The organism is Oxalobacter formigenes (genome assembly GCF_002127965.1).
In the GTDB taxonomy this organism is placed as follows: domain Bacteria; phylum Pseudomonadota; class Gammaproteobacteria; order Burkholderiales; family Burkholderiaceae_D; genus Oxalobacter; species Oxalobacter formigenes.
Genome location: NZ_CP018787.1, coordinates 1,556,082 through 1,670,007 on the forward strand (window position 1 = coordinate 1,556,082; position 113,926 = coordinate 1,670,007).

General features: G+C 50.3%; 117 protein-coding genes and 1 pseudogene (2 of these 118 only partly in view). 28 read left to right on the forward strand and 90 right to left on the reverse strand.

What is annotated here, in order from left to right:
• The 3 genes from BRW83_RS07460 to BRW83_RS07470 form a co-directional block, all read right to left on the reverse strand.
• A protein-coding gene (locus BRW83_RS07460) for a bactofilin family protein (RefSeq protein WP_005880399.1) crosses the window boundary here: on the reverse strand, window positions 1-551 show its 5' portion. The gene continues 91 nt to the left of window position 1, outside the view; only the first 551 of its 642 coding nucleotides appear in the window; its start codon is at window positions 549-551; its stop codon lies beyond the left edge, outside the window.
• A 2-nt stretch (window positions 552-553) separates the two neighbouring features.
• Complete coding sequence (locus BRW83_RS07465; protein ID WP_005880397.1) at window positions 554-1,447, reverse strand: polysaccharide deacetylase family protein; 894 nt, start codon at window positions 1,445-1,447, stop codon at window positions 554-556.
• 78 nt (window positions 1,448-1,525) lie between these two features.
• On the reverse strand, window positions 1,526-1,726 hold the full coding sequence (locus tag BRW83_RS07470; RefSeq protein WP_005880395.1) for a DNA-binding protein: 201 nt from the start codon (window positions 1,724-1,726) through the stop codon (window positions 1,526-1,528).
• Window positions 1,727-1,818: 92 nt separating this feature from the next.
• Between BRW83_RS07470 and BRW83_RS07475 the strand changes: the two genes are divergently transcribed.
• The 4 genes and pseudogenes from BRW83_RS07475 to BRW83_RS07490 all read left to right on the forward strand — a co-directional run.
• Window positions 1,819-2,235 (forward strand): helix-turn-helix domain-containing protein, encoded by a 417-nt coding sequence (locus BRW83_RS07475; protein WP_005880393.1) that lies wholly within the window; start codon window positions 1,819-1,821, stop codon window positions 2,233-2,235.
• Between the two features lie 154 nt (window positions 2,236-2,389).
• The gene (ribB, locus tag BRW83_RS07480) at window positions 2,390-3,040 is read left to right on the forward strand and encodes a 3,4-dihydroxy-2-butanone-4-phosphate synthase (RefSeq protein ID WP_050757711.1); all 651 of its coding nucleotides are present in this window, start codon (window positions 2,390-2,392) and stop codon (window positions 3,038-3,040) included.
• Between the two features lie 109 nt (window positions 3,041-3,149).
• A complete protein-coding gene (locus BRW83_RS07485) occupies window positions 3,150-3,392 on the forward strand; it encodes a hypothetical protein (protein WP_145814955.1) in 243 nt (80 codons plus the stop codon).
• Between the two features lie 15 nt (window positions 3,393-3,407).
• Window positions 3,408-3,599: pseudogene (locus BRW83_RS07490) on the forward strand (YbaK/EbsC family protein); the annotation flags it as partial.
• Between the two features lie 70 nt (window positions 3,600-3,669).
• Here BRW83_RS07490 and BRW83_RS07495 read toward each other — a convergent pair.
• The 3 genes from BRW83_RS07495 to dusA form a co-directional block, all read right to left on the reverse strand.
• The gene (locus BRW83_RS07495) at window positions 3,670-4,284 is read right to left on the reverse strand and encodes a hypothetical protein (RefSeq protein WP_005880386.1); all 615 of its coding nucleotides are present in this window, start codon (window positions 4,282-4,284) and stop codon (window positions 3,670-3,672) included.
• Window positions 4,285-4,534: 250 nt separating this feature from the next.
• The gene (gene ftsH / locus BRW83_RS07500; RefSeq protein ID WP_005880384.1) at window positions 4,535-6,487 is read right to left on the reverse strand and encodes an ATP-dependent zinc metalloprotease FtsH; all 1,953 of its coding nucleotides are present in this window, start codon (window positions 6,485-6,487) and stop codon (window positions 4,535-4,537) included.
• A gap of 260 nt (window positions 6,488-6,747) precedes the next feature.
• Entirely contained in the window at window positions 6,748-7,740 is a 993-nt protein-coding gene (gene dusA / locus BRW83_RS07505; protein WP_005880382.1) for a tRNA dihydrouridine(20/20a) synthase DusA, read from the reverse strand.
• Window positions 7,741-7,941: 201 nt separating this feature from the next.
• Between dusA and BRW83_RS07510 the strand changes: the two genes are divergently transcribed.
• Both BRW83_RS07510 and BRW83_RS07515 read left to right on the forward strand, forming a co-directional pair.
• A complete protein-coding gene (locus tag BRW83_RS07510; RefSeq protein ID WP_005880380.1) occupies window positions 7,942-8,226 on the forward strand; it encodes a hypothetical protein in 285 nt (94 codons plus the stop codon).
• A gap of 33 nt (window positions 8,227-8,259) precedes the next feature.
• Entirely contained in the window at window positions 8,260-8,580 is a 321-nt protein-coding gene (locus tag BRW83_RS07515; protein WP_005880378.1) for a hypothetical protein, read from the forward strand.
• Between the two features lie 886 nt (window positions 8,581-9,466).
• On the opposite strand, the gene BRW83_RS07525 is transcribed toward BRW83_RS07515, so the two are convergent.
• Both BRW83_RS07525 and BRW83_RS11990 read right to left on the reverse strand, forming a co-directional pair.
• On the reverse strand, window positions 9,467-11,428 hold the full coding sequence (locus BRW83_RS07525) for a response regulator (protein WP_232455506.1): 1,962 nt from the start codon (window positions 11,426-11,428) through the stop codon (window positions 9,467-9,469).
• Window positions 11,352-11,792 carry a hypothetical protein gene (locus BRW83_RS11990; protein ID WP_232455507.1) on the reverse strand — a complete coding sequence of 147 codons (441 nt, stop codon included), beginning with the start codon at window positions 11,790-11,792 and terminating at the stop codon, window positions 11,352-11,354. The genes BRW83_RS07525 and BRW83_RS11990 overlap by 77 nt, the downstream gene beginning before the upstream one ends.
• 480 nt (window positions 11,793-12,272) lie before the next feature.
• Between BRW83_RS11990 and BRW83_RS07535 the strand changes: the two genes are divergently transcribed.
• Window positions 12,273-13,652: a sensor domain-containing diguanylate cyclase gene (locus BRW83_RS07535; RefSeq protein ID WP_145814952.1), complete on the forward strand. Its 1,380-nt coding sequence runs from the start codon at window positions 12,273-12,275 to the stop codon at window positions 13,650-13,652.
• A gap of 363 nt (window positions 13,653-14,015) precedes the next feature.
• On the opposite strand, the gene BRW83_RS07540 is transcribed toward BRW83_RS07535, so the two are convergent.
• Window positions 14,016-15,353 (reverse strand): sensor domain-containing diguanylate cyclase, encoded by a 1,338-nt coding sequence (locus BRW83_RS07540; RefSeq protein ID WP_231284473.1) that lies wholly within the window; start codon window positions 15,351-15,353, stop codon window positions 14,016-14,018.
• A gap of 7 nt (window positions 15,354-15,360) precedes the next feature.
• Here BRW83_RS07540 and BRW83_RS11880 point away from each other — a divergent pair, with 7 nt between their 5' ends.
• The 3 genes from BRW83_RS11880 to BRW83_RS07550 all read left to right on the forward strand — a co-directional run bounded on the left by BRW83_RS11880 (window position 15,361) and on the right by BRW83_RS07550 (window position 16,620).
• The gene (locus BRW83_RS11880) at window positions 15,361-15,606 is read left to right on the forward strand and encodes a hypothetical protein (RefSeq protein WP_036602804.1); all 246 of its coding nucleotides are present in this window, start codon (window positions 15,361-15,363) and stop codon (window positions 15,604-15,606) included.
• 6 nt (window positions 15,607-15,612) lie between these two features.
• Window positions 15,613-15,993, forward strand: a complete 381-nt coding sequence (locus BRW83_RS07545) for a 7(1) septoil knot domain-containing protein (RefSeq protein ID WP_005880368.1) — start codon at window positions 15,613-15,615, stop codon at window positions 15,991-15,993.
• A 150-nt stretch (window positions 15,994-16,143) separates the two neighbouring features.
• On the forward strand, window positions 16,144-16,620 hold the full coding sequence (locus BRW83_RS07550; protein ID WP_005880366.1) for a DUF2569 family protein: 477 nt from the start codon (window positions 16,144-16,146) through the stop codon (window positions 16,618-16,620).
• Between the two features lie 9 nt (window positions 16,621-16,629).
• On the opposite strand, the gene BRW83_RS07555 is transcribed toward BRW83_RS07550, so the two are convergent.
• The 26 genes from BRW83_RS07555 to BRW83_RS07685 all read right to left on the reverse strand — a co-directional run bounded on the left by BRW83_RS07555 (window position 16,630) and on the right by BRW83_RS07685 (window position 38,368).
• Window positions 16,630-17,163 carry a DUF2569 family protein gene (locus tag BRW83_RS07555; protein WP_036602800.1) on the reverse strand — a complete coding sequence of 178 codons (534 nt, stop codon included), beginning with the start codon at window positions 17,161-17,163 and terminating at the stop codon, window positions 16,630-16,632.
• 1,055 nt (window positions 17,164-18,218) lie between these two features.
• Window positions 18,219-19,331, reverse strand: a complete 1,113-nt coding sequence (locus tag BRW83_RS07565) for a phage tail protein (protein WP_005880362.1) — start codon at window positions 19,329-19,331, stop codon at window positions 18,219-18,221.
• Between the two features lie 102 nt (window positions 19,332-19,433).
• A complete protein-coding gene (locus tag BRW83_RS07570; protein WP_005880360.1) occupies window positions 19,434-19,919 on the reverse strand; it encodes a lysis system i-spanin subunit Rz in 486 nt (161 codons plus the stop codon).
• Complete coding sequence (locus BRW83_RS07575) at window positions 19,916-20,383, reverse strand: lysozyme (protein WP_036602795.1); 468 nt, start codon at window positions 20,381-20,383, stop codon at window positions 19,916-19,918. The genes BRW83_RS07570 and BRW83_RS07575 overlap by 4 nt, the downstream gene beginning before the upstream one ends.
• A gap of 2 nt (window positions 20,384-20,385) precedes the next feature.
• Window positions 20,386-20,724, reverse strand: a complete 339-nt coding sequence (locus tag BRW83_RS07580; RefSeq protein ID WP_005880356.1) for a hypothetical protein — start codon at window positions 20,722-20,724, stop codon at window positions 20,386-20,388.
• Between the two features lie 192 nt (window positions 20,725-20,916).
• Entirely contained in the window at window positions 20,917-21,414 is a 498-nt protein-coding gene (locus BRW83_RS07585) for a hypothetical protein (protein WP_145814951.1), read from the reverse strand.
• A 290-nt stretch (window positions 21,415-21,704) separates the two neighbouring features.
• Entirely contained in the window at window positions 21,705-22,043 is a 339-nt protein-coding gene (locus BRW83_RS07590; RefSeq protein ID WP_005880352.1) for a hypothetical protein, read from the reverse strand.
• Between the two features lie 12 nt (window positions 22,044-22,055).
• The gene (locus BRW83_RS07595; RefSeq protein WP_145814950.1) at window positions 22,056-23,315 is read right to left on the reverse strand and encodes a phage tail protein; all 1,260 of its coding nucleotides are present in this window, start codon (window positions 23,313-23,315) and stop codon (window positions 22,056-22,058) included.
• A 72-nt stretch (window positions 23,316-23,387) separates the two neighbouring features.
• Window positions 23,388-23,639, reverse strand: a complete 252-nt coding sequence (locus tag BRW83_RS07600; protein WP_005880348.1) for a hypothetical protein — start codon at window positions 23,637-23,639, stop codon at window positions 23,388-23,390.
• A gap of 11 nt (window positions 23,640-23,650) precedes the next feature.
• On the reverse strand, window positions 23,651-25,279 hold the full coding sequence (locus tag BRW83_RS07605; protein ID WP_005880346.1) for a phage tail protein: 1,629 nt from the start codon (window positions 25,277-25,279) through the stop codon (window positions 23,651-23,653).
• Window positions 25,280-25,395: 116 nt separating this feature from the next.
• Window positions 25,396-27,045 (reverse strand): phage tail protein, encoded by a 1,650-nt coding sequence (locus tag BRW83_RS07610; protein WP_005880344.1) that lies wholly within the window; start codon window positions 27,043-27,045, stop codon window positions 25,396-25,398.
• 63 nt (window positions 27,046-27,108) lie between these two features.
• A complete protein-coding gene (locus BRW83_RS07615; protein WP_036602792.1) occupies window positions 27,109-28,185 on the reverse strand; it encodes a hypothetical protein in 1,077 nt (358 codons plus the stop codon).
• Window positions 28,186-28,256: 71 nt separating this feature from the next.
• Complete coding sequence (locus tag BRW83_RS07620; RefSeq protein ID WP_005880340.1) at window positions 28,257-31,403, reverse strand: TipJ family phage tail tip protein; 3,147 nt, start codon at window positions 31,401-31,403, stop codon at window positions 28,257-28,259.
• Entirely contained in the window at window positions 31,400-32,020 is a 621-nt protein-coding gene (locus tag BRW83_RS07625) for a tail assembly protein (RefSeq protein ID WP_005880338.1), read from the reverse strand. The genes BRW83_RS07620 and BRW83_RS07625 overlap by 4 nt, the downstream gene beginning before the upstream one ends.
• Window positions 32,021-32,099: 79 nt before the next feature.
• Entirely contained in the window at window positions 32,100-32,690 is a 591-nt protein-coding gene (locus BRW83_RS07630; protein WP_005880336.1) for a tail assembly protein, read from the reverse strand.
• 25 nt (window positions 32,691-32,715) lie between these two features.
• On the reverse strand, window positions 32,716-32,847 hold the full coding sequence (locus BRW83_RS12070; protein WP_257789308.1) for a hypothetical protein: 132 nt from the start codon (window positions 32,845-32,847) through the stop codon (window positions 32,716-32,718).
• A gap of 5 nt (window positions 32,848-32,852) precedes the next feature.
• Window positions 32,853-33,578 carry a C40 family peptidase gene (locus BRW83_RS07640; protein ID WP_005880334.1) on the reverse strand — a complete coding sequence of 242 codons (726 nt, stop codon included), beginning with the start codon at window positions 33,576-33,578 and terminating at the stop codon, window positions 32,853-32,855.
• 1 nt (window position 33,579) lies between these two features.
• Window positions 33,580-34,275: a phage minor tail protein L gene (locus BRW83_RS07645; RefSeq protein WP_005880332.1), complete on the reverse strand. Its 696-nt coding sequence runs from the start codon at window positions 34,273-34,275 to the stop codon at window positions 33,580-33,582.
• 2 nt (window positions 34,276-34,277) lie between these two features.
• A complete protein-coding gene (locus BRW83_RS07650; RefSeq protein ID WP_005880330.1) occupies window positions 34,278-34,613 on the reverse strand; it encodes a phage tail protein in 336 nt (111 codons plus the stop codon).
• Complete coding sequence (locus BRW83_RS07655) at window positions 34,610-35,746, reverse strand: phage tail tape measure C-terminal domain-containing protein (RefSeq protein ID WP_005880328.1); 1,137 nt, start codon at window positions 35,744-35,746, stop codon at window positions 34,610-34,612. The genes BRW83_RS07650 and BRW83_RS07655 overlap by 4 nt, the downstream gene beginning before the upstream one ends.
• Before the next feature lie 92 nt (window positions 35,747-35,838).
• Window positions 35,839-36,177 carry a phage tail assembly protein T gene (locus tag BRW83_RS07660; protein ID WP_155811808.1) on the reverse strand — a complete coding sequence of 113 codons (339 nt, stop codon included), beginning with the start codon at window positions 36,175-36,177 and terminating at the stop codon, window positions 35,839-35,841.
• Between the two features lie 17 nt (window positions 36,178-36,194).
• Window positions 36,195-36,548, reverse strand: a complete 354-nt coding sequence (locus BRW83_RS07665) for a hypothetical protein (protein WP_005880323.1) — start codon at window positions 36,546-36,548, stop codon at window positions 36,195-36,197.
• A complete protein-coding gene (locus BRW83_RS07670; RefSeq protein ID WP_005880321.1) occupies window positions 36,539-36,955 on the reverse strand; it encodes a phage tail tube protein in 417 nt (138 codons plus the stop codon). The genes BRW83_RS07665 and BRW83_RS07670 overlap by 10 nt, the downstream gene beginning before the upstream one ends.
• A gap of 87 nt (window positions 36,956-37,042) precedes the next feature.
• Window positions 37,043-37,396 (reverse strand): tail completion protein gp17, encoded by a 354-nt coding sequence (gene gp17, locus BRW83_RS07675; RefSeq protein WP_005880319.1) that lies wholly within the window; start codon window positions 37,394-37,396, stop codon window positions 37,043-37,045.
• The gene (locus BRW83_RS07680) at window positions 37,393-37,575 is read right to left on the reverse strand and encodes a hypothetical protein (protein ID WP_005880317.1); all 183 of its coding nucleotides are present in this window, start codon (window positions 37,573-37,575) and stop codon (window positions 37,393-37,395) included. The genes gp17 and BRW83_RS07680 overlap by 4 nt, the downstream gene beginning before the upstream one ends.
• A 442-nt stretch (window positions 37,576-38,017) precedes the next feature.
• Window positions 38,018-38,368 (reverse strand): hypothetical protein, encoded by a 351-nt coding sequence (locus BRW83_RS07685; protein WP_005880315.1) that lies wholly within the window; start codon window positions 38,366-38,368, stop codon window positions 38,018-38,020.
• Between the two features lie 307 nt (window positions 38,369-38,675).
• On the opposite strand from BRW83_RS07685, the gene BRW83_RS07695 reads away from it, so the two are divergent.
• The gene (locus tag BRW83_RS07695; protein ID WP_005880313.1) at window positions 38,676-39,179 is read left to right on the forward strand and encodes a hypothetical protein; all 504 of its coding nucleotides are present in this window, start codon (window positions 38,676-38,678) and stop codon (window positions 39,177-39,179) included.
• Window positions 39,180-39,189: 10 nt separating this feature from the next.
• Here the strand turns inward: BRW83_RS07695 and BRW83_RS07700 are convergent, their stop codons facing one another.
• From BRW83_RS07700 to BRW83_RS07715, 4 genes are all read right to left on the reverse strand, one after another.
• The gene (locus BRW83_RS07700; RefSeq protein ID WP_036602783.1) at window positions 39,190-39,861 is read right to left on the reverse strand and encodes a class I SAM-dependent methyltransferase; all 672 of its coding nucleotides are present in this window, start codon (window positions 39,859-39,861) and stop codon (window positions 39,190-39,192) included.
• A 64-nt stretch (window positions 39,862-39,925) separates the two neighbouring features.
• On the reverse strand, window positions 39,926-40,558 hold the full coding sequence (locus BRW83_RS07705) for a CatA-like O-acetyltransferase (RefSeq protein ID WP_005880309.1): 633 nt from the start codon (window positions 40,556-40,558) through the stop codon (window positions 39,926-39,928).
• A 390-nt stretch (window positions 40,559-40,948) separates the two neighbouring features.
• Entirely contained in the window at window positions 40,949-41,815 is an 867-nt protein-coding gene (locus tag BRW83_RS07710; protein ID WP_005880308.1) for a LysR family transcriptional regulator, read from the reverse strand.
• A 285-nt stretch (window positions 41,816-42,100) separates the two neighbouring features.
• On the reverse strand, window positions 42,101-42,598 hold the full coding sequence (locus BRW83_RS07715; protein WP_005880307.1) for a cupin domain-containing protein: 498 nt from the start codon (window positions 42,596-42,598) through the stop codon (window positions 42,101-42,103).
• A gap of 260 nt (window positions 42,599-42,858) precedes the next feature.
• On the opposite strand from BRW83_RS07715, the gene BRW83_RS07720 reads away from it, so the two are divergent.
• Window positions 42,859-44,421, forward strand: coding sequence for a TerC family protein (locus BRW83_RS07720; RefSeq protein ID WP_005880306.1), 1,563 nt, complete (start codon window positions 42,859-42,861; stop codon window positions 44,419-44,421).
• A gap of 167 nt (window positions 44,422-44,588) precedes the next feature.
• Window positions 44,589-45,983, forward strand: coding sequence for an alanine/glycine:cation symporter family protein (locus BRW83_RS07725; RefSeq protein ID WP_005880305.1), 1,395 nt, complete (start codon window positions 44,589-44,591; stop codon window positions 45,981-45,983).
• A 166-nt stretch (window positions 45,984-46,149) separates the two neighbouring features.
• On the opposite strand, the gene BRW83_RS07730 is transcribed toward BRW83_RS07725, so the two are convergent.
• A complete protein-coding gene (locus BRW83_RS07730; protein ID WP_005880304.1) occupies window positions 46,150-46,566 on the reverse strand; it encodes a hypothetical protein in 417 nt (138 codons plus the stop codon).
• Between the two features lie 340 nt (window positions 46,567-46,906).
• Entirely contained in the window at window positions 46,907-47,368 is a 462-nt protein-coding gene (locus tag BRW83_RS07735) for a GNAT family N-acetyltransferase (protein WP_036602781.1), read from the reverse strand.
• Window positions 47,369-47,538: 170 nt separating this feature from the next.
• Between BRW83_RS07735 and bla (BRW83_RS07740) the strand changes: the two genes are divergently transcribed.
• Window positions 47,539-48,501, forward strand: a complete 963-nt coding sequence (gene bla, locus BRW83_RS07740; RefSeq protein ID WP_050757708.1) for a class A beta-lactamase — start codon at window positions 47,539-47,541, stop codon at window positions 48,499-48,501.
• A 76-nt stretch (window positions 48,502-48,577) separates the two neighbouring features.
• Here bla (BRW83_RS07740) and BRW83_RS12075 read toward each other — a convergent pair whose 3' ends face one another.
• Entirely contained in the window at window positions 48,578-48,703 is a 126-nt protein-coding gene (locus tag BRW83_RS12075) for a hypothetical protein (RefSeq protein ID WP_257789309.1), read from the reverse strand.
• 81 nt (window positions 48,704-48,784) lie between these two features.
• Here BRW83_RS12075 and bla (BRW83_RS07745) point away from each other — a divergent pair, with 81 nt between their 5' ends.
• Both bla (BRW83_RS07745) and BRW83_RS07750 read left to right on the forward strand, forming a co-directional pair.
• A complete protein-coding gene (gene bla, locus BRW83_RS07745) occupies window positions 48,785-49,693 on the forward strand; it encodes a class A beta-lactamase (RefSeq protein WP_005880300.1) in 909 nt (302 codons plus the stop codon).
• 134 nt (window positions 49,694-49,827) lie between these two features.
• A complete protein-coding gene (locus BRW83_RS07750; protein WP_050757707.1) occupies window positions 49,828-50,535 on the forward strand; it encodes a phage tail protein in 708 nt (235 codons plus the stop codon).
• Window positions 50,536-50,541: 6 nt separating this feature from the next.
• Here BRW83_RS07750 and BRW83_RS07755 read toward each other — a convergent pair whose 3' ends face one another.
• On the reverse strand, window positions 50,542-51,450 hold the full coding sequence (locus tag BRW83_RS07755) for a DMT family transporter (RefSeq protein ID WP_005880296.1): 909 nt from the start codon (window positions 51,448-51,450) through the stop codon (window positions 50,542-50,544).
• Window positions 51,451-51,748: 298 nt separating this feature from the next.
• Here BRW83_RS07755 and BRW83_RS07765 point away from each other — a divergent pair, with 298 nt between their 5' ends.
• Together BRW83_RS07765 and BRW83_RS07770 are read left to right on the forward strand one after the other, a co-directional pair.
• A complete protein-coding gene (locus BRW83_RS07765) occupies window positions 51,749-52,219 on the forward strand; it encodes an Lrp/AsnC family transcriptional regulator (RefSeq protein WP_005880295.1) in 471 nt (156 codons plus the stop codon).
• Window positions 52,220-52,313: 94 nt separating this feature from the next.
• Window positions 52,314-52,712 (forward strand): GNAT family N-acetyltransferase, encoded by a 399-nt coding sequence (locus BRW83_RS07770; RefSeq protein WP_005880294.1) that lies wholly within the window; start codon window positions 52,314-52,316, stop codon window positions 52,710-52,712.
• 51 nt (window positions 52,713-52,763) lie between these two features.
• Here the strand turns inward: BRW83_RS07770 and BRW83_RS07775 are convergent, their stop codons facing one another.
• From BRW83_RS07775 to BRW83_RS07845, 15 genes are all read right to left on the reverse strand, one after another.
• A complete protein-coding gene (locus BRW83_RS07775; RefSeq protein WP_050757706.1) occupies window positions 52,764-53,846 on the reverse strand; it encodes an SEL1-like repeat protein in 1,083 nt (360 codons plus the stop codon).
• 101 nt (window positions 53,847-53,947) lie between these two features.
• Window positions 53,948-54,127 carry a hypothetical protein gene (locus BRW83_RS11885; RefSeq protein WP_036602777.1) on the reverse strand — a complete coding sequence of 60 codons (180 nt, stop codon included), beginning with the start codon at window positions 54,125-54,127 and terminating at the stop codon, window positions 53,948-53,950.
• 4 nt (window positions 54,128-54,131) lie between these two features.
• On the reverse strand, window positions 54,132-54,635 hold the full coding sequence (locus tag BRW83_RS07785; RefSeq protein WP_005880292.1) for a hypothetical protein: 504 nt from the start codon (window positions 54,633-54,635) through the stop codon (window positions 54,132-54,134).
• A 146-nt stretch (window positions 54,636-54,781) separates the two neighbouring features.
• Entirely contained in the window at window positions 54,782-55,735 is a 954-nt protein-coding gene (locus tag BRW83_RS07790; protein WP_086131805.1) for a tetratricopeptide repeat protein, read from the reverse strand.
• On the reverse strand, window positions 55,722-56,291 hold the full coding sequence (locus BRW83_RS07795; protein WP_005880290.1) for a hypothetical protein: 570 nt from the start codon (window positions 56,289-56,291) through the stop codon (window positions 55,722-55,724). Before BRW83_RS07795 ends, BRW83_RS07790 begins: the two co-directional genes overlap by 14 nt.
• Window positions 56,292-56,418: 127 nt before the next feature.
• Complete coding sequence (locus BRW83_RS07800) at window positions 56,419-57,318, reverse strand: tetratricopeptide repeat protein (RefSeq protein WP_005880289.1); 900 nt, start codon at window positions 57,316-57,318, stop codon at window positions 56,419-56,421.
• 39 nt (window positions 57,319-57,357) lie between these two features.
• Complete coding sequence (locus BRW83_RS11995) at window positions 57,358-58,992, reverse strand: hypothetical protein (RefSeq protein WP_005880287.1); 1,635 nt, start codon at window positions 58,990-58,992, stop codon at window positions 57,358-57,360.
• Entirely contained in the window at window positions 58,937-60,385 is a 1,449-nt protein-coding gene (locus tag BRW83_RS07810) for a terminase family protein (protein ID WP_148424748.1), read from the reverse strand. The genes BRW83_RS11995 and BRW83_RS07810 overlap by 56 nt, the downstream gene beginning before the upstream one ends.
• A 145-nt stretch (window positions 60,386-60,530) precedes the next feature.
• Window positions 60,531-60,959: a hypothetical protein gene (locus BRW83_RS07815; protein ID WP_148424747.1), complete on the reverse strand. Its 429-nt coding sequence runs from the start codon at window positions 60,957-60,959 to the stop codon at window positions 60,531-60,533.
• 127 nt (window positions 60,960-61,086) lie between these two features.
• Entirely contained in the window at window positions 61,087-61,644 is a 558-nt protein-coding gene (locus BRW83_RS07820) for a terminase small subunit (protein ID WP_148424746.1), read from the reverse strand.
• Entirely contained in the window at window positions 61,641-62,102 is a 462-nt protein-coding gene (locus tag BRW83_RS07825) for a hypothetical protein (RefSeq protein ID WP_005880279.1), read from the reverse strand. Before BRW83_RS07825 ends, BRW83_RS07820 begins: the two co-directional genes overlap by 4 nt.
• Before the next feature lie 133 nt (window positions 62,103-62,235).
• Window positions 62,236-62,406, reverse strand: a complete 171-nt coding sequence (locus tag BRW83_RS11730; protein WP_155811807.1) for a hypothetical protein — start codon at window positions 62,404-62,406, stop codon at window positions 62,236-62,238.
• A 372-nt stretch (window positions 62,407-62,778) separates the two neighbouring features.
• On the reverse strand, window positions 62,779-63,894 hold the full coding sequence (locus tag BRW83_RS07830) for a hypothetical protein (RefSeq protein ID WP_036602771.1): 1,116 nt from the start codon (window positions 63,892-63,894) through the stop codon (window positions 62,779-62,781).
• 53 nt (window positions 63,895-63,947) lie between these two features.
• Window positions 63,948-66,344, reverse strand: a complete 2,397-nt coding sequence (locus tag BRW83_RS07835) for a hypothetical protein (RefSeq protein ID WP_005880276.1) — start codon at window positions 66,342-66,344, stop codon at window positions 63,948-63,950.
• Window positions 66,345-66,749: 405 nt separating this feature from the next.
• The gene (locus tag BRW83_RS07845) at window positions 66,750-67,523 is read right to left on the reverse strand and encodes a hypothetical protein (protein ID WP_148424745.1); all 774 of its coding nucleotides are present in this window, start codon (window positions 67,521-67,523) and stop codon (window positions 66,750-66,752) included.
• Window positions 67,524-67,849: 326 nt separating this feature from the next.
• Here BRW83_RS07845 and BRW83_RS07855 point away from each other — a divergent pair, with 326 nt between their 5' ends.
• Window positions 67,850-68,254, forward strand: a complete 405-nt coding sequence (locus BRW83_RS07855; protein ID WP_005880272.1) for a hypothetical protein — start codon at window positions 67,850-67,852, stop codon at window positions 68,252-68,254.
• A 260-nt stretch (window positions 68,255-68,514) separates the two neighbouring features.
• On the opposite strand, the gene BRW83_RS07860 is transcribed toward BRW83_RS07855, so the two are convergent.
• From BRW83_RS07860 to BRW83_RS07950, 19 genes are all read right to left on the reverse strand, one after another.
• Window positions 68,515-68,910, reverse strand: a complete 396-nt coding sequence (locus BRW83_RS07860; RefSeq protein WP_005880271.1) for a hypothetical protein — start codon at window positions 68,908-68,910, stop codon at window positions 68,515-68,517.
• Between the two features lie 158 nt (window positions 68,911-69,068).
• Window positions 69,069-69,674, reverse strand: coding sequence for a hypothetical protein (locus BRW83_RS07865; RefSeq protein WP_145814946.1), 606 nt, complete (start codon window positions 69,672-69,674; stop codon window positions 69,069-69,071).
• Between the two features lie 19 nt (window positions 69,675-69,693).
• Window positions 69,694-70,617, reverse strand: coding sequence for a hypothetical protein (locus BRW83_RS07870; RefSeq protein WP_005880269.1), 924 nt, complete (start codon window positions 70,615-70,617; stop codon window positions 69,694-69,696).
• Between the two features lie 14 nt (window positions 70,618-70,631).
• Window positions 70,632-71,054, reverse strand: a complete 423-nt coding sequence (locus BRW83_RS07875) for a hypothetical protein (RefSeq protein WP_005880268.1) — start codon at window positions 71,052-71,054, stop codon at window positions 70,632-70,634.
• Entirely contained in the window at window positions 71,051-72,487 is a 1,437-nt protein-coding gene (locus BRW83_RS07880) for a hypothetical protein (protein ID WP_005880267.1), read from the reverse strand. The genes BRW83_RS07875 and BRW83_RS07880 overlap by 4 nt, the downstream gene beginning before the upstream one ends.
• A gap of 3 nt (window positions 72,488-72,490) precedes the next feature.
• Complete coding sequence (locus BRW83_RS07885; RefSeq protein WP_005880266.1) at window positions 72,491-73,192, reverse strand: phage adaptor protein; 702 nt, start codon at window positions 73,190-73,192, stop codon at window positions 72,491-72,493.
• Window positions 73,189-73,386 (reverse strand): hypothetical protein, encoded by a 198-nt coding sequence (locus BRW83_RS07890; RefSeq protein ID WP_005880265.1) that lies wholly within the window; start codon window positions 73,384-73,386, stop codon window positions 73,189-73,191. Before BRW83_RS07890 ends, BRW83_RS07885 begins: the two co-directional genes overlap by 4 nt.
• Window positions 73,379-73,630 carry a hypothetical protein gene (locus BRW83_RS07895; RefSeq protein WP_036602764.1) on the reverse strand — a complete coding sequence of 84 codons (252 nt, stop codon included), beginning with the start codon at window positions 73,628-73,630 and terminating at the stop codon, window positions 73,379-73,381. Before BRW83_RS07895 ends, BRW83_RS07890 begins: the two co-directional genes overlap by 8 nt.
• Window positions 73,614-74,144: a DUF4376 domain-containing protein gene (locus BRW83_RS07900; RefSeq protein ID WP_005880264.1), complete on the reverse strand. Its 531-nt coding sequence runs from the start codon at window positions 74,142-74,144 to the stop codon at window positions 73,614-73,616. Before BRW83_RS07900 ends, BRW83_RS07895 begins: the two co-directional genes overlap by 17 nt.
• A gap of 3 nt (window positions 74,145-74,147) precedes the next feature.
• Complete coding sequence (locus tag BRW83_RS07905) at window positions 74,148-75,569, reverse strand: phage tail protein (RefSeq protein ID WP_145815033.1); 1,422 nt, start codon at window positions 75,567-75,569, stop codon at window positions 74,148-74,150.
• Window positions 75,569-76,120, reverse strand: coding sequence for a DUF4376 domain-containing protein (locus tag BRW83_RS07910; RefSeq protein WP_005880262.1), 552 nt, complete (start codon window positions 76,118-76,120; stop codon window positions 75,569-75,571). The genes BRW83_RS07905 and BRW83_RS07910 overlap by 1 nt, the downstream gene beginning before the upstream one ends.
• Window positions 76,117-77,559, reverse strand: coding sequence for a phage tail protein (locus BRW83_RS07915; protein WP_005880260.1), 1,443 nt, complete (start codon window positions 77,557-77,559; stop codon window positions 76,117-76,119). The genes BRW83_RS07910 and BRW83_RS07915 overlap by 4 nt, the downstream gene beginning before the upstream one ends.
• A gap of 33 nt (window positions 77,560-77,592) precedes the next feature.
• Window positions 77,593-77,922 (reverse strand): hypothetical protein, encoded by a 330-nt coding sequence (locus tag BRW83_RS07920; RefSeq protein WP_231284472.1) that lies wholly within the window; start codon window positions 77,920-77,922, stop codon window positions 77,593-77,595.
• Between the two features lie 70 nt (window positions 77,923-77,992).
• On the reverse strand, window positions 77,993-79,042 hold the full coding sequence (locus BRW83_RS07925) for a phage major capsid protein (protein WP_005880256.1): 1,050 nt from the start codon (window positions 79,040-79,042) through the stop codon (window positions 77,993-77,995).
• Window positions 79,043-79,697: 655 nt separating this feature from the next.
• A complete protein-coding gene (locus tag BRW83_RS07930) occupies window positions 79,698-80,858 on the reverse strand; it encodes a tail fiber protein (RefSeq protein WP_050757704.1) in 1,161 nt (386 codons plus the stop codon).
• 177 nt (window positions 80,859-81,035) lie between these two features.
• Window positions 81,036-81,551 (reverse strand): hypothetical protein, encoded by a 516-nt coding sequence (locus tag BRW83_RS07935; RefSeq protein ID WP_005880252.1) that lies wholly within the window; start codon window positions 81,549-81,551, stop codon window positions 81,036-81,038.
• A gap of 84 nt (window positions 81,552-81,635) precedes the next feature.
• On the reverse strand, window positions 81,636-82,151 hold the full coding sequence (locus BRW83_RS07940) for a GNAT family N-acetyltransferase (protein WP_005880250.1): 516 nt from the start codon (window positions 82,149-82,151) through the stop codon (window positions 81,636-81,638).
• A 46-nt stretch (window positions 82,152-82,197) separates the two neighbouring features.
• Window positions 82,198-83,115 (reverse strand): tetratricopeptide repeat protein, encoded by a 918-nt coding sequence (locus BRW83_RS07945; protein WP_081442188.1) that lies wholly within the window; start codon window positions 83,113-83,115, stop codon window positions 82,198-82,200.
• Between the two features lie 156 nt (window positions 83,116-83,271).
• Complete coding sequence (locus BRW83_RS07950) at window positions 83,272-84,885, reverse strand: tetratricopeptide repeat protein (protein WP_005880248.1); 1,614 nt, start codon at window positions 84,883-84,885, stop codon at window positions 83,272-83,274.
• Between the two features lie 623 nt (window positions 84,886-85,508).
• On the opposite strand from BRW83_RS07950, the gene BRW83_RS07955 reads away from it, so the two are divergent.
• A complete protein-coding gene (locus BRW83_RS07955) occupies window positions 85,509-86,927 on the forward strand; it encodes a hypothetical protein (RefSeq protein ID WP_005880246.1) in 1,419 nt (472 codons plus the stop codon).
• Between the two features lie 95 nt (window positions 86,928-87,022).
• Here the strand turns inward: BRW83_RS07955 and BRW83_RS07960 are convergent, their stop codons facing one another.
• On the reverse strand, window positions 87,023-87,352 hold the full coding sequence (locus tag BRW83_RS07960) for a hypothetical protein (RefSeq protein ID WP_036602761.1): 330 nt from the start codon (window positions 87,350-87,352) through the stop codon (window positions 87,023-87,025).
• A 514-nt stretch (window positions 87,353-87,866) separates the two neighbouring features.
• Here BRW83_RS07960 and BRW83_RS07970 point away from each other — a divergent pair.
• Both BRW83_RS07970 and BRW83_RS07975 read left to right on the forward strand, forming a co-directional pair.
• Complete coding sequence (locus tag BRW83_RS07970) at window positions 87,867-88,988, forward strand: RCC1 domain-containing protein (protein ID WP_005880241.1); 1,122 nt, start codon at window positions 87,867-87,869, stop codon at window positions 88,986-88,988.
• A gap of 141 nt (window positions 88,989-89,129) precedes the next feature.
• Window positions 89,130-90,575, forward strand: coding sequence for a GntR family transcriptional regulator (locus BRW83_RS07975; protein WP_005880239.1), 1,446 nt, complete (start codon window positions 89,130-89,132; stop codon window positions 90,573-90,575).
• A gap of 24 nt (window positions 90,576-90,599) precedes the next feature.
• Here the strand turns inward: BRW83_RS07975 and BRW83_RS12000 are convergent, their stop codons facing one another.
• Entirely contained in the window at window positions 90,600-91,772 is a 1,173-nt protein-coding gene (locus tag BRW83_RS12000; RefSeq protein WP_231284471.1) for a response regulator, read from the reverse strand.
• Entirely contained in the window at window positions 91,769-93,424 is a 1,656-nt protein-coding gene (locus tag BRW83_RS12005) for a PAS domain-containing sensor histidine kinase (RefSeq protein ID WP_005880238.1), read from the reverse strand. The genes BRW83_RS12000 and BRW83_RS12005 overlap by 4 nt, the downstream gene beginning before the upstream one ends.
• A 522-nt stretch (window positions 93,425-93,946) precedes the next feature.
• Between BRW83_RS12005 and BRW83_RS07990 the strand changes: the two genes are divergently transcribed.
• The 3 genes from BRW83_RS07990 to BRW83_RS08000 all read left to right on the forward strand — a co-directional run bounded on the left by BRW83_RS07990 (window position 93,947) and on the right by BRW83_RS08000 (window position 97,374).
• A complete protein-coding gene (locus tag BRW83_RS07990; RefSeq protein ID WP_005880236.1) occupies window positions 93,947-94,981 on the forward strand; it encodes an STAS-like domain-containing protein in 1,035 nt (344 codons plus the stop codon).
• 248 nt (window positions 94,982-95,229) lie between these two features.
• On the forward strand, window positions 95,230-96,018 hold the full coding sequence (locus BRW83_RS07995; protein WP_050757703.1) for a phage tail protein: 789 nt from the start codon (window positions 95,230-95,232) through the stop codon (window positions 96,016-96,018).
• Between the two features lie 183 nt (window positions 96,019-96,201).
• Window positions 96,202-97,374 (forward strand): RCC1 domain-containing protein, encoded by a 1,173-nt coding sequence (locus BRW83_RS08000; protein WP_005880233.1) that lies wholly within the window; start codon window positions 96,202-96,204, stop codon window positions 97,372-97,374.
• Window positions 97,375-97,496: 122 nt separating this feature from the next.
• On the opposite strand, the gene BRW83_RS12130 is transcribed toward BRW83_RS08000, so the two are convergent.
• Window positions 97,497-98,003 (reverse strand): FKBP-type peptidyl-prolyl cis-trans isomerase, encoded by a 507-nt coding sequence (locus tag BRW83_RS12130; RefSeq protein WP_005880231.1) that lies wholly within the window; start codon window positions 98,001-98,003, stop codon window positions 97,497-97,499.
• Between the two features lie 184 nt (window positions 98,004-98,187).
• Window positions 98,188-99,657 carry a tetratricopeptide repeat protein gene (locus BRW83_RS08010; protein WP_005880229.1) on the reverse strand — a complete coding sequence of 490 codons (1,470 nt, stop codon included), beginning with the start codon at window positions 99,655-99,657 and terminating at the stop codon, window positions 98,188-98,190.
• Between the two features lie 593 nt (window positions 99,658-100,250).
• Here BRW83_RS08010 and BRW83_RS08015 point away from each other — a divergent pair.
• Together BRW83_RS08015 and BRW83_RS08020 are read left to right on the forward strand one after the other, a co-directional pair.
• On the forward strand, window positions 100,251-101,504 hold the full coding sequence (locus BRW83_RS08015) for an RCC1 domain-containing protein (protein ID WP_005880226.1): 1,254 nt from the start codon (window positions 100,251-100,253) through the stop codon (window positions 101,502-101,504).
• Between the two features lie 12 nt (window positions 101,505-101,516).
• Window positions 101,517-102,719 (forward strand): RCC1 domain-containing protein, encoded by a 1,203-nt coding sequence (locus BRW83_RS08020; RefSeq protein ID WP_005880224.1) that lies wholly within the window; start codon window positions 101,517-101,519, stop codon window positions 102,717-102,719.
• 223 nt (window positions 102,720-102,942) lie between these two features.
• Here the strand turns inward: BRW83_RS08020 and BRW83_RS08025 are convergent, their stop codons facing one another.
• The 5 genes from BRW83_RS08025 to BRW83_RS08045 form a co-directional block, all read right to left on the reverse strand.
• Window positions 102,943-104,415, reverse strand: a complete 1,473-nt coding sequence (locus tag BRW83_RS08025) for a carbon starvation CstA family protein (protein ID WP_050757702.1) — start codon at window positions 104,413-104,415, stop codon at window positions 102,943-102,945.
• 239 nt (window positions 104,416-104,654) lie between these two features.
• A complete protein-coding gene (locus tag BRW83_RS08030) occupies window positions 104,655-105,869 on the reverse strand; it encodes a tetratricopeptide repeat protein (protein WP_005880219.1) in 1,215 nt (404 codons plus the stop codon).
• Window positions 105,870-106,063: 194 nt separating this feature from the next.
• A complete protein-coding gene (locus tag BRW83_RS08035; protein ID WP_005880218.1) occupies window positions 106,064-106,750 on the reverse strand; it encodes a tetratricopeptide repeat protein in 687 nt (228 codons plus the stop codon).
• A gap of 7 nt (window positions 106,751-106,757) precedes the next feature.
• On the reverse strand, window positions 106,758-108,677 hold the full coding sequence (locus tag BRW83_RS08040) for a tetratricopeptide repeat protein (RefSeq protein WP_005880217.1): 1,920 nt from the start codon (window positions 108,675-108,677) through the stop codon (window positions 106,758-106,760).
• 211 nt (window positions 108,678-108,888) lie between these two features.
• Complete coding sequence (locus BRW83_RS08045) at window positions 108,889-109,356, reverse strand: tetratricopeptide repeat protein (protein WP_231284470.1); 468 nt, start codon at window positions 109,354-109,356, stop codon at window positions 108,889-108,891.
• Window positions 109,357-109,370: 14 nt separating this feature from the next.
• Here BRW83_RS08045 and BRW83_RS11740 point away from each other — a divergent pair, with 14 nt between their 5' ends.
• Window positions 109,371-109,724, forward strand: a complete 354-nt coding sequence (locus BRW83_RS11740) for a hypothetical protein (RefSeq protein WP_148424744.1) — start codon at window positions 109,371-109,373, stop codon at window positions 109,722-109,724.
• 240 nt (window positions 109,725-109,964) lie between these two features.
• On the opposite strand, the gene BRW83_RS08055 is transcribed toward BRW83_RS11740, so the two are convergent.
• From BRW83_RS08055 to BRW83_RS08065, 3 genes are all read right to left on the reverse strand, one after another.
• Complete coding sequence (locus BRW83_RS08055) at window positions 109,965-110,552, reverse strand: tetratricopeptide repeat protein (protein ID WP_005880211.1); 588 nt, start codon at window positions 110,550-110,552, stop codon at window positions 109,965-109,967.
• 516 nt (window positions 110,553-111,068) lie between these two features.
• Window positions 111,069-112,175 carry an RCC1 domain-containing protein gene (locus tag BRW83_RS08060; protein WP_005880209.1) on the reverse strand — a complete coding sequence of 369 codons (1,107 nt, stop codon included), beginning with the start codon at window positions 112,173-112,175 and terminating at the stop codon, window positions 111,069-111,071.
• Window positions 112,176-112,181: 6 nt separating this feature from the next.
• Window positions 112,182-113,926, reverse strand: partial view of a pesticin C-terminus-like muramidase gene (locus BRW83_RS08065; protein ID WP_005880207.1) — the 3' portion only. The gene runs 370 nt beyond the window's last position; only the last 1,745 of its 2,115 coding nucleotides appear in the window; its start codon lies off the right edge, out of view — the gene reads right to left on this strand; the stop codon is at window positions 112,182-112,184.

The following is a 113,926-nucleotide window of genomic DNA, read 5'->3' on the forward strand; positions in this document are numbered from 1 at the left end:
CCGAACCGGGCGATTTTGGAAATATCCATGTCGCATTCGGTTTTTCCGTTGGAAAGGATTTTTTCGGCCACCATTTTCCCGTCAGTCACCACCGAATTGTCATCGAGTTCGATTGTTTCTTCGGCAATGATGCTTCCCTTGACACGTGCCGCATTCAATATCACGTTTTTGCCGCTCATGTTCCCGGTGACTTTTCCGAATACGACAATCGTCCCCCCGGCCTGTACGTCTCCTGTGATTTCCCCGTAAATTTCGACGTCACCCTCGATTTTGCAATTGCCGGTTATGTCGACCTGCTCGCCAATGACTGTTGTTCGTGGCGGAACAAGCCTGGCAGGGGGAACGATTTCCGGTTCATTGTATTCCCTGAAATTGAATGCCGGTTTTTCGTCGGTGTTCCTGACAGTTGTTTCCGGCGAGGAATAAACCGCCGTTCCATTTCCTGCCGGCTTGACGGAGGTATTTTTTTTGTCGTTCAGGCTGAAATTGCTGATGAATTCTTCCCATGCGATTCGGGCATTCGATTTTTTGTCCTGTATTTTAGTATTCATGTTTAACTCCGGTAACCGAAAGTGATTGGATAGGTACTGTTTTGCAAACTGCCAAAGGAATATCCCTTGCTGCGGTAATGTTCGATGATTTTCGGCAGGGCTTTTACCGTCTCGGCCTTGGTGGCACTGTCATGCATCAAGATGACAACCCGGCTGTCGCCGGACGAACGGGTGACGACGTTGGCAAACAGGGCCTCTGCCCTCTGGGGTGAGAGGGATATGTCGCCGACGGATACGTTCCAGTCGAAATAGACGTAGCCGCGACGGGTCATTTCCGCAATGAGCTCCTGATAAAGAGACGCGTTATAGATGTTGATCGATCCTCCGGGAAAACGGAAAATCGCGGTCTGCTGACCGGTGATGTCGCTTATTCTCTGGTGAACGGCGGCAAAATCGTCGAGCCATGCCTCGACGGATGCATATATCTTCCGGTAACGGTGCGTGTCGGAATGCATCCCGAGACTGTGCCCCTCTCTCAACATTCGCCTGATCATTTCCTGCCCTGCGGCAGTTTTCAGGTTTTGTCCGACGACAAAGAAGGTTCCCTTCACCTGATAGCGCTTCAATACGTCGAGTACCTGTCCGGTGACAGGTGACGGCCCATCGTCAAACGTCAGATAGACGGTATTTTCCGAAATAGTTTCCTTTTCGGAAGGCAAAACATATAACTCCGGGTATTTTTTCCGGTAAGAAACCGGATTTTTTGACATGCGCGACAATTCGGACCCGCTTTCGGTCATCCTGTCGGAGACCGGGTCCGGCAACGGTTTTGTTGCGGCAGCCGTGACCTGCCAAAAGTAAAAAGCCGCGGCAAGGGGTAGAATGATAATGGATACAAGACAGCTTGTATAAAAATGTTTATAGAAACGAACACTTCTCCAGTATTTTTCAGCCATGACACTCCCGTTTTCGATTCAGGAATGGCAGGGAGGAGGCGGTCATATTCAATGGCCGTTTTTCGGGTAATACGTTGATCATTGAGTTTGCAAAGGTTCGTTCGATTCCGGTTTCATGCCCAGTTCGACCGCGACTTTGTGTGAAAGGCCAAAATTGCCTTTGATCGTTCCACAAATGACGCGTGAGACAAGGTAATACGGATAGCCTCTGGCATCGGCCCACTCTTTAAGAGTGATCCCCTGTTCTCTCAATTTACGTTTGGCTTCTTCACCTGTCATGGCTATATTTGAGTAATATTGAACTATAAATCTACTGATGAGCTTATTTTGAGTAATTCTTTACACATTGTCAATTATCTGGGCAAATATTTATGCATTCAATTGGTGAAAGACTGAAAGAAGAAAGAAAACGTCTGGGTTTGTCGCAAATGGAGTTATGCGAATTGACTGGTATCACTCGCAAGACTTTGTTCAGCTACGAAACAGGTGAACGATCGCCCAATGTCCTTTTCCTGTCGGCTTTGTTCGACCATGATTTCGATGTCGATTACATTCTGAAAGGGGAACTGGACAGGTTGAGGCCTTCTCTGCTGAAGAAGATCCAGGACGCGGCAGAATCGGCTTTCCAGATGGTCAATTCAACGGATATTGCGGTAACGCCCGCCCAGTTCGCACAGATGCTGACTTCCCTGCTCGCTACGGCTGAAACGGATAAAAATGAGCAGGAAAATGCGGTACAGACTGATCATTTTGAAAAAGCCCTTCAAAAAAAACCGGGTGAAATGTAGTGCATTTACATTTCATTATGGTCAGCAGGGAGGCATCGCCTTTTTTCCGGCGGATCAGTCTGAAAAATAGTATTACAGGAAGCTAATATGGTATCAGCCCGTATCCTGTTGAAAGCGTATATTCCTGACGTGTTCACGTACAGGGAGACGATTTGTGCAAACCGGTTTCATTAATGCCCCATCGGGTTTTTCCAGCCGTATCAGTCGGGCTATCCATGCACTCGGAAACGGACGCGGTGTTTTGTTGATGGATGACGAAAACCGCGAAAACGAAGGCGATTTGATTTTTGCAGCCGAAAAGATGACGGTGCCGCAAATGGCGCTGATGATCCGGGAATGCAGCGGGATCGTGTGCCTGTGTATGCCGGGCAAAATGGCGGCAAGGCTCGATTTGCCGCTCATGGTCGAAAACAATACGAGCCGGTTCGGGACGGCTTTCACGGTTTCGATTGAAGCGGCAACTGGTGTGACGACGGGTGTTTCAGCTGCCGACCGGATTCGCACAATCAGGACGGCAATTTCACCCGCTGCAAAACCGGATGATCTGAATCATCCCGGTCACATTTTTCCGCTCATTGCCAGGGAAAACGGCGTTTTCGAGAGAGGCGGCCATACGGAAGGCAGTGTCGATCTGATGAAGCTGGCAAAACTTTCTCCTTTTGCCGTTTTATGCGAGCTGACGAATCCTGATGGATCGATGGCACGTATGCCTGAGATTCGTGTTTTTTCGGAAAAGCACGGTTTTCCGATTGTGACGATTGCCGATATCAAGGCATACCGAAATACACTTGTTATGGCAGCGTGATGTATTATCATTCCGTGCATGCCGTCATGAAAAAACCGTCATGTTCCGACAAGCTGGCTTTGGAGTTGATCTGGCGTGACAAGGCTCGGGTAGATTTCCGGAGGGTAAGATGTTGACTATGGATGAACTGATGGCGATGCTCTCCGGGGTCGGGGCAGATTTTCAGTTTATCGAACAGGATTCTCCGATATTGTTTACTTCCGACGCAAAAAAAATATTTCAATATTACAAGGCAACCCCGACATTTATTCTGGAAAATGAAAATGGCCTTATGGCGTGTATTGTTTCCTCGAGGCACGGACGGCTGGATCGGGAGAATATGAAAAAGCGGTTCGGCTATTTGAGTTTGTAAACGGCCTCCCGGGAAAAAATCGTGAAGCAAACGGGCTATAAAACCGGAGCGCTTCCCCTGATCGGGCATGGGCTTCCCTGCATTTTCGACGAAAAATTGCTTGAGTTCGACTCTATATTCGGTGGAACCGGCAATGAATGGGTAACACTCAAGATTTCATCAAAGGATGTCCGGCGTCTGAATCATATCGTTGCCAGCCTCTTCTGAATTCCCGACTGACAGACAGTAAAAAGCCCGATCCTGGAATATCGGGCTTTTTTTGTTTTCTTTTTATTTCTTATCCCAGATGGGTTCTTCTCTTTTTGCGGGGTCTTTTTTGCGCTGTCCAGAATTTTTCTTTTTTTACGTCCAGTGGCAATTCGAATGAATCGCTTGCCTGTTCCAGAAAGAGGACATTTTTATACTCGATGACCGAAAGTCCCTCGGGGCTGGCGACTTTCAGGGGAACGGGATGGCCCGGTACACGCCATTCATCATATTCGACATGCCTGCCGAATGATTCAAGGGCAACCCGGTATTTGCTGACGATTTTGCCGTTTATGATGTCATCACCGATAAAACGGCGTTTGACCTGTGCGTCATTATAGTTATCGCCGATGATGCCGGTCGTGGCAGCGATATCGAATTTCATGGCAAGTTCGTTGTAGATCTTGTTTTTCCCGATGAGCCAGTAGGTATTGGTATCCTCGCGCATGATGATGGTCTGGCTGTTGCCCTTGCTGTCGCCGATATCCATACGGACCTTGTTGGGATAATAGCGGAACCGGCCGGAGTAGCGTTCACCGTTGAAGGTGAAATCGATTTCGGATTCGAAGCTCATGGCCCATGAAAAGACGGAAAACATCGAAAGCGAGATCACAGCAGCTATCCTGACCAGGATCTTTTTCAACATGCCATCGTCCCTTCCCTTTTCCGGTTAAGTCAATTTTCATGAACTTTTTCATTTTAACATTGCACGGAAGAAATGGAAGGATATTCTGGTCCGTATTTCATTGGAAAAACGGATTGGCAAATTGTTCTTTAAAAAGCGCTTTTTGCCTCAGGAAAAAGAAAAAGGGAATGTATCAGCTTCCCTTTTTCTTTATTGGCTAATGGCTTGAACAGACCTCGAGCCGTATTTTCCCGGCAGGAAGATGACTTGGTTATTCTGCCTGCTCCTGATTGTCACCGGATTGCCGTGTTCCGGCTCGACCCTTGTCATTAGTGTCGCTCTCTGGAGTTTTCGGTTCCTGTTCGGCATCCGGATCATAAGCGAGCAGCCGGAACTGTTTGCCTTCGAAAATGGCGATGACTTCGTCTTCGGTGAGCGTTTCCTGATCCAGCAGCGCTTTGGCTCCGGTTTGAAGGGCATCGTATTTTTCTTTGAGGACAGCAGTCGCCTTTTCAAACGCTTCACGGATGATCTCGCGCACTTCGTCGTCGATGTCGCGTGCCGTTTCATCCGAATAGTTCCGGTTTTCCTGCTGGATTTCTCCGGCTTGTGCCAGAAAGACGTTTCGGGTCGTTTCATAGGCAATCTGGCCGAGCTTGCGGCTCATGCCGTATCGCGTCACCATGCTGCGGGCGATTTCGGTGGCTCTTACCAGATCGTCGGACGCACCGGTGGTCACTTCCCTGAAATGAAGGGCTTCGGCTGCCCTGCCCCCAAGGAGGACGGCCATTTTGTTTTCCAGCTCCGGCTGCGTCATCAGGTAACGGTCTTCCGTCGGCCGGTTGATGGTGTAGCCAAGAGAACCGATGCCGCGCGGGATGATCGACACTTTATGGACGGTTTCCGACCCCGGCAAGGCCAGTGAGACAAGAGCGTGTCCCATTTCATGGTAAGCGACGATTTCGCGTTCTTTCGGGTTGATGAGCCGGTTTTTCTTTTCCAGACCGGCAATCATGCGCTCGATGGCGCCGGTAAAGTCTTCGAGCATGACGGCATCGTGCTTGCGGCGCGTGGCCAGAATGGCGGCTTCGTTGACCAGATTGGCCAGGTCGGCTCCGGAAAAACCGGGTGTCAGGGCCGCGATCTGGTCGACGTTGATATCCTCGCCCAATTTGATCTTTTTGAGATGAACGCGCAGGATCTGGATACGGCCTGACTTGTCCGGACGGTCAACGAGTATCTGCCGGTCGAAGCGCCCTGCCCGCAGTAAGGCCGGGTCGAGGATTTCAGGCCGGTTGGTCGCCCCCAGCAGGACGAGGCCGGATGTCGAATCGAATCCGTCGAGTTCGGCCAGCAACTGGTTCAAGGTCTGTTCCTTTTCGTCATGGCCGCCGATGCCGTAGGCACCACGAGCCTTGCCGAGCGCGTCGATTTCATCGATGAAGATGATGGCTGGCGCCTGTTTTCGGGCCTGCTCGAACAGGTCGCGCACACGGGCTGCTCCGACTCCGACGAACATTTCGACGAATTCGGAACCGTTGATGGAAAAGAACGGCACGCCCGCTTCACCGGCGACGGCACGTGCAAGCAAAGTCTTACCGGTACCCGGGGGCCCGACGAGCAGGATGCCGTGCGGGATGCGTCCGCCGAGACGGCCATAGGTTTTCGGGTTTTTCAAAAAGCCGACGACTTCCTGAAGTTCTTCCTTGGCTTCATCGACTCCGGCTACGTCGTCGAAGGTGACCTTGATATCTTTTTCAACGTAGATTTTGGCACGGCTCTTGCCGATGGACATGAACCCGCCACTGCCGCCGCCCATGCCTGCCTGATTGGCCATACGGCGCATCAAGAACATCCATATCCCGAAGAAGATGGCGGTCGGGATGATCCAGCCGAGGATATCTTTCAAAAAGGTGCTTTCGATGATGCCTGTGAACTGGACGTCGTGTTTGGCGAGTTGTTCGGCCAGTGTGTTATCCACACGGGTGGTCGAGAAGTCCTTTTTTCCGTTTAAAGGTTCTTTCAGGACGCCTTTGATCTGGTCGCCGACGATATCGACTTTTTTGACGTTTCCGGCATCGAGCTGCTGAAGGAAAGTACTGTAAGGCAGTGGCTCGACGGTATTGTAGTCTGCCCAGAATCCCCGGGCTAAAAGGACACCGATAATGGCAAAAGCGATGTACCAGATGAACCATTGGCTTCGTTGGGTGCTGTTGTCGTTCATGTTTCTCCCACCAATCTATATGAATCGCATTGAACGGTTTGCCAGTGAATATGGCAGCGATGGTTCAAGGATAAGGTCGAACGGTTTTGCCTGCTTGATCCGCGACAATGAATGCGGGAGAAGAACGGGTCCAGTCAAGTCGGGCCACCGGGCCTGTCAATCTTTTGGCAGACTTGTCAGTCTTAATGTTATCAAAGTCTGGCGGACTGTGCAGGGATGCTGCACGTTATCCCGGAAGAAAACGGTTTCTGCCAGAACAATCAGAAACGGACTGCTGCAAGGGCTTCAAGCAAGACGGCCGGATTGCCGCTGGCGAGTTTCGTGGGATCGGACAGTATTTGCCTGAAACGCCGTGCGCCGGGCAAACCGGTCATGAGTCCCAGCATGTGGCGGGTTATGCCGTGCATTTTCAGGCCCTTGCTGCCGTAAAGTGACAGCTGTTTTTCAATGTAGGGCATCATGGCTTTGACCACATCTGCCGGTGTCGTCGCTGTGGTCGGATCATCATAAAAACGGGCGTCGAATTCCGCCATGCGGTACGGGTAATGGTAAGCCGCCCGGCCGATCATGACACCATCGACGTGTTTGATGTGTTCCCCGACTTCGTCTGCCGTTTCGATGCCGCCGTTTAAGAGAATTTCCAGTTCGGGAAAGTCTTTTTTCAGCTGGTAGACGACTTCGTAGCGCAATGGCGGAATTTCCCGGTTTTCCCTGGGGGACAGGCCTTTCAGGATGGCGTTTCGGGCATGGACGATGAAAGTTTTGCACCCGGCTTCGGCTACTTCACCGATGAAGTCACGGACAAAGTCGTAGGATTCATTTTTGTCGATGCCGATCCGGTGCTTGACGGTCACGTCGATGGAAACAGCGTCCTGCATGGCCTTGACACAGTTGGCAACGAGCGTCGATTCCGACATGAGGCAGGCGCCGAAAGCGCCCTTCTGTACCCGCTCGGACGGACAGCCGCAATTGAGGTTGATTTCATCGTAGCCCCATTTTTCGCCGAGTCTGGCGCATTGGGCCAGATCGCCCGGTTCGCTGCCCCCCAGTTGGAGGGCAATCGGATGTTCTTCTTCGGAAAAGTCAAGATGCCGGGCGACGTCACCGAAAAGCAAGGCTCCGGTCGTGACCATTTCCGTGTATAGCCAGGTATGGCGACTGATCAGCCGGTGGAAATAACGGCAGTGCCGGTCTGTCCAGTCTAACATCGGGGCAACGGAGATGGTTCTTTTTTTATAATCCATTAATTGCATAAATAGTTTTCACGATTGCTGTGCCAATATAGGTTTTACGCGTGATTTTCACTTTTTATAATAAGTAGCCTCTGTACGCTAAATTCATTTTGAGATTGGAATTTTTTATTTTTACTGATTTATCTTTATTTTACAGTGTTATATGAGTTGACCTGACTCTAATGTCATGCCAAAATTGTATATACAATTTATTAAAATAATATGAAAAATCTTGTCATATCCCAAAAAATAGAAGAAAAACTTGCAAACAAGCATCATGTACGAACTGGCGAAGTTCGTCAGTGTTTTGAAAACAGGGAAGCAGGTTTTCTTGAGGATGATAGAGAAGATAACAGAACTGACCCTCCAACGAAATGGTTTTTATCTTATACAAATCTGGGAAGACAATTGAAAATAGTTTTTGTCTTCAAAAATGGAAAGGTTTTTTTGAAGACAGCTTATCCTCCGAATGATGAAGAGATTCGTATATACAATGAATTGGCTTGAAGGGGATATTTTAGAAAATGGAGGAAAGTACCCATGAGTACGAAAAAACAGATTAAAAGGTCCTGCGAAACCTGGGAAGACGGTCATTTGGGCAGGGATTTGAATCATGCCGTACGAGTTGGCAAGGAAGAAGAACATAAAATTGAAGACGCACTTGGTTTAAAAATGATCTCAATTCGACTTCCTGAAGATCTCATCCAGGCATATAAGGATATAGCTGAATTCCGTGGTATCTCAGGTTACCAGCCATTGATGAGAGATGCACTCAAACGCTTTGCTGAATCTGAAATGAAAATAATCATGAATGAACTGGCAGAAGAAAAAAGAAAAAAAACATCAGTCAAAGCTGCATAGAAAAGTCCAAATCACTCATCCCTGAAGCCGGAGAATTCCGGCTTTTTTTCGTTACGGAAGGAATCCGGGAAAATCCCCAAAATGACATATCTACTTATGCGAACTATAGCCATATCGGTCTGTCCAGTCTGACATCGGGGCAACGGAGATGGTTCTTTTTGGAAGTGTCATGTTTTTATGGCGAGTGTTAGACCGGCTTTATGACAGGCCTGAACGGGCATTTTGCAAAGTGCGAAGCTTAACAGATTTCCTGCAGGGTTTCATGTTTTTGACTTATACCCGAATCCTGTGGATAAGGTAGTGGAAAAATCGGTGGCAGACCTTTAATCATGCGCTATGGATGAGGTTTGACTCTTTTTTGGGCAAAACCGGTCGTTTCCCTCCGGAAACAACTTGATTTATCGCATATAGACGAGCTGTTTTACGTGTAAATTCAAGGGTCTTGTGCCTGCCCGGATTCATTCTGGATAACTTCTCGTCCGAATAAGCCTTTACTTGTACTTTTCCAGAAAAAACCGTCTGTTTTTCCAGCAGCAAATCAGTGTAATGGGACGGTACAATAGTCACATTATTTTAAAATGGGCTGCCGGTATGCTTTGTTTTTTCTATCATGTGTTCCATTTCTTTTTCAAACGCAACCCCTGCAAGGAACCGGAAATATCACCGGAAGAATTGAAGAAAATGCAGGAAGATGAAACCGACTGGAATTGCTGGTGTTGATAAACTTTCAATATTGGTAAAGACAGGTCAGTGAAAGCGCTTCGGTCAACGATGCGTTTTTTTTGTATCCGTTACCGGAAATGATGCCGGCCAAACGAGGCCATATGACTGTTTGCCTTCCGGATTTTCCGGCCGATATCGGTTGCACGGCATGAAATGTATTCAATCAGGATTGCGTTCGGATTTCCTGTGCGTTTTTCATGTCATCTGCTGGACGTTTTTCCCGCAATGTTTCATCCAGTATCCGATAAAGCAGACTGGAATCGATCGGCTTGGCGATGTGTCCGTTCATGCCGGACGCTCTGGCTGCGGCTACATCTTCGCTGAATGCATCGGCTGTCATGGCGAAAATCGGAATGGTTTTCGCATCGGGATGAGTGGCTGAGCGAATGGTGCGTGCCGCCTCGTATCCGTTCATCCGGGGCATTTGTATGTCCATCAAAACAAGATCGTAGTACCCTTCTCCGGATGCCATAAACATGTCTGCCGCTTCCTGTCCGTCATGAGCCCATTCGATAGCCGCTCCGGTCACGTTCAGCAGTTCAGTGGCAATTTCACCGTTCAGGTCATTGTCTTCAACCAGCAGGAAACGTTTTCCGGTAAAGTCACCGATAGACCCGGTTTGTCCATTTTCCGTCTGTTCGTTTGCCGGTTCATTATCGACGACGGAGACCAGGGTATTGTAAAGTGTCGAGGCAAACAGAGGTTTCGATATGAATGCATTGGCACCTGCCTCCAGTGCGGCTTTCCTGATGGCGCCGGGATCGTAGGCAGATATGATGATAATGAGCGTTTCCGGACCGACCCTCTCCCTTATTCGTCTTGTTATTTCCACCCCGTCAATGTCCGGCATTTGCCAGTCTACAAGGCAAACATCGTAATCATCACAGGCTTCGTGTGCGGTCAGAACCATTTTTACCGCTTCGAGTCCCGAATTGACCCATCGGGCGTTTATTCCCATCTTTTTCAGCAGAAGGCTGGCATATACACAACTATCGTGTTCATCGTCCACGACCAGAACCTTGAGCGTCTCCAGTTTCCTGTTTTTTGCCACTACCGCTTCTTTTTCGATTTCCACAGGCAACTCTACCGTAATTGTCGTGCCTTTTCCGGGACTGCTTTTTACGTGTATGGTACCGCCCAGCAAATTGACCAGATTTTTGGTGATGGCCATACCCAGACCGGTTCCTCCGTATTTTTTGGAAATGGTGCTGGGTGCCTGTTCGAAAGGTATAAAAAGACGGCTCAAAAATTCTTCGCTCATCCCTATTCCGGTATCGCTGATGGAAAAGCGCAATCGAACCTCATTGTTTTTAAGAATGAACTGTTTTACCTGAAGACGGACCGTCCCTCCTTTGAGTGTGAATTTGAGGGCATTGGACAGCAGATTCAACAGAATCTGGTTGATCCTCATCGAATCGCCGATAAAGGTATCGGCCGTAATATCGGCCAAAGCCGTTTCGAAAGCGAGCCCGTGTTCTTTGGCCTGCAACCAGACAATGGAAATCACGGATTCAAGAAACGGCTGCAATTTGAACGGTTCACGATTGATGGCGAGTTTGCCTTCCTCGATTTTGGACATGTCGAGCACATCATTGATGAGTGAGAGCAGATGCCTTGAAGAAAAAGCGATTTTGGCAAGGCAATCCTCGACTCGGGTACGATCGTCCAGATAATTTCCTGCAATTGTGGTCATGCCGATGATTCCATTCATCGGCGTCCGTATTTCATGGGACATACGGGAGAGAAACTCTTTTTTCGCATTATTGGCATTTTGGGCCAGAACCAGCGCATCTCTCAAATCCGCTTCCCTTTTCGACAAAGCGGTCAGTCTTTTGCGTTCCATGAGATTGAAATAAATCGTCAGGGTAATGATGGCGGCGCCAAGAAGAATGGAAACGACAATGGAAAATACTGCTGTCATCGCCGTCTTTTTTTCCAGATTCCGGACATTGGTGTCAGCCGTCTGGATGATTTTTACGAGTGCGTCATTGACCGCTTCGTAGCGGGGATAAACCTCCCTGTCGAGATAGTTCTCTATCCGGGTATTGTCAGGCGCATTCAGGCGGGTACGGATTCCGCGCAATGAAGGGGGGGGGGGGGGGGGGGGGGGGGGTAACAAGTTCAATGGCGCGATCCTGTGCCACAATGAGTTCATCCATTGCGGATTGCAGCGCATCGATATCTTTTTTCGGGCCAAGATAACGCTGGTAAAGAATATTGATGGCGTCATTCTGGAGGGCATATCTTTCCGCAAAAAGCTTTCTTGTTTTCGAAGCGTTTACGAAGTTTGTCGTCAGAAACGTTTTGACGAAACGTCTCATGTCCAGCAGGCGGGAACGGATGATTGCGGCAGTATTGGAGGTGGTATAGGGATGCTCGTAAATCTGGAGCGCGGATTCCCTCATCCGGTTCGCGGTCATGATATTCGCAAACGCAAACAGGATCGCAAACAGACAGACAATAATGACGCTGGCAGACATTGTTTTCATGAATCCGGACATTCCATTCGTCACAGGTTTTCCTTTCTTGTTTTTATTATAAAGAAAACTCATCCGTTTTTTTATATAAAAAATTTCCAGCGAGCATTTTTACAGTTTGAATCCCCTGCCCTGAACAGTCAATCAGCTATCAGTAAATAATCTTTTACCGGAAGTTTTATCCCTTGTTTTTGCTTTTATGAAAATTTCTACCCGGCAAGAAATATATAAAGGTCAACTCATTGAAAATCGTATTTTTTCCTTCATCAAACGCATTCTGTTTCAAATTCATTTCTGTTTATCCATCACTTTTACCTGTATTTCATGTGTTTTATTTATAAAACACTCAAATTTAAACACAAAAAGTTTCCCAAAAGATATAAATTAAACGATTTTAAAAGATTTTAAGGATATTTTATAAACATTTAAACGGTATGTTTTTTTATTTGCTGTACAATGAACCGCTTTGATTTAATCAATAAGCCATCTTCGATGTCAGGAAATAAACCATTCAAAAAAAATTACGAAAACGATGCGGATTTCATCCATAACATCCTTAATGAAATGGACGAGATCGTTTATGTGTGCGACCCGCTTTCGTACGAGCTGGTGTATCTGAACGATTTCGGAAAGAAAACGTTCGATGTCTCGTCTTATGCCGGAAAAAAATGTTTTGAAGTCCTGCACAAGCAGTCAGAGCCATGCCCTTTCTGCAAGAACGAGCATCTGACGATTAATGATTTTATTGTCTGGGAATTACCGGTTGAAAACGATCATCACTACCTGATCCGCGACAAACTGATCAGCTGGGACAACCGCCTTCTCAAAATGGGGATTGCCAACGATATCATTCACCAGGAACTGACCAGCCAGAATGTCCGCAAGAAATTGCAAAATGAACAGATTCTGCTGAAATGCGTCAATGTCCTTGCCAGAAAGGAAAAATTTTCGGACGCGGCCGATATCATTCTGGGCCATCTCGGTGAACATTACGAAGCGGACCGGGCTTATATTTATGAATACCACCTGGATGAAGATGGCAAGCTCAGAGCCAGCAATACGCATGAATGGTGCTCACGCGGGGCGGTACCGCTGAAGGAAGCTTTCCAGAATATACTGGTCGACCATTTCAGTTTATGGAAAAGCCAGTTTGAATTTAACAGCAATATTATTATCGAGTCGGTCGAGACGATAAAAGACGAACATCCAAACGATTACGCCATTCTCAAGCAGCTGAACATCGAATCCATCACGATTGTGCCTTTGCGTTTGGACGACAAAACCAGCGGTTTTATCGGCGTCGACAATCCCAAAGCCAACCTTAATGATTACTCTCTCTTGCATTCTCTGGCGTTCGTCGTGATGAATGAACAGAAAAAACGGGCGATGGAACGTCGGCTGCGGAAATTGAGTTTCACCGACAAATTGACGGGGCTCGGGAACCGGAACAATTATATGCAAACGCTCGAACAGCTTGAAAAAATCCCTCCTCCCAATCTCGGGGTCGTTTTCATCGACTTGAACGGCCTGAAAATGGTCAATGACCAGCTGGGGCATGATGCGGGCGACAAGTACATCAAAAATCTGGCTGATGTTTTCCGCAAGCATTTCCGGGAAGAGGACATTTACCGGATCGGCGGTGATGAGTTCGTTTTCCTGACCCAGCGCATTCAGGAACCGATTTTCAGAGAGAAAATCGAGACACTGAAGAAAGAGGCTCACAAACTCTATCCCGACTCCATTTCTGTCGGTTCTGTCTGGCGGGAAAATAACATCCGCCCGGCCCAGATGATCAGGAAAGCGGATTTCCTGATGTATGAAAACAAGAAGGAATACTATCTTCGAAGAGATGCAAAACAGGACGTTTCCTGAGCTGCAAGCCGTTATGGCGAGGCATTGCCTTTGCGTCAGGCTCAACAGGTCACCAGCAATGATGGCTTGGCCAATATTGTGTGAAGCTGTTTTTCAGAAGAGTTTGCCAGATATTAAACTGTTTGAAGATCGGCTCGCAATATATTGAATATCAGGATTTTTTCAAGCAAAAGGGTCGCGACACGAAAATGGTGGCCGGATTATTTGAATGGGAAAATGAAACAGTCCTGAAGGGCTTGAATTGATAGTCCGGCTTATTGATAAAGTGCGGGAGAAGCATTTTCTGGCGAGCTGACTCACTCAAGGCAGAATCAAACGCAGGCAAAATTTTCTTTCGGAGATCCGGCCGGATTTTCAGGAGATTTAAGGGGACGCTATTCTGTCCCGACGCAAATAATATTCCTTTTTGTTTTCATACATGAGGATGTCGGCTTGCTGAACCATGCTGGAAGGTTTGATATTTTTTTCCCGCCAGACAGAACCGACAGAGATGGCATCCGGAAAAAGCCAGTCGGCTTCCGCTTTCATGGCATCGACTCTTTTTTTGAAAACGGGCTCCCCTATTCTCCGGGCGAGAAAAACGAACTCGTCGCCACCGATCCGGTAAATGTCTTCTTCCCGGAAGTGTTTTCGGAAAACATCAGCCAGATTTTTGATGTACTCGTCGCCCGCATCATGCCCCAGCTGGTCATTGACCATTTTCAGGCCGTTCAAGTCAATGAAAACGACCCCGAGATTGGGAGGAGGGATTTTTTCAAGCTGTTCCAGCGTCTGGATATAATTGTTCCGGTTCCCGAGTCCTGTCAGTTTGTCGACGTAGGAGAGTTCCAGAAGCTTCCTTTCCATCTGGTTTTTCTTTTGCTCGTTTGTCACGACAAGGGCAAGCGAGCGCAAAAGGGAATAATCGTTACGGTTGGACCGTGGATTGTCGACACCGATGAACCCGCTGACCTTGCCATCCACATGGAGCGGGACGACCATCAGGGAATGGATTCCCTGCATATGAAGCAGTTCATAATCTTCAGGATGCGCTTCCCTGATGGATTCAAGCGATTCAATGATGATATTGCTGTTGTTCTCGAGCTGGCTCATCCACAGGCTGAATGCCTCCAGAGGGACATTTTGCAGCTTGTCGATTTGGGGAACCACGTTATCGGCACACCATTCGTGAGTATTGCTCGAGGTGACGGCATTTTCGCCGACGTTGTATTCGAAAATATACGCCCTGTCCGCTTCATATTGTTCCCCGAGAAGACCCAGGATGATATCGACCGCTTCGGCGAATTTTTCCTCATTGCCCAGTACCTGCAGACATTTCAGGAGGATTTGTTCATTCTGGAGCTTGCGCTGGATACTCTGGCTGACGATTTCTTTTTCTACGATGTTATTGGCGACGCCGAACAGTAATGTCTTCCCCTCCCATTGAATCAGCTTGTCGCGGATCAGGTAGTGGTGGTTCCCGTTAACCGGCTGTTCCCAGACGAAGAATTCGTCCAGCGTCAAATATTTCTTCTTGCAGAACGAACAGGGCCTTGAATGGCCGAACAGGGCTTCATGACATTTTTTTCCGGAACAGGATTCGATTTTGAAGGTTTTTTTGCCGAAATCGTTCAGGTAAAGAAGCTCATATGAATCCGGATCGCAGACAAAAACGATCTCGTCCAGCTCATCGACAAGATGTCTGGTGAGACTGTCCGACAAGTCGTTTGTGTCAATACATGATTTAGAGGAAGACATCGGCCCGAATGTTTTCTTTAAGGCAATTTTTTCATTTTACAGCAAAAGGACAATCCTTTCAGGAAGCGGACTGAAGACATTCACACGCCCGGTGAATGAAAATGCTGTCGATACAGTGAAAGACAGAAATGGCTGTTTTACGGCTGGAGCTGGCCAAACGGTTCATGAACCTGTTCCGGTAGCGATCATCCAAGCGATTTTTGTTTTTCGGCAGTGACTGTTTATGGGCGGTGGTTATAATAATGCACTATCATTTATTGACCTGTCTGCCATGAAAATACGCCACTTTTTTATCATACCTGCCTGTGCCTTGTGTCTGGCTTTTTCCGCCTCCCCTTCTTTTGCCGGCAAAATCGGCAAGGATTGCACTTATAAAGGGAAAAATCTGTATGGCAAGGTTCAGGTCGTCGATGCCTTTCCCGACTTCAGGGTGTCGGTCGTTTCGGCTTTTGGCGACCTGAACGTGCAGCGTGTCGATGCGTTTGCCAATTCCTGCGGCCGCTGGCAGTTTGTGGACGCTTTCCCCGATTTCAAGGTCCAGTTCGTCGATGCATTCTCTGATTTCGATATCCAGTATGTGGATGCATTTCCGGGTGTACGCTGATTGCCGTTTTGTCGTTGTCGGCATGATGCGCCCCCTCCTGCCAGGCTCATGTCTTGTATCGCGTCAAATGAATGCTTCATTTTACTGTCATGAATTGCAGCTCATGTTAAGGTCTGGATCGTTGCCAGTGATTTTTCAAAGGAAAACATCGTGAACGCAAAACTGTCTGCAAATCCGAACCTGAAGGGAATTGGCGGCTGGCTGCTGCTTCTCATTTTTTTTCTGGGCCTGTATATTCCGGTAACGGGAGCATGGAGCCTTTACAGGGAATTCATTCTGGTTCCGCAGAAGATGCCGATTCTGGAATCCAACCCCCTGTGGGTGCAATACCGGCTGATGGTCTGGATTGTTTTCGGTGTTTTGTGTGCGCTCTGTTTCGCGGCTGGCTATGCCTTGTGGCGAGTCAAAAGACCGATGACGGTTCAGCTGGCTATCGGTGTGTTATGGCTGTCAGGGCCGTTCGTTCCCGTCATTTATGCCGCAATCGCTTCGGCCATTTTCAATATGGACTTTTCGCAGGCGTTAAAACCTTTCTGGATCGGCATTTTTTCGACGTCTGTCCAGAGTGCGATCTGGACCGGCTATCTCGTCAAATCCGTCAGGGTCAAAAATACGTATTATCCCTAAAAAGATGAGCTATTCCCTGACAGGATCGTTTTTGACATACGTGTTTCTCACCCGTTCAGATTTCAACAGATACCACATCCATAAAAGCGTAATAATTGATAATTTGACAACGGCCCAAAAACATTCAACGAATAAATAACTTCTGGAAAGGTTCTCAAAATTCATGCCGAGATAGAATGTGGCAAGCACTATTTGCAGAGGTCCTGTCACCCAGAGTATCAATATGGCAAGACGCACCGATGACCATTTGTAGCGACAATTCAAAAAATAGCCGGCAATCCATGAAAGCATGATGCAGAAGATTGTCATGCCCCAGAAAAACCATTTCATGTTTCCCCATTCCGGATAGTTTTCAAGACCTGGATAAGTCAGTTCTTGCATATCGAAAAACTGATATTGCGTAACGACAGTGTAAAGCGGGTCAAAAAATACCAGACTTATCCAGAAAAAAAGCAGCCACCCTCCTACACCATATAGTTCCGGTTTTTGATTGCCGGTATTGTCTGGTGTGGTTTTTTTCTGAATATCGGGGATATCAGTCATATAATAAAAATAATCTCTGAATTTTATATTATACAATACACTTTTTTACAAAAAAGTATAAAAAGTGAATTGATATAAAAAATGCTTTACGCCGGTTTTCAATATTCCCTAAAAGTGAAAACCGGTAAGTGAGTGTTTCAGAGTAAATTTCCTTATTTTTCACCGATTCCATTTGCCAGGGCATTCTTTTCGAAAAGAGTAAAAGATAAATTATTCAGTACGAAAATCATCAAAAAGTGTTTTGAACTGTTTTTTCCTGTTGTGTTTTTTAAACAATTTTTTTATCAGCTTTCTTACTTTTTTGTCTTTTACCAGAGTTTGACAAATGGTCTGAAAGCCTGATTTCCTGAAAAACAACGGAAATACCAATTGTTTCAAATCCAAAAACCGTAATTAAATCAGTTTCTTTTTCTTGTTTTGGAGATTTTCTTTACACTATTTTGTAAAGTTTGGAATGTCACTTAACTTATGGAAAAGCCTAGGAAAAATCAGATTTTCCGTTCCGGTTACAGTCAGGAAAATTCTTGCAAGAAATGATTCGATAAACTACATTAATAGCGGAGTCCGGTTCTCGTAAAGCCGGGCTCTGGCGTCTAAACACGCCGCGAACCCGGTGAGCACATTCCGTCATATGTGCTACCGTTCGTATCCAACGGCGGGATTTTTTCCGCTTGTTGGGCACGACGGTCCATTTTCGATTGCCTTTTGGGAGTCATTCAAATAGCAAATGGTTTTAACACATATACTTATTTGCAATTTCTTTGACTCGTAATATACTCAGCCCCTAACGGTGCTAAACACACCGAACCACCATTTGCGAGTTGATCGCAAGTGCTTTTTTGTTCGTCTTTTTTTCTGACGAGCGGGTGTTGGCTAATACAAGACTTCTCCGGAAGGAATATGCCAGCAGGTGGTTCTCTGTGTTTAGCACCCGCTCGACCCTCTTATCGTATGGAAAGGATGTTTCAGGATTATTTCAGGAGACCTTCTTTCCGATCTGGCCCATGACGATTTTAAAATGACAATTGCATTCCCTTTTTCCGGAGCCTTTTTTCTCAATACCCACAGGCATACCAGTCGAATCCGAGCAGATATCCGCTGACCGATCCAGCGACATACAAGGTAGTTGGGGTTCTTGCCCCACTCATCCACCAGCTTGTTGTCGGACTGGCTTCCAGTCCGAACGCCATGACTCTCGGGATTGACTGGTAGGGTTTCAGAAATGTGATAGTGACATTTCCGGAGGTGCCGGTGTTATTGACTCCACCCTGTTCAAGCCAGCCATCCGACCATTTCCGGTACCAGTTTGTCCCGTCATTGAAGGTTTCGGTGACATATTTGACGACAATGCCGTCAATCGTTTTATCGATTTTTCCAGCGGTTTCCTGTGCCAGCCCGCTAATATCAATCAGACCGGGATTATTGGCAGCGTCGAAAGCCTTGATACAGGGAAGCAAGGTCAAGGCAGGTGGCTGGACAGTATTGGATGCACCGTAGATGGCATTGCTTCTGCTCAAGTCCGTTTCTATGGAACAATTTACGAACCATCCCGTTCCTGCAGCCGGATCCGCTATGATATTGCTGGAATGACCTGAATGAAACATGCCACTCATGCCAAGTTCACTGCTTCCCTCTTTCCTTGCAGCAAATCCTGTAAAACCGCCAGTGGCATTTGGCAAACCGGCTTCGACTTTCTGACCTGGCGTTAAACTGCCTTGGGCAAACCGGTTCATCAAGTCAGGCAAATTGAATGTCGTTTCTCCGTCGCCTTCTCCAAAAGTCGTTCCGATTGCAGCAAACAGATCGGGCCAGGTTTCTCTTCGCACTTGCGACCCATCCGCTTTCAGATATCCGGCGGGAGGTGTTGCCCTGGCAAAGTATTCGATTGTCCCGACAGGCGTACCCCGTTTGGCAATATCACTTTGCAGCAATGCCAGCTCACTTTTATCCACTTTGTCAGACAAGGCGGTTTCCATCTCCATCCGGTTTGCCAGTGTTGACAGGTCAATGCCCAGCGTTTGCCTCGCGGTTTCCTTGTCGCTACTGTCATCGCCGAAAAGTTCCGACAGAAAATCGCGCAGCCTGCCCAGTGCAGACTTCATTTCCCCCGTCGTGGTGCGGGGTGTTTTCGATCCGGATAAAAGATCCTTTTCAGGTAATTTCGTCATATGTCTTCTCCATAAAAAAAGCCTCTTGTCAAAAGAGGCTCCCGGTATTTTGTTTTGGCTTTCCGTTGGCAAAGGCAAAGGGAACAGGCCACAGTATTTCACTCAGCTATGGCTGCACAGCTTTGCCAGTGCCTGATACTGGTCTATGCACTGGTTCATGTTCCGGATTGCGGTGTCTCCGTCTCGTCCGACAGAGAGAATACGTTCAACAACCGTTGGGTCAAGTTCGGCTCTTGTTTTTCCATCATCAGTGCCGGAATGTCCACTACCGGATACGTTTTCACTACACGCACGGGCCGGGATTGACACCCGTACATCAGCGCGCTTGATACGAGCAAGCAAAAGATCATTTTCTCGTTTGGCATCATCGTTCTCCTTCTTTGCCCGGATTTGCATCTGGTTTACTGTTTCATGCAGATTCCGGTTTTCTTCCATCGCTTTTTCAAGACGCAGCGTTTCTTCGCGCGCCTGTATTTCATTTATCCGGCTTTCCCTGGTTTCCCATTGCAGGCTGGATACCCAGTAACCGGCAAGGCATCCCGCGATCAATGCAAGGGTTCCACTCATCAGGCAACTTTTGAAACTCATACTTCCCCCATGCACATCCGGTATTCCTTTTCACGTCGCTTTGTGAGGCCCGGCAGGACTTTACCGCCGGCCTTGTTCCAGCGCCTGATTTCCGTGCATGCGCCTTTGTAATTCTCTGCATTCAGTTTTCTGACCAGTGTTGAATGGCAGAAATTTTTCGCCCCGATGTTGTACGCCAGGGAAACGTACGCATCAAATTCATGCTGATATAACGGAACGGAAATGCATTGACGAATGTCATCGGCATGCCGGTTCGCACTTGACAACAGTTGAACGAGGGCTCGATCGGGCGTTGTCCTGCTTTTCATGGTCACGCCTTTCGTTTCTCCGTAACCGACGGTCGGTACACCCACCGCGTCTTTATAGGCCTCACCCCGATATCCTTCGTTCAGAGCGATGGAGACCAGAAGGCTTGCGGAAATACCGAGTGCGCCGACGCCAAGGCGCCATTTTTTTCCATCCATATTCAGACTCCCTTGTGTGGCCAGTTGACGATGGCGTAATACAGTGCGTAAATGGCTGAAGAAAGGCTTCCGATCCAGATCAGCAGTTTTCCGAACCATTTGGCCGTTTTGACGGTGCCGTCCCCGGCACGGAAGATATCGACCAGTGTCGCTGTGTTTTCCTCAATGCGTGCGAGGCGCTCGTCCTGCGTTTTGTTGGCTTCTTTCAGGGCATGAACCTCGTCTTTCAATATAGATAGATGAACGTCGTGTGCGTTCATGCGCGATATGCCACTTTGCAGTTTCTCTGACAAAACCGCTCTTAATGCCTCCGGATCATCCGGCAATTCGTATCCGGCCATATAACCTCCTGACTTCTTTGGGATCAAACTCTTTCCCGGCCAGGGTGTAGCGAATGAAAAGATGTTCCCGAATATTTTTATTGATTGTTATAAGATTAAAAAAGCCCGTAAGACGGGCTTTTCAATCGAAAAAATGGAATGAATCACTTTGTCAGGCGATTCATTCCAAAAGGAGCAAGTCTGAAATAATTTTCAGGACGGCATGACAATATTGACTGCCAGTGCGTTGACTTCTTCAAGGCTTGTACACGCATCAAGCTGGTCTTCAAGTGCCTGACGCTGGCCGATCACGGCACCTGACAAGGCTGAAAAAACCTGATGTTTGGCCATGACGCGTGCGGCCAGATCCGCCAGTTCGATGCCACGTGCACTGGCTAAAGACGCCAGAAGTGAAACCGGGCTTGCCGGGTCGGCCATATAGGATTGGGCTTCTCTCACCTGCTGGTCAAATGTCATGACTTCCGTGTCGGGATAGGTTTTGACGGCCGTTTTCAAAATACTGTCGCATGCGCCATTGATTTCAGCCAGTTTGGCGGATTTCGCTTCTTCCAGCGTCTGTTCAGGCAATGCAACGACTTCATACCATTCACCCTTGTCTTCTATCATGGCCTTGTTGGCATTGCACCAGAGTGCCGCTTCTGTATATTTTTCGTAGTTTTCGACTGGTTTGACGATTCGGGTTCCGATCATGTTTTTCTCCAAAGGGATATTTGATGTGTTGAATAAAAAATTGACCAGTCCGTCAGGACCGGTCTGTTTCAAAACGGAGAGCCGAACCCATTTTCATGCGTGAAATGCCCATAAAAAAAGACCTCCATAAAGGAGGTCTTTTCATTCGCAGAAAATGGGCGCAACTCGCCCGTCATGAATATGTTAACAAGATATTGTTCTTCGGTCAGCTATGATACACGTAATGAAACAGAAGGCAGGGAAGCTAGATGGTTGCAATCATTCCCTGCCTTCAGTCCATTAAAAACGGTTCATTTGGCTTGTTTGAAAAGACGCGAGAAGAAACCGCCTTTTTTTGTTGTTGCCATTTCCGGCCTTTGAGAAAGCCCGTTTGACGGAACCGTTTCGCCAATCTGGTCGATTTTACATTCAGAACCGTCGTCAAGCCAATAGACTTTTCCACGAAAATCGGGTTTGACTGTCCATTTTCCGTTTTCCCAGACCGGGCACTCGTTTTTGCCGGTTGCGGGAGGCATGACATCGGTTGCCATGGCCGGAATCAGGTAGACATCGTCTTCCAGCGGCGAACGACAGGCTTCGGAGGCACCACAGTATGCGCCATTTTCATCGAAATGATACACAATTTTCATTTTAAATTTCCTTTAATATTTGATGCACGCCAGAAGGGCTACGTTGTGGGGACGGTTTTCGTTGGCGGTGGGGACGACGCGGGAAGCGTCAAATCCAAAATTATCAGTACCATTTGAGGATCCCGTCTTGCCGCCGCCATCTGTTCCAATGTAATAAAATGGCCCGGATAAAAATCTTCTTTCCTGATCATTACCACCAAACGTGCCAATAATATTTCGTATGGCATCTCCCTGCACCGTACCAAATCCCCGCTCCGGATCAAGATTGCGGGCGGCATCCCAGCCTCTCAAAAATTCGCCCCTCAAGTCAGGCAACTGGAAAGTGGAACCGCCGTCTCCCTCCCCGAAGGTCGTCCCGATAGCGGAAAAAAGGCGGGCATATACCGTACGGGAAACCAGCGCGCCATTCGCGACCAGATAGCCGTCCGGTGGGGTTTGCGTGGCAAAATAGTGAACCGAACCGGCCGGAACGGAATCGATGGCGATGCCTTTTGCCGGATTTTGCAAGACCCATTTTTTCAGATAGCTGTCGTAAAGCAGGTCAAGCCAGTGGCCGTCACCGGCGATGTCCCCTGCTGCAAGAGGCTGGTTGTATCCTTTTACGATGGGAAGTGCGGCTGTTTCATCGGCTTTGAAGGTAGGTGTGGCAATCGTATTGGGACCACATGCTCGTATGTGGACCACCTGTCCGTTTTGCAGGGTTTCGAGTGCCGGTGAAAAGTATCCGGTCATGGCGTCGCCCGAACCGCCTCCGATACAGGCCAGATAGGTTCCCTGCTGAACGGCCACAATATCGGCTTTTTCAGCCGCGTCAAAGCCGATGCCGGTTGCCGGATTCTGGAGTACCCATTTATTCAGCGGCTCGTCATACTTCAGTTCGATCCAGTGCCCTGCTCCGGCAATGTCGCCAACAGCCAACGGTTTGTTGTTTCCCTTGACGATGACAAGGGCGCCCGTTTCGTCTGCCCTGAAGGTCGGAGCCGAAGCCAGATTGGCTGTCGCAGCCCTGACGACAACGGTCATGCCATGAACAGGCTTTTGGATGGCTTGTGTAAATGTGGCTGTCAGGTTGTCAGCCGTGCCGTCCGCTTCGGTACAATATTTTTCCATCGCACCCAGCCTTGCCCGGGCTTCCCATTTGTCTGAACTGTCTGCCCCAAGCAGGTCGGATAAATATTCATGCACGTGACCGAGTGCGACACGGAATTCGCCCGTGGTTGTTTCAGGATCTTTTGTGCCGTTCAGTAATTCTTTTGAAGGTAATAATGCCATCGTGTTTTCCACTCCCATAAAAAAAGCCTCTTCATTGGAAGAGGCTTTCATCACAAAATAAAAATTGGTCCGTCAACTGTTCAGAAAAAAGCGCGAAAGACGATTTTTCCAGCCCGAACCGGTTTCCTGTTGGAAAGTTTGCTGTGTCTGCATAAAGCCGTCATAAAGGGCATCTTCGAGAATGTCGAATTCTTCCCCTTTAGGGACGACTTTTTTGACACATCGTTTGAGAAAAACTTCTTCGCTTTCATCACAGCGGCGCGCAGAGGAAGCAGGAGTGAAATAACGGTCTTTGCCGTCCACTTTGAAACGTATGGTTTTCATAATAATCTTTTTTAACTCAAAATAATGACGTTGATATCGGCCGCATCTTCCGCCGCGGGAGGATATCCCGATCCGGTCACGATGCGTATCCGGTCTTTAGTCGGCGGATAATACGCGCCTGTCAGGCTTTCCCTGTTGACGGAAGTTAAAAGTGCCGACGATGACGCCGTGACTGTCATGGCATCGGCTTCCATGGAATTGTCGAAAATCACGTCATATACGCCTTTTTCGACATGGACGACACCCTGAATGTTTCTGGAATTTTTAATCTTGACAATACCGGCTGATGCGTCGAAGTTAACCCATGCTTTTGACAGGTAGGGTTCGATGTCGGCCCGGTTGGCTTTGACAGATACTTCGCTTGCCAACCCATGTGCATTGATTTCAGTGACATTCAAGACCGTATCGAAGGCTTTTATGCAAGGCAATAAAATAATGGCAGGCGGCTGGACAGTATTGGAGTTACCGTAAATACTGGAAGAACGAGAAGCGTCAAGATTGATAAAAGCTGAATAACCGCCATGTGCATCGCCACCTGTACCTATTGCACTACCTGTACCATAAAAAGCCTCCGTCATCGCTCCGTAGCCATTACAGTAACCTTGTGCGACAGTGCCTTTTATGTTGGGCAAGCCCGCCTCGATCTTCTGCCCTGGCAATAAGCCCCCCTGAGCAAATCGGTTGATTAAATCCGGCAAATTGAAGGTGGATGTCCCGTCATCTTGTCCGAATGCCGTTCCGATGACAGCAAACAGATCCGGATAAGTTTCTCGGGATACAGCTGATCCGTCTGCCTTGAGATACCCCTGCGGAGGCGCAGAGGCCGCAAAATGGATGATGGTACCGACAGGAACGCCTGTAGGCATGATGCCTTTTGCCGGATTCTGAAGAATCCATTTCCGGTTTACTTCGTCGAACTGGCAGTCAATCCAGTATCCTTCCCCGGAAATGTCCCCGGCACTCAACGGTTGATTGATATTCTTGACAATGGGACAGGCTTCAAAATTTTCGATCTGCAAATAAGGTTCAGTTGATGTATTGGCAGCTGTCGTACGGATACTGACTTTCAGGCCGTTTTTCAGTTCGATTATCGGGGGATTGAAGAGCGCTTTGATGGCGTCAGCCGTTCCCCCCGCTTGTGCACAGGCAATACCATTCGTAACGATCCCGTTTGCCGGGTTCATCAAAATCCATTTATTGATGTTTTCGTCATATCTGAGGTCGAGCCAATGTCCTGCTCCCTTGATGTCCCCTTTTTCAAGAGGCTGGCCGGTGCCTTTGACGATGGGCAGTGCGCTGGTCTCATCGGCTTTGAAGGTCGGCGCTTGCGTTTCATTCTGAAATTGTGCGCATACCGTTAAAGACGTGGCACGGGTTAATTGTTTGACCGCCGGTTCGAAAACAGCCGTCAAGGCATCCGCTGTCCCTGCCGCTATGGCGCTGGTATGGCGCAAACGCTGGATATCGCTGGCAGATACAGCACCTAATGCCGCACGTGCTTTTTCCTTTTCTGCGCTGTTTTCACCGAGCAGGTCGAAAAGATAGTCACGCATGTGCCCGATGGCAACACGAAATTCACCGGTAGTAGTTTCGGGAGTTTTTGTGCCGTCAAGCAATTCTTTTGAAGGTAATAATGCCATTGATCACTTTCCTTTCTCCATAAAAAAACCTCCACGAAAGGAGGTTCTTTAAAAAATTAATGTCAAATCGGGATTCTGTATTCAATCAACTGTTTAAATTGATCTTTCCAGACCATTCATTGATTGACAACGACGTTGATATCGGCAGGATCTACCGGCTGGATCGGAAAGCCCGAGGCAGTGACCACTCTCACCCGGTTGGCAGAGGGCGGGAAATAATCGCCTGTGAAACTGTCCAGATTGACGGCAGAGACCAATGCCGATGACGAGACCGTCACCGTGCAACAATCCGCCTGTACCGATCCGTCGAAAATGATGTCGAATGCGCCCTTTTCCACTCGGATGACTTTGTCGACATGATGGGCATTTCGGATAGTGATTTCACCGGATGAGGCGTCGAAATTGACCCATGCTTTCGAGGCATGGGGTTCAACAGTTGCGCGTGCAGCTCTTGTCGGCGCTCCAATTGCATTCATGGCCGAAATACCGGCCTGCACAGCAGGATAAGCGTCAAAAGCCTTGATGCAGGGCAACAGGGTCAAGGCTGGTGGCTGGACGGTATTGGATGCACCATAGATAGGATTGCTTACGCGAGAGTCGAAAGAATACAAATTCGGTCCGCAACCGCTACTGTTATATTGACCACCGCCAAGGCCACCTCCTACTGCACCGATTTGAGTGCGACTAAAGGCACCTGATGCCGCTGAACCCTGATTGGATGCCGTCACGGTCAAGCTGCCTGTTATATTCGGCAAACCGGCTTCAATCTTCAGTCCCGGCGTTGCATTTCCCTGCGCGAACCTGTCGATCAAGTCTGGCAGGTTGAACGTGGTCGATCCATCGCCTTCTCCGAACGTGGTTCCGATAGCGCCAAAAAGATCCGGATAAGTCGCCCTCGATACAGCCGAGCCGTCAGCTTTCAGATAACCGGCCGGTGGCGTTTGCATGGCAAAATAGCCGATCGCGCCTACTGGAACGCCTGATGGACAGACGACACCTGAAGCAGGATTCTGCAAAATCCATATGAGCGCCTCTTCATCAAACTGAAGGTCAAGCCAGTGTCCTTCTCCGGCAATATCACCGGCAATCAATGGCTGGTTGATGCCTTTGACGATGGGATATCCTGCAAAGTCTTCAAGCTGAAAATAAGGTTCGGCACTGGTATTGGCAGCTGTTGCCCGGACGCTGACTTTCAGGCCGTTTTTCAGTTCGATAATAGCCGGATTGAAACAGCCAACGATGGCATTTGCCGTTCCGCCTGCCTGCGTGGACGGGACACCTGACACAAAAATCCCTGTTGCCGGATTCAGCAATACCCATTTGTTCAGGGTTTCGTCGTATCTCAGGTCGATCCAGTGGCCGTTTCCGTTAATATCGCCACAATCCAGCGGCATGCCGGTTCCCTTGACGATGACCAGCTCACTCGTTTCATCCGCCTTAAATGTCGGCGTTGCCGTTTCATTGCGGCCAATGGCGCGGATGGTCACGGTCGTTGCGTCGGTCAATTGCTCCACGGGTGGATCGAACACGGCAAAGAAGGCATCCCCGGTTCCCGTTGCATGCCCGCAGATGTAGCGCATTTGCCGTACATCGTCCGGCGATACCGCACCCAATGCAGCACGCGCCGCTTCCTTGTCCGCACTGTTCTCACCCAACAATCCGCCAAGGTAGTCGCGCATCTGTCCCATTGCCGTCCGGAATTCCCCGGTGGTTGTTTCAGGGTCCTTTGTCCCGTCCAGCAATTCTTTTGATGGTAATTTCGTCATTCTTTTTTCCTTGTAAAAAAACGCTTCAAACGAAGCGTTTTACTCGACACTAAAGACCCTGATTTATGCGCCTTGCCCACAGGCATACCAGGACATGGCGCTTCCGGAATAGTAGCCGGAACCGCCCTGCCCCTCGCAATTGGCATTGAAAGACGTGTTCGCACGGCTGACCACGTTGATGACAGGTGAACCGGCGCCCAATTTGCTGGTTTCGACGGTATAGGTACTATTGGCAAACGGTACGTAAAAAACCGTCGTGATCCCGGCTGCACCGTTACCCGCTGATGAATACCCTCCCTGTTCTACCCAGCCGCTCCTGTATTTTTTCCACCATCCGGTTCCATCCGTCCATGACTGGACGATATGGTCGTTTATATCGGTTATGTTGGCGGTCACATTGGCACAGGCAAGCGTTCCGGACGCCGGATCGAAAACAAGTGAGTTTTCATAGATCGATCCGGCAACACGCCACTTTCCGGCGGTATTGTCGATATGGATATTCTGGTAATAACCGGCTCCTTTCAGAACCATTTCTCCGCCTTCACCGGTCAGGCCGGTCATATCTTCAGGCTCGACCGTCAAACCCGATGTGACCGACAGGGCACCGTTCATGCTTCCCCCGGCTAAAGGCAGGTAATCGAGCAGTTCGAGTTTGTCCGCCTTGTCGTCGATTTCCTCTTTCAGGGACACGCCCTTGGCGGGATTCTGAAGAACCCATTTATTCCAGATCCGGTCGTATTTCAGTTCCAGCCAGTGGCCTTTTCCGGCGATATCCCCGACATCAAGCGCTCGTTTGTCGCCTTTTACGATCGGCAATGCCGACGTTTCATCGGCTTTAAGGGTAGGTACGCCTGCCGTATTGGCGGCTGATGCCCTGAGCAGGACTGTCATGCCATGCACCAGTTCCCTTATGGTCGGCGTGAACTTTCCAATCAGGACATCTCCCGTGCCCTGTGCTTGCCCGATAAATTTTTCCGCCGCTCCCAGCGTTTCGCGTACGAGCCATTTGTCTGAACTGTCGTCACCAAAGAGTCCGAATAAAAAATCCCGGATGTTTCCCATCGCCAGACGGAATTCTCCCGTTGTCGTTTCGTGGTCTTTGGTACCGTTCAGTAATTCTTTTGAAGGCAATTTGGCCATATTGTTTTCTTCATGATTTTTTAATAAAAATGCCTCCCGAAGGAGGCATCCATATTTATTTTTATTAATAATCAATACCCTTGCGGCGTGGCATCGACAATACCCTTGACCCAGTTGCCGTCGACGTCCAGACAGGCGATCAATGGCCCGCGTTTCGGGTCCTTGTCGACCACCTTGACACTGATGGCCTCGCCGCCGTCGTCCTGAAGCGTGACTTGTACGTTTTCGATGACGTGGTATTTTTCACGGATCGGCAAACGGGTTCCCGTTTCCGCAATGGCGATGTCGTTCATCTGTTCCATGATGTCTGGTACGTCGATGATGACCTTGCAGGTATCGACAGTCGGCTGGGCATACCCTGCCCCGATATCGAGCCTGAACTGGTAAGGCATATATTGCGTCGTAACCTGTCCCGGCCATGGCATATATTCACCCGGGGACGGATAAAAGAGCGAATCGTCGTCGCCGTACATTTTTTCGACATCGTCGCCATACATCTTCGTGCCACCGTAACCGCGATAGGAAATCTTCATCAAGTCGCCCGTCATGGCGACGTCGAAGGTCATCGTACTGCCGACGACGGCCTCGTTCGGCGTGACGATAGTCGTTTCGTAAGACATGCCGGTGTAGTCTTCCTTGAAGAAATCGGAATGTTCGTCTTCGTTGAAGAAGTCCGCGGCTTCGTCCTCTTTGAAGAATTCGATGACATTGTTGACCTGAATCCTGCCATTGACCACTTCCGCCCCAACGATGACACCCGGATAGCCCTGTTCCTGAAAATCGATGGTCTCGATCACATTGCCCGCCAGCATGTCGCCGAACTGGGTTTCGATCACAGCCGGTTTGGCCGATTCATTGCCACTGGTATCGACGGCCTTGATCATGAGCGTGATCGGGCCTTGCGGGAATTTTTCCGGTGTGAACGGACACTGGGTCAGCACACCGCTATGCAAGGGGCTGGCGTCACTCCAGCTGCGGTTGTGGCCGTAATGGAAACGGATCATGTAACCGTCCACGTCCAGATCCTGCACCGGGCCCCATGACAGTGTATTGCCTTCGATAAGGAACCAGGGGACATTGGCGGGAACCAGTTTCAGGCCCATGATTTCCTTGGTGTACAAGGTCGGCTCGGACTGGAGGCCGGTCGAAGAAATGGCCGTGACGGAAAATTCGTAAACCGCTTCATCCAGACCGTAAATGTCGATGGATGGATCACGGGTATTCAGTGTCGTCCATGTACCGTTTTCCTTGCGGTAGGCAAATTCGAAACGATGGGCGTCGCTCGTCCAGGAAACGGTAGCCCGGATACCGAAGGAGCGGATGCCGACGACGTAAAGCGATTCGTTGACATCGATGTTAACTGGTGGTTTCGGTCTCAGTTCCTTGACGCTTTCCGGTTTCGGCGTGATGCGTACGGCATTGTCGATGTAATCGAATTTACCGGGTTCATACTGGACAGCGGAGATGTCATACGTCAGGCCGTCTTTTTCTGCAATCGAGATAATCCGGTACATCGGCGCGGCCAGATCGATGCTGTCGACTGACCAGACGGCATTTTCGACAGGAAGGGTCGACCAGTCGGCATTGACGGTGATACTGTCTTCCACGACTCTGACAACGGTACGTGTTTCCGTTTCACCGGTAGGCAAAATAACCGTCAGTTTGTCGCCGACCGTAACGGTCGGTGCCTTGTCGAGAACAACGACACGGCCTGAAGCCGATTTGATGCGGCCGGCATTGCGGCGTCCCATGCGGTGAGGGTCGGCGACACGGACAATCTGTCCCGGCAAGGCAATGGCGCCGTCAAGACCGACGGAAAAACTGATCGTTCCGGTTTCCAGTCGTGAGGTGACAAGTGCCCAGTGTCCCCGGCGCTGCGCCTCGCCCTGTGACGTACAGCCGAATGCCGTGATTTCAAGCTGCTGGACACCATAGCGTTTGATCCCTTCGTCATCGGAGACATATTCGACTTTGGCCCGATAAAAATCGGCCGGATCGTTCCAGCTGACGAGTGCGACGGTATAGCGCGTTTTGCGACTGGTACCGATACGGGTGAATTTTCCGTCGATCACGTTGGCTGCCGTGTAGGTATAGACCGGTTCGACAGGCATGTCTGCCGATGCCGTAATGTTGCTGCCTGCCCAGTAAGTTATACCCCTGAAAATAGAGGCGATGTCCTGCAGGACGGCGTAGGCTTCTTTACGGGACTGGATGTAGACGTTGCAGGTAAAACGGGGTTCATAGCCGCCCTTGCCGTCCGGCACCATCTGGTCGGCGTATCGGGCAATCCGGTAAAGCGACCATTTGTCGATCTGTATATCCGAGACGAGATGGCCAAGGCCGTACCGGTCATTCAAGACCAGATCGTAAAAAACCCATGCCGGATTGTTGCTCCATGCCGGTTTGAACGTCCCGTCCCAGTCACCGTCATAAGTCCGCTTTTCCGGGTCGTAATTGGAAGGGACCTTGACGATTTTCAGGTACATGTCGTAAGCGCGCACCGGGATGCTCTGGAACTGTGACGCATCGACCTGAACGCCGACGATGGCACTCATCGGATAGCGCAGTTTGGCGTCGATCACCTCCGTATAGGAAATGACAGACGTTCTGTCCGAGGTGGTCTGGCTGTTAGCGTTGGCCGTCAGGCGCCGTACCCGGACAGACCAGCCACTGCTTGCTTTCGGCAACTCGATACGGTGAGTCCGTTCATATTTGCTGGTCGTTTTGCCGTCAAAGGCCGTTTTCAGCACTTCGACAAAACTGCCCTGATCCGTCGAGATGTCGATGGCATACTCCACACGGTAGCCGTTGATGTCGCCATTGGAGGTATTGGCTTTTGAAAGACCGTCTGCAGAAAGGCGAACCCGGACAGCGGACAATTGCAGATTGTTGATGGCGTGAATCCAGGGTTGTTTTGAAGTCAGTTCGACGCCGACTCCGATTTCATTTTCAACCGCAGGAAAACCGGAAATATGTTCCTGATCCTGCGTTCCGGCCCGAAAGTCGACCGAGACGCCCTTGAAATTCAGGGAACCATCCGGGTTGGCCAGTGGCGTCTCGTCCAGATAAATGGACTGAAGGCCGTTGGCCAACCCTTTGATTTCGCCTTCAGCGACGAGATCCAGAACCCGTGCATACGCGGTACTGTGCAGGTTGTCTGTCTGTTCGACAGGCGTATGAGAACTGCCCCCGCCTTTTTTGTAACCGATAATATTCATTTTTGATCCATTGCGTAAATGCCGGCAGAGATGACTGCCGAACCGACTATCATTCGTCCGTACCCTACCGGAACCGGATTTCCCTGTGCCGTGGTATTGACAGCCCCGTTGAATGCGTAAGACGCGCCGTTTTCAACGTTGTCTCTCGTCGAGAGGCCTTTCATTTGTGGCGAAAGCAGTTGCAAGACACCTCCCATCATCATCGACATCCCCATCATGGCGGTCACGCCGATCCAGCTTTTCGCCTTGAGCGCTTCCGACAGGCTGCCGAGGGAGGTAAAGGAACCTTGCGCCCACATGGCGAAAACCATCAGTGCGGCACCGAGAATGATCTGGAATATGCCGCCCTTGGAGGCGCCCTGCAAAACCGGAGCGATCCGGATGTCATCCTTGCCGGCCGGATCGGCCAGTTCTTCCTGACTAATGTTCTTTTTTCCCAGAAAAACGGCGTAATCGACGCCTCTGTCCCGGCTCGTCATCAGCTCGCGCTCGAAACCGGGTCTGGTCATGCACAGGGCCCGGACGGCTTCGGCGGCACTGGCGACGGCCAGACGGTGAATCCGGCCGAACCGCGTGCCCAGTTTTCCGTATAAACGTATTGTTTTTAATGGTGTCATTTTTCACCCGTAAAAAAACCCGCGTTTCGCGGGTATGTTGTGCGATTGCAGGCGATGCCTGCATGCAGGAATGAATTGTTCAAAGCCGGTCGGCACTGTAAATCCCTGCCGAGATGACGGCAGAACCGATAATCATGCGCCCATATCCCAACGGGACCGGATTGCCTTGTGCCGTGGTATTGACGGGGCCGTTAAAAGTGTAGGAAGCGCCGTTTTTCGGTCTGTCTCTGGCTGAAAGTCCTTTTGGCGTCAGCATTTCGGTAATGCCTGCCATCGCCAGTGACATACCAAGACCTTTTGCCGCCACGGCAAGAACTTCACCCCATACGCCCCATGTCGCCGGGATGTAAAATGAAACCACGACTAGTACCACGCCGAGGATGATTTTGAAAATGGAGCCGAAACCCGCCCCCTGCAATACCGGAGCGATCCGGATTTCACGTTCTTCAGCCTCTTCGGTCAGTTGCTCTTCTTTCAGATTCTTCTTGCCCAGAAAAACGGCATAGCCAATCCCCCTGTCCCGGCTGGTCATCAATTCCCGCTCAAAACCGGGCCGCAATGCACACAATGCACGGACGGCTTCTGCCGCACTGTTAACGGCGAGCCGGTGAAGACGGCCGAATTTCGTGCCGAGCTTGCCGTACAACCTTATTGTTTTTAATGAAGTCATCGTTCACCCATAAAAAAAGCCCGCTTCAGGCGGGCTGTTGATCCTGATGCCACAAAAACAGAACAGCCCCCGTTTTCCCCATGCGCGTTGAAAACCGGTTTGTACGAATGGCGCCATATCCTGCCTTTACGGCAAAATCCCCTGCGATTACCGACATGGATTTCACTGTTCATCGCCATAACGCACCACTGCCCGGGTGACATCTTTCCAGTAACCACCGTACACATCCCTGCTGGACAATCTTCCGTAAAGATGGTGCAACATCATGCCTTCACCCAGATAAATGGCGGCATGATTGGCTTCATACGCCCTGACCTGCATGAGAATGACATCGCCCTCTTCCAGTTCACCATGAACTGGATAAAAACCGGCATCGGCATAATGTTTCATATACAGGTCCTCACCGCGTTCCCACCAGCCTTCCGTCCGGTCGAAATTTTTCAGGACAATACCCCGTTCGCGGGCATACCAGTCGCGGATGAGCTGATAGCAGTCGTTGACTCCGTGCGAAAACTCCCGTCCTACAAGAGGCGCCTCGTAGCCACATGGCTCAAAACTGACAATATCGTCAGCAATCGGCTTGCCCTCTTCATCCGACACATGGACGATATGCCATGTCAGGCCACTGGCCTCGCATGCCGTTTTGTCGGCTTCGCTTGGGATAGCCGGGACGTTCGGATGGGAATGAACGACAGCAAGAATTTCTCCTTTTTCTTCTGCATTGGCATAGTCCTGGCAAGAGAGAATGAACTGTTCGTCATTGCCTGCCATATTGCGACAGGGAAGGTATTTTTCCCTGCCGCGTATGATACAAAGCAGACCGCACGCTTCTTTCGGAAATTCTTTCTCTGCATGTTTGCGAATGGCATCGATCGTTTGTGGCGTCATGTCAGGTCCTGATGAGGTCCGCCGCCGGAAAACTGCCGAACGGCAAGGGATTATGCTCGCCGAAACGGCATTTGCAGGACGTCAGCCTGCCTCCGCACTGATCCAGCTTCGGATCGGTGACCGGCTTGTCGTTTTTGTCGAAACAGGCCTCTCCGGTATAGCCGCAATAAGCTCCGCGATACCCGCCACTGGAAAGCCACCAGCAAACATTGGCGACAATTTGCCTGCGAGGCAGTTTGACGCCGTTAAAATCCAGTGCACTGGACAATTCAAACTGGATGACATCATTGCTTTCGGCCTTTTTCTGTTCGATGTACCACAGCTCGCTCGGAAAGGCCTCATTCGGATCGGCGGTCGGATTACCATCCGGGAAGTTTTTTGCATCCAGATATTTACCCAACGTCGTATGGCGGAACAGTTTCGCACCGACCAGATCGTCGAAATAAACGCACAAGGCGGAAATGGAACCATCCACATTACCCAGAGTAAGAACAGGTGCGGGCTGCTGTGCTTCCCCCGTTCTGGCAAACCCTTCCGCCTGAATCGGCCAGGCTGAATACTCCTTGCCCTGCCACCAGATTTCTCCTGTCTGGTACCCGTGAAACCGGAAATAATCCCCGCCGATTCCACTGGCATCCAGTTCGAACAATTGCACTTTTTCACCGGGTTCCAAACCCTGAATATCTGCTGTAATCATAATCAGAATGCCTGTTCAAAAACGGTCGATAACGTATAAATGTCGCCACCGAGCGGGGTTAGGGTGATATCGAAAGAACGGAACATGCCTTTTTCGCCCATAGGAGGTGTCCAGTAAAACGCCTGATAACCGGCATGACGGTCGAGAAAATCCTTGATCGGCTTGATCTCGTCTTTCGTTCCGGTAAACGACACAGGCCAGGATTCGATCTGGTTATTGATCCCGTCAGCGGCAACCTGCTGGTAACCGTCGCCGAACTGGGCCGATTGGACACGGTATTTTTTGGATCCGTTACTGCCTACCAGCGGCGTCCATGTGAAAGTTTCTTTTACGCTCATGCCACACCCATTCTCATATTCCAGATCAGGCCGCCCTGACGCATTTCGCGCGCAATGACTGCCTTGGTCTGATCGTTAATCATATCGGCCAGCTGACGCTGCGAGCTGCCGCCGCCATCGCTTTTCTGGTTCGATGTGCCATCACTGGCAACTGAAATGCTGGTATTGATGTTGATGCCGCCACCGGATGCACCCCCATTATTGGCAAGGCCACGAATGACGTCGGCATATTGGGCAGGCAACACCATTTCTTTTTCGTGAAGCCGGGTAACCGGATTGACACCTGATGGAACATCGAAACCGCCAGCTGCCCTGAAGCCCGGCCCACTGCCATTTGGATTAAACCCCAAACCGGATCCACCTGTTCCGCCAACATTCAAATTCAATTTCTGGTCAACAAGCCTTTCACCTGCCGGAATAGAACCCGAATCCCCCAAACCGCCAATGAATGAAGAAACCGTCCCCAAAAGAAACTGCGCCAGCCCGGCAATGGCCGCCTTTGCCTGAATTTTCATAATGTCAGAAATGATGGATTTGGCCAGATCGCTGAAATTCAGCTTGCCCGTCGTCACGAATTTGACCAATGCATCAGATGAACTTTTCAGCGCAACGGACATGGAATCGTAAATCCGCTTGTTGGCATCCTCGGCGGTACCACCAAAATCCTTAATCGCCTGTTCCATGATCTCAACGGTGGATTTGTCTTTCAGACTGTCTGCATTTTCCTTCTTATTTGCCTTGGCCTTGTCATCCTTTCCAGCTGCGCCTGCCCCGGTGCCAGCCCCTTGTGCCTGACCGGCAGCGCCGCTGTCTTTCTTCTTTTCCTCAAGCCCCAGCACCTTCAACAGAGCGCTGCCGATTCCGTCAGCCAGTTTTTTGGACAGGCTGGAAATGACATTATCCAGTAGCCCGCTTTTTGCAGAATCGCCCTTTTTGGCATCGGCGCCCGCATCGGATTTGCCCGCTGCCGCACCCTGTTTGTCTTTCGCCAGTGACTGTTTTACCAGTTGCTGCATTGCCTTCGAATCGGCAACCAGTTTCTGGAGAGACGCTTCCATCTTGATCACGCACTGGCGCACGTCGATCATGCCGGTCTCCATCTTTTGCATGTACTGGTCAGATGATATTGACATATGTTTTTCCTCCCAAACCCGCCAAAAGCGTGTTTGATCAACTGTTATTCATGAATAATGAAATGCCCCTTTCTTGTGAAAAGGGGCATTCATCACTCGGGTTGGCAACCGAATACGGCTGCCTTGATCAGCCGTGTTTGCGCATCCGGTTCGTCAAGCAGGATAGGCCCCGGTTCAACGGGTTTTTGCCGGTTCGTTTCCATCCACGGAATGAAATCCGCGGGTAAGTAAGGTTCCGGTCTTGCCTCGGTATTCCTGTTGATATTCGCCAGAGTCGCCACGGCTATGCCATGCCTCATATCGGCTACTGTCTCGCCCCACGGCTCGAGCCCGTAGTAAGCCATCCAGTAACAGAATTCATGGCTGTCGATTTCCTGTTTGGCACGTTTGACCGACATGCCCAGGGAAAGCGCGAGCCGGAACCACATCATGAGCTCCGGTCGCGCCTTCAGTTTTTTGCGGCTTCCTCCTGTGCTCCATCAGACATGCCATTTACACGAAGTGCAATTTGGGCAAGTCTGTCCAGAACCGTCGCGGATTTGGCACGCAAGACTTCGACGTCGTCAATGGTAAAAAGGCGTTTGCCTTCTTCATCGACCAACGTCAGTGCCAGCAAGGGAGCTTCGAATTTTCCAACCAAAGAAGTTTCTGCCCCCTCGATGGCGGCGCGGAAATCGTCGCGTTCTGCGCCAGTCATGGCGCGGATGCAGACGTGCCCGCCCCATTCCTCGACCTGGACCACTTCGGAATAAGTGTCCTTTGCGCCGAGAATTGCCTCTCTGTCAAGAAGCGTTACGCCCATGTGATGTCTCCCGTTACGCGGGTTTCGACGGAACCTTTCAGTACGGCGTCAATGCCACCGGTAATCGGGGTGGATTTGACCAGTACGGAGAAAGTCGCTGCATCGCCGTTTGGCAGGGTCAGTTTCAGCTGCGTGACCTTGCCTGCCTTGCGTGCCGCTTCCAGAGCGATTTGACCGGCATCGGCACGGTCAATGTGCATGTCGAAAGAGAATTTGCCGTGGTCTTGCAAACCCAGACGGAATTCTTTTGCCGTGCTGTCCAGATCGGTCACGTCGATTTCAGATGCTGCACCGTCAAAACCGGTGAAAGAAATGATGTTTTTGATTTTGGTCCATGTCGCCTCGCCGGAAGCGGCGGTATTGATTTCGATAGAGGAACCTTGTGCGGAAATTGCGGTACTTGCCATATATATATCTCCTGAAAATAAAAAAGCCACCCAAAAAAGAAAGCGGGCGGCAACTGATGAATCACCTTGTTTTCGATTTTGTCCGGATTACGGGTGCCAGACAGAAATTTCGCAAACAACGTGATGCAAACCTGTTTCAACTTCATAAAGGTCTTTTTCCTGCCTGACCTTGTTTTGTCTTTCCCATTCACGAAGCTTCATCCGGACGTCATGCGCCAGATTGACCGCTTCGGTATAAGTCGCTGCACAGGCATCGACCTGCAAAACGGTATTGAAGAGTTGAATAACCTCTTCCGAATCCATATCCAGAGTCGCCGGTACACTCGAGGCCCGGAAATACGTCAAATACGGTTTTTCGGCTTCGGCAGGGGCGACATTCGGATAAACCCGATTGTCGCAACTGGCCCCGACCAGTGTTTCAAATTCACTTTGTAAACTCATTTTTTTTCATCCATACGGTCTGGCTTGTAAAAAGCCGGGTTGAGATTTTTTCGTCTTGCTTTCAGTCGATGCCTCTGCAAGCGGTAACGCTCGTAAAACGCATCGTCTTTTTTCCATATCCGGTTAAAAACCGCTTCTTTTTCGTCCCGGTCTTCACCCGGGAGCCGTGGTTCGGACATAGCTAACCCTCAAAACAAAAGCCCCGCCAATCGGCAGGGCCATCGATCCGTCATATAAAGACAGTCGTTTTTTCATAAAGATGTGGTGGTTGACCGCGCAAAACCGCTCTGGTCCAACGACAGGAACAACAATACAGGAGGTTTTTGGCATAAAAAAAGCCCCGCATAAGCGAGGCCTGTTTTCAGAGCGGTTCTGTCAGTTACCTGTCGTCTTCACCCATGCCAGGAAAAGGAACATTTGCGAAAGCTACAGGCGAGCGGAACCACCACATTCATTATTTTAATGATATTTTTTCTTCTGTCAGCTATGTCACGCACTTTTTTCATATTATTTTCAAAAATAAAAAACGGACGGTTTTGCCGTCCGTTTCACTTCGAATCATATAACGCTTCATTTCAGGGACAATCAGCCGATTCGAATCCAATTGATAATATTTTATTGTTAAATCAGATATTTTGCCTTTAACTTGGGAAGTATTGCGGCAACAGCCATTTTGTAGCTGACGCCACGACACCCGTTTCTCCATTCCCTTGCGGCTCCACGACGCTTGCGCATTTCCAGCCCGATTGCCAGACTGTATTCCGGCGGAAGACTGTTAACGCAAAAATCGATCGCTTCCATCGTATTGCGATGAAAAGATTCTTCCATGATGTCGGAATCACCTTCCCACCCTCCTGCGCTTTTGGCTTCCCTGCAATACGGTGCAAGATGCGGCATATCCAGATCGGGCCTCCATTGTCTCGACCAGTCATACCAGTCCCGCAAAAGTTCATCAGCCAGTTCAATTTCCATCCTTCTCCTTAACCCTTTTTACCAGTCATCGATTTAGCTGTTTACGGACGAGCGGCGTTTTAATTCCATGTGTGACTCATGTATCACTGCGCTTTCAAAAGCCATAAACGGCTCAGTCCGTACACCAATATTAACCCTGTTTTCAACATCGGCCGGATATTTATGGCAGATTTATTGCCATTGTGTGAATTGACAGAAGAACGAAAATACGCTTCTAAAAGATGTTTTTCATTTTGTAAAAACGTTTTTTCAACCGCTTTGGCAATGACATAATGAAGAGGTGAACCAGACTGAAAAGGGATAGACAATGAACGAATTTTCGGATGCGCTGATCGATACTGGAAAAAAAGGCAAAATCCCGAAAGAATATGACTGGTTCGGCTTTCTGATCGGCGAATGGGATATTCTTTACAGTGACAATCACGGTACCGGACGTGAAAGGCAAGTCAAAGGCGAATGGATTTTTTCATGGGTTCTGGATGGAACCGCCATTCAGGACGTTTTCATCTGTCCGTCACGCGCCGAAAGGCAAATCCATCCCCAGCCGGACGCGACATGGGGAACGACACTCAGGATTTTCAATCCCGGAACAAAAGCCTGGGATATTTTTTACGGCGCAACCGGTGAAGCCGAACGGCTCGAAGCGAAAAAGGAAGGCGACGACATTGTCCTGACCGAAACAGCCGAAGGCAAAATGAAATGGATCTTTTCCGATATCCGGGACAATTATTTTCTCTGGGAAAACCGGCTCTTCAACGAAGACGGTTCCAGCCTGCTGCAATGCCGGATCGTTGGCACCCGACGGAAATAACGGCGAATCTTTACTTGATAGCGTAAAAACCGGCCTGCATGACAGATAGCCAGAACGGTTCCGCTATCCTGAACCCGGCTTGTTTCAGGTTTTCCAGATGGGCATGCAAAGTGATCGGAAAATAGTTCTTTCCATATCGTGACAGGTAGGTGTTGATTTCATTCTCAGTCTTTCCATGTTCACGCTGGTATCGCGCCCAGCGCTTCATGACGATCTTTTTGCCCTCTTCTGTCAGCGGCGCGGTATTCTCAAAGAAAATGTAAATGCCATCAGCCTTCAGGGCACGATAAACGTTTTGCGTTGCCTTCACGCGTTCGTCTTCCCTGAAATAATGATGCGACTGGATGGCTGTGATAACGTCGAAACGGTTTTCGAAACCGATGCCTTCCGTGCCGATAACCCGATACTCCTTCACCCTTTTTTCGCCGGACAGCTTCCGTTTCGCCAGACCGACCATCTCTTCGGAAGGATCGCACAGCGTGAATTGCGCCTGCGGAAACATCGTCAAAGCCATTTCCGCCATTGTCCCGGTACCACACCCGCAGTCGAGCCACTGGAATGCATCCAGCCCCAGCGCGGCAACGAGATCAAGCGTCTGCCGGTAAAAAAACGAATAATACGGGACCGTCCGTTCGATATTATTATCGTAATCGGCAGCGGCGTAAGGAGAAGTATTGCCCATAAAAAACTTTCTGTCTTGTACTGTCAATGTCTCGCCGGCAAGCCGGACTTATCAGACGTGTGAATCAGATATTCTGTGCACTCCTGCCCATCGCCTCGAAAAACAGGCTGTGCCGGTAGCCATCCACAAAACCATGGTGGGAATGGATATCGACAGGCATTGTCGCCCGACCATCGGAGGATTCATATTTCCCGAGCGTCATCCGGACAATGGAATCATACCGGCTTCCAAGAGAAACCGGATGCGTCATTCCCGTAAAAGCGAGCCAGGGAACGATAGAAATGAAAAACACGTCGCGTTCATATCCTCGGTAAAAATACGGCTCGGGCAAAGCCAGCGTTTTGGCTTCTTCCTGCCTGCGAGCCTCTTCAAACGCCACATAATCAGTCTGAAACGGCACACGAACCGCCGTGATGGCCCTGTCTTCCCGCATCGCCAGACAAACCGTATCGATTTTATCGTACAACACGATATCGCCCCCCTCCAGCACCCGATACCTGAAGGCTTCGACTTCGTTCAAGGCTTTTGAAACGGCGAACAGGCAGACACTTGAAAAAGAAACATCCATCTTTTTTGCCTTCTCCAGCAAAGCCGTTGCATCATACCGTGTTGTCACTGAAAAGAACGGGCATTCCATGGCAGAAAACTGCGCAAACATTTCCCTGCCTTCCCAGTTTTCAGGATCTATTTTCTTCATTTCCTTTCTCCGGATACGTTTAAAACATATCCGATCTTACTCCGGAATCGGTAATTTATAGCGCATTTATGTTATTTGACGAGGTATTCATCAGGCTCATGCCGGAACCGTTTTCCCGAGTGAAACAACCCATATTGCCCAAAAAAAAGGCAGCACTCATGCGTACCGCATGAATGCAGGCTCTTCACAGTGTTCTCCACCACCTTGTCCACAGCTTTCGTGCATAAACAGGATAACTTTTCTCACGGGTAATAAAGCATCAATCAGCGGATTTTTTTGACTGCCATATCAAAAGAATCAGTCAAAAAGGCAAAAATCACCGTCCCATGAAAAATTCCTGAATACGGTTTGTTTTTTTGGTGAACAAGTGGCAAAACCCACTGGAAAAGCCTATCTGTACTTTAAATAATCCAGAAACCGCCTGACAGCGACGGAAGCCGTTTTCGACTCCCTCAGCGCAAGGCTGATATGGCGGCAGGCGGGAACGTCCAGCTCTTTCGTGACGATCCGGTAAGGGATGCGTTTCAAAATCAGTTCCGGCAAAATACTGACCCCGAGGCCGCTTTCCACCATCGACATGATGGCGTAGTCATCCCAGAGGGTATAACGTACTTTCGGAGTCAATTGGCTTTGCCGGAAAATTTCCGATACGTCGTCGTTGGCCCCCTTTTCCAGCAAAATGAACGGCTCTTTGCACAGGGCAGCGACCGGAACGCGTTCATACTCTGCCAGAGGATGGTTTTCCGGGAGCACCGCCAGAAAACGGTCCTGTTCGAGAAAAACCGTTTCGAAATCCGGATGGGTCGGCAAAAGGACAAACCCGCAGTCCACACGCCCCTCCTCGATCCAGCCTTCGATTTCGGCATAATCGCCGGGCAGAAGTTCATACTCGATATTCGGATAATCCGTCTGGAAAGCACGGATGATGTTCGGCAGCCAGTGCGTCGCCACACTGGAAAACGTGCCGATACGGATCAGGCCGGATTGCAGGCCGTTCAGCTCGTCCACTTCCATCTGCAATTTCCGGTATTCTTCACAAACGCTTTTCGCGAAAGGCAACAGTTTCAGGCCTTCAGACGTCAGCCTGACTCCGGCGCGCTTGCGCTCCAGAAGCGTCACTTTCCATTCGCTTTCCAGATCGCTGATCATGCGGCTGATCCCCGACTGGGAATAAAACAGCACTTCGGCGGCTTTCGTAAAGCTGCCGTATTCCACGGCCTTGATGAAAGCCTGATACTTCTGAATGTTCTTGTCCACTAATTTCTACCGCTTATATCCGATATCGTTATGGAATACATGGTAAACATTTGATTTTGTAATTTCAACTACACGGACGACTCCGGTCTGGAGACTGCACGCGCTGTGCCAGACTGGACAGGGACGGGATCGAAACAGGACAGGTACGGGCTTCATGCCGGAAAATGGAGGATGACCGGCTATTTCCGGAAACGGCGATTATTCAAGGGGTCACCCCTGAAATGGACCCATGCATGAAATCAGGAGCATACTTTTCAAATCAGGAGAGGCAAATCCGCTTTTACGTCACATCCCGAATTCATTGATACACGCCCATGCTTTCGGATAAGCGGATTTTAGCGATTCTCGCTTTCCCATTTCAAAATCGGCGAAATCGAAGCCGGGCGCGACAGTACACCCGACGAATGAAAAATCCGTTTCCGCACAAGGCGTCGCACCGAACCAGACGCCTGCGGGAACGACGTATTGAAGAGTTTGTCCCGCGGCGATATCCTGTCCGAGGATAATTTTATCCGTTTTCCCGTCCGGATGGATCATGGCCAGCCGCAGGGGTCCGCCCAGATAAAAATGCCATATCTCATCGGAACGGATGCGGTGAAGACGGGAATACTGTCCTTGTTCAAGCAAAAAATAGATGGCAGTCGAAAAATGGCGGCTGCCGGTGAATGGCTCAGGCAAACCCGATGGCGGGATGATGCCATCGCTTCGATAACTTTCCCGGTAATACCCTCCCTCGGGATGTGCCACCAGTCCAAACCGTTCAATCAGCGTTTGTGCTTTCATTTTTCCCTTCCATCATCATCCAGACATTTTTCCAGGCTATTCTGGCATTCATGAAAGCATTCAACAAGACACAAAAAATCCGTTTTCATGAGCAAATCGAAAACAAAAGTAAAGATAAATGAAATTGGCAGAATTTTATTGATTTTAAGCGCAAATCAAGCGAACATAGCCATTAATTTGACAAAAAAACAAATTCATCTGTTCACGGTCCCCGATTTTTTGCGATAATACAGATTGTTATATTGATCCCGTAAATATCTATGGAATGGTTATTTGATCCGGCTATCTGGATCGGTTTGCTGACCCTGGTCGTCCTTGAAGTCGTCCTTGGCATTGATAACCTTGTCTTTATCGCCATCCTGGCTGATAAGCTTCCCCCGAAAGAAAGAAACCGTGCCCGTCTGACCGGCCTGATTCTGGCCATGGTCATGCGTCTGGGCATGCTCTCGCTTTTATCGTGGATGGTGACGCTGACACGCCCCCTTTTCACCATCTATAACGTATCCCTTTCCGGAAGGGATTTGATCCTGTTGGTCGGCGGTGTCTTTCTGCTGTTCAAGGCCACAATGGAATTGCATGAACGGCTCGAAGGGCGCCCGCACCATCAGGACGAATCGAGAATATTCCCGAGTTTCTGGGTCGTCGTGACCCAGATCGTTATTCTGGACGCCATCTTCTCGCTGGACTCCGTCATTACCGCCGTCGGTATCGTCAGCCACTTGCCGGTCATGATGGCAGCCGTCGTCATTGCCGTGCTCATCATGGTATGGGCGTCGCGTCCGCTGACCGAATTCGTGAGCAAACACCCGACCGTCGTCGTGCTCTGCCTGTCATTTTTGCTGATGATCGGCCTCTCGCTGATCGCGGAAAGTGTCGGCTTCCATATTCCGAAGGGATACCTCTACGCCTGTATCGGCTTCTCGATTTTGATCGAGATGTTCAACCAGATCGCGCAACACAATTTCATGAAACATATGGCGCAAATCCCCTTGCGCGACCGGACTGCCGACGCCGTTTTGCGCCTTCTCGGCGGAAAATCGCGTACCGAACCGCGCGAACTGGAACCGGAAGAAAAAACCGTCATTAACGAAGAGCCTGTCTTTGGCGAAGAAGAACGCAATATGGTCACCGGCGTTCTGACGCTTGGCGAACGCTCGATCCGTTCCATCATGACTCCACGAAACGACGTTTCATGGGTCGATCTGGACGAGACGGCCGACAGCATACAGGAACAGTTGCGCAACACGCCCCACAGTTTCTTCCCCGTCTGTCGCGGCAAACTGGATAACGTTCTTGGCGTTGCCCGTGCACAGGACCTGATGGACGACCTGCATACCTACGGAAAAATCAATGCCGAATACAGCCTGCGCGAGGCCATTGTCATGCCCGAGTCCGCTGGCGTCTTGCAGGCCATGGACATTTTCAAGACATCCCGCGGACAGATCGCGCTCGTGGCCGATGAATACGGCACAATCGAAGGCCTTTTGACGCCTATCGACATCCTTGAAGCCATTGCAGGCGAATTCCCCGATGAAGACGAACAGCCTTCCGTGCTGGAACTGGAAGACGGCGTCTGGGAAATCGAGGGAGCGACAGACCTTTATACGGCCGAGCAGGTATTGGGAACCGACGGCCTCGTCGATGACGACCAGGAATACTCTTCCATCAACGGCTTTTTGCTGGAACGCTTCGGAACGGTTCCGCACGTCGGTCAGTCGTTTGAATATAACGGCTACCGTTTTGAAGTCACCGAAATGGATGGACGCCGCATCGTGAAAGTACGCGTGACGCGTGTTGAAAAACCGCATGCGGAAGACGAATAAAGCCGGACTCCTCCCTGATGTCCGACATCGTTCTTTTCCGACGTCCTTATAACTGTTGTGTCGCAAAAAAGGCGGAAACCGCTCATTTTTGGCATAAAAGGTCATTTCCATCCGGCAAGCTTGTTACAATGGCAAGCATTTATTTATCCGGACAGAATTGACCCATCATGGAAAACATAACGGAGTTTATCAGGCAATTAAACGGCATCGTCAGCGGCCCGATCCTGTTGCCTCTTCTTGCCGGAGCCGGTCTGTTTCTGACGATCGGCTTGCGCCTGACAACCCTGCGCCGGATTCCCTATGCCTTCCGAATGCTTTGGGACGGCCGGAAAAAAACCGACCAGACCGGCGACATTTCTCCTTTCAATGCCCTGATGACCGCCATGTCCGCCACAGTCGGAACGGGCAATATCGCCGGTGTGGCAACCGCCATCTTTTTCGGGGGCCCCGGCGCCCTCTTCTGGATGTGGCTCGTCGCCTTGCTGGGAATGGGAACCGCTTTTGCGGAGGCGTCGCTCGCCGTCAGGTTCCGCGAAAAAGACGCGCTCGGCAACATGATCGGTGGCCCGATGTACTATATCCGCAAGGGACTCGGTGAAAAATGGAAATGGCTGGCCTTTTCATTCGCTCTCTTCGGGATGACCGCCGGTTTCGGCATCGGCAATACCGTCCAGTCCAATTCCGTTGCCGATGCCCTGAATCACAGCTTCGGCATCCATCCTGTCATAACAGGCATCGTGACAGCCATCCTTGTCGGCCTCGTTTTACTGGGCGGTATCCGGCGTATAGGCGACGTAGCCGGAAAACTGGTCCCGATCATGGCAACCGCCTACATTGCCTCGGGACTGGTGATTCTGGGCTTGTACTGGCAGGAAATTCCCTCTGCCATAATGACTATCGTCGAAAGCGCTTTTACGCCTGTTTCCGCCGCAGGAGGATTCGCGGGCGCTACCGTATGGGGTGCAATCCGCTTCGGGATCGCACGCGGTATTTTTTCCAACGAGGCGGGAATGGGAAGCTCGCCGATCGCCCACGCGACGGCTACGACCGACAGCCCGGCCCGTCAGGGAACGATTGCCATGCTCGGCGTCTTTCTCGATACGATAGTGATCTGTTCCATGACCGGGCTCGTCATCGTCGTGACCGGAGCATGGCAAAGCGGCAAGAACGGTGCCGCGATGTCGGCAGTCGCCTTTGAATCGGCGCTCCCGCAATTCGGACAATACGTCGTTTCCATCGGTCTGGTGCTCTTCGCCTTCACGACTTTGATCGGCTGGAGCTTTTACAGTGAAAAATGCACGCAATACCTCTTCGGTGTCAAAGCCATCAAACCTTTCCGGCTGATCTGGGTGCTTCTGATCCCTGTCGGCACCTTGCCGAATATCGAACTGGGCAGCCTGTGGCTCGTCGCCGATACCCTGAATGCCCTGATGGCTATCCCGAATCTGATCGGACTCTTTTTGCTGTCTCCGGTCGTATTCAAAATTGCCCACTACTGGAAGAAAGTGGATGCCACCAAAAAAGAAGAAAAATTCAAAAAAGAAGCCGAACCCATCCAGTAGCATCCCCTTAGCCATTCATCTTCCGGCATTCCTTTAAACCTGCCTGACTGGCAACCAAAAAAAATGGCAGCCCCAAAAAAAGCCGGCGAATGTTCGCCGGCTTCCAATCGCTGAAATCGCAAGCGAACTTCAGCGAGAGAACAACAGAAAAGAATCTTCCCGGGGGTTATCGGCGACGGTCATATGTCGGATTGACATGCTGCCCTTTCGGCACGACTTGCCCGTTGAAATACTGCTGCGGGTTATTTCTCGGGTTGCCACTGTCCATAAACTTCTGGATACCCTGTTCCAGATGTCGCAGCATTTTTTCCGACTCGATCTGGGCACGGTCAGCTCCCTGCTGGGGATTACCTTCTGCCGGAGCGGGCGTTCCCTTGTCGAAATAACCGAACGGATTCGATCTGGAACCCTGAGGCTCCGGTGCCTGATAATCACGCATGGCATCATTGAAATCGGCATCCATTTTGTTTTTTTGTTGCTCGCCTTTAAACCAGTCGTAAAAAGCACTGCCTGCCTGGGTAACCCCTTTGGTTGCCTTCGGATTGGCAAGCCCTGCCAGAAAACCTTCGAAAAATGCACTCATTTAAACTCCTTTCATTACCTTTGGACGCATCAGGCGTCCTGTACTCGTAAACAGACATCGTCGTCATACCCTGTCGGCATGATCCATCGGGAAAACGCTTTTTCCGGAAACCGGTTTGTTTCGCAAAAAAACATTTCCACATAACGATATCCATCTATACTTATACGCCTGTTTCAGACCATCTCCGGACATTTGTGGCACATTTGTGCATTTTTTGATTAAAAAACAGGCAAATCAGGATATAAAACGCGCAAAAAAAACATCATGCAGACCTTTTTGTGTCTGATCGATATTTTTGATTGCTTATCCGGGTTTCAGATACCTTGCCAGAAACAGACCTTCAGTCTTTTCTGAACGAATACCCCATTATGCCGTTGTCGGCGGAAAAGGCCTGTCGTTCGAAAAACGGGACGGATTTTTCACCCGGCAGGACGAAAAGCGTTTCAAAGGAGTGGGTTCTCGCCCAATCCTGAACCGTATCCATCAATCCGGCGGCGATTTCCCGATTGCGCAAAGCAGGCAAGGTAAAGACGTTTGCGACATAACCGATGCGCAAACGCTCTTCTGAAAGGGATGGCATTTTTTCCAGCATACCGATATAAACAACTGAAACGATTCGCCCGGCCTCTTCGGCAACCCAGCAGATGTAATCCACCCCCATACACGCTTTCAGAAAAGCGTGAAAACGCCTTGTGAACGCATTCTCGTCAAACTCCGGAGAATCATTCTCTTCAGAAGCATAAGTCCAGTACAAATGGGCCAGTTGCCCGTAATCGGCTGGCGAGGCTATCCGGTATTGCATGATTGGCTCCATAAAAATGTAAAAATATGATTCATTCGGTCATAAGCCGGGCCGTAAGAAGGTAAAATCCGTTTTTTACAGACTGGGCTTTCATCTTGGGGAAATCAGGATGACACCCCGGTTCATTACTGCCACCCCGAACAAGTATAAAGAATAAACGCGAGCGTCCAATGAAAAAATTCCTTGCTTTATCCCTGTCTACCTTGCTGGCATCATTCACCCTCGTCACGGCTTCGTGTCTTGCCAGCCCACTCCAGGAAAACATTGACGCCATCGTTAAAGACAAACCGGCACAAATCGGTGTCGTCATCGAAGGTTTCGACCCGCACCAGCACGCCGGGTTCAATGAAAACACGCGCTTTCCCATGCAAAGCGTCTTCAAGTTCCCCGTCGCGCTGGCTGTCCTCGATCAGGTCGACAAAGGCAAAATCAACCTCGACGAAACACTTCTTTTAAAGCCGTCTGACCTCTTGCCCAACACCCACAGCCCGTTAAGGGAAAAATACCCGGAGGCAAACGCAGCCGTTTCCATCGGTGAGATCATAAATGAAACCGTTTCCAATTCCGACAATAACGGCTGTGACATCCTGCTGCGTCTGGTCGGTGGCCCACAGGCAGTCGACCAATACATTAAAAACCTCGGCATTGCCGATATGCAAATCGCCGTCAACGAGCAGGAAATGCATACCGTAAAAGATGCCCAGCACAAAAACTGGACAACCCCGGCCGCCATGACCCAATTGCTCCGGCTCTTTCATGACGGCAAGCTGTTGAAGCCCGACAGCCAGAAATTCTTGTGGACCGCCATGCGCGATTCGGTAACGGCTCCGGGACGTTTGCGCTCGCCACTGCCGGCCGGAACGCACCTGATCCACAAAACCGGCACCAGCGATTATTCGCCCCAAGACGGCTCCACCGTCAATGACGTCGGTATCATTCTCCTGCCGGATGGCAATCCCGTTTTCATCAGTGTCCTGATATCCGGCTCCAAAATGTCGATGATGGATACCGAAAAAATCATCGCATCCGTCTCAGGTGTGGCATGGGATCATTTTTCACAGGAAAAACCGGGGCTTTCGATCAGAAAAACCGGCAAACAGTTAAGGGAGCTGATCGGCTTTGAAAACCAGTAAGCCAACCGGCAAAGCCGTCGGCCACCGCTGAAAACCTCATCGAAACCGCCTTTCAGGCGTATCCTTCCCTTATTGCTCACGTCGTCAATGCCTTTTTCGCATTGACGACAGTCAAGCCCTCTTCATTCCGGTTTGATTCCTGTTTACTCCCGCCGGATTCCCGTTTGCCCCTCCCTTTCATCCGGACTACAATTTTCTCCATACGCCAGCATCCGGGCCGGACAACAATGTCCTGCCTTACCCGTTCTGTTTCGGTAAAACGGCTTTTCAGCAGACAAATGACATGAAAAAAACGTTCATTCTTCTCTTTTCCGGTTTCATGGCGTTTTCGTCAATCTGTGTGGCACAGACCTTGCAGGAACAGGTCAACGCCATCGTTGCATCCCACCATGCCAAAATCGGCATCGTCATCGAAAACGCCGACGGGAGCGAACAGGCGCACTATCATTCCGGCGATTTTTTCCCGATGCAAAGCGTTTTCAAATTCCCGATCGCACTGGCTGTGCTCGACAAGGTGGACAAAGGCGAACTCCGTTTCAACCAGCGTATCTTCCTGAAAAAATCCGACCTGCGTCCCAATACATGGAGCCCCCTGCGAGAGAAGTACAAAAACGGGAACGTGTATGTCTCCCTGAAAGAAATCCTGCGCACGACGATGAAAGACAGTGACAACAACGGCTGCGACATCCTGCTAAAACTGGCCGGTGGCCCCGGGGCTGTGACCGCTTACCTTCGGGAAAAAGGCATAAAAGACATGACGGTGGCCACAACCGAGAGAACCATGCACGGCGACTGGAATATACAGGCAAAAAACCGCGCGACCCCCGAAGCGACCAATCGCCTGCTGAAACTGTTTTATGAAAAGAAACTCCTGAAACCCGACACGCAGGCCTTTTTGTGGGCCGCCATGCGCGATTCGATGGTCTCCCCTGAACGGCTCAGAAACGGCCTTCCCCCGAAAACACCTTTAATCCACAAGACAGGCACCTCAATGGCCTTTTACAAAAAACAGGGCAATACCGTCAACGACATCGGCATTGTCGTCCTGCCCGACGGCAAGCCGCTTTTCATCAGCGTCCTCGTCTCCCACGGCAAGGAACCCAAAGCGAAGACCGAAAAAATGATCGCCCGTCTCTCGAAAACAGCATGGGAACACTTTTCGTCCGACAATCCCGCCATCGCCAGCCGTTGACGATTTACCTCACTCCCTGAAAAAAAACGGTGCACCAGCTGACCGATGTTTTTTGCCTTGTTACACTCGCCCCATCAAGACCACAAAAGGTCTATCAAACACCTAAAGGCAAAACACATTTTTCAGGGAAAACCATGAGCAAGACAAGCGAAACCAACTGGATCGAGAGCGGCAAAAAACCGAGAACCTTCAGCGAAATGCGGGAAGCGTTCAGCCAGATACGCGGCATGATGAGCGACTGGCGGAAAAAACAGGAAATGTTCGACAATACCCCTGACGAGGATCTTGAAACACGCGTCGCCAACCTGTCCGCTCTGGTGGAAAAAATGAAAGCGTCGGCCATGTGCCGGTCTCCACTGCAGGACGACATAGAAATGACGTATCTTCTGGAAGCGATCCATAAATACATGGCCGTTCCAGCCGGAACAGTCGTTTATTTCTGCTCGCACAAGGCGCCGTATGGCTACCTGAAGGCAGACGGTTCCGCCGTTGGCCGTGAAGAATACAAGGAACTTTTTGCTGCCATCGGCGTATATTTCGGCTCGGGTGACGGTGTGTCCACCTTCAATCTGCCCGACCTGCGCGGCGAATTCATCCGTTCACTGGACAATGGCCGGGGCGTCGATGCCGGGCGTGAACTGGGTAACGTCCAGATGGATGAATTCAAAAGCCATTACCACGGCTTTCTTGACCGTCCGAACATGCGACTGGAAAGCGGCGTCTATACCTGGACACCTCAGGTCATGGAAGTGGCCGAACAGGATTCCATCTCGACCACCCGCGCAGGCGGATCGGAAACGCGCCCGCGCAATATCGCCCTGCTGGCCTGCATCAAAATCTGAAAAAACTCAGGCTTTTTGGACCTGTTTTTTCACGGCTGTCCGTCTTTCCGCCAGATAGACGCCCGTCAGGATGAGCGCGCAGCCGCCGAGCGTCATCACGGTAATGGGTTCATCCAGCATCAGCCATGAGGTCAGCATGGCGACCAGCGGAACGATGTAAATGTAATTCGTGGCGTGAATCGCACCGAGTTCCTTCACGGCGACGTTCCACATGATGAAGCACAGCATCGACGCGATGAAAGAGAGGAAAAGCAGGTTCATCCATACCGCCGGCTGAACCAGAATCGCCGTATCCCAGTGCACCGGGTCGAAAGCCATGAATGGCACAACGGTAAGCACCCCGTAAAAAAACACCTTGCGCGTGATAAACAGCGTCGGATAACGCGTGTCGAGGCGCTTTAAAATCAGGCAGTAAAACGCCCATGACAAGGCGGCGACAGCTGTCAGCAAGTCACCGGCCGGAGACAGTTTCAAGACGAAATGCCCGTTGAAAACGACCAGTCCGACACCAAAGAGCGCCATGATCGACCCGATAATCAGGCTTTTTCTCAACTTTTCATTCCGGTAAAACAGCACGACCAGAAAAGCCGTCAGAAGCGGGGAAATACACACGATCAGCGAGACATTCGACGCCAAAGTCAGACCCAAAGCCGTATTTTCCGTCACGAAATAGAGCGCCCCGCCGCAAAAACCGGCCCCGACCATCCACAACTCGTCTTTAATGCTATCCGCGAACAGGCGTTTGGGCGCCAGAAAACAGATACACACATACGCCAGCACAAACCGGTAAACGAAAATATCCACCGGTGACAAACCGTGCTGGATCAGCACCTTCGTCGAAACGAACGTCGTCCCCCAGATGGAAACCGTCACGAGTGCCATCAGGTGATACCAGATTGTGTGTTTGGAAGTCATAAGAAATTCGAAAAAAACCGGATACCTTCCGGCAAGCCCTTTCGCCAGCGCTCATGCCAGACGAAAGAAAGGATTTTAACCGATCTGCCTGACGGGCCCGACAACCAGGGCTTCAGGGCCCCCGTTTCCTGACTGACGCCCGTAAAAAAACAGGACAGATTTCAGTTTTATTATAGAGATTGACGAATAAAACGCCATAGATGGAATGAAAATAAGGAAAAAATCCTGCCATTCGCGGTTATACTGGCCATATTCTTTACCAAACCTGAAAAACCGCCAGAGAACAGGAAAAAACACCATGACCCCGCTGGACAAGACCGACCTGAAAATACTGGAAGCCCTGCAAAACGACGCCAAAATCAATGCCAAGACCCTCGCTGCCGATTTGCACCTGTCCAAAACCCCGATATACGAACGCATCAAACGGCTGGAAGAAGAAGGCGTCATCAAGCAATACGTGGCACTGGTCGATCCGGAAAAAATCGGGCTGCCTCTCGTCGTCTTCTGCAACGTCACCCTCTCCACCCACGACAATGAACACATCCGGCAATTCCATGAAGCCATCGCCGACATCGACGAAATCATGGAATGTTATTCCATCGGCGGAATCCACGACTTCTTTTTGAAAGTCGTCGTGAAAGACCTGAAAGCCTATGACCGCTTCGTCTTTGAAAAACTCACGAAAATCAAGGGCATCTCGAAAATGCAAAGTTCGTTCGTCCTGAGCGAAATGAAGCACACGACTGCCTTCAAACCGGCTTTGGGCTGAAAACGGCATGTCACGGACAGAAAACCGTTTTACTTCCTTGTGGCGTTGGTGGAAAATAGCCGGTCATTAGCGTTATCCCGATACTGACACGATCATGCCCATCCAATACTTTGCCAACCGTGAAATCACCGCTGAACAGGCCATTGCGCTCTACAGGAAAACCAGCCTTGGCGAAAGACGGCCGATAGACAGCCCGGAAACCTTCGAACAGATGTTAAAACACGCCAACCTGATCGTCACGGCATGGGATGAAAACAGACTGGTCGGCATTTCCCGGACATTGACCGACTTCGTATACGTCGCCTACCTTTCCGACCTTGCCGTCGATGAAAGCTACCAGAAACAGGGAATCGGAAAGCAGCTCATCAAAGAGACCCAGGCCAACATCGGGCCCAAATGCAAAATCGTTCTGATCGCTGCACCGAAGGCCACCGGATACTATGGCCCCATCGGCTTCGAAAAACACCCGAGCGCCTGGACACTCGGCAAGTAACAGACATACCAACAGTTGCCCTGCCAGCTTGCTGCATCAGGTAACACAAGCTTAAAAAACGGACTGGAGTTCTTTCAGTTTTTTAATCGCATTCACGTTCCCCAGAGCCGCCGCCCTTTTATAGAGGGCGAGCGCCTTGTCCATATCGCGCTGCCCCTGATAACCCAGCTCGTACAAAAAGCCGAGACCATAAAGCAGATCCGGGTCTTTCGTCGAAAAAAGAGAATCGAACCAGTCTTTTATCCGTTCATGCGTGCGTTCCGGCTCAGGCCACTCTCCCATCTCAGTGAAAAAACGCCTGAACACCGCCCCGACACCGCGCGAACCCGTCTGGTTTTCCAGTTTCGCCGCCCAGCTTCGCGCTTCATCCAGACGGACTGGCTCGTTGCCCAGATAATATAAAACCAGTGAAGTCTGGGCATCAACACTGCCCTGCTGCGCCGCCTTTTCAAACCACCTGACCGCCTCGGCAGGATCAGCCTTCACCCCATTGCCGGTCAGATACGACGAACCGGCAAGGAACTGCGCGCGTATGTCGCCATCGGCCGCCAGCTTCATCAGCCATTTGAACGCCTCCTGCCTGTCCTGCCTGACACCGGTTCCTTCATTGAACATCTCATACAGCTTCCACATGGCATTCACATGTCCCTCATCGGCCGCCCTTTCAAAAAGGTCATGCGCCTGATGAAAGTCTTTCTCCCCGCCGATCCCTTTCAAATAAGCGATCCCGAGATAATAAAGCGCCTCCGGATCGTCCGACAAGGCCGCCTGATTGAACCAGAAACGCGCTTCATGCACATTCCTCGCCACCCCGGTACCCTTGTAATACATCATCCCCAGACGCTTCTGTGCCTTCACCTCACCCCGTTTGGCCGCCTGCATGCAATACTGGAAAGCCAGCCGATCGTTTTCCTTGACCCCCTTTCCATCCTCATACATCTTGCACAAACCGAGCAAGGCATGCGAATCGCCCCGTTTTGCCTCCTGTTTGTAAACAGACAGGGCATTTTCATAATCCCCTCTGGAATAAAAAACATCCCCCTTGCTCTTGTTTTCCTCACCGTTCTTCTCACAGCCCGATAAGGAAAACAAGAGAAAAAGGATAATCGAAAGAGATAATGATTTTTTCAGCATGTAAAACGATATTCTTTTATAAAAACGGATAAACAGGATAAGCCATAAAAAATATGACGGGATACTAAAAACATAAAAACGATTAATCCATTTTATTGCCCTTAAAAAGACCATTCAAAAAAACGAACAGCATCAGTCTTTTCAAAACGAACCGTCATAAACAAATAATGTAGCACCTCTGCAAAAAAATTCCAGTCATTTCCCGACATCACACCATGCTCCATCCGTCCCGTTCCGGTTTTGGTGGGGAATATCCAAAAATACACTGAAACGACAGTCATGTGGCTACCCCTGGCCGCTTCCTTTATACGCGAACAACTCCACCACATTCTTCGCCAGCCGCCCCACTCCCGCCGTCAGCATGGCCTTGATCGCCCCGAAGATCGCCGCCGCATCCGATTCCATCCTCGCGTGTTTCGTTCCTGGCGAAAACCTTGCCTGATGGTCTGTACGCCCCGCTTTTCTCATCTCACGGTACGCTCCGTTTTTCCACATGTCTTCTTCGCTCTTTTTCATGACTTCATCCATGTGTTCGTCGTATCGCTTTCCTTTCCCGTTCAAGGCGCCCAGTGTCAGTTCTCCCACTATTCCTAATGGCCCCATGTTTTTGATGATCCATGCAGTTCCCAGCAGGGCCATGATGTCCTGTGCGCCTTTTCCGGCTACCTTCACCCCCAGATAACCCGGGTTGGTCAGGCTGGCTTGATCGAAGTCTTTGCTTCTCGCGTCTTCGTGCTTTTTGCTCTCATCCCTGAACTGCTGACGGAACCGGTACAGGCCATATTCCATCGGATCGAATTCGTATTCGATTTTCGTCTCCGGATCGGTATAGCGGGGCTTTAAAATTCATTTATAAAATTCAAGAATTAATAAAAAAAGTCCTCTCTGGATAGAGAGGACTTATAATTAATTTCAAAATAATCACATCTTATAATTCACTGCAAACTTTTGTTTCGCGATTCAAATTCCTTTAAACTGTTTTTTGTCAGATCATATTTGCTTTTCGATGCCTGTTCATAGTAATAGCGCGCTTTTTCGAGGTTTTTTGGAACACCATCACCATTTTCATAGATAACAGCCAATTGATACTGGGATATTGGATTTCCCTGATCGGCTGATTTCTTGTACCAATAGACAGCTTTTCTCATATCTTTATCCGGCGGAAGACTATATTGGTATAACATTCCAAGAATACCTTCTCCTGTACTATTACCTTGTGCCGCTGCTTTTTCTGCCCAATAACGCGCTTTTTTCCTGTCAGTTAAAACACCATCGCCGGAATAATATAATAACGCCAGACCTCCCTGTGAGTAGGCATCCCCCATTTCGGCAGCTTTTTCAAACCACTTCGCGGCTTCACTCCAATCCTGTAGTGTACCTTTTCCAGCGTAATACATAATTCCAAGCCTGATATACATGTCTTTTTTTTCTGCTTCATTCAAATCGGTTTCTTTTAATTCTTCAGACGCTTTTTTAAACCATTTGAATGTTTCTTTGAATCCTTCTCCATCTCTGGTATCCGGTATATGACAGGTTCCTGCTCTCAAAAAGGCTTTCCTGTTTCCCCCTTCTGCTGATTTTTGATAGTAATTGCAAGAAACGATTCTATCTTTTTCAACCCCATTACCCTGACGATACATTTCGCCAAGATAATAAGCGGCTTCCATACTTCCGGAACCATATGTTTTTTTTAGTGATGCCAACGCTTTATCATATGATCCGTTTTGATAGTATTCGATTCCTGCTTTTTCATCTGCGAGGTATTTATACTCTTTTTCTGTACAAGCGGATATTGTCAGAATCATTGCAATTATGATGAGAAATAAAGATTGTTTTTTCATCTGGCTAAGTTCTTTTAAAATTGACTTGATTTCTTTATGGCTTTCCATTATTGGATTTATCTTTCAATTTGTCCATAAAGAAATCCAGACCATAATCCAGAGACGTATCCTGAAACCCCCTAGTAACAGGCCCCTCAGTCCCATCCCTCACCAACTTCCCGGCTCCCGCAGTCAGCACGGCCTTGATCGCCCCAAACAAGGCGGCCGCATCTGACTCCATCCTTGCGTGTTTGGTTCCTATCGAAAACCTTGCCTGATGGTCTGTCCGCCCGGCTTTTCTCATCTCACGGTACGCTCCGTTTTTCCACATGTCTTCTTCGCTTTTTTTCATGACGTCATCCATGTGTTCATCGTATCGCTTTCCCTTGCCGTTCAGGGCGCCCAGTGCCACTTCTCCCACTGTTCCGGCTGCCCCCAGAAATTTCAATACCCATGCGGTTCCCAGCAGGGCCATGATGTCCTGTGCGCCTTTTCCGGCTACCTTCACCCCCAGATAACCCGGGTTGGTCAGGCTGGCCTGATCGAAGTCTTCGCTTCTCGCGTCTTCGTGCTTTTTGCTTTCGTCACGGAACTGTTGCCTGAAACGGTACAGGCCATATTCCATCGGGTCGAATTCGTATTCGATTTTCGTCTCCGGATCGGTATAGCGGGGATTGGAGCTGATTTATAAAATTGAAAAAGTAATAAAAAAATCCTCCCTGTTGGGAGGATTTTAAAAAGTGAATCTTTACTTAGTTTTTACTTTGATACGTGGCATTGAATTCCTCAAGGGCTTTTTTGGGTTCTTCATACTTACTCTTTGCCGCTTCTTCATAATAATAACGGGCTTTTTTCAAATCTTGCGGAACCCCTTCTCCCTTTTCATACATAACCGCCAACTGATGTTGTGCTGCGGTATTTCCCTGAGCTGCTGATTTCAAATACCATTCTGCTGCTTTTTCCAAATTTTGTTCAGGAGGCAAACTATACTGGTTCAACATACCAAGAACCACTTCTCCTGTATCATTGCCTTGCGCGGCCGCTTTTTCTGCCCAGTAACGCGCTTTTTTCCTGTCGGTCAAAACTCCATTGCCATTATAGTACAAAACCGCTAAACCACCCTGTGAGACAGGATCACCCAAATTGGCGATTTTCTCTGTCCATTTGGCTGCCTCGCTCAAATCCTGCAAAGTACCTCTTCCTGACAAATAGATATTCTGCATTAGAAAATAAAAATGTTTCCGGTCATACTCACCAAGACCTGTTTCATTTATTTCATTTTCAACTTTTTTCGCCCATTTGAATGCTTCGGCATCATTCTTTTCCAATCCCCTACCTGTATAAAAACAGATGGCCGTCACCAAATAAGCGTTTTTATTGCCCCCTTTTGAAGATTCCAGATATCGTTGACAACCGGTATTTTCATTCTTTTCAACTCCTTCACCTTTATAAAACATCTCTCCTAAATAATAAGATGCGATGGAATTACCTGATGAAGCCGACTTTTCCAATAGAGGTAACGCTTTTTCATATTGTTTCTGTTTATAATATTCAACACCTTCTTTTTCATCAAGTATATTTTTATCGTCACATCCTGACATTATCAGTAATGAAATTGATAAAAACAAAAAATAAAATAAAAATTTTTTCATAATTGATACTATCTGAATTAACAGGATGTATTTTAACATCTAGTTATTACTATTATTTTTATCTTTTGAAAAATTTTCGAATTGATTTGTGCCATAGTCAATCAATTTGTCTAAAGACATATCCTGTAACATTCTTGTTCCGCGTCCTTCCGAACCATCCCGTGTCGCTTTCGTGATCCCCGCAGTCAGCACGGCCTGGATCGCCCCGAAGATCGCCGCCGCATCCGATTCCATCCTCGCGTGTTTCGTTCCTATTGAAAACCTTGCCTGATGATCTGTCCGCCCGGCTTTTCTCATCTCACGGTACGCTCCGTTTTTCCACATGTCTTCTTCGCTTTTTTTCATGACTTCATCCATGTGTTCATCGTATCGCTTTCCCTTGCCGTTCAGGGCGCCCAGCGCCACTTCTCCCACTATTCCGGCTGCCCCCAGAAATTTCAATATCCATGCAGTGCCCAGCAGGGCCATGATGTCCTGCGCGCCTTTTCCGGCTACCTTCACTCCCAGATAACCGGGATTGGTCACGCTGGCCTGATCGAAGTCTTTGCTTCTCGCGTCTTCGTGCTTTTTGCTTTCGTCACGGAACTGTTGCCTGAAACGGTACAGGCCATATTCCATCGGGTCGAATTCGTATTCGATTTTCGTCTCCGGATCGGTATAGCGGGGATTGGATTTCCAGGGATACTGATAGTGTTTTTTGGCGAACGGTTCCACCATCTGGATTCCTCTTGCTATCCCGTTTACCACGTCGTACCCTCCCGCTGCCGCCGAATGGTAAGTATCCATCACCCCCTGCCCGAAGCTGGAGCCATTCAGGTTTTTGACGGTTTTGCCCCAATCCTCCTGCATGGCATTGTCACTCTTGCTTTTGGTGTCCGTGTACATCCCCAGTATGCTTTTGTGTTCCTCTCCCGGCGCCGGGAGGCCGTTGGCAAAACGCTGTTCCTTTTCGTTTCCTTTGAAAAACCGTTCCAAAAAGGCAGCGGTTTCTTCTATCCGTCTTTCGGATTCTTCGTCTGTCCGGCTTTTTTTGCCGATGGTGAAGCCTTCGTTGGCAGTGTGTTCCTGTAGTTTTTCTTTTTCTCCGGGGTAGCTCTCCGCGTTTTTTGTTGAGGGTTGGATGGGAGGAAGAGTATATCCTTCGTTTCCTCCGTCGATTTTCAGGCTGTCTTCATAGTTTTTCTCTCTTTTCTCGTTTTCAGTGAGACGGGTATCGACGTTTTTTGTTCCGTAGTTGAAAAGGCTGTCGGAACGGTTCTGAAGGGTGGTATCGGTTTGTGCGGGCGGGATTTCTGTTTGAGGCTCGGGCGGGATGACGGGATCGGGTATGTTGACGACGGGCACCGGTCTGGCTATTCGTTTTGCTTCTTCACCAATGGCACTGTCGGTTTCCCGGCTCTGGCGCAGGGTTTCTTCTGTGTCACGGATCATGCCGGGCGTCTCGCCTGACAGCCCCAACGGGTTCTCATACGGGTCTTTTTTACGCTTCCTCTTACCGTCGCCTGTCCCGTCATAAAACAGGCCTTCTCCCCAGTTGAATTCATTGTTTGCCATATTCTTTCCTTTCATTTTCTGCTGCCCGGCGTCTTTATCATCGATACGCCGGGCGATGTCTGTTTTATCTGTCTTGCACCGGTATGCGGTGAACCCCGTCGCTGCCGATGTCGGCTTCATTGTCAAGCCCGTCCAGTTCCTCGCTGTTTTTCGGGATTTCCGGCGAACGGCGGCGTCTCATCACGCCATAGCGGGTCGCGTCCCACGCATGGTCTTCGACGGTGGTGTCCACATCTTCCGGATTCAGTTCATCCGGCGGCAAACCCGGTACCGTGCGCAGCCAGTGCTTGCAGGTCTTGAAAATTTTGAGTTTGTCCTCGGCCAGAAGCCGGATGATTTCCTGCGCACCGTTAACGCGCGAGCCTTTTGCGTTCCATGCCTCAAGCCATCTCACCCCGTTATCCCGGAAAATCTGCCCGATGGAACGGTCGGTGCCGTTTTTTGAAAAGATCGACGGGTCGGCCAGATTCAGCCGGTATTCATAGCCCAGACGATTGTCATGTTCTTCAATGCGTTTGATCTTTCTGGCGACCTCTGCCGCCCCTTCACGGCTGCCCTGTCCGGCTTTTTCCCCGGCGCCGTACAATTCGCGCCAGAGATAAATGCACCCGTCACAATCCATCGCAAACCAGTACACGGCATACGGTGCCGAATAGCCCCAGTCCATCGCTTTCCAGACCGTCCATGACGACGGGATGGGGAAAGGATCGACAATATGTTTTGAGGCGTCCCAGACGCCTTCCAGAAACGAACCCACATGGATGTCCCAGTCCCCCAATAGCCATGCCTTTTTCCGGTTCGGGTCGGAAATCGCTTCCAGTGTCGGCAGGTAATTCGGGTCGTTTTTCAGCAAATGCTCGTTTTCATAAATCGACGAATGAATGCGCACACGGGCCTGCTGCCCTTCCTCTCGAATGATCGTTCCGGCGGAAACCTCGCCGATCTTGTAGCGTGCCTTGACGGCACCATGCCCCACACCGAAAGGATTGCAGGTTGCACGGATCATTCGTGGCATGCCCGGAAAGGATGAGCGGCAAGTCGAGAGCATGGCTTCGAAAAAAGACAGGTCTTTCCAGTTGGTCAATTCCTCGAACCCGAGCCAGCAATATTCATGTCCGTGATAATTCCAGTAGTCGTCCTCCGTCGCCCCATAGCGGAAATACAGGATTTCACCCGTCGGCCATGTCCATCGGTAGTCGGATTCGTTGAATTTCGCTCCGGGAAAAATGGAATAAAACCAGCGTTTGGACTTGGCGACCACATCGGCAAGCTGTGGGTAGGTCAGGCGAAAGAGCACCCCGCGCCAGTGTTCGCCGAAGCCCCTGCCGCAATATTGCGCGAACGACATCAGCAGCGCATCGGTCTTGCCTCCCCCCCGTGTGCCTTCCAGCAGGGCTTCGAAGACCGGACAGGTCAGAAAACGGGTTTGCGATCCCGGAAGCGGTTTCCAGATGATATTCGGTTCTTTATCGGACACCTCGTCCACCATTTCATCGGGTTGATCGGAATTCATATTTCACCTCCATTCAGATACCATGCCGGTTCATATTTGTGGAAAATCCACCGACCGAAGACAGCCAATGGAAAAGCGGGAAAGCCCGGTTCTCCGGCCTTTCCCGCTTCATTCAACACAAAACCGGCATTACAGGCTTACCGGTTCAATAACCGCCGTTACGATTGTTACGGGATGACCCGTTACCGCGACCAATGGCGTTGATGCGGGCCTGCAAACGGGTATATGGCGTGGACCCCTCCGGAAAAGACTGTGGAGGCGGCATGCCGGGAATACTGGCTTGCGCCTGGGGAGCCTGCATTTGCTGTTCCATCATGCCGCCCTTGTGCATCCAGTCCATGATATGACCCATCACTTCCGGATTGCTCATCAGCTGCTGCATCGAATCCAGCGCTTCCTTGCCCATCATCTGGCCGCCCTGACTGCCGGCCATCTCGTAACGTCTCAGCATCGCCGGATCGTCAGACCGGCTTTCCATTCTCATGCCACGTGCCGCAATCTCGCGCAGACGGTCGATCACAGGCTGGTACTCGCTTGCCGCACCGCTGTTCTGGTTCATTTCATAATCGCTCATAAAAATTCCTTTCACTTCAATATCAGGAAATCCTTCATGGATTTCAAAAACCGCCACCTCATTCATCTTTCATTCTGAAAAAACAGGTGACAGTGCATTCAATCGTTTTCGACTGGACCTTACCCGTTCAGTCTGCGGACGACACTCCTTTTTCCCATTCCGAAAGCGACGGTACCGGCGGAACCAGCAAGACGCCCGATTGCAGGGTCTGGCCGTTGGACGTCATGTCCATCTTGTCGGTAAACATCTTCATATGCTTGCCAAGCAGTTCCAGCGCCCGGTTGGCAGACGCCGGCTCGAACATCATCCCTTCGACTTCGACCGGCTCCGCCGTGCCTTCACGGGCGTTTTTCACGATCGTCATGATCTTCACCGACCGTCGCCCCATACAAATGTCCCGTAATTCGCGCAAATCCTCGATCACTTCGTCCTGACACAATTGTGTCCGTCTGGCCCGTTTGTCCATTGCTTTTCCCACCGCGGCTTTCACGTCCTCCTTCATCAACAGGCGGCATGCGTGGGCCCGTGCACCCGAAGGCGAATACCCTGCCCGGATAGCCGCCTGCGTCGCATTCAGGTCAACCAGATATTCCGACACAAACCGTGCCTGTCTGGCTGTCAAAGACGTCCCTGTCTTTGCGGCATAAAGTTTTTTGCCTGAATCGTTTTCCGGCATCTCATTCATTTCGTTTTTGCATTTTTCTTCCAATTCGTTTTCTCCTTCGCCACTTTTTTCGGGACACATCCCCGGCAAGTCCCTTCTTTTCCCGCACAATCCGTTTTCACCGGTTGACGCTGCCGTTTTTCGGGCAAGCCATCTGAAAGAAACGATGCTTCAACAGATGGTTTCGGCAGGCTCGTGACGATCCGGTCCCCGTACAGCCCCATTTTTCTGAAGCGATCCATCTGCCCGATCAGCGAAACGGCACATTCCAGTCCCAGTCCGTCCTTCAAAAGCTCCACCAGGTCATCCCCCCTGATAAATCCGTTTTTTTCCAGCATTTCCTTTTCAAGACGCCTTGCCACGGTCAGGCCGACATCGCCTGCAAATTCTTTCCTGACGCATTCGATCATCGGCAAAATGATCTTTTCGCCATAAAAACGGTTCATGAGGAAAACACTGTCATCAGCCTCATCGATCATGTCCGTTTCAGAGCCGTCTCCTTCCGGTCTGAATTCACTTTTCCGACAGGAAAACCGGCGCGACAAAAATGTGCCTGTATCTGCCCGTGATGCCGGAGGATATCGACTGCAGTTTTTTTTCATATATTTCCTTTCACTGTTTCGTCACTTTTGTACCGATCACCTGACCACCAGCATGGCCAGCTTGTTTCTTCTGAAGAAAAGATGTTTCAGTCTTTCGACAATCCGGCAGTTCATGCTTCAAGCTTTTCGTTTTCCCGGCTTTGTCAGCATCCATTTCCTTCAGATTTTTTAAAAATCCCATCTATACTTATAACCCCATTTCAGACCATCTCCGGACATTTATGGCACATTTGTCACGTTATAGACCACATACGGCTATTTTGGAGGTCAAAAAGAGACACATTCAGGAAATGGAAAAAGAACAAGGGAAACCGAAGGGCATTACTGAAAAAAGCTCCCTGAAAAAGGGAGCTTTTAGGCGTTGAAAAAACAGAACGTGGACACCATGATGCGGATTCGGCGTATCCGGCAGCAGATGGACAGATGGATAATATCGACCTCGGGAAGAAAACCACGAAAATGGTGCGATACCACGAAGAGGGATTTTCAAATCGCGAAGACCGGCAAGAGAAAAGCCCTCTTTCCAACAGCAAAAAACCGCTCCGGAAACCCGTTAAATCCCCATATCGTCCATACGTTTCATGATACGGTCGAAATTGGACATATTCGGATTGTCGGCAACCGACCCCGTTGCGGTCGATCGGCTGCGCAAAGGCTGTTGCCGGGAATAATCGTTTTGTCGTGAAGGAACCGGCATATTTTCGTACAGGAACTTGACATGATTGAACCACATGGGTGGCGCAACCGTCCGCAGAAAATTATTCAAATTGTCCGGATCGGCAAAATAATTGTATATACGTTGCATCTTGGCGGGATGATCGGCTTCCTTCTCGTACTGCCTGAAATAATTGTTACAGGCAGCCGAAATGCCATCCAGACTGCCGATCAGTTCTTCCGACTGCCATATACGCATGTCATCTTCAGGCTCTGACTGAGGCTGGTGCCTCATACGTTCCGCACGTTCGTATTTGGCCAGTTTCAGCGCATGATCCATCGACAGCTCCTTCCTGTCGACAGCTGATTTCAGATCAGGGAAATCCGAAAGGAGATCGACGCCCGGCGCTTCGCGCCCCAGTTTCTTGCAGATCATGTCACGCTGGACCTCAAGCATATTCAAGGCCCTTTGCAGACTTTCCTCATCCCCCTTGTTGACAAGCCTTCCATATTCCATCGTCTGCGCCAGCTCACGTCCGTCGAGTCCAGTCATATCGATCATTTTCCTGAAGTTGTCCATTTCGGACTGGGCTTCGCTTCTCAGCATTTCCGCTTCCTTACGTGCGGAAATAATCGATCTGATCCGTTCACGCCCCCGTTCGGATTTGACGTGTTTCAAAAGTTCCATCTCCTCTTCCTCTGCCGTCTTCGGACGCGAGGAAGAAGCATCTTTTGAAAGCGGATTTGGCGCAATATTATTTCCTGCCATGTCAGGCTCCTGACCTGCCTGCTCCTTGCCGCTGCCGTCATCGGTCAATTCATCCAGCAGTTTTCTGACTTTGGGAGATTCGGACGCTTTGGCATTCGGATCCTTGTACCAGCTGTCATTTCTGTCGTCTTCAGAATCGGCAAGCGCATCATCATACGGGACATTTGCACCCGGTTCATCGCCAGACGAGCCATCAAAAGAATTGTTTTCTTCATCCGGCACATTCATCATTTCTTCGTTTTCCATTCATACTCCTTTTCATATGGCCGTTTTATTTCCATCAATGGATAAAACCACCTTCATTTCCGTTTTTTCTGTGCTGCACGTTTCAGATTGCGTTCGTTGATTGCCTGCATCCGCTCTTTCAACAGGCGACTTCTCGGATTTTCATCAAGAGGCTCCATTGCCTTTTGCATCCCGTCTTTTCCCTGTGCCAGTGGAGCGATCGCGGCAAGCAATGCCTGCATCTGGCCATCACTGATCTGCTTGCCGTCCCCTTCTTCAGGAGAGAGGGAATCTGATGAACCACCGTCACGTGCCATGCCTTCCGGCAATACGGCACTCCCCAGCATGTCGAGAATTTCCTGTGGCAAATGCCGCAAGGCTTTAGGTGACAATTCAGGATTTTCTTCCGGTTGCGGTTCAGCCTGTGAACCGGGCATATCGGCCTGCGCTTCGTTCATGCCCTTCTCCCCCTGAAAAACATCATCGCTACCGGATGAACCTGCCAAAAGCGCGTCCCCCGAAGCAGGAGGCAAATTGTTGCCTTGTGGACTACCCGACAAGGCTTGCCCTTCACTGGCGAGAGCTTTCCGGATTTCCGGCGTATCCGGTTTTGCACCGGAGGTTTCCGGCTTCGCCTCCAGTTGCGGCACAAATGCCTCGAGATCGAGCTTGTCGTCAAAGCGCATGACCGTTTCCTTCAGAAGACTGATCAGCGCTGCCGGATTGATCCCCTGCAACTGGAACTGCATAATCTGTGAAATCAGCGGCTGAATCACCGGCAACAGTTTCGTCCAGGATTCCTGCCTGTCCAGATCGTCCGGAACACCTGTCGTCCCCGCCCTGATCTTGAGCTGAACCAGCTCAAACACTTCATCTTTCGACAGCTGCGGCCAGTCATAAGACAATTCGACAATACCCGTCACAGGTTGGCCGGTCGCCGGATTGACCACATCGTCCAGTTTTCCTTTTTTATGGGGTCCCATGATTTTTTCAACCTGCTCCGGCTGCAATTCCTGAATCAGGATTTCAGCCGTATATTGCGCAATCTGCTGCAGGAAATCCTCGACCTGATCCCGGAATTCCGACACCCTTCCCGACAGGGACTGCTGCAAAATATTCGCTTCCGTCGCCGTTTTCGGTTTGACCACAGACGAACGCGATGCATCCTGCAAACCGGTCACCATTTCCCAGTCCAGCCGGACAGGAGACGTATCGTAAACAGCCGGATCGATCGGCGGATACGACTTCGGCATGATCGCCTGCTGGATGGGCTGGCCTCCCGCATCGATTAAGGTAATCTCACCCAGTTCGGAATCCGTAAAACGCTTCAGCGTCTTTTCATTCAGCTCTGCACTGGCGATATAACCCGGTTTGATCAGGTCGCGGTGCTCGTTATAACGATCCCTTGCCGAATTATGTTCATCCTGCAAACGTTCGGTCAGATCGACAATCGACGGCCCGACGAAATGCCCGTCAACCGTCTGGAAAGGCAAGAGGAAAAACGGATACCAGCGTTCACCGACCTTCGGAGGGCTGTACGGATCGCGCAACCAGAATTCACACCCTTCCGCCATCGTATAAACCCGCTGGGACTGTTTGTCCCAGATTTCGAGAATACAGATTTGCGAATCGTCGTCGTTCGTCTGTTTGCCGCCGGAAAAAAGGCGTCCGGAACCTGTCGAAGAAGACCGCATGTCCCGATGTTTATAAATAGTTGCCTTATCGAGCTTGTAACCGTAAAGCCCTTCGGCAACGGCCTTTTTCATCGGGACAATCTGGACCATCCAGTCCGCCTGCTCATAATCCCAGAACTCGGCAATACTCGGGTCCACCAGCAGGTTTTCCGTCAGGACACGGTCAATGACAAGCCCTTCCGTTCTTCCGACCTCAGCCCTTTCCTGCAAGGCTGCCATCGTCTCCCTGATTTCCTCTTTCTTTCCCTTGTCATTCTGGTTGCCGTCGTCTTCCAGCTCCATCGCCAGTCCCGCAACCCGCATGCGGTTATCCTGCGAATCGGCAATACGGGCATGAATTAAGGGATCGGTTTCGATTCTCTGCTGGTACATGACCTTCAAAACACCGAACGAACAGGTCAGCGCAGCGCGAACCGTCGCTTTTGCACGCATTTTCAGTTGTGCATCGTCCAGATAACGGTTCGTGACCGTTTCAATCGTTTTGCACAACAGTTTCAGATCACGTGAAGCATGAAGAGGCTTGACTGAAATCTCGGGATTTTTGGCATAAATATTCGGCAGAATCCCCATAATCGTACTGTGAATCAAATTGGCCCGATGCAGGTAAAACCCGGTCTGCCCGGGGTCACGGTTCCAGTCCAGTCCGGAAACCAGTTGCCGGTTATGCCGGATACGCCTGTGAAAACTGTCCCAATGCCGTCTGGCGGCAGACACCCTTAAAGACCACTTTTTGGCCAATGGATCAGTCTCGGGATGTTCCCTGAATTTAACACTCACTTTTTCTTCTCCGGAAAAATAAAACAATGAATGCTTTACTTATACAGCACTTTCAGACCATCTCCGGACATTTGTGGCACATTTATGGCTATTTTGTCGTTATTGTAGCCTCTGATGGCTATAATGTCGCGACAAAACAACACCAAACGGCTTATAAAAGACCTTATATGGTTTGTTTCTGATGGGGCCATTGAGAAATCCGCCCCTGAATTTCCGAATGGAAACAGGCGTGAAAACATAAAAAAACCGCGCAAAAAGCGCGGTGTCAAAGAGCAGAAATACAGCTGGGAAATAAAGGAGTTTACGTGTCAATCATAAATCGATTGCGCAATCTGTCCTTGCGTCAAAGCAAACAAACCTTCATTGCTGTAAAAAAAGGAATTGAAAGGAAGAGAAAAGACTGTATCAGTCAAACAATCCGTTTTTGCGAGCCATCTTGTCCAGCTCCTCGACCAGATCGGGACGGTTCGCTTTTACAGCACGCGCCCTGGCAGCCAGATACTCTTCCTTCATATCGCGGGATGCGCCGCCGTAACGGTCTTCGCGGACATTGTTCCCGCGTTTTTCACGTTTTCTGGAAGAATTCCTTTTTTTCGCCGTCCCTGCCTGACGTTTTTTATCGTGCTCCGCTGACAAACCATCATTGCCACGGGATATTTCACCCGTTTCCTGATTCAGAACATACCCGCTCGATCCAACTGCCTTGTACGGAGAATAAGCCTTGCCATACAAAGCCGTCATCAGGCGATTGAGTTTTTCCGGATCGTCGATATGGGCTATCAGCTGCTCACGCAGTTCCTGTTTCTGGAATTCGGAAGCCGCCTGGGCAAAACGGCGGATATTATTGTCCCCTGTATACTGATAAGCCCGGTAGGCTTTTTTCATATACTCGGGCATATCCGGATTTTTCCTCAGTATTTCATCAACCTTTTTGCGACGGGCAAGCGCATCGGCACTCTTTGCCGGGCTGGCATTGGAAAAGCCCTGATCGTTCGAAAAAGACAGAAAGGCATCGGGTGAATCCCCGTCCGGCGAATACTCGTAATCCGGCAAAGGCGTCCTTTCCAGATTAGGATCGGCCAGCTCCGCAGACGCCAGCGCATCTGCACATGTAAACGGCACCGTCACGGCAAGCAAAACCGCCAGAAGAAAAGAAAACCGGAATCGGGAAGAATTCATGAACGCATGCATTGAAAAGCCGGATACAGGAGCCATTTTAACCGTTTATCGCATCACAAGAAAGGAAAACCGGCATGAAAAGCGCCTCAAACTCAACAAGGTACCTGTCTCGATGTCATCTTCAAAAGGCTTTTTCCGGTTCAAACGCGCAAAGCCGCATAGCCGAGCCGAATCCCATATAATAAAAGAAAAATCGCGTACACCAATCCGGATTGATACTGACGAATGACAAAATCGCCGGATAGGCAAGCGGTATGCTAAATGCCATAATCAGGAAATGGACTGTCTTACTCTAGCCAACATTATCGAAACCGGGGTCTGCCATCATGAAAAAAATCGCCCTTTCAATAGCACTTTTGTCATCCCTTCTGCTGTCGGCCTGCGCCACCTACACGACGGCAGCCTATGAACAGATACTCGACACCTTTATCGGCGACACGGAACAGCAGATCATTTCCGTCTGGGGAGTTCCCGACCGCACGTTCGAAAGCGGGGAAAACAAATACTTTGTTTACACGCGCAAGGAAACCTCCTACGTTCCGGGAAACCCCGGCTTTTACCAGCCCTACTGGGGATGGCCAGGCTCTCCGTTCTACTCGCCTTACTATGGCGGCACACCGGGATATTACGTGAACTATTCCTGCACCACGACCTTTACCTTCCAGCAGGGAAAAGTGATCCACTGGCAATGGCAGGGCAATGATTGCAAGGCGCCGGAAGAAAAGAAATAAAACTGTCCGGAATGATGAGGGAGAAATAAAAAACGGCGATATGACAACTATGAATGCCATAAGGATGGCGAAAATAGAAATAAGAAAAATTTATTATTTCATATCCTGAACACTGCTTGAATCATTCTGTCCGGATATGAAAAACAGGGAAAACAAAAACGAAAATCACCAATTTTATATCAATAAATCCAGCAATTCAAAATAAAGAAAATTACATTTAATAATTATAGCCGGCTTAAAGGGGGTAATTAACACTTTTCTTATTCTTCATGAGCCCTGCAACTATTACCTTGCCATCTCCAGTCTGTAATCACTCCATTCACGACAGTGAAAGTCGTTTCACAATAATAATTGACCTTATAACCGGCAGAACCTCCGTACTGGCTTGTATAGGCCGTTCCCGTCCACTGATTGTACGTTGTCTGGTAATATGGTGCTACTCCCGGAGTATAAAAAGAGCGGCTTTTATAATAAGTCAGATATTTTTTTGTCCCACTTTCATATACATGAGACGGTACTCCCCATTTTGAAATAAGATTGTCTTCCGTTCCTCCCAACCACGTATCAAGTATATTTTCATAACCTTTGGTTGTTGGTAATGAACAGGCATTCAAAAAAAATGACAACGCCATTAATAGAATCGTAATCTTTTTCATCGTTATGTAAACTCTCCGGATATTTTATTTATAAAAGTAAAATATAATCTCCCTTTTTTAAATTCTATTATTTTCCATATCATAATTTAATTGAAAAATTTAATTAAGAATTAAAAAAAACCGGCAAATATAATATGCCGGTTTTTTCAGTGGAAAAATCAGGTAAATCCAACATTACCTGGTTTACCCTGACCTTTTATCATCGATGAACCGATCATTCCCAGAACCTGCGAGCCGAAACTCAATGCCCCATCCGGCCTGGCAGCCTGCCTGATCGCATACTGGTCGACATTGTCCATTCCTCTGGAGAAATTGTTGATGCGTGCGATCTGATTGGCATTGTCCGCCATTTTCAGACCCTCGTTCTGTCGCAGCCGATAGGCACTTTCCTGCTGTCCATACAGGCCGGCAAAATCCTTCGCCGCCTTCAGCTGATTGGTGTCAGACGCCGCCTTTGCCTGCTGGTAATCGGACGAGACATTCCCCTGTACCGTTGCATTGCTGGCATTGGCGGTCTGCGTGGCCTCCACCGGCTTGTAATACTGCTCGGTCAATTGCTGTTTGATCTCGTTTTGCCTGTCGGCACGGGTATCCTGCTGAAAATCGTCCGCATTGTCCATCGCGATTTTTTCCGCCTGCCGCTGGTATTCCCGCTGGCGTCTCATGGCATTTCCAACCTCGCGGCTTTGCCTGTTTTGCACCACGTTCGAATTGATCTGCTCCAGCGCCGCTGATGCAACAAGCGCAATTATTGCTCCCCACATATTATTCTCCATCTTCCGTTTAACTTCCGCTATAGGTTTTCCGGACGGAATTGCCGCCGTTATACCCGTTGTTCACCACATTCTGGGTAGTGTTCTGGTTGGTGTTACCGCGGAGATAAGCCTGCGAAAGACCGCCGAAAAGGTTCCCGATCGACGCTCCGGAACGTTCTCCCTGCGCCCTTTGCGAGGTGGACTCCAGCTGCTGCTGGGCCATCTGTTGCGCCGTACCGGTATCGATACCCGACTGCGCCATGGCAATCAGGCTCTGTCTGGCGCTTTCATCCGCTGTACGCAATGCCGACGAAGCGTTATCGGCGATACCGCCGGCCTTGACCAGTCCCTCATTGGTCATTTCCTGCAAGCGTGCATTGGAATCGACATCAGCGGAACCGCCCATCAAACCATTGCGGGCCAAACCGAAACGATTGGCTTTTTCCGCATCCCCATACTGGCGGTTTACATCCTTCGCATTGATGTCATAAACCGCCTGCCGCTGTTCGTCATACAGTTTTTCACGCTTGTTTTCAGGCTTGACCGTTTCAACACCGGTAAAAAGTTCCCTGTTGGCAATGGCCTTGTTGATTTTGTCCATGTCCCATGCAGATGCCGACCCACTAGTCTGACCAACCTGATCGACAATATTGCCAACAATCTGGTTGAAGGCATTTCCCGAGCTGGAATTGACATTGAATTTCTTTCTCCCGTCAAAAACCGACCCATCCTTATTGTAGTAAGTCTTGTCAGGATCGAATTCGCTCGCCGCATTGGTGCCCTGCTTGTACTCTGGCGGATCGAAAATATCATTGATAGTCTTGATAGCCGCGTTGATCCTTGCCTGACGTTCCTCTTCCTGCCGTCGCATGGCGGAAGCACCGCCATCTCCCCCTTTATGGCACAAGCGCCGTCCATCCGGAGAATACCCGTTGTGTTTGGAAAATATCATCCATTTCCCTCCTCTTATCTTAAATTCAGCCTTAATTGCCGATATGTATCGACATAACCGTATTTCGCCAGCATTCTCGACATGCCCCTGCTGCAGGACGCTTCCAGAAAGTCCGCTCCGGCTGCTGCCGCCCAGTCCCTGAACTGGTCCAGAAATTCTGAAAAAACCGCGTCCATCCGCTTTCCTCCCAGCGCCAGAATATTGACCGCCGTTTTCTTCGGATAAAACCTGAACTCGAAAGCAAAGGCCAGCAAAATGACGCCGTCGTCGTCAAAAAACGCCCCGATAACAATCCGTTTCGATTGCGCCATCGCCTTGAGATCGCTGCAATCGAATTCACCATGAACCGCGCGGGAAACGACCGACCCGAGAATGGGCTCGATTTTTTCCCAGTCCCTCTCCAGCTCTTCGGGATCCAGATAGAAATACGACCTCATAAAACACCCAGCGGTTCGTAATAAATCGTCAGGGCATCCAGCTGGAAAGGCTGGTTCGTCACATTCCTGAACCGGGGTGAAAATTCGGTCCCGGCCACTTCCAGCGGAATCAGTCCACCCCCATAGGTATTGCCGACCACCCTCACCTCATCGGTGACCGCCTCGTGGTTGCGGACATCGAAGCCCATCGAGAAATAACATTCCCCCTGCATGACCAGATCGACGCCATAAACCCGCTTCAGTATCCCGGGGGTTTTGAAGTTCATATACGGCAATTCGAGAACGACCTCATACTCCTGTCCGTCATCCGTATGCGCCTCTTCATCCAGTTTGTACACATCGTCACCGCTCCGGATGTAAAGCACCCCGTTCAATTCATCCATCGCATCGACCGTCACAGGCAGGTCATACCGGCTCCAGGCCGCGATCCGCGAGGTACGCGACACCGAATAAACGAACATCTGGCGATCGATTGCACAGAGATACTGGCCTGTCCCGTAAAAATAAACCGCCTTGGGCGCCCCCTTCACATCCTGCAAAACGGGACGTACCAGCGTATCGACAGGCGAACCGATATCCAGATCGTCCAGTCTTGAAACCAGCTGTTGCGTCGTGATCGACCGGAAACCGAAATCCGACAGGAAGTACAAGTCACCGGCGACCGTTGCCAGCGACTGCGGAAAAGACGTCCCGACGTTTTCGACCGTTTCTTCCAGACACATGGCCGTCGGGTCCGGATCGGCATACCATACCTGTGCCCCGTCACGCATCAATACAACCAGCTTGTTGCGATACAGCCCGAGCGCTTTGGCTTCCCGGTTGCCCAGTGCATTCAGGCCCGTCGGCAGGAAACCGGCATCATCCGTTTCCGTCCAGACCGTCGGATCTCCCGTCTTGGAATAGCGGACAGTCGAGCCGTCAGGAGAAATGCCGAATATCTTCGACGCCGTCTTGATGACCGAACGTGTATGCGGACAATTCGAATCCGTTATCTGGCTGACTTCAGCCTCATTCAAAAAATGATGACGACACACATCGCCATGCTGCGCAGACACATACAAATACCCGTTGAACACGTCCACATAGTGGACATCCGACACTTCCTTATACACAGGTGCATAAGACGTCTCGCTGTTTTCGTCATCCGTCACCTCTTCACCGCAAACCAGCTTGCAGGCATGAAAAAGCGGATCGGCATGTTCGATATCTTCCACCCCGCCATAAAACGTATGCAACTTGCCAAGAGCCGCCGCCAGACCCTTCGTTCCCGGCTCCAGCCTGGCAATCTTCGTCAGCCCCGGCCGTTTCGCCGTTGCCAGCCCGGTCGTGACATACGCATTTTTCATCTCGCGCAAACGATTGGCATCGGACACCGACGCCGCCTTGCGCAAATCGATCCCCAGATCGAACTTGTCAAACGTAATCGTTGCCATGAATCACCCCGCCGACAACCGGTAATCGCCATCCGAACCCGTCACCGTCCTGCTCTTCTGATAATGCCCGTTCAGGAAAAAACGGCGGTTCTCATGCTGTTTGATCTTTTCCAGCCGGAGCTTCGTATTGAAAAGCACGGCAACCGATTGCGAATCCGGATGACGGAAATGTGCCTTGGCATTGGCGATCGCGTACAAAAGGATGAGCCTGTCGGAAACACCGGGACGGTCGGCCGACTGGGCAAAACGCGGTTTCGAGGCAATATATTCCACCATCAAACCATAAGCACGGTCCGGAACCGGCCACAACTCAATCTGCCCGTTCAGCGTTTCATACTTCACCGGAACCGACCGGCTGTTGTCCTCACGATCCGCTTCCGAAATACCCTGAACCAGCTGCGTCCGTGAGTCCCCGTCGACAATCCAGACCGACATAACGAGCCCCGGATCGATATCCTCATCCTCTGCGTCGTTATGCCAGTCGTAAAGGAACGATCCCTGTTCCAGTGTAATAACCGTTTTCTTGCGCATCGGTATCGGATTCAACTGGTCATAAACATAATCATGCGCTTCCTGCAAAAACGAAATCATGACCGGATTATTGTTGTTCGAAGCCGGGCCCTGAGCCACAAAACCCAGCCGCGCCTTCAGTTCCGCCAGCAACTCCCCCAGCGTCCTGTATCTCTGAATCAAACCGTTCATCATTTACCTCCCTTTACCGAACCCGCTTTCCAGCGGTGGACTTTCCAGAATCCATCAGACACACTGCGTCCGGCCAACATGGCCTGCAACTGCATCAGCGTCATTTTCATCCTGGCTTTCAGCCCCATAATCTTTGCCTTCAGAAGGATTTGCACAAACGTCATCGTCTGCCAAAATGTCACCGTCGATTCATTCATGGCAATCTCCCTTCAGCTCCTGCGGAAAATGTTTTCTTTCCAGTTCAGACTCAAAAGCCGTCTTGCAATGATCAGGTTGCCAGAAAAAAATACAGTCGATTACGCAACGCAAAAACCGCCAGCCATTGCCTTCATTGCGCTTGCGCCATGCCGCACTTGATATCGTTTCATCCGCCCAGCCACCGAAAAGCGTATTGACGAGCTGATCGAACGCAATCGGAATCTGGCTAAACCGTCGTCCCATTGCCTTCTCCTTCAGTCTGTGCAAGCGTTTCAAACACGATGTCGATCGCATCCAGTTCGTCCACTGTTTCCGCTGCCTCGATACCAGCTTCAATCTGCCATTTGGTCTGATACAGCCGCTGTGAATTGACGACAATTTCTTTTCTCATCGTCTCCAGCTGCTCTTTCTTCACTTCATGGAAGCGGTTGTCCCAGTCTCGGAATAAGGTGCTTTCTCCTTCGTTAAGAACCAGAACCAGTCCTTCAATATTCCTGTTCGCTATCTCGTCGGCATTGATCTCGAAACCGGCAGAAGACATGCAGTGAGCCGTTTCAGAAACGGGGGGAAATGCGGTATTCAGTTCTGCCAGCTTCGCCGCTCCGGCTTCATCCAGCGTCTCTTCCGGCAAAGCGACAACTTCGTACCAGTCGCACTTGTCTTCGATCATGGCCTTGTTGTCATTGCACCAGAGAACTGTTTTTGTATATTCGTTCCAGCTTTGTACCGGCTGTTGAATTTGTTTTCCGATCATCATGATTTATTCTCCCTGGCCGCAGGCATACCAAAGCACCGCAGAATTTAGCAATGCTCTTATCAATCTGATAACTGTATTACTTAATTGATACGCGCTTACATGTCCGATATTGCTATCGAGTAGCGTGTCTGAACAATAGCTGCAAAGTGCGTAATAATTAACATTTTTGAATGGCACAATTAATGTAAAATCTTCGACAGGATAATTAGTTGTTTTTAGTCTTATCCCACCTTGTTCCAGCCAGCCATCCGACCATTTCCGGTACCAGTTCGCCCCGTCGTTATACGTTTCTATAACGTATTTAACGGCTGCGCCATTGATCGTCTTATCGAGTTTGTTTGCGGACAGATCTGCCACATCGTTCGCCAATTCGGTGATGTCGATCAGACCGGGATTGATCGCGGCGTCGAAAGCCTTGATACAGGGAAGCAAGGTCAAGGCAGGTGGCTGGACAGTTTCAGATGCGCCGTAGATGGGATTGGAACGCGATGCGACAAAATCTGTATTTACTCTTTTTCCCGAACCGCCTGAAGCAAGCAGCTCACTTGAAGCTCCACTTTGGCTATTAAATGCTCCGGATGCACTGCCCAAAACGACACCAAATTTGACAGATGGAAGCGTTCCGGAAATATTCGGCAACCCTGCTTCAAGTTTTTGACCCGGCGTGTCGCTCCCCTGCGCAAACCGGTCGATCAGATCCGGCAGGTTGAACGTGGTCGATCCATCTCCCTCGCCGAACGTTGTACCGATAGCGGCATACAAATCAGGATAGGTTTCCCTGCCTACAGCCGCACCGTCGGCTTTGAGGTAGCCTGCGGGTGGTGTAGTTGTCGCAAAGTATTCGACTGTCCCGACAGGAACCCCTTTTTTCGCGATCTCTTCCTGCAACACGGCTATATCGTCATCCGTTGCCAGATTATCCGGTTTGCCAGTCAGATCATCGTAACAACCGGACGTCGCCACCACCGACAAATCCGGCCTGTTCAGGATTTTCGCCGGCCCGACAGTGGCATTCCAGTCGGCATTGATCGCCAGGGACAGCGCTTTCGCGCTCTCGGCCGCTTCTTTTGCTGAATTCACCGCTTTGACCGAACTGTCCACTGCCCTTTCTTCACTGAGCTTTGCTTCCTGCGCAGAAGCGGATGACGCATTCGCCGCCACAAGCGATTTGTCCAGCATCGACTGTGCATCCATCACGACTCCTTCGACCAGCGATACCCGCAATTCCTCACTGATCGAATCCGCCGTCACCACTGCCGGACGCAACTTCCCGTCGTCTGCCTGTAGAATCGCAAGATTCGTCCGGATATCGTTGATCGAATTCGATGCCCGGTCCAGCTCCGCATTCAATGCGGAATGATCCGTTTCATTACCAAAATCGTCGGCAAAATTCTTTTCCCTGTTATAAGAAGGAGGTTGTGCCATCATTCTTCTCCCAAATCAAAATCAATCACAATCGCATTCAGAGATTCAACCGTTTCTGCGACATTGATCAGCTCGCGCAATACCCACTTCCTCGCATAAATTGCTTGTGCATTAGCAATGATTTCCAATTGCATGGTTTTCAATTGGGCAAGTGTTACATCATGAAAACTGTTGTCGTAAGCGCAAAACCGGACGCTTTTATGAGTACTCGCTTCCAGTGCAATAATCAGACTGGAAATATTACGGTTCGCCGTTTCATCGGCATTGATCTCGAAACCGGCAGACGACATGCAGTGAGCGGTTTCGGATGCAGAGGTAAATGCGGTGTTCAGTTCCGTCAGCTTTGCGGCTCTGGCTTCTTCCAGCGGTTTTTGCGGCGCATGGCCTTTTTCGTACCAGTTGCCGTCAAATCCCTGTTCCACCTCGTCATCAGGGTATGTTTCGACCATGTCGACGGAATACTGTGGCATGAACGGCAGGGTGTTTTTCAGCCGTTTCAGGTTTTCGTCGATCAAGACAAATTTATGGTTTTCGACTATTCCGTATCTCATTGTTGAACACTCCCGTTGGCGTAAATAAAGCGAAATCTAGTGTACGTTCCGGCCGCGTTATACTCGACGGTAACAACAGCTCCTTTTTTCACCGGGATTAAAACGAAGGGATAAGCGTTTGCGGCAGGGAGATCGTTATTCGCACCATACATAGCTGAGCTATCTGGCGCATTCACATAGAGTGCGACATATTGATTTGCTGCCGTTGTTATCTTTTCAAAGAAAATGTATCCGTCCGCTGGCGCGGTGATCGTGCTTAAAGATACCGGAAGCGTCAAGTCAACATATCTGTCAGACGGCATCGCTGCATTGGCAGCCGTCATCTTGTCTGTTTTATCCGCCATTTCCTGCGCCAGTTCCGTGATGTCGATCAGGCCGGGATCGGTAGCAGCGTCGAAGGCTTTGATGCAGGGCAGCAGGGTCAAGGCTGGAGGCTGGACGGTGTCGGATGCGCCGTAAATAGGATTACTTTCTGATAAATCAAGATTTATAATTTTGTTCGATGACGCTCCCCCGGCAACTCCTATTGTTTCAAACTGCACGCCAGCGGAGCCAGTTGTCGATAAAGCTCCGCTTTTATAAACCGGAGTAAAACCAAAAAAACCGCTAAGTTTGCCAATCGCGTTCGGCAACCCCGCCTCAAGCTTCTGCCCGGGTACATCACTCCCCTGCGCAAACCGGCCGATCAGGTCTGGCAGGTTGAACGTGGTCGATCCATCTCCCTCGCCGAATGCCGTCCCGATGGCGGCAAACAAATCAGGATAGGTTTCCCTGCCTACAGCCGCGCCGTCGGCTTTGAGGTAGCCTGCGGGTGGTGTACTTGTCGCAAAGTATTCGATGGTGCCGACAGGAACCCCTTTTTTGGCGATTTCTTCCTGCAACACGGCTATATCGTCATCCGTTGCCAGATTATCAGGCTTGCCAGACAAATCCTCATAGTTCCCTGACAGGGCAACGGCCGACAATGCCGGTTTGTTCAGGATTTCGGCTGCCCCTTCTGTTGCATCCCAGTCCGAATTGATTGCCAAAGCAATCGCTTTCGCGCTATCGGCCGCTTCTTTCGCCGAATTGCCGGCCATCGATGAACTTTCCAAAGCCTTTTCTTCACTTGCTTTTGCCGCCTTCGCCGAAACCGATGACGCCTCCGCAAAAGCCGATGACGCATCCGCCGCCGCAAGCGATCTGTCCAGCATCGACTGGGCATCCATGACGACGCCTTCGACCAGCGATACCCGCAATTCCTCACTGATCGAATCCGCCGTCACCACTGCCGGACGCAACTTCCCGTCGTCTGCCTGTAGAATCGCCAGATTCGTCCGGATATCGTTGATCGAATTCGATGCCCGGTCCAGCTCCGCATTCAATGCGGAATGATCCGTCTCCCTGCCGCTGTTCAGGGTAAAATTCTTTTCGCGGTTATATGCCGGTGGCTGTGCCATAATTGACCTCCAAACTGACTAAAATACGGACAGTCAAACAGCCGCCGGTTTTCCCTTGGCAGACGGTTTCGCTTTTGTTTCACCCATCGCTTTTTCAAGCGCTTTCGAACCCTTCTTGCCGTAAACCATCTCGACCAGTTCAACGCCGTACTTCACACAAAAACGTTCGTACTCGTCGTCACTGGCCTTGAAAGAACCGATCGGCGAACCGATACCGGCTTCATCGGCACGAACCTTGTCGGCATTCTGGACATTTTCCGTACCGAACAATTCCTGGATCAAGGGCACTTCATAATCCGGAACCGTAACAGGGGTAATGGTGTGAGCGTCACGTCGGATCAGGATTTCATACAATGGAGTCATAATTTTCCTCAATAAAAAAACGGAATGAATACCGGTACCGGATAAACCGGTACCGGTGTTGCAAAGCCCTTTAGGCGATTGTCAGAACGGAATGGGCGTTCGCACGCTTCATCACCACCGCCATACGGACATTGACCATCTGGTACAAAGCCAGAATGTTGTAAGGACGGGTCGGAGTGACCACATCCATATCGTCGTCATGCAATTCCATATGCTTGGTATTAATGAAATAGCAGCGTTTTTCCCATGGAATCGACGGCGATTCGATCGCATCCAGCGTCTCGAACTGAGGGTCCCAGATAATTTCAACGCCCTTGAAGAACAGCCCGGTCGAGGTACCCGAACCGATACCGGCGTCAACTCGCTTGATCGAACCCGCATTGGCGTTATTCGTCACCGTCACGCCATACTGACGATACGCATCGATAAACGCGGAACCGGCTAAAATGAAGTCAGGACTGCCGCCATTACGGATACACTTGCGCCATTCGCCTTCCATGGCAGTGGCCAGTGTACCGGCCGTCGTGGAAGCAATAGCCGTCTTGACATTATTGCGCCAGTACGTCGCAGTCGAACGGTCAATGCCGCCAACCACACCTGTTGCAGGTGTCAGGGAAACCAGTGCGTCCAGACCCGTAATCGCATCGGCATTGGCCGTGCCGTCACGATGCAATTCCATAGACAGCTTTTCCATAAAACCGGTACGGAAAGCCTGGGTCTGCTCATCAAGCAGATTGCACAACTGGACACGTTCATTTTCTTCCAGTTTGTGTTGGCCGCTTTGGCCTTCTTTTACACGAATGCCATTGGCAAACAGCGTATCGTGGGCGATGTAAAAACCGTCCACGGCACGACGCCATGGAAAAGCGGCATGTTCCAGCGTATTGCGCTTGTTGAACGACACAGGCGCTTCGCCATAAGCCCATGCAAAATTGGAATCCAGGGATTTACGGATATTGACCGTCACGTTCTGTTTCGCGCCCACAAGCTTTTTCTTTTTTTCCATCAGCTTTTTGAGCAGCGGGGTATCGGTAGAAATCTGATCGACGGCAGTATTACGCAAATAATCGTCGAGAGAGGATTTACCAAGATTTTCTAAATCGGAAGATGTTACTGGCATCTGTCGCTCCTAATATGAAAGATTAAAAAACAAGTCTTTCACACCGGCACAGGACGCAACCCCTGATAAATGAAACAGTCTTTTGCCAGACGCGACACTGGCTACAGCGACTTCAAAACCATTTCCTGCGCTACCGGGACGCGACCCCCGGCGGTACGGCGACAAATTACGATGTGTTTTGGTATCTCAAAACAGACAGGCCGCCGGAACGCGACCCCGACATGACTGCGATAAAACCTGTCTGCCTCAAAACAACCGAATTGTGCAATCGTGTTTCATAGCACAGTTATATTGTAAAACGGGAATCAACCCGCTCCGGACATTTGTGTCACATTTCTTCACATGCCATTTTTCGAAAAAACAAACATATCAATAAAACCATTTAAAATCATTTAACTAAAAATGAAACTTAAACCATATTTTTAACTTTGGAAATTCCGATTTCTTCGGTTGCCTCGATCTCTTTGTCGAAAAATTCTTCTGTCAACCCCTGACATTTGCAGAAAAGCAACAAAAAAATGAGGCATAAATTTCATCTTTGACAGGAATTTACCCGGGAATAATCAGGAAAATCGGCAATATTCATGACCAGAAGTCAAAGCTGTTTCGACATTACCGGTTTTGTGATTGACCTGTTGAAGCCGACTTGAGTGCATTATTCAAATCCCTGTCCACAGGCATACCACCTGAAACCGAGCACATAACCGGTAATAGATCCCAGGGCAGTAAAACCGATTGCCGTTTCACTCCCATATTTGATTTGCATATACCAGTTAGCCGTCGTATTTGCCGTTATTCCGCTTGTGACAGACAAATAATAATCCGGATTCGAAAAGGGGATATAAAACACGCCATTGGCAATAGCAGAAGTATTGGTAGTCAACTCCCCCCACTGCTCAAGCAATCCGTCAGACCATTTTCTCCAGCCACCAGTTCTTCCGTCACAATAAGCGTCTGTTACATACCGCACAGGCTTCCCGTTCATGGTTTTGTCAAGTTTCCCCTCGACTTCATTTGCCAGTTCGGTCACATCGATCAGTCCCGGATTCGATACGGCATCGAAAACTTTAATACATGGCAAAAGTGTCAGGGCCGGCGGCTGGACAGTATTGGAAGCGCCATATATCGAATTTGAACGGGATGCATCAAATGACATATCAGGCAAACTCTGATAAGTCCCGGTCCCCCCTTCAATCTTCTGGGAATAGACTGAACCTTGATGAAAACACCCGGACGGATTCAGATTTACATATGCCCATACAGCCACCGAGTGTTTTCCTTCAATATTCGGCAAGCCCGCAAGTATCTTCTGGCCCGGAGTCAGACTGCCCTGCGGGAATCTGCCAATGAGGTCAGGCAAATTAAACGTGGTTTCGCCATCGCCCTCACCGAATATCGTTCCGATAGCTTCAAACAAATCCGGGTAAGTACCCCGTTCCACTTCAGCCCCATTGGCTATAAGATAGCCAGCCGGTGGCATAGCCGTCGCAAAATATTCAATCGTTCCTGCCGGAGCCCCTCTTTTAGCGATTTCCTGCTCCAGTTCAGCCGTCCTGTTTTCCAGTTCTGTCTTGTCAGCCTTGTTTTGAATAGCCGTTTGAATCGTTTGCTGATCAGCTTTTGCTTCTATTTTATTAGTCAATTCTGTCAAATCAATTCCCAATGTCTTTCTGACCGCCTCCTTGTCAGAGCTGTCCTCGCCAAAAAGTTCCGAGAGAAAATCCCTCAATTTGCCCAAGGCGTTTTTCATCTCTCCCGTCGTTGTCCGTGGTGTTTTCGAGCCGGACAGAAGATCCTTCTGCGGTAATTTCGTCATATCGTTTCTCCATAAAAAAAGACCTCCCCGACAAAGGAGAGGTCTGAAAACAAAAAAAGGGCGCAAAAGCGCCCGTCGCACACAGTTTATGACGGTTTTTCTCTTCGGTCAGCTCACAAACGATAAAAAAATCCAGCCAGATAAATCCACTTCGATATCAGAAGCCCGAAAAACATCTCAATCGCCAGTGACGGCACCTCCCTGTGAAACCCGGTTGTGTTTAAAACACGACAGCATTCTCAGCAGTGAAGAGCGTGCCCCGTCCAGCCCGATAGTCCATGTCTTTTCATTTCCCTCCCTGAAAAAGACCCGAATATATTGCCTGTCATTGACCAGACTTAAAAACACACTTGTCAGCTCGACCGGAATGGCAATCGAAACAATCTTTCCATCCCCGTAAGCCGTCAAATCAAGCGGTTCGTTATCGTCAAAATCCAGCCTCACGGCAACAGATGTGCCTTCCGGAAAAGACCATGATCCCTTGTACAAATCAAACTGGATAAAAGGAGTTGATTCAATCAGCTTGATCGAGGCATTCGTCTCCGGATCTGTCCGGTTAACCGTCGCCATCCCGCAAATCCAGTGCTGTTCATTGCCCTTTGGAACAGAAAAGCTTTCCCAGTCCCGCCAGTTGGAAGCGAAAACCGGAAAAGTAACCAGTGACAAAAGAAAAACCACAAAAAGTTTTTTCATATATTCACTCCAAAAAGATCACACGGACAAAAAAACCGGAGAAGTCATCGAACCCGCTTGATCGTTCCCCCTCTTGCGGAAAAATCATCCGGAAAAAGAATCCCCACCCATCCACTTCAAATGCAAAATGGGAAACGGATTGCCCTGCCCATCCATTTCAGACCGTCCAATAAGTGAAAAACCGACCCGCCGGTAAAATCCGTATGCCTTCGGGTTCTGTTCATTCACATCGACAAACCGCACCCCCGGATCACGAACCGCCATCCCTGTCAGCCGTCGTCCCAGACCAAGCCCAAAAAAAGCCGGATGAACGAAAAGCATCTCAAGCTTTTCGCCATCGACCCCCATAAACGCCACCCATCGTCCTGACCGGTCAGCCATCCCCCACAAATGCGGAATCGATTCCAGAGCCATCCTGACAACCGGTTTCAACCCGTCAATATCGTCCGCCGTCAGGAAAACATGCGTCGATCTCACCGACGCCTCCCACAAAGACACCAGCTCGTCTAGCGCGGAAAATCGTTCATCGAGCCTTACCGGTTCCGGAACAAACCCCTCTGGCCAATCAAATTTCCCCTCATTCGAACCATTTTCTCGCATACATCTCTCGCCATATTCTCCCGACACAAGCGTCAGGCCAAGCTTCCTACATCACGGCATAATCCGGAAAAACAGCCTTTTTCACCTCGGCTGCCTTCTTTTTCAGCAAACGGGCCTTCTCCTTGTCCGGCGTCACACCGAACGTGCCGTTTTCATACACCGCTGCCAGCCGCCTCATCGCTTCCCTGTCGCCCGCATCAACGCTCTTTTCCAGCCAGACGAGCGCATCTTTCTCACTTTGGGCAACGCCATAACCACCCTCATACAAGGTCGACATCACCCGCATCGCTTCCGGCTGTCCCTTCTCCGCCGCCTTTCTGATCCAGCCAGCCGCCTCTTCCACATCCCGCTTCGTCCCCCAGCCACGGATAAACATCATCCCGAAATAAAACTCACCGTCCCTATCCCCACGCTGTGCCGACTGTTTGAAAAACCGGAACGCCTTCCCATAATTGCGGGACATCCCCCTCCCCAGCAAATTCATCCTGCCCAGCCGCGTCAGAGCCGGCGCATATCCCGCTCTCGCCGACTTTTCATACCAGTCGATCGCCAGCGTCATATCCTGCCGGACACCGCGACTCAAATCGTACATCGCCCCCAGCCCGAATTGCGCCTCACGCGAGCCTTTTGCCGCCCCTTCCCTAAACCATACCAGCGCCTTTTCATCATTACGGGGCATACCGAGACCATTCGTCGCCATCACACCCAGTCCATACAAGGCGGCAACATCCCCTTTCGTCTCCAGCCCCCTGAAAGCGGCCAGTGCCTTCCCGTACTGTCCGGTACGATAAAACGTCCATGCTTCGTCTTCGCCTTGAGACATCTGATATGCCGACGCCGACACGTTTCCTGCCATAGACGTCGCTGGAACCCATACCGTCAACAGACATACCGACACCCCCAACGCAAATCTGAAACCCGACATCTTCATCCCTGTCCTTCTCCTGTCACCCTGTTTTGACATCAGCTGACTGCCGAAAACAAAAAAACATGCCCAACCATCACCCTATTGGTTCATCCGGCCGATTCAGGCACCAGACCCATCCGTTTACACCAACAAAAAAGGCACGACAGAAAACCTGTCATGCCCGACACAAAACCAATATATCCATACCGAAAATCAGGTCGAGAGATCCGTATTGATGGTCTGCCCGTTTTTCGGCATCCTGTCCAGACTTCTCTGCGCTTCCGGCAACCCCTGCGCTGCCGCCTTCGTAAACCAGTGTCTGGCCTGTTTGACATCCTGTTTGACACCATGCCCCTGCAAATACATCGTTCCCAGATTGAACTGCGCCTGAGGCAGATTCTGCATCACCGCCTTGCGATACCAGGCCACGGCCTGTTTGTAATCCTTTTCGACCCCGAGTCCACGGGCATACAAGACCCCCAGATTGTTCTGGGATTCGGCATACCCCTGACGGGCCGCCTTCCTGAACCAGCTATATGCCTGCTTGTAATCCTGTTTGACGCCGACCCCGTTCGTCAGCATCAACCCAAGCCTGTCCTGACTTTCTGGGACACCCAGCTTCGCCGCTTTCTGATACCAGAAAACCGCCTGTTTGTCGTCCCGGTGAACACCTTCCCCCTTGTAATACGCCTCAGCCAGGAAAAAAGCCCCTTCAGCCTGCCCCTTTTCAGCCGCCTGCTGATACCAGTAAAACGCCTTGGACAAATCCTTGTCCACACCAAGCCCATAGGAATACAAGACACCCAGATTCGTTTGCGCCTCGGCATACCCCTGATCGGCCGCACGGGAGAACCACATAAACGCTTCGTCTTCACGCCCCTCAAACTCGCCGCCTTCCATATAAAGGCGTCCCAGATTATTCTGGGCCTCGGCATTCCCCTGTTCGGCCGACTTCTGATACCAGGCGGCCGCTACCGCCAGATTCTTTTCAACACCAGAGCCGTCCTCATACATATTGCCGAGCGAAAACTGGGCTTGTGAATTTCCCTGAACAGCCGCCTTCTTGTACCACTCCAGCGCCCGTTTCGGACTGGATTCAACCCCGCGCCCGCTCGCATACAAAACACCGAGATTCGACTGCGCCAACGCAATGCCCCGTTTGGCGGCATGAGAAAGCAATGCAGCCGCTTTCGCGTCATCTTGCTTGACTCCGCGACCTTCCATATAGAGGATGCCCAGCTTCGTGGCAGCCATCAAATGGCCCTTGTCCGCCGCCTTTTTATACCAGAAAGCCGCTTTTTTATAATCGCGTTTGACCCCTTCGCCGGCTTCGAACATCTCGCCAAGCGCAAACTGCGCATCCGTTCGGCCATGTTCGGCAGCGCGCGAATACCACAACGCAGCAGCGGCCTCATCTTCCTCCACCCCTTCCCCGTTATAGTACAGGGCAGCCAGTGCGGATTGCGCCGCCGCATTGCCCTTGTCGGCCGCCTTCTGGAAAGAAGAAAAAGCTTTCTCGTAATCCTTGTCCTGATAGAACTGCATGCCGTCGGAATAATCGTTCGCCCACGCGGCATTCGCCAGAAACAGGCAACCGACCACAGCCAGCGTCCCCTGACGAACACGACCCAAATTCCAATCCATTTTATCCCTCGGCATGACGACGTTCCCCTGGGCACCTCTGCCCGAAAAGAAACCGCCCCTAAACAAGCTCATCGACCCCACACAACACCCGGCCAGCAAAGAAGACACCAGAAACAGCCGTGCCATCGGCAAAAGCTCATCCAGATCAGGAAATCCCAGAACAGCCAACATTGTTTCAGACATGCCTTGCGCCCGTAAAAAAAACACTGTGGATCACATTACAGAATGAGCATATGACGGTCTGATGTCAAGATCATTTTTACCACACAGTTCAAGCAAACCGCTTCCGGCAAAACAAACCCGTCACCGGCATACCCGGCTTCGGGTCATCCAGACTATCGCACCCGCAAAAAAAGACCTTGCGATCAAACAGAAAAACCCCATAAAAATCAGGGAATAAACATAAAACAAGCGCTAAAAAACAGAATCTTCAAAAACGCCCATGACTCTCCTGACGTACAGCCTGTTTAACGGAACAGTACCCGGGAAAACAGCAACTTATCCGGCACACTTTCAACATGTCAGCATAATACCCCCGATTGCCGGAAACTGCTGAAAAAACCGCCATTCAAAGCATACCCCTCATCTGTCTATCCACGACATTTCAGATACGCCCCCAACCTGCCTGAACGACACGACACAAAAAAAGAGGCAAACCAGACCATAAAAAGCTAAAGTCTTCACAAATGTGCCACAAATGTCCGGAAGAGCCATGAAACGGGTGTATAAGTAATTGAAGCGTTTCACTTTTATACTTATTAACCGCAGGCATTAAACAGCCTGCCCCTAAACGAAAGGAACTTTTTATGAACCCAAACAACCCCTTCGGCATGGAAATCGATGATGACGGTCTGCCGAAGTATTCCCCCGACCGCAAGAACATTGCGGCCTACCATATGTATAAACTCGGCCTGACCGACAAACTGCCCGACCCTGAAGACACGCATACCCCGTTTTTCCGGACGCCTTCGTATTATGAAGAGAAGGCCCGCAGGGAAAGACAGGCACAGGCGGGTTTGAGTACGACGTTTGAAGGAGAACAGGCCAGGCCTGATCCGCCTGGCTCAGACATGACAGATTTATACAAAGGTCGTCCGTTTGATGTCGGGGGAGAAGGCGTCAATCCTCCTGCCAGCAGGCAAAAGCCCTTTGTCCCGGATACAAATGCCCCTTATGGACAAATGGGACAAGCCGGGCAACAGGTGGAAAAAGGACAAAATTCACAGCCTCCACTGGATACAAAGGCGTTCGGGCGGCAGGTACTTGAACACATTTTCGGAGAACGCAGACCTCCTTATCAAAACCCTTCTCCGGATTTCAGACTGTCGGGCCAGACCTCTCCAGCCCCCATCAGGGAAGAACCGGCTGCACCGGCACAAGGTCAAGCCACACCGTCTCCGGTCAGGTCGCAACCTGTTCAAAGACAGCAAGCTGTCCGCAGACCGGCACAGGTGCCCACCCAACCCGAAAACACCACTTCACGCCCATCAGAAACGGCCGGTACTGGCGACACCGCCCATACCACCTCTTTAGTAGAAAACGTCATGAATACCATCAATCAGGCCTTCGGCCAGTTCAACAATGCCGCCACGGAAGACGATATCCGGGAAGTGTATGGGTATCCCGGGTCAAAAGGATCTGATGGACAAACTGAAGACACAGGAAAAACTACCGGTTTTTCCGATTCCTCACAGCAAACTTCACCCGATTATGGCAACATACCGTTACCGGCACCACAGGCACAAAGACCGCTGAAAAGTAATAAATTACCCCGTGGAATCAGAAACAATAATCCGGGAAATCTGGATTTTGTCGGAATGTGGAAAAATTCAGGCGCGACAAGAGAAGACGGTGGAACAGGCAGGTTTGCTGTATTCAAAAAACCCGAAGACGGATTACGTGCACTTGCGGTTCAATTGAAAAGATATGCCAATGCAGGTGAGGATACGATTTATAAAATAATTAGTAAATATGCGCCAGTGAATGAAAACAATACCACAGCATACATGAACGCTGTTTCAAGACAATTAAATGCAGGTATTCATGAGAAATTGAACCTTGGTAATCCTGAATGTCTTAAAAAACTCATGGGATCAGTCATTCAGCATGAAAATGGATATAACCCTTATTCATCACAAATGATTTTTGACGCTGCCAGATTTGGAACTTCTCATAAAGGAAAATGGGGCGGCCGATGGGAAGGTCCGGGTTTAAATCAAAACTAGATCAATATCGGATCAGACAATTCAAATAAAACGGCAGAATCTGTGAAAACAAAAAATAATGTAGTCATAATTTACTTATCGAGAGCAATATTTTACTATCGGCAAGTAAGGAAATCCCGCATAAAAGAGTGATTGCTTTTCTTCTCCCAAAAGAAAACATGCGTGCCATTGGCTGTCTGGGCATCACATAAAGCGGTAACAACCCCTTTTCCTGACGGTGGCGTTTCGCAAACCGATGCGCGCCATGTGTAAAGGGGTGTGATTGACGAGTCATTTATCATTGGAAATTTCCTGTTCTGTTTTTCCAGTTTCCCTGCCACCTGTTTGCAATCCCGGATCATATTCATGTCAACATCAGCAGCATGACCATAAATAAAAAAGATTAATCCTGCGACTAAAGCAAAAAATTTTAATAACATTCTCATAACACACGAACCTCATCTAACGGTTTTAATCAGTATATATCTTTTTCACAATTTATATATCTCTTCCGTCTTGTGAAACAAAAGCAGGTATTTCAAGAAGAACATTGACACAGTTTTTTTGATCGTTGCAAACAGGAAAAAGGAATTCCTCAACCAGTCTTAAGGAATTATTATTTTTCATTTTTAAAAAAATATATCTTAATGATGAATATATCACTTTGTTTTTTTATAATTCCCCCCTATTCTTGCGATAGTAAATTGAATATGGCCTTTATTCCATGAAATGACGTCTCCTCAACAGACCATTATTTTTCCCCGTTATTATAATGAAGGACAAGGCTGGATCAAAAATCATCCCGACAGTCACCAGTCCATCCTCCGAAACGACTGGGGTACGGCTGGAAAACAATGGTACGAGCAGAGTCAGCGATATAAGGATTCAGGTCAGGGCTGGAAAGCGGGCAGATTCAAGAAAGAATACAAGTATTTATGGGGTAATAACTGATTTTTAAAAATGATGAAAATATTTCTTCTCAAACTTGGATTTTTCCTGTCTGGCCTGATATGGGGTGTTTATGCTTTGGCAGCACAACCGCTACAGAATAAACATCTGTCTGGCGGTCTTGTACACAGTCTCTATATCGATTCCACCGGAAACGTCTGGGTTTGGGGAGGGTCCAGTCTTGACGGGGTCAGTAATGAATTGATCCCGTCCATTGCCATGAAAGAAGGGCGTTCAGCCCACTCCAACTTCGACAGTAACACGACATTCGTCATTAAACAGGATGGATCGCTCTGGGGTTGGGGAAATACCATTGCCGGGCAACTGCGTCTTTTTCCGAAAGACGATCGAATGAATTCGGCTTTCATCGATATTCCCCGGGAAATTCTGAGCCATGCCATCGCTGTGAACGGTGATGGCAGCATATTCGCCATCAAACCGGACCATTCCCTCTGGGTATGGGGCCATTGGGGAGCACAGCGTGGCGATGCTGGACGCAAGGATACCCTTATTCCCCGCAAAGTCATGAACGACGTGGTTCAGGTCAGTTCAACCAACTATCACACGCTCGCCCTCCAGAAAGACGGCACGTTATGGGCATGGGGTGACAACCAGTGCGGTGCTTTGGGTATCGGCAACCGGACCAAACACGTCAACCCCGTCAAGGTCAAACTCCAGCCACTCGGGCAACGCAAAGTCACCAAAATCGCTGTCCGATGGGGCGAGTCCTATATCGTTGCCGATGACGGGACTGTATGGTATGCCGGTGAATTCAACATCAATCAGGCCGAGTGTCTCGATCCGCCTCATCTGGTTCCCACACGGGTGACCAACATCGACAATGTGGCCGATATCGCTTTAGGCCAATATCACGAGCTTTACCTGAAAAAAGACGGCTCCGTCTGGGCTTCCGGTTACGGTTCGGCCGCCCATTCCTCCACCATTTACGCAGACAAGGCTCCCCATCAAGTCATGGATCAGGCCAGCGAAATCGCGGCAGGCGATTTGCATTCCCTCGTTCTCAAAAAAGATGGAACTGTCTGGGCATGGGGCGACAATCGTGAAGGCCAGCTGGGCGACGGAACGACCCGGCGCAGCGCTATCCCCGTTCAGGTGCAGTTTCCGAAACGATGAACCGGCAAACCTTCTTCCGCAAACACACTGCTGACAACAGCTGGGGTAGTCGGCGAGAAGTTGCCGACCCTTTTTTGAGTATGGTATTTTTATGTTACCACAAGCATAATAATCGGCAGTATCCATGCCCGGCCAAACAACATGCCTAACTCAAACAGTCTGGAACAAAACATCTATCGTAACCTCGCCGCACAAATCCAGTCGGGGTTTTACAGCAAAGGAAACCGGTTTCCTCCTGCACAGGAAATCGCGAGACTGTTTAACGTTTCCTACGGGCCTGCGCAACGAGCCCTGAAGGCGCTCGAAAAGGAAGGCCTGATCAAGGTAGGCCGTGGCAAGGAAACGCTTGTCCTGAAAAAACCGTATGAAAACTATCTCGAAAGCGATACCTTCAAAAAACGCATCCTTTCCCTGATCGACCTGAGCCATAGCCTGCGGCTGTTTTCACCTGCCATCAACCTACAGGGAATGTACCATATGGATCTGGAGAAGGAACTGGAAAATCCTCTTCCTGAAAACAACCGGATCGAGCAATGGAGAACGCAATACCGGCTCTTCGACAACTCCCTCTCGGCACTGGGAAACCAGACGCTACATGGTTTGTATCACGACATCAACGCCTTTGTCGAAAGCGCTTTTCTCGATATTTTTCATGTTTCCTTCACCGAAGAGGAAGAAAAAACTTACCTGAACCGTCTGGTAAACGATTATCGGACATGCCTCGAGAATTGCAAAAACGGCAAAATGGCCGAAGCGAAAAAAGGGCTCGAAGCCCTGACAGACCCATTCCACATCACTGCCGAACAGTATCTGGCCACACTGCCAGCCGACCGGACCATACAGGAAAACTTTTCGTGGTCTCCCCAGAAAGGCCGCACGCGATATTGCGACATGATCGCCATTGATCTGGTACGAAAAATAAACGACGGCACCCACCCTGCCGGAACCCTTCTGCCCAATGGCGCCATACTGGCCAACATTTATCACGTCTCTCCCATTACCATCCGCAGGACAATTGCCCTCCTGAACAAGCTGGGCGTGGCAAAAACTGTCAATGGAGTCGGCACACGTGTCGTTTCCACTGAAAACACCCATCTGTCCGTCAGTCTGAAAGCGATAATACTGGGCAACAACCTCCGGACTTTCCTGGAAGCCTACCAACTGTTCGCCATGACCAGCGAACCCTTCATCAGCTATTCGTTCCCCCACTTTCCGGAAGAGTTGACTGACAAACTCCGTCAAGCCGCCACAATAGCGGAACCGAACATCGCCATCTCTGCCATCACGGCGACATGCCTGCAAGGCATCGTCCGTTACTGTCCGCTGGCATCCATTCGGGAGATCACCAGCAAACTCACCCTTTTATTACTGAACGGAAGTGCCATTCCGCATGCAGAACTGACCATCGACTGGAATAGAAGTTCGAAAGAACTGGCAGAAGCCCTTGATGCAAAAAACGGCCATCTTTTCGCCTGTCTGTTCAGCCGGATTTTAAACAAGACCTTCGCCACCATGAAAACCCATCTGAAAAAAATGGGCGTAAAGAACATCGACCGGATCGCCCAGCCGGTCATGAATGACTGTTAACTTGTCCATCGGAACAAAATCCAGTCACCCTATCCACTTCTGCAAAACATCGATCAGATGGCCGATATCGATCGGCTTTGAAATATGCTCGTTCATGCCTGCCCCATGTGCCTTGCCGAGATCGGTGGCAAAAACGTTCGCCGACAGGGCAAGAATCGGAATCGTTTTCGCATCCTTGCGTTCCAGTGCACGGATAGCCCGGGTAGCCTCATAGCCATCCATTACCGGCATCTGGACATCCATCAGGATACAGTCATAATCTCCCGGCATGGAATCCCTGAATTTTTCCAGTGCAAGCTGCCCGTTTTCAGCCTCATCGATAAAGAGTTCATGCATCTGGAGCAGTTCGGTGGCGATTTCACGGTTCAAATCGTTATCTTCAACCAGAAGAATCCGCTTGCCCGCCAGAGACGAAACCCGTTCTTTCTTTTCCGGGGTGGCCATCATCTTCATATCCCGGCTCTGGCAAAATACCTGAAACACATGCAGCATCCTGGATTTGAAAAGCGGCTTGGTAATAAATGCATTCGCCCCCGCCTTCATGAACTCATCCTCGATATCGGAATAGTCATAAGCGGAAATAATGATAATCGGAACATCGGTTCCTACATATTGGCGGATCGCCCTGACCGTTGCCAGCCCATCCATATCCGGCATCTTCCAGTCCAGAATCACCGCAAAAAAATCGTTCCCGCTCTCATGCGCCCCGATAACACGCAAAACCGCTTCCGACCCCGACAACACCCAGTAGCCGCGCATCCCCAACTCCGTCAACAGCGACGCCGCGCTTTCACAGACCGCCCGGTCATTGTCCACCACCAGAACCGGCAAACCCGTCAACTCGACATCCGTCTCTTCCACCTCGTCAAAAAGCTCGAGGGAAACCGTCACGATAAACCGGCTTCCCTTGCCCAATTCACTTTCGACCTCGATCGTCCCGTTCATCATACGGACAATATTATTCGTAATCGCCAGACCCAGGCCAGTTCCCTGAATCTCGTTGATCAGATTATTCCTGTCACGTGAAAACGGCTCGAAAATATGGGTGAGGAACTCCGGCGTCATACCGATCCCGTTATCGGAAAACACAAACTCATACTGTCCTGTATTTCTGACCGGAGACGGCAGCTCGGAAATCCTGAGTCCGATCGTTCCCCCCTGCGGAGTATATTTGATCGCATTGGAAAGCAGATTCATGAAAATCTGCTGCAAGCGCCCCCGTCCGAAATCACCTTCTCATGCCGCACGAGTGAGGCACTCACATTCAGTTCCTGCTTCTTTCCCGAAACAAGTGGCTGACACATAGCCAGTACATCGCCCACCAGCTGCGGCAGCGAAACCACCTCGGAAACCAGATCGACCTTGCCGCTCTCGATCTTGGACATGTCCAGAATCTCGTTCACCAGATTCAGCAAATGCCGGCTCGAGACGTGAATCTTGTCCAGACAATCCTGAACCCTTTCCGGCGAAGCCATATTTGCCTGCGCAATCGTCGACATCCCGATAATCGCATTCATCGGCGTACGGATATCGTGCGACATCGAGGAAAGAAAATTCGTCTTGGCATCGTTTGCAATGCGGGCCGCCTCGTACGCTTCCTCCAGCGCCTTGCGTTGCCGGGCCTGCTCCCTCCTGTCCTTCGTGACATCCACCCCGACACTGTAAAAAGAAGGAATGCCATCGATGCTTTCTTCCGCACTGGTGTAATACAGGGTCAAAATCAGGATTTTCGTCTCGCCGCTTCGGGTAATGATCCGGCATTCCGTCACGAAATTTTCCCCGGAAGCCTTGATTTCCTTCAGAATAGACATCAGACGCTGCATATCGTCCGGATGAACATAACGGCACTGTGACCCCAGTTCCGTTTCAAACTGTTCTGCCGTATAACCGATGATCTCCAGAAAACGCGCCTCATACCACAGCACCGTACTGAAATCCCGTGCATCCAGCCGCGCGAAACCGCCCGGTATCGAACGGATAATCGACTGGATTTGCGCTTGTCGCTCCTGGTCCTTCTTCGCCAGCTTGTACTCCGTACTGAACATATCGTAAGAGAGCTCAATACGCGCGCGTCGCCCCTGCCATTCAATCATCCGGTCCTTGATCATGAACTTCCTGTCCAGAACCGGATTGAAAAACTCCCAGTTATAGCACTCCGTTTTCAGCAACTGTGGATTCGTGCAAAAAGGACACGGAGACGTTCTCTTCTGGATCACCTCATAACACTTTTTACCCAGAATATCCTTTTTCTCCACACCCAGCGTCTCACACGACTTCGGATTCACATACAGCAACTGATAGTTATCCATATCGCTGATATACACATTCCCGGCATACTCATCCATCATCCACCGGAAATAATCCAGCTTTTGTTCCTTCAGTCGTATCGCCTCTTCCTTCTCGTCAAACAGTCCGGTGATATCGGTCAGGACAACCTGAAGAAGCGAACACCCCTTTTCCTCATCCATCACCACCGTTGCCGAAAACCGGACCCTCACCTCCCCCTCACTTCTTTTCGGCAGGCGTACCGTCAATACGAAACCCGCACCGGGCTTTTTCCCGACGCGCGACAATTCGCCTTTGATTAAGGAAAAATCATCCGGAAAAGGAGCCAGAAACTGGCGCAGATTATTGAAGCGATAAAGGAATTCGTCTTTTGAATAGCCGGTACCGGCAAAAAAACAGGCATTGCCCCACATAAAAGTCAGGTCTTCATTCGGCAGACAACTGAAAAAACCGACATTCAGCGCATCCATTGCGACAGGACATCCCTCGCCGAACTGGCGACGAAATTCATCTATTTGCCAGACAGGCTGAACGTTTTCAACGTCCGTATTATTGCTTCCCATAAGTGCTTACCAGAACATATATCGTTTGACAAGTTAAGCCTGATCATATTATATCAAACCTTGATCATATTAAATTAAACAACTTGTTCAAAATACGAATAAAACATGTCCTGCAAGAAACAGAACGCCGAACCGGAAACCTCCGCATCAATCCGTGAACCGGCCAATCGCATTTATGGGAACTTCCCTGTCATTGCCGGAAAACAAAAACGAACCAGCCGGTTTCACTGTTCACAGCCAATTGCGTGACGAAAACCACACGCCAAAGCTGAGCGAAAAGAAAAACCGTCATAAACTGTGTGCGACGGGCGATTTTGCGCTCTTTTATTTTGAAATCACGTTTTGGCCATGTAAACAATTAATGGGATCGATCAATAAAAACTGAAGTCATTCATAAAAATCAAAGATAAAGAAATTAATGTGAATAAAATTAACTTAAATATGTTTTGAAATTAACTTATAATTAAGTGAATATTGACATAAAAGAAGACAAAATTGACATAAAAACGAACAGGAACGACTATGAAAACGAAAAACGCTGATCTCCTGATGCAATCGTGGGTATGCAGTCAGTTAATCAAAGGTCCTGTAAACGGATTTATCAACACATTTGCCAAAGAATTCAATCTTTCACGCCCTGTCGCTTCGCGAATAGTGAAGCAATTGGTCGCTGACGACAGAATAATCCTGTCAGGATCTCCTCGAAAACCGATCTATAGCCTTGGTACGACACGATCCATCTTTCATATCTATCCACGAGAAGAAGTGGACGAAGATATGAAATGGACCCTGGATTTTGCACCTTACTTTGATTTACCACCGAATATCCGCGACATTGTTCATCATGGTTTTACAGAAATGTTGAATAATGCTCACGATCATTCTTGTGGAAATTTCGTTACTGTCAGCATTGAAAAAAATGCGAAAGAACTTTCCATGATGGTAGGTGACGATGGAATAGGGATATTTGAAAAAATCAGGAGTGAACTGAACCTTCCCGACAAAAGGCTGGCCATGCTGGAATTGTCAAAAGGCAAACTGACTACAGATAGCGCCAATCATTCAGGAGAAGGCATTTTCTTCACATCAAGAATGTTTGATGTTTTTATCATTAAAGCAAACGGGCTGGACTATAGCCACGATATTAAATTGCCTTTCGATTTTCTGATGGAAAATAAGCTCATGAAAACATATGACCGGAAAGGCACTTTTGTCTTCATGAACATATCGCTTGACAGTCAAAGAACGACAAAAGAAATTTTCAACCAATATACTCTCGATCCTGATGAACTAAGCTTTAATAAAACAGTTGTTCCTGTCCGGCTTGCCAGACTTGACGATAAATTAATTTCACGTTCACAGGCAAAACGACTGGTTGCACGTTTCGAAGGTTTTAAAAAAGTCATACTTGATTTTGAGGGCGTTGACGATATCGGTCAGGCATTTGCTGATGAAGTTTTCCGTGTCTTTCAGCAATCCCATCCCGACGTGCAACTTGTACCGCATGATGCATCGGAGGACATACTGAAAATGATCAGACGTGTTCAATCATCATAATTGAAAACCATTTTTTGATCAGAAAAGGAAATAATCATAAAAAAACTTATATTATTTTCTTGCCACATCAGTCTTGTATCGTGCAATTTTTTTTATCACCTGTTCCACTGCCGGCAGTGGAAAAATCATGCCAATAGCTGACCGAAAAGAAAAACCGTCATAAACTGGTTGCGACGGGCGCTTTTGCGCTCTTTTTTTGTTTTCAGGCCTCTCCCTTGTCGGGGAGGTCTTTTTTTATGGAGAATCCCATGACGAAATTACCTGAAAAAAACCTGCTCTCCGGCAGCAAAAAACCCCACACCACTACCGGAGAAATGAAAGATGCACTCGGAAAATTACATGACTACCTGAATGAACTTTTCGGTTACGACAGTACCGACAAGGAAGCGGCACGACACTCACTCGGCATCGATCTGGCCGGACTGAATGCCAGAATCGACAAAAAACCGGACAGTCTGACCGTTGAAAACGCCATTTCCGAAACGCTTGAAACCATCATGACCCGAGTGGACGTCATAAAAAATGAACTCAAAAACGAAATCGCGAAAAACGGCGTCCCGACAGGCACCATTGCCTTTTTTGCCATGACCGCCCCGCCTGCCGGATACCTGAAAGCGGATGGTGCCATCATCCAGAGAACGGATTATCCAGCCCTTTTCACCGCCATCGGCACGACATTTGGCGAAGGAGATGGAACGACGACCTTTACCCTGCCGGATTTGCGCGGCGAATTCATACGGGGATGGGATAACGGCCGCAATATCGATTGCGAACGGGCGTTTGGCAGCATTCAGGGAGATGCCATCAGAAACGTCACCGGTCAACTTCGTTACGCAGGCCCACAGAATTCAGACAGCGTCATGAACTACCAATCCGCCTTGCAATGGACGAGTGTCTCACAAAAATCCCCATACAGTGCCCAATCGAGCCAGGGCAGCAATTACTACGAAATCAATTTCGACGCCTCCCGTTCAGTCCCCACGGCCAGCGAAAACCGTCCCCGCAACATTGCCCTGCTGGCCTGTATCAAATACTGAAATAAAAACCGGTCACCGTCTCAAAAGATGCCATCCTTCGTGATGGCATCCCCATCATTTTTTACTGTCAGTAAAAAAATATTCAAAACGTTCCCAAAAACAGACAAAAAAACCGAAAAATGCCTTATCCTTCATTAAATTGTTTTTTAATGAACAGGTTTCCAACAAATCAGGTGCATCCCCATGCGTAACCGGCTTCTTACCATCACGTTTACAATCGCCTGCCTGATCGCCATCGTCGTTCTGGTGCGACAAGCCAACATCAGGCCGTCCGGCACACGGCATCATTTCGCCACCGCCGAAAACGGACATCACCTCGCCGCCGGTGCCCATCACAGCCTCTACATCGATTCCGAGGGACGACTCTGGGCATGGGGAGACGCCAAATTCAAAAACAGGGAAACAGCCATCCCGGTCAAAGTCGCAGACAGCGTCATGACCGTTTCCGCAGGTGACACATCCGCCACCTCGTTTTACATAGCCATCGACGGCACCCTCTTCGGATGGGGCGACACCCGCCACGGGCAGATGGGTATCCTGTCCGAATCCCCCATCATCGAGCCCATGCCTATCATGACCGACATCAAAACCGTGGACGCCGGACACGACACCCCATACGCCATCGACAGCCACAGCTCCCTGTGGACATGGGGCATGAACAACCCGTCCCGCACATCGGGAGACCCCGGAAAAGAAATGGACGGTACCCTGATCGACCCGGAAAAAGTCATGGACCTCGTCAAGCTCGTCAGCTCATCCGCCACTCATACACTGGCCCAGCGCGAAGACCGCAGCCTCTGGGTCTGGGGAGAAAACACCTCCGGCGCACTGGCAACCGGTTCAACACAAAGACAAACCCACCCGTACAAGGCCGACCTTTCCCCGCTTGAAGGGCGCTTCATCGTCAAACTCGCGACCCGCAACAACGCCAGCTTCGCCGTCACCGAAGACGGCACCCTCTGGACATGGGGAAGCGCCAACGCCATGCTGCCCGGCAAACCGACACAGGAACTTCCCTCCAAAACCTTGCCCGTCAAAATCGAATTCATCGACAACGTCGCCGACATCGCCCTTGGCGACGAATCCATCCTGATCCTCAAAAATGACGGTAGCGTCTGGGCATATGGCATCGGGCCGGTGACGGGAAAAACAAGCCGGAACTGGACGACACCGGTGCGGATACTTTCCGACGCTGTCGAAATCGCGTCCGGCCCCCATCATGCCCTCGCACTGAAAAAAGACGGCACCGTCTGGAGCTGGGGCGACAACGATGCCGGCCAGCTGGGTAACGGGACAAGGCTTTTGTCCCTGAAACCTGTACAAGTCCATTTCCATCCTGCCATATCAGCCACATAACACGCCTTTTTTGAAAAATCGAAACCCTTTTTTCAGATCCCGGACGAAAAAAAGGCTTCAGGAAAGTGAAGGCAAAAAAAATGGCGCATCATTGCGCCATTTTCCGTGAAAGACAGAACGAATCAGTTCATCACTTCCAGCAATTCCACTTCATACGTCAAGGTGCTGTTAGGTGGAATATTGCCGACCTGATTGGCGCCATAAGCCGTAGCCGGAGGGCAAACCAGTTTCACCTTGCTGCCGACCGGAACAGTCTGCAGACCCTGCTGCCAGCAGGAAATCGTCTTGTTCAGTTCAAAAACTGCCGGTTGGCCACGGGAGTACGAACTGTCGAATTCAGTGCCATCGGCCAGCCAGCCACGATAATTGACCTTGACCGTGCTGTTTGGACCCGGTTTCACAGAGCTTTTGCTCATCATGATCGGATAAACAGTCGTGCCATTAGGAGCCAGATAAGGAACCACGACAGCTGGAGAAGTCGCCGGTCCAATCGGGCCATAACCACCGTAAGGGCCGGTGCCATAACCCTGCTGGACTGGAGCTTCTTCGACAACGCCGGTAGCGGCGAAAGCGGAACCTGCCAATGCCAGGCCAGCAACAAGTAACAATCCACGAGTGCAAGTACGCATAAGAACTTCCTTCCTGTTGAAATAACATCAAATTAAACAATCAAAACAAATCCTTGTTTACTGGATGCTACAACAGGCATTTGCACAAACATTTGATAAAAATCGGAAACTATTTCATTAAACGGCCCGGGCCGGTATTCTGGACAGAAAAAAAGAACCAAAACGTCGCAAACCCGCACCAAAGCTAATGTCCCGCCAATTTATCTGAAGATTGATTCAAATCATCCGGCACCTGCAGAGTCCGTTGCACAAACGGATGCGGATTCTTTTTCATCGCCTCGTCAATCTTCACTTTCGCGGCCAGATCCGCCCGCTCATACCATTCCCCTGCCAGCTGATAACTCTGCTTTACCCCACGGCCTTCCTCATACAACACCGCCAGCCGGTACATCGCCGGGCCATATCCCGCCCCGGCCGCCATCCGGTAGAAAAAAGCCGCCTTTTCGTCATCCGCCTTGCCATTAACCCCGTTCAGATACAGCATCCCCAGATTGTACTGGGCCTTCACATCCCCGGCAGCCGCCGCCTTTTCATACCAGAACACCGCCTTGCCCTGATCGCGTGGCACCCCTTTCCCCTCGGCATAGTGATACCCCATATTGTATTGTGCCTCCCGCAAGCCCTTCTCCGCCGCCATCAAAAACCACTTGCTCGCCGCCACCGTATCCACAGGCCGACCGCGACCCGCCTCCAGCATCAGAGCGAGATTATATTGCGCACGCACCACCCCCTGCTGCGCCGCCGCCTCGAACCAGTCGGCCGCCTTCACATCATTTTGTGCCGTCCCCCGTCCATACGCATACGCCAGCCCGACGGCATACTCCGCCGTCGCCAGCCCCTGAGTCGCCGCCATGCGATACAGAATCAGCGCCTTTTCCTGATCGGGCGCCACCCCCTGCCCCTTCGCATACAAAATGCCCAACCCATACTGCGCCTTCGCATCCCCCTTCTTCGCTGCCAGGCCGTACCAGCGTGCCGCTTCCGCAAAATCCGGCTTGCCGCCCGTCACCCCCTTTCCCGTCGAGAGCATAATCCCCAGATTGCGCTGCGCTTCCACATCCCCCGCGACAGCCGCCTTCTTAAACCATTTCAGTGCCTCACCCTCATTTTTGGCCACCCCCCGGCCAGACGCCAGCATCAGCGCCCAGCGCCGTTGCGCCTCCGGTTCCCCTGACGCCGCCGCCCTCTCGAACCACCGGGCTGCCTGTTCCGTATGCTGCGATCCCGGCCCGGCGGACTGCATCAGAATCCCCAAAGCCGTCTTCGCACGCGCATCCCCCTGCGCCGCCGCCTTCGACAGCCAGGTCAACGCCACCTGAGAATCCTTCGGCAGACCGATCCCCTCCACCGACATCGCCCCCAGCATATACTGCGCATCCCGGTTGCCACTATCCGCCGCCACCAGAAGCCACTTCACCGCCGCCGCTTCATCCTTTGCCACCCCGCGCCCCGTCAACAGCAGCTTCCCCACCTCCAGCGCCGCACGGGGATTCCCCTTCTCCGCCTCCGGCATGAGCGTCGCATAAGCCGATTCGAACTGCCTCCGTTCAAGCTGCGCCAGCCCATCCGACAAGCCGGACACGGACGCCAACGCACCGGCAGAACACCCCGCCAGCACCGCAAACAGCACACCATACAAAACCCGTCTTTTCATCGAAAGCCCATATCACAAGCCCACCGGCAAACCAGCCGCCGCACCGGCAAAAAACATTTCCCGAACGCAATCATCCCATTATATAGGCAAGCGGAAAAACCGGCTCAAAGCCCCCGTTTCCACCTTCATTTTCCGCTTGCTGCATCCCTTCCCCAATCAAAAACAGGCTCTACCACCCCGTTTTTACCCCCCTTGAAAACACCCTGAAAAAACTTCTGCGCAGGGGTTGACAGAAGAAAAATCCGGCAAAGAGGACAAGCCAACCGAAGAAAACGGAACTTTCAAACATCATGCAAACCATAAACTCAACAGGATAAGCAAATGATTTCAAACATCAATCAATAAACCACACCCACCATCAAAAACCGTCGTCGCACAAATGTCCGGTAGGGCCATAAAACGGGTGTATAAGGATACTCGGATGGCGGGATACCTTTTTTACTTGCAGGTGGCATATAAGCTGTTTCAACACAATAAAAATGGCACAAACCTGACGTACTTGCGTCATTTTCCTTTACCGGTTGGCAATTTTCTGAAAAGGAACTACAATCAAAAACACTTGAAATACTTAAAACACTTTTTTCAATCGAAAAATGCGGCTTGCCAGATTTCTCCTGACTATCCTTGTCAGTCTCTGCACCATTTTTTTCCTGTCATCTCCGGCACAGGCATCAGATGCACCCGCAAAACGCATTGATGCCGGAAATGCTTCTTCCGTTTACATCGATTCTGCCGGGAAATTATGGGCATCACGAGATACCTTTTATTATGAAGGAGAAAAAAATCGCCCAGCCATGATCGCAAAAAACGTTATCGCCGTATCTACCTCGCAGGGCGAGAGCACGGTTTACTTTATCACACGCGACCATACACTCTGGGGATACGGATCAGGTACTTACGGTCAACTTGGCAAGGAAAAAGACTTTTCTCCAACGCCTGAACCTCTTTTAAAAAACATCGTTTTCATCGATGCAGGACACGACACTCCATTTGCCATTGACGAAAAAGGCCAACTCTGGACATGGGGAAACGACAATCCGGCCAAAGGCAAATCGACGCTGATACAAGCTTCGGTACCCGCTTTCCCCGCTGGACTGGTCAAAATGGCTGACAACATCGTACAGGTCAGTTCATCCCTGTCACACACACTGGCCCTTGCCAAAGACGGAACACTACTGGCATGGGGTGACAACCCGGGCGGTGAAATAGGCGACGGGACGATCACAAACCGTACGCATCCCGTTACCGTCGACATCAGCACGCTTAATGGCCGAAAAATCGTCAAAATTACCACCCGCTTCGGTGAAAGCTTTGCACTGACCGATGATGGCACACTCTGGAACTGGGGACAGTCTTACACTATTCCTGCCGAACCGGGAGCCGGTTTTCCCCGTCTGAAACCGGAAAAAATCACCTACCTTGACAATGTGGCCGACGTGGCACTGGGCTGGGGCCACATTCTTGTCCTCAAAAAGGACAAAACCGTCTGGATCGCCGGAACCGGCAAAATGTTGAACCGTGACATGGAATACGAAAAGATAATGTATGAGGAAAGGCAAACATTTCTGAGTATGCATGGAGGCAAGCCGGATGAGGAAACCGGAGATGACGACAGCTTAAACGACACCAGCGACGACCGTTTTCGTGAAATCGTCCATCGCTGGCATTCCCCCCGAAAAATTGCCACCAACATTGCCGAAATCACGTCAGGACAAAACCACATTCTCTTACGCAAAACAAACGGGACCGTCATCGGCTGCGGAGCGAATTTTGCAGGTGAACTCGGTATTCCCAACAAAGGGAAACAGGTTTATTTCACCTTCGTCACCCTGCCCGTTCCCCGATAAGGCAAGCCCGGCATGAACAGTCAACCCATTTTTGCACGCACACGAATGTTGATCGGCATGACAGGAATGATCATTCTGATCCATTTCCCTCCTGTCATGGCACAAATACTTCCGGCCACCTCCGTCTTCGCGGTCGACATGAGTTTTCACGAGCCGAATGGTTTTGACAAGCGGCTTTTGATCGTGGATAAGGGCGGCATCCTCTGGCAAACAGGCAACCTTGAAGACGTGAAGAAAAATCATACCGCTCAATCGGCGTCAAACAGACAGGACGACAAACCCGACCCTGTACAGGCTTATCCCATCAGAAACCATGTCAAAAGTGTTTCGGCACTTTATGCCGTTTTCATCATCGACGACAACGATATCCTTTGGGGTTGGGGTAAAACCGCAAACGGCCAACTCCTGATCAGTACAGACAGCAATATCGTCATCCCGGAAAAAGACCCCATAAAAATACTGACTGATGTCCAAAGCGTTCTCGGAAACGATTACACCGTTCTCGCCATCCGAAAAGACAATACCCTATGGGCATGGGGGCACAGCAGTACCTTGAGAGGAGACAATTTGCCAGGCCCGTTAAATCGTCCACGCAAAATACTCGATCACGTCGTAACCGTCGTCAACTCGGACAACCACGCGGTAGCCCTGAAAGAAGACGGCACCCTCTGGACATGGGGAAACAACGAATGTGGCGGATTGGGTAACGGTCACAGTGGATATGAAAATTACCGTCCTACCCCGATGGACATGGGTCTATTCGGAGGAAAGCGTATCCTCTCCATCGCCGCACGTTCCAACGAAAATATCGTCCTGACAGAAAACAATACCCTGTGGTACTGGGGCAATGACAATGGATACAAACCCTACTGCATGAACGAGCCTGTTTCCCTGCCTGAACCATTAAAAAAGAAAATCCCCGAAAAACTGGAAAAACTGGTCTATGAAAAAACCTACCTGTGGGGTGGGGCTCTCTATGCCTTGGATACTGGACACACCCTCTATTATATGGCAAGTGTCAATCCCGACCCATCATACGACATCGACGTTACAAAAATCGATAAAAACGTCAGCGAGGTCATTTCGACTACAGACTGGCTCGCCATTCTCAAAAAGGACGGTACCGTCTGGATAAAAAAGTATCCCCATACGAATGAACCATTTATTTCAGTACACTTCGTTCAGCCAAAACAAAACGACCACGATTACAAATGACTGCTCTGTAAAATCAACACTGTAAAATGCTGACGACTCATATATCGTCAGCCCAACCGCCTGATCCCATCATTCACATCGGACTGTCATCCTTAAATAAAGTAACCACATCCAGGACAAAAATCCGGAACACGCGAGAACGAAAAACCCATAAAAAAACGGCAAACCCGGTTTGCTTTTTTTTGATTGAACCCATTTGAAACCGGACATCCCGACATCCGCCTCACTGCCCCTTCGCAGCAATTTCCGCCTCTCTTGACGCCTTGTCCTTCGCCCCTTCGGCATTCAACCCGTTTTTGTACCGCACAAAGAAAAACCCCGCCACCGCCATCACCACCACCGACAATATATAAGACAGTGTTTCATTCAAAGCCAGCATTTCAGGTGCCACAAACAGATAAGCCGACACCACCGCTGTCATGAATAGCGCCGGAATAAACGTAATCCAGTAATTCTTCCGGTTGATCAACAGATAAATCGAAATCGCCCACAACGTAATCGTCGACAGAATCTGGTTCGACCAGGCAAAATACCGCCAGATCACATTGAAATCGATAAACATCAGCGCGGCACTCCCCACGAAAAGCGGCAATGACACCAGAAGCCGCTTGACGACACTCTTCTGGTCCAGTTTCAGGGCATCCGCAATAATCAGCCGGGCGGAACGGAAAGCCGTATCCCCCGACGTAATCGGCGCCGCAATCACTCCCAGCACCGCCAGTGCGCCGCCCAGTGTCCCCAGCCAGTTCTTCGACACGAAGTCCACCACCAGCGCGGCATTGCCGCTCGTGAAAAACGCCTTGCCTTCCGGCGTATGGAACGCATAATTTGCCGCCGCCGCCCAGATCAGCGCCACCACTCCTTCCGCAATCATCGCCCCGAAAAAAATCGGGCGACCCTGCTTTTCATTCATCATGCAGCGTGCCATCATCGGCGACTGCGTCGCGTGAAACCCCGAAATCGCCCCGCACGCAATCGTCACGAACAGCATCGGAAACAGAGGCGTACTCAAGGCCTCGGGATGCGTATTCATCAACCCGTCCGTCACTTCCGGCAACGCCGGCATATGGTTATACAGGGAAAAAAGAATCCCCAACGCCATAAAGAGCAGCGCTGCGGCAAACAGCGGATACAAACGCCCGATCACCTGATCGATCGGCAAGAGCGTCGCCGCAATGTAATACACGAAAATGATCACCGCCCAGGTCAGAAAACCGAAGCCCAGCGTTTGTTTCGTCAGGCTCACCAGCAAGCCCGCAGGGCCGGCCACAAACACCGTCCCCACCAGAATCATCATAACCGGCGTAAACACCCGCACGACCTGCATGAACGGCTTGCCCATGAACTTGCCGATAATCTCCGGATAACTGATCCCGCCCGTGCGCAAGGACATCATCCCCGAAAAATAATCATGCACCGCCCCGGCGAAAATGCAGCCGAAAACGATCCACAAATACGCCGACGCGCCGAACTTCGCCCCCATAATCGCCCCGAAAATCGGGCCAAGACCGGCAATATTCAAAAACTGGATCAGAAACACCCGCCATCCCGGCAAGGGAACATAATCCACATTATCCCGGAGCGCGTAAGCTGGCGTTTTGCGGCCGGGATCGATCCCGAACACCTTCTCGGTATAACGGCCATAAATCCAGTATCCCACCACCAGCAAGACAAGACTGACAGAAAACGAAATCATAAGACGATCAAAAAATCCATGCCCTTGCCAACCCTCGTTTCACACGGGCAAATCAGCTGAAAAAGAAAAAAGAAAACAAATGCAGCAACGCAAAAAATACCGCAAGGTAATATTTTACACCCCAATACCCCATCACCCCGGCAAACCCGTTTCATCTTCCATCAACACCATCAAAAAAAGGGGCTTTACGCCCCTTTTTTTACCAATCTCTTCCGGTTCCGGACGCATCCGGATTGCCGTCAATCCAGTTGTTTCAGCCACTGCCCGGCCACCGTATTGCCAGCCGAAGCGGCCTTTTCAAGCCAGGCAACCGCCTTCGGCTTGTCCACAGGAACACCGATTCCCCTGGCATACATATAACCGAGTCGCAACTGGGCATCGGCATTTCCCTGCATCGCCGCCTTGTAAAACCATGCCGCCGCAACAGGCAAGTCCTGCGGGACCGATTTTCCTTCCAGATAGGCCATGCCCATCAAATATTGCGCCAGCGGCATCCCGTGATGGGCGGCACGATCCAGCCACATCATGCTCCATGCCTTATCGGCCGTCACCCCGATACCGAGTTCCGCCATCCGCGACATCGCATACTCGGCATCCGGATAGCCCTGTTCCGCCGCCAGCATATTCCAGTGCAAGGCCTGCTCGTTACTCTGTTCGACACCCCGGCCACGCTGATACATCAGCGCCAGATAAAACTGGGCCATCGGCATCCCCTGCTTTGCCGCTTTCGTCAGATACAGCACGGCCTTTTCATCATCCCGGGGATAATAATGGGAAAACGACGCAAAAAGCCCACGCGCCAGCTGCGCATGCGGCAAGCCCCTGTCCGCCGCCTTTTCCACCCAGAAAAGCGACTTGTTCAAGTCACGGGGAACACCCTTGCCATGACCATACATCAGGCCGAGATAAAGCTGAACCATCGGAGAACCTTGCCCTGCGGCCCTGGAAAGCCATTTTTCCGCCTCGTGCGGGTCAGCCTTCACATGAGTCCCATTGGCATACAGCGTGCCGAGATACAATTGTGCCCGCACGAATCCCCCTTCGGCAGAACGCCGGATCAGACGGATGCCCTCGTCAATCGTTTTCCCGTCCCGGCTGTCCTCAACCGTGAACCGGCCCAGCCAGAAAGCGGATTTCGCATCCCCCTGATCCGCCTGATGCCGCAGCTGCTGCATCCAGGCTCCCCCTGTTTCACCGTCATTGTCTTGTCCCGGCTCTGCCGTCTTTTCCGAAACAACCGGCTTCCCGACAGTTTCATCCGTCTCTTCGGACAACGAGCTTTTCAACATCACAAACAACGGCTCTTCATTCGATTCGACAAAAACCTTTGTCTCTTTCACCGGCATCGCCAGCAAGGCGTCCAGTTTCTTTTCGCTTCCGGCCAAGGCCGTACAAACCAGTATGCTCCCAAGAGCCACCAGCGCGAACGCAACCCCTTTTTTCATCAGTACCACGCTCAAAAACCTTTCCTGCCGGCTGACAGTGTTTTATAGCTGCCAGACGACTCTGCTCCAACATCCCGTCAGAGATGTCACCCATGGGGACAATTCCATGACTTCTTTATTTATACAGTACTTTTTTAAAATTATATTTATTGTTATTTTTATAATTTTTCAGGTTTTTTTTTAAGCGTTACCTGTTACGGAAACTAATAACAGAACCGTTCCACGACCATCCCTTCCCGATTTGTCGTCACTGCCTTTTTGCACCAGAGATCGCCGCGTCTGACATCCTTTTTCACCCCGAGCCCCTCGCGATAAACCGTCGCCATCATCGAACAGGCTACCGGATCACCCGACGCGGCAAGCCCTTCAAGCCACATCAGGCGTTTCCTGTTGATTTCCTGCCTTTGTGCAAACTGGTCTTTCCCGATATAGTCCGCCAGATACCCGGCCCCGAAAACCATCACCAGAACATCATCCGCATTCGTTTCCCGATACAATCCGGCCGCTTTTTCAAACCAGAACCCCGCCTGCACATCGTTACCCATCTCCGCATACGCAAACGCCAGTGGCAACCATGCCTTCCCGTACTGTTTGTCCGCCGCCTTGACGTACCAGCCAATCGCACGATCCAGATCGCGCTTTACCGGAAAACCGACATCGCTCATCATGCCCAGCAACACCATGGCCTGCGGCTCCCCCTCTCTGGCCGCCATGTCCAGCAATTGAACCGATTCCTGAATACGGATGGTCTCTTCCTGTGCATCGCGCCTTTTGCGCTCATCCGAAAAGGAAACGGAACCGGTATCGACAGCCATCACAGGCACAAAAAACCCGCAAACCAGAAAGGCCAGCATCACAGCATCGACAACATTCGCGAAACGATTTTTCATAAGCCCGTCAGTTCATCTCCTGTCTCGCCTTAAACACCGTCGAATCATTCACATCCGCCTTGTCGACTGAAGCGGCATCCGGCAAAACGCCACCGTTTCCACCGTCCCCTTCATTCGAACATAAAGGCTCTTCCTCCGCCTTGTCCTTCAGGGCAGCACACATCCCCCTGATACCGTCAGCACGCAAAGACGCTGCTGCCTCCTCATCCTTCTTCACCCCCCAACCTTCTTTCAGAATACGGGCCATCATCAACTGCGCAGCCGGATTGCCCTTTTTCGCTTCGGCCAGAACAAAAGCCCGTTTCTTCGCCACGCGGACAAGCCGTTCATCACTGGCAACCCCGTCCTTGTCGTTTACGCCAGCCTTTTTTCCCCCATTCGGCTCTTTGGCACCGGAAGCCGTTTTTTTTGCCGAAGCCGGACGTTTCAGGGCATTCCCCACATCCGGCATCTTCTCCGAATCGACGAAAATCAGCTGAAGCAACTCCCCGTCATTGGCCAGCCCGAAACCGCCCGAAGCCACCGCCTTGGCAAAAGCGGCCGCTGCCATATCGTCACGCCCCGTTTCGGCATACAACAGCCCAAGCGGCAACCACACTTCCACATCGCCGCTGGCAGCTGCCTTGTCAAACCAGTATTCCGCCTTTACAGGATCACGCTTTGCACCCCAGCCTTCGCCATACAGAAAACCCATCATCTGCTGCGCCTCGGACTCGTCCCGCTGGGCATAACGGCGTACCTCGGAAAGCTTCTCGCTTTCATCCAGCACCGGGCCGTTTCCCCAGCCGTAAAACGTTCCCAAAGCGGAAAGCACCTCTTCATCGCCAACCTCAGCCGCACCATAAAACCATTGTGCGGCCGCATCCCGGTTCTGATGGATCAACATCATCCCCATCAACAGACGGGTACGTCCATCACCGTCCTGGCCCGCCTGAACAAACCATTCAAGACCTTTTTTCGGGTCCTTTTCCACCCCTTTACCTTGCGAGAGCATCGAGCCCCACGCCGCCTTTGCAGCAACCAGACCGCCCAGCGCCGCCTTCTCCATCCATTTGGCCGCCTTCGCCTCGTCCTTCTTCAAGCCACCCCAGCCCAATCCATAAAGTTCCCCCAGAACAGCCTGCGCCTGAGTATTGCCCGAATCCGCCGCTTTTTCAAACCAGCCGATCGCGGCTTTCTCATCCTTTTTCACCCCGTCGCCAGTGGCCAGCAAAGCACCAAGCAAGGTTTGGGCATGATCGTCACCGTTTTCAGCCGCCTTCTTCAACGCAACGACATCAATCCTTGCCGCTGTTGTGGCAACGCCATCCTGAGCGGCAAGCTCCACCGGTCGTGACGTTTTCCTCATCCACCGCGCCTTATCGGCCAGAGCGATTTTCCACACCCGCTCCAGCTTGACGGCATCACTGCGCATTTTTGCGCGGACTCGCCATTCTTCGGCTTTCGCCATATCGCGTGTCACACCACTGCCCGTCTCGTAAAGACGTACCAGCTCCGACATCGCCTGAACGTTTCCGGCATCAGCCGCCTTTGAAAACCACATCGCCGCCGCGGGCAGATCCTGCCTGTCACTCTCGAAAGCCAGCATCGTCGCCAGCGCCACCTGCGCCACCACATTATTTTGCTGTGCCGACTTCAAAAACCATTCCTGCGCGAGAACCTCATCTGCGGCAAGGCCGTTCCCCATCAGGTAACGCAAACCCAGTGCCATCTGCGCATTTGCATCGCCCTGCTGCGCCTTTTGCCTGATTTTTTCCAGATCCCCGTCCTTTTGTACCGTCGTATCGGAACACCCGACAGAGGCGCAATCATCCTTTTGCCCGGCAAACGACACAGACGGTACCCATGCACACCCTGCCGCAAAAACGACAACTGAAAAAACAAAACTTTTGAAACGATAAAAACCCATATGCGAAACTGACTTCATTGCTGAACAAAATTTTGCAAACGCCCCATCAAACGGGACAATCCCCTCACCTCATTCCATCTTTTCATACTTTTCCCGGAACAATCCATATCAGCGGTCTGCTTTTTCGAAAAAATCCTGCACACCCGATCCGGCTTCCAAAAAAAAACCGGCCAAAAGCCGGTCTGAAATCAGGTGAAAAGAATGCAAGCCCGAAACTCCATGCCGGAGCCTACATCCCTCCTTCAAGGCTTTCCACGGCAATACCATTTCCCTGTGCCGCCGCCTTGTCAAACCAGTAACGGGCCAGATCCGCATCCTGTGGCACCCCGGCCCCTTCTTCATACGCATACCCCATCGCCGTTTGCGACGGGGCGTAACCCTGAATTGCCGCCTTCCTGTACCAGGCCACAGCCATCACATTGCTTTGGGCAACGCCAATCCCCATCAGATACAGCGACCCCATCTCATGCTCCGCCTGCGGAATACCCTTTAGAGCCGCCTTATTGATCCAGGAAACCCCGAGCGGCACATTTTTGACCCCGTCAGAGCCGAAAACATACCGCAAACCCAGTTCAAGTTCGGCAGACCCATCCCCGTCAGAAGCCTTTTCCTGCACCAGCTTCAACGGCTGCTGCGCATAAGACGTCACTGCCACCGGAGCAGCCGCCCCATCCGCCAAAGCCATTGGCGAAGACATGAAAAAAACACAGCATGGCAAAATCAGAAAAGCCATCAGAGCCGACACCCGACGACCGGAAAATTTCATTGAAAGCATTCTTATCCCCTTCCATAAAAAAGGCATCGTCGCAAACAGGCACCGAAAAACCGGCAACCAACCTGCCCAGCGCACGACAGTCAGATAATCAGACTTTCAAACCCGCCAGCCGTTCCGTTCACCCGTGCCGTTTACATCAAACAAACTCCACACTACCGGCACCGGCAAAACACTTGATCCGTTCAAGTGGAATACTAAACCATTATCAAACCAATCTGCCAGAAAAAAAACGATTATCCCGAGTGAAAACCCGCCAAAAAAACACACATAGTTTCCGCACGGAAACATAAAAAAACGGCATCGAAAAATGCCGTGAGGAAAAATCCGGGAAACATCCTTTTTTCAGAATAAAAACCATACGGGAAAAAACAGTCAAATCCGGCAAAACAAAACAGTTGAAACTGTCCGTTACATACAACAGCCAAAACCGGTTTTCGCGTCATGCAAAAACCTTCATAAAAAAAACCCATAAAAAAACGGCCTGAAACATCATTTCAGACCGCTCGTTTAAAACCGGAATCATCCTGCGCTCATTTCCAGTCCTGCAACCGCTTCTTCGCTTTCTCATTACCCTGCGCTGCCGCCTTTTCATACCACTCTTTAGCCAGCACACGGTCTTTGGCGACGCCGATACCCTTTTCATAATAACGGCCCAGCATATACTGCGCCACAGGAAAACCGGCAACCGCCGCCCGTTCATACCAGGAAAAAGACAGCGTCTCATCCTTATTCACCCCCCTGCCCGCCGCATACATCCAGCCCAGACCCGCCTGCGCCCTCGGCAAACCACCTTCCGCCGCCATACGGAGCCAGCGGATTGCCTCATCATCGTTCTGCTCAAGGCCATCCCCGTTCAAGTAACGGCGGCTCAACTCAAACTGGGCGGACACATCACCCGAATCCGCATTGCTCTTCAAATCCATCAGATCGCGCAACACATCCTCATCCCCGGATGCCACATTTTTCGAAAGCTGCCCGTTTGAAGCCACCGCTTTCTTTTCCGGGTCCGCCGCCATCGCACCGGCAGCCAATGCCAGCTGGCAAAACACCAGAAACAGAAAAGTCCCCATCCATCCGGAAAACGGACGGGACTGCCCGGAAAAACCTGTATGAACCATGTTCAAATCCTTTCACGGAAAACACTGTTTCCGCCGCAAAAAAACAGCCGGAAACGGGCAAAACGCGAAACAGTTGTCAAACTGACATCCAGTCAATACAGATGAGTGTACGACACTCTTCACACAAGAACCACCGAACCGGAAAAAGTGATGCCTTAAAAAGACAAAAAGGAAAGAAAAAGACAGGGAAAACAAAAAAACCTTAAAAAACAGCCCCTTCCGGATCACGAAACCGACAGGAAAACCTTTTGGCCATCTCTGAACGAATTCAGGCGACAGTCAAAGTCACCTGAATATCCCGTAAAAGCCCGTCACGTCATCACACGCGGGCAAACAGGAAACAGAACAAACCGGACCGTCAGCTCCGTGCATTCCGATAAACATCGGCTCTCCCGTGAGTGCCAAAACGAAGAATCAGAAAAAGGGATCATGCGTGTGCATGGATAAAAGAGCATCCCCTCATACTAACAAAATGAAAAAAAGTCCAGACAGCTGTCTTGTCAGCACAGGTGAGAATCAGGGCTTCGTAAAATGCACCTGAACAGGCGTTGCGCTACCGATGTTCGTGCCATTGCCCAGCTGTCCCAAATCGTTTTCACCCCACGTCCAGACCGTACCGTCCTTTTTCAGCGCGATGGAGTGCGATTGCCCCCCTGCGATTTCAACGACGCCATCCATGACCTTGCCCAGCCCTGTCGGAACGGTCTCAAAAGGAGCCCTGGCTGCCACGCCGTAACCCGACGCCCAGACGGAGCCGTCTTTTTTCAGGTACAGTTCATGGAACTGGCCGAGGGCAATGGCCTTGACGTTATCGATGGTGTCCAGTTTTGTCGGAACGAGATGAAGCGGATCAAGACAGCCTTCCCGCCGGATATTATATTCACCCGAGTACCAGACCGTCCCGTCATCGGCCAGAAGGTAAGTTTCTCCCCATCGGGTGGCGATCTGGACGACTTTGTGGTTTCCCAATGGTTTCACATCGACCCTGACGGGTTTGACGCTTTCTTCCGTATCGCCGGTACCCAAAGCGCCGCACTGGTTGTCGCCCCACGCCCACAGGCTGCCGTCTTTTTTCCGGACGACGGTGTGATATCCAGTAGAACTCACCTCTTCAACGTTGTCCATCACTTTGTGGGGAGTTGTCCAGTCCTTTTTGCCCTTGTCGCCCCGCTGTATGCTTGCATTTCCCCATACCCAGAGCGTACCATCCAGCCTCAGGGCGAAGATGGTTCCGTCACCGGATACGTCTTTAACCTGCTCCATGACTTTGCGGGGAGTATTGAGAAATCCGTCGTTTGTTTCAAGGATGATGCCCATTTGACCATAACTGGTATCACCCCAGCCCCAAAGTGAGCCATCCTTTTTGATGACGAACGATTTTTGTTCTGTACTGCCCAAGACAGACCGACTGTTCTGCATGACTATATAAGGAATGCGCCTGTTAATGTCCCGGGGCAATTTCGTATCTCCCCATGTCCATACATTTCCGTCGGGATCCAGATAAAGACTAAGGTCTGTCCCTGCAGCAACATGTTTTTCCTGAGCCAGAACATTTCCCGATGCCAAAAGACAGAACATTATGCAGAACATGAAACCGATGGATAGATGTATGGACTTGTTCATAAAATGCTATCTGCTTCCTTTTTTCAAAAATATTTCTTCTTTTCTAAACCGGTTCTTGAGCCATTCTGGCTTCGAACGATTAATTAGCCCGTGTAATTGCCGTTTCACCGTGGGCCAGTCATTATCGACCATAGCATTGTAAACCGCTTTATTACTGTCCTTTTGATACCATCCGGGCCCCTGATGATAATGACGGGAAAAAACAATGGTTTGTTGCGTGGAATTCATCTCATGGAAAAAGGGCGCGCGCGGATTCGTTTTCCGGATCAGGGCGATTTGTTCGTCCCATCTTCCGATACAATCCTTTGCCTGTTGGGTCATGACCAGACGGTTGACCGTATTGATTTCGTCCTGGCTCAGGACAAGCTTGTGTGTTTTCAGAAAATCATCCGCTTCCACCCGTTTTTTGCCCAGATACGGTGCGAATTTTTGAACGTACGATTCGGGAAAACCATAGTCTCTCAATGTCGCCATGCCTGCCTCCCCCGATGCCAGCTGTCCCAGATCGAAACCGCAACCGACCGTCACACCAGAATTGTTTGGCCACTTCATTTTTTGGGCCTTGTTCGTCCCGTTTTTCCTGTCTTCTGCTATCAGTCGTCTTTCTTCGTTCAGATCTTTATTGGAAATCGGGATGTTGGGTTCTGGATGCGATCCTCCTTCAAACCGGGAAACCACCGTGAAATTGATGCCAATCGCCCATCCCCGGTTAAGCCGGGTCAGGTCAGAATTGATGCTGTTGGTCATTTCAACCGGCACTTCCCTTCGCCCGGGCAGCATTTTGAACTGATTTGGGGACAGGATAGCGACCTGCATGGGCGCAAAACCGGGATTAGCCCTGTTGTCGTTCGCAAAAGCCGACCCTAATGCTCTTTTTGCTGTTTCCCCGGCAGAAGGCGCTTCCAGACTATCCGGAGAAAAATCCCCATCCTTTAAAGCACCAGCTTCCTGCTGAGTGCCTGATTGTGAGGCATCTTCATTCATCCAGCCACGCGCTGTTTCATTTCCCAAATCGGCGGCATGATCTACCGGTGCTTCTTCTTTTTCCGGATAAACCGCATCCTGAACCGGCACCGCTTCCATACCCGTCAAACCGGCCGCTTCAATCGCCCCGGCCGACAAATCCCCCTTTCCAATCAGCTCCGGCCTGAAAAACAGCAAGGGAAACAGTCCTGACGACCATGAGCCTTCATCTTTTTCCATTTCACCCGATTTCAACTCAAGCGTTTGATAGCCTGCCGGGTTCCTCAAATCCGACACCCGTGCGGACATGTCAGGCGTGTCAGGCATGTCCGATTTTCCTTGAATCGCCCGGCTTGCTTCATCGGCCAGCGGCAACGACATGTTGTTTCCACTTTCATCCCCCTGTACCGGCAAAGGCATCGGCCGATTCAACTCAACAGGCCGTGTCCGGCTTGCCGATGGACAGACTTGTCCCGACCAATCAACACCCTTTTCAGAAGTATCCGGCGTCCCCGGTGAAACCGGCTCTTTTGGACTGGCGTACTGTTGCGGCTCGCCCATCCTGCCCGTTCCGGAAAATGGCTGTTTCTGCAAACCACCATCCAGGCCGTCCGTGGGAACCACCGGCTTCATCTCCCCGAAAATAAGCCCCAGCGCCTGCCGCCCGAACGCCTTTGTATCCAGTGGAAAAGCTTCTTTGTTTTGTCCTTTTCCCTCTTGCTGCCCGAAAGCTGTGTCTTTTTCCTTTTGCCCGGTTTGTCCCATTTGTCCATAAGGATCGTGTGTGT

Bases quoted from the DNA above. Each gene is read 5' to 3' on its own strand.
- BRW83_RS07465 (WP_005880397.1), bottom strand. From the start codon at position 1,447: ATGGCTGAAAAATACTGGAGAAGTGTTCGTTTCTATAAACATTTTTAT.
- BRW83_RS07470 (WP_005880395.1), bottom strand. From the start codon at position 1,726: ATGACAGGTGAAGAAGCCAAACGTAAATTGAGAGAACAGGGGATCACT.
- BRW83_RS07475 (WP_005880393.1), top strand. From the start codon at position 1,819: ATGCATTCAATTGGTGAAAGACTGAAAGAAGAAAGAAAACGTCTGGGT.
- BRW83_RS07485 (WP_145814955.1), top strand. From the start codon at position 3,150: ATGTTGACTATGGATGAACTGATGGCGATGCTCTCCGGGGTCGGGGCA.
- BRW83_RS07495 (WP_005880386.1), bottom strand. From the start codon at position 4,284: ATGTTGAAAAAGATCCTGGTCAGGATAGCTGCTGTGATCTCGCTTTCG.
- ftsH (WP_005880384.1), bottom strand. From the start codon at position 6,487: ATGAACGACAACAGCACCCAACGAAGCCAATGGTTCATCTGGTACATC.
- dusA (WP_005880382.1), bottom strand. From the start codon at position 7,740: ATGCAATTAATGGATTATAAAAAAAGAACCATCTCCGTTGCCCCGATG.
- BRW83_RS07510 (WP_005880380.1), top strand. From the start codon at position 7,942: ATGAAAAATCTTGTCATATCCCAAAAAATAGAAGAAAAACTTGCAAAC.
- BRW83_RS07515 (WP_005880378.1), top strand. From the start codon at position 8,260: ATGAGTACGAAAAAACAGATTAAAAGGTCCTGCGAAACCTGGGAAGAC.
- BRW83_RS11990 (WP_232455507.1), bottom strand. From the start codon at position 11,792: ATGAAAACAATGTCTGCCAGCGTCATTATTGTCTGTCTGTTTGCGATC.
- BRW83_RS07535 (WP_145814952.1), top strand. From the start codon at position 12,273: ATGTCAGGAAATAAACCATTCAAAAAAAATTACGAAAACGATGCGGAT.
- BRW83_RS07545 (WP_005880368.1), top strand. From the start codon at position 15,613: ATGGGCGGTGGTTATAATAATGCACTATCATTTATTGACCTGTCTGCC.
- BRW83_RS07555 (WP_036602800.1), bottom strand. From the start codon at position 17,163: ATGACTGATATCCCCGATATTCAGAAAAAAACCACACCAGACAATACC.
- BRW83_RS07565 (WP_005880362.1), bottom strand. From the start codon at position 19,331: ATGACGAAATTACCTGAAAAGGATCTTTTATCCGGATCGAAAACACCC.
- BRW83_RS07570 (WP_005880360.1), bottom strand. From the start codon at position 19,919: ATGAGTTTCAAAAGTTGCCTGATGAGTGGAACCCTTGCATTGATCGCG.
- BRW83_RS07575 (WP_036602795.1), bottom strand. From the start codon at position 20,383: ATGGATGGAAAAAAATGGCGCCTTGGCGTCGGCGCACTCGGTATTTCC.
- BRW83_RS07580 (WP_005880356.1), bottom strand. From the start codon at position 20,724: ATGGCCGGATACGAATTGCCGGATGATCCGGAGGCATTAAGAGCGGTT.
- BRW83_RS07585 (WP_145814951.1), bottom strand. From the start codon at position 21,414: ATGATCGGAACCCGAATCGTCAAACCAGTCGAAAACTACGAAAAATAT.
- BRW83_RS07590 (WP_005880352.1), bottom strand. From the start codon at position 22,043: ATGAAAATTGTGTATCATTTCGATGAAAATGGCGCATACTGTGGTGCC.
- BRW83_RS07595 (WP_145814950.1), bottom strand. From the start codon at position 23,315: ATGGCATTATTACCTTCAAAAGAATTACTGAACGGCACAAAAGATCCT.
- BRW83_RS07600 (WP_005880348.1), bottom strand. From the start codon at position 23,639: ATGAAAACCATACGTTTCAAAGTGGACGGCAAAGACCGTTATTTCACT.
- BRW83_RS07605 (WP_005880346.1), bottom strand. From the start codon at position 25,279: ATGGCATTATTACCTTCAAAAGAATTGCTTGACGGCACAAAAACTCCC.
- BRW83_RS07610 (WP_005880344.1), bottom strand. From the start codon at position 27,045: ATGACGAAATTACCATCAAAAGAATTGCTGGACGGGACAAAGGACCCT.
- BRW83_RS07615 (WP_036602792.1), bottom strand. From the start codon at position 28,185: ATGGCCAAATTGCCTTCAAAAGAATTACTGAACGGTACCAAAGACCAC.
- BRW83_RS07620 (WP_005880340.1), bottom strand. From the start codon at position 31,403: ATGAATATTATCGGTTACAAAAAAGGCGGGGGCAGTTCTCATACGCCT.
- BRW83_RS07625 (WP_005880338.1), bottom strand. From the start codon at position 32,020: ATGACACCATTAAAAACAATACGTTTATACGGAAAACTGGGCACGCGG.
- BRW83_RS07630 (WP_005880336.1), bottom strand. From the start codon at position 32,690: ATGACTTCATTAAAAACAATAAGGTTGTACGGCAAGCTCGGCACGAAA.
- BRW83_RS12070 (WP_257789308.1), bottom strand. From the start codon at position 32,847: ATGTCGGTAATCGCAGGGGATTTTGCCGTAAAGGCAGGATATGGCGCC.
- BRW83_RS07640 (WP_005880334.1), bottom strand. From the start codon at position 33,578: ATGACGCCACAAACGATCGATGCCATTCGCAAACATGCAGAGAAAGAA.
- BRW83_RS07645 (WP_005880332.1), bottom strand. From the start codon at position 34,275: ATGATTACAGCAGATATTCAGGGTTTGGAACCCGGTGAAAAAGTGCAA.
- BRW83_RS07650 (WP_005880330.1), bottom strand. From the start codon at position 34,613: ATGAGCGTAAAAGAAACTTTCACATGGACGCCGCTGGTAGGCAGTAAC.
- BRW83_RS07655 (WP_005880328.1), bottom strand. From the start codon at position 35,746: ATGTCAATATCATCTGACCAGTACATGCAAAAGATGGAGACCGGCATG.
- BRW83_RS07660 (WP_155811808.1), bottom strand. From the start codon at position 36,177: ATGATGTGGTTCCGGCTCGCGCTTTCCCTGGGCATGTCGGTCAAACGT.
- BRW83_RS07665 (WP_005880323.1), bottom strand. From the start codon at position 36,548: ATGGGCGTAACGCTTCTTGACAGAGAGGCAATTCTCGGCGCAAAGGAC.
- BRW83_RS07670 (WP_005880321.1), bottom strand. From the start codon at position 36,955: ATGGCAAGTACCGCAATTTCCGCACAAGGTTCCTCTATCGAAATCAAT.
- gp17 (WP_005880319.1), bottom strand. From the start codon at position 37,396: ATGAGTTTACAAAGTGAATTTGAAACACTGGTCGGGGCCAGTTGCGAC.
- BRW83_RS07680 (WP_005880317.1), bottom strand. From the start codon at position 37,575: ATGTCCGAACCACGGCTCCCGGGTGAAGACCGGGACGAAAAAGAAGCG.
- BRW83_RS07685 (WP_005880315.1), bottom strand. From the start codon at position 38,368: ATGGAAATTGAACTGGCTGATGAACTTTTGCGGGACTGGTATGACTGG.
- BRW83_RS07695 (WP_005880313.1), top strand. From the start codon at position 38,676: ATGAACGAATTTTCGGATGCGCTGATCGATACTGGAAAAAAAGGCAAA.
- BRW83_RS07700 (WP_036602783.1), bottom strand. From the start codon at position 39,861: ATGGGCAATACTTCTCCTTACGCCGCTGCCGATTACGATAATAATATC.
- BRW83_RS07705 (WP_005880309.1), bottom strand. From the start codon at position 40,558: ATGAAGAAAATAGATCCTGAAAACTGGGAAGGCAGGGAAATGTTTGCG.
- BRW83_RS07715 (WP_005880307.1), bottom strand. From the start codon at position 42,598: ATGAAAGCACAAACGCTGATTGAACGGTTTGGACTGGTGGCACATCCC.
- BRW83_RS07720 (WP_005880306.1), top strand. From the start codon at position 42,859: ATGGAATGGTTATTTGATCCGGCTATCTGGATCGGTTTGCTGACCCTG.
- BRW83_RS07725 (WP_005880305.1), top strand. From the start codon at position 44,589: ATGGAAAACATAACGGAGTTTATCAGGCAATTAAACGGCATCGTCAGC.
- BRW83_RS07730 (WP_005880304.1), bottom strand. From the start codon at position 46,566: ATGAGTGCATTTTTCGAAGGTTTTCTGGCAGGGCTTGCCAATCCGAAG.
- BRW83_RS07735 (WP_036602781.1), bottom strand. From the start codon at position 47,368: ATGCAATACCGGATAGCCTCGCCAGCCGATTACGGGCAACTGGCCCAT.
- bla (WP_050757708.1), top strand. From the start codon at position 47,539: ATGAAAAAATTCCTTGCTTTATCCCTGTCTACCTTGCTGGCATCATTC.
- BRW83_RS12075 (WP_257789309.1), bottom strand. From the start codon at position 48,703: ATGGAGAAAATTGTAGTCCGGATGAAAGGGAGGGGCAAACGGGAATCC.
- bla (WP_005880300.1), top strand. From the start codon at position 48,785: ATGAAAAAAACGTTCATTCTTCTCTTTTCCGGTTTCATGGCGTTTTCG.
- BRW83_RS07750 (WP_050757707.1), top strand. From the start codon at position 49,828: ATGAGCAAGACAAGCGAAACCAACTGGATCGAGAGCGGCAAAAAACCG.
- BRW83_RS07755 (WP_005880296.1), bottom strand. From the start codon at position 51,450: ATGACTTCCAAACACACAATCTGGTATCACCTGATGGCACTCGTGACG.
- BRW83_RS07765 (WP_005880295.1), top strand. From the start codon at position 51,749: ATGACCCCGCTGGACAAGACCGACCTGAAAATACTGGAAGCCCTGCAA.
- BRW83_RS07770 (WP_005880294.1), top strand. From the start codon at position 52,314: ATGCCCATCCAATACTTTGCCAACCGTGAAATCACCGCTGAACAGGCC.
- BRW83_RS07775 (WP_050757706.1), bottom strand. From the start codon at position 53,846: ATGCTGAAAAAATCATTATCTCTTTCGATTATCCTTTTTCTCTTGTTT.
- BRW83_RS11885 (WP_036602777.1), bottom strand. From the start codon at position 54,127: ATGACTGTCGTTTCAGTGTATTTTTGGATATTCCCCACCAAAACCGGA.
- BRW83_RS07785 (WP_005880292.1), bottom strand. From the start codon at position 54,635: ATGGAATATGGCCTGTACCGGTTCCGTCAGCAGTTCAGGGATGAGAGC.
- BRW83_RS07790 (WP_086131805.1), bottom strand. From the start codon at position 55,735: ATGGAAAGCCATAAAGAAATCAAGTCAATTTTAAAAGAACTTAGCCAG.
- BRW83_RS07795 (WP_005880290.1), bottom strand. From the start codon at position 56,291: ATGGAATATGGCCTGTACCGTTTCAGGCAACAGTTCCGTGACGAAAGC.
- BRW83_RS07800 (WP_005880289.1), bottom strand. From the start codon at position 57,318: ATGAAAAAATTTTTATTTTATTTTTTGTTTTTATCAATTTCATTACTG.
- BRW83_RS11995 (WP_005880287.1), bottom strand. From the start codon at position 58,992: ATGAAGCCGACATCGGCAGCGACGGGGTTCACCGCATACCGGTGCAAG.
- BRW83_RS07810 (WP_148424748.1), bottom strand. From the start codon at position 60,385: ATGAATTCCGATCAACCCGATGAAATGGTGGACGAGGTGTCCGATAAA.
- BRW83_RS07815 (WP_148424747.1), bottom strand. From the start codon at position 60,959: ATGAGCGATTATGAAATGAACCAGAACAGCGGTGCGGCAAGCGAGTAC.
- BRW83_RS07820 (WP_148424746.1), bottom strand. From the start codon at position 61,644: ATGAATGAGATGCCGGAAAACGATTCAGGCAAAAAACTTTATGCCGCA.
- BRW83_RS07825 (WP_005880279.1), bottom strand. From the start codon at position 62,102: ATGATCGATGAGGCTGATGACAGTGTTTTCCTCATGAACCGTTTTTAT.
- BRW83_RS11730 (WP_155811807.1), bottom strand. From the start codon at position 62,406: ATGGGATTTTTAAAAAATCTGAAGGAAATGGATGCTGACAAAGCCGGG.
- BRW83_RS07830 (WP_036602771.1), bottom strand. From the start codon at position 63,894: ATGGAAAACGAAGAAATGATGAATGTGCCGGATGAAGAAAACAATTCT.
- BRW83_RS07845 (WP_148424745.1), bottom strand. From the start codon at position 67,523: ATGAATTCTTCCCGATTCCGGTTTTCTTTTCTTCTGGCGGTTTTGCTT.
- BRW83_RS07855 (WP_005880272.1), top strand. From the start codon at position 67,850: ATGAAAAAAATCGCCCTTTCAATAGCACTTTTGTCATCCCTTCTGCTG.
- BRW83_RS07860 (WP_005880271.1), bottom strand. From the start codon at position 68,910: ATGAAAAAGATTACGATTCTATTAATGGCGTTGTCATTTTTTTTGAAT.
- BRW83_RS07865 (WP_145814946.1), bottom strand. From the start codon at position 69,674: ATGTGGGGAGCAATAATTGCGCTTGTTGCATCAGCGGCGCTGGAGCAG.
- BRW83_RS07870 (WP_005880269.1), bottom strand. From the start codon at position 70,617: ATGATATTTTCCAAACACAACGGGTATTCTCCGGATGGACGGCGCTTG.
- BRW83_RS07875 (WP_005880268.1), bottom strand. From the start codon at position 71,054: ATGAGGTCGTATTTCTATCTGGATCCCGAAGAGCTGGAGAGGGACTGG.
- BRW83_RS07880 (WP_005880267.1), bottom strand. From the start codon at position 72,487: ATGGCAACGATTACGTTTGACAAGTTCGATCTGGGGATCGATTTGCGC.
- BRW83_RS07885 (WP_005880266.1), bottom strand. From the start codon at position 73,192: ATGATGAACGGTTTGATTCAGAGATACAGGACGCTGGGGGAGTTGCTG.
- BRW83_RS07890 (WP_005880265.1), bottom strand. From the start codon at position 73,386: ATGAATGAATCGACGGTGACATTTTGGCAGACGATGACGTTTGTGCAA.
- BRW83_RS07895 (WP_036602764.1), bottom strand. From the start codon at position 73,630: ATGGGACGACGGTTTAGCCAGATTCCGATTGCGTTCGATCAGCTCGTC.
- BRW83_RS07900 (WP_005880264.1), bottom strand. From the start codon at position 74,144: ATGATGATCGGAAAACAAATTCAACAGCCGGTACAAAGCTGGAACGAA.
- BRW83_RS07905 (WP_145815033.1), bottom strand. From the start codon at position 75,569: ATGGCACAACCTCCTTCTTATAACAGGGAAAAGAATTTTGCCGACGAT.
- BRW83_RS07910 (WP_005880262.1), bottom strand. From the start codon at position 76,120: ATGAGATACGGAATAGTCGAAAACCATAAATTTGTCTTGATCGACGAA.
- BRW83_RS07915 (WP_005880260.1), bottom strand. From the start codon at position 77,559: ATGGCACAGCCACCGGCATATAACCGCGAAAAGAATTTTACCCTGAAC.
- BRW83_RS07920 (WP_231284472.1), bottom strand. From the start codon at position 77,922: ATGACTCCATTGTATGAAATCCTGATCCGACGTGACGCTCACACCATT.
- BRW83_RS07925 (WP_005880256.1), bottom strand. From the start codon at position 79,042: ATGCCAGTAACATCTTCCGATTTAGAAAATCTTGGTAAATCCTCTCTC.
- BRW83_RS07930 (WP_050757704.1), bottom strand. From the start codon at position 80,858: ATGACGAAATTACCGCAGAAGGATCTTCTGTCCGGCTCGAAAACACCA.
- BRW83_RS07935 (WP_005880252.1), bottom strand. From the start codon at position 81,551: ATGAAAAAACTTTTTGTGGTTTTTCTTTTGTCACTGGTTACTTTTCCG.
- BRW83_RS07940 (WP_005880250.1), bottom strand. From the start codon at position 82,151: ATGCGAGAAAATGGTTCGAATGAGGGGAAATTTGATTGGCCAGAGGGG.
- BRW83_RS07945 (WP_081442188.1), bottom strand. From the start codon at position 83,115: ATGTCAAAACAGGGTGACAGGAGAAGGACAGGGATGAAGATGTCGGGT.
- BRW83_RS07950 (WP_005880248.1), bottom strand. From the start codon at position 84,885: ATGTCTGAAACAATGTTGGCTGTTCTGGGATTTCCTGATCTGGATGAG.
- BRW83_RS07955 (WP_005880246.1), top strand. From the start codon at position 85,509: ATGAACCCAAACAACCCCTTCGGCATGGAAATCGATGATGACGGTCTG.
- BRW83_RS07960 (WP_036602761.1), bottom strand. From the start codon at position 87,352: ATGAGAATGTTATTAAAATTTTTTGCTTTAGTCGCAGGATTAATCTTT.
- BRW83_RS07970 (WP_005880241.1), top strand. From the start codon at position 87,867: ATGATGAAAATATTTCTTCTCAAACTTGGATTTTTCCTGTCTGGCCTG.
- BRW83_RS07975 (WP_005880239.1), top strand. From the start codon at position 89,130: ATGCCTAACTCAAACAGTCTGGAACAAAACATCTATCGTAACCTCGCC.
- BRW83_RS12000 (WP_231284471.1), bottom strand. From the start codon at position 91,772: ATGAATCTGCTTTCCAATGCGATCAAATATACTCCGCAGGGGGGAACG.
- BRW83_RS12005 (WP_005880238.1), bottom strand. From the start codon at position 93,424: ATGGGAAGCAATAATACGGACGTTGAAAACGTTCAGCCTGTCTGGCAA.
- BRW83_RS07990 (WP_005880236.1), top strand. From the start codon at position 93,947: ATGAAAACGAAAAACGCTGATCTCCTGATGCAATCGTGGGTATGCAGT.
- BRW83_RS07995 (WP_050757703.1), top strand. From the start codon at position 95,230: ATGACGAAATTACCTGAAAAAAACCTGCTCTCCGGCAGCAAAAAACCC.
- BRW83_RS08000 (WP_005880233.1), top strand. From the start codon at position 96,202: ATGCGTAACCGGCTTCTTACCATCACGTTTACAATCGCCTGCCTGATC.
- BRW83_RS12130 (WP_005880231.1), bottom strand. From the start codon at position 98,003: ATGCGTACTTGCACTCGTGGATTGTTACTTGTTGCTGGCCTGGCATTG.
- BRW83_RS08010 (WP_005880229.1), bottom strand. From the start codon at position 99,657: ATGAAAAGACGGGTTTTGTATGGTGTGCTGTTTGCGGTGCTGGCGGGG.
- BRW83_RS08015 (WP_005880226.1), top strand. From the start codon at position 100,251: ATGCGGCTTGCCAGATTTCTCCTGACTATCCTTGTCAGTCTCTGCACC.
- BRW83_RS08020 (WP_005880224.1), top strand. From the start codon at position 101,517: ATGAACAGTCAACCCATTTTTGCACGCACACGAATGTTGATCGGCATG.
- BRW83_RS08025 (WP_050757702.1), bottom strand. From the start codon at position 104,415: ATGATTTCGTTTTCTGTCAGTCTTGTCTTGCTGGTGGTGGGATACTGG.
- BRW83_RS08035 (WP_005880218.1), bottom strand. From the start codon at position 106,750: ATGAAAAATCGTTTCGCGAATGTTGTCGATGCTGTGATGCTGGCCTTT.
- BRW83_RS08040 (WP_005880217.1), bottom strand. From the start codon at position 108,677: ATGAAGTCAGTTTCGCATATGGGTTTTTATCGTTTCAAAAGTTTTGTT.
- BRW83_RS08045 (WP_231284470.1), bottom strand. From the start codon at position 109,356: ATGTCTTCGCCAATGGCTTTGGCGGATGGGGCGGCTGCTCCGGTGGCA.
- BRW83_RS11740 (WP_148424744.1), top strand. From the start codon at position 109,371: ATGGCAAAATCAGAAAAGCCATCAGAGCCGACACCCGACGACCGGAAA.
- BRW83_RS08055 (WP_005880211.1), bottom strand. From the start codon at position 110,552: ATGGTTCATACAGGTTTTTCCGGGCAGTCCCGTCCGTTTTCCGGATGG.
- BRW83_RS08060 (WP_005880209.1), bottom strand. From the start codon at position 112,175: ATGAACAAGTCCATACATCTATCCATCGGTTTCATGTTCTGCATAATG.